Raw genomic sequence first — 114,984 nt, forward strand, 5'->3', positions numbered from 1 at the left:
TAATCCTTTCGGAGTTTCCATGCGGCTAGTGGCCATAATAAGTTTCCATTCAAATAAAAAAGGGACCCGCTAATAATAGCGAATCCCCTTTTATCAGACGAGTATCAACTTGATACTTTCGTACAAATTACTTTTCGAGGTTCGTACGAATAACGTCTTTTTCAAGCCACTTCGGAGAGTGGTGTTCGGCAGCTTCGTAAGAGATCGTGCCTTCGCCCGGACCCCATATGCCCTTGAAGTGTTCCCAAGAGAGCAAGGCCAACGGGATGTGAGCGCAAACAACCATCAACGAGCAGATGATAGAGCCCCAAACATGGAACATGTACATCCACCAGAAAGCACCCTTCGGAATCGCAGGAGCGAAGTAAAAGAGCATCCAACCGGTGACAGCGAGGCCGTACATCATGAAGAAGAAAATGAGGTAGCTCATCTTTTGGCCGCCGTTGTAACGACCTTGCGGCGGAACTTCTTCAGGACCGAACGGGATCTTGAAGAAACGACGCGGGTAACCGCCGAAGTTGCGGAACCACTTGATCGTGTCCATATCCCAGGTCAACAAGGCATTGAGCGTCGCAGCAAAGCGATGCGGCGCAAACACCAGATAGCCGATGAGGTTAAAGGTATAAACCACGGCGATCCAGATGTGCCAGATCATTAAGTTGTTAGCCGTTTCATCGGAGAGGTTGCCAAAGTAGACAGCCGCGCCGGTGAAAAGCAATGCAAACCACGTTACCGCATTGACGCCGTGAAAGACTTTGTCGGCGGGGTGGAATCGTAAAATACGTTCAGCCATTATTTACCTCCCAAAGCCGCTAATTGCGTGCGCGGATAGTAGTGGGTATGTAAAAGGTGGTGAGCCAATTCGCCGGTAGCCGGTTGCGTATGCATATCGGCATAGAAGCGAAGCACAGACTTGTTCTGGTGAGAGCAAGTCAGGCCATTTTCTTGGCAAATCTTGTCATCACGGTACAAACCGGCTTGACGTGCCTTAATCACGTCAGAACGACGTTGGATGAGGTCAACAACGGCATAGCCCGTGACACCGATGGCCAAAGCCGTAACACCGACAACCTTCAAAAAGCCGCGGCGACCAAGCATGGCAACGGTTTGTCGTTCGGTATATTCATACTTGCGCATTTATTGTCTCCATCCGATTAAATTTGCATGGGAACCGGCAACGTGGGGTTAAGCCACGTGGCGCTGTCGGTACGAACCGGTTGACCACCGCCGTTGACGCAACCGCCGGGGCAGTTCATCACTTCGATGAAGTGGTAACGGTTCTTGTCTTCCTTGATACGACGCAACACGGTTTCAAGACCTTGCAAAGCGCCGTTGACAACGCAGACTCGAACTTCAAACACCTTACCGCCCAACTTCTTGATGGGAACCGGGATGGTGGCTTCCACAATGGCATCCGTGCGACCGCGAACGATCTTGATGTCAGGGTTCTTGAGTTCTTCACCGGCTAACACAAAGTAAGCCGTACGTAATGCAGCTTCCATCACACCGCCGGAAGCACCGAAAATGGTACCGGCACCGGTGTAGACTTCCATCGTGCTGCGTTCCCGAGTCTTCGGCAATTCCAAGGGATTGATACCCTTGCGGCGGAAGATTTCTGCGATTTCACGAGCCGTGATGACAGCATCGACGTCTTGGAAGGACGGGGTATCGGCCGGGATGGCGCCCGTTTCAACGAGGTGATGCCAGGCAGCGTTCATTTCCGGACGAGCGGCTTCGAAAATCTTAGCCGTGCAAGGCGTTACGGCGACCACGTAAATGTCGCGCGGATCCTTCTTCCAGACGTATTCGGCCGCCCAGGTCTTAGCCACCGGGCCACCCATTTGGATCGGGCTCTTGGCCGTAGACAAATGCGGAATCAGACCCGGGTGGAACGTTTCAACGTTCTTGACCCAAGCCGGGCAGCAGCTGGTAAAGTGCGGGAAGGGGTGCTTGGCGGCTTCTTCCAATTCAGGACCGCGTTCGCCCAAGACCCAGTAACGGATCTTGTTGATGAATTCAAAACCTTCTTCCATGATCGTTTGGTCGGCACTTTGGTTCACGTCATAAGTGACGAAACCGGCTTTTTCCAAAGCATTCACGAATTGTTCCGTGACCAATTCGCCGGCCTTAGCGCCGAACTCTTCACCGACGGAAACACGAACAGCCGGAGACGGGTGAGCCACGACGAGTTTGTTGGGATCGTCGAGCATCTTCATCACTTCGTCAACGAAGCTCATTTGTTCGATCGCGTTGAAGGGGCAGGCGATCAAGCACTGGCCGCAAGACAAGCAAGCGTCTTCGCGGATGGAGTGGACAACACCCAAGCCGCCGGAGATGGCGTGTACCGGGCAAACTTTACGGCAGGTGTCGCAACCAACGCAGTTATCCTTGTTGATCTTGATCACACCGCGCAATTCACCGCGACGGAGGTTGCCAACGTATTCAGGTCCATTTTCTCCGTGCGCATTGGGCGGCGGAGTAAATGTATTGACCATAATCGTTTTGGACATGTTTAAATCTCTCCCAAGATTTACTGAAAATAGAATCTCTAAGTCACAAGTGCCTTGTGCACAGGTCTGCTTGAAACTCAGGGATTGTACGTACAATTCCTGTCGTCAGAGGCACGCCTTGGTCCGGGCAAAACCCCTGTCAACGGTGGAACTATAAAGAATTTTTACAAAAAATAAAGAAAAAAGAGTCAAAAAGAGCTACCTCAAAAGAGGTAGCTATGTCATTACATGTCGATCGCAGACAGAGGCTTTCTTAACTCAGCGCGAACATTGTCCATGCCGGAATAAAAAGCCTTCATCATAACCAAGCCTAAGAATTTACCGGCATCGGTAACAATGAGATTGTCGGGATCGGCTGGATTATCTTTGATGGCGCCGGCTAACTTTAATCCGAGCATTTCCTTAAATAAGGCTTTATCCAAGTCCACTCCGTGAACTTCTCGGAAGTACTTTCTCGATAAGCGAGCGGCAAATAAACCCAACAGCAGTCGATATTGCAAAATCGCGTGTTTGTCGAAGCGCTTTCTTCGCTCTACACCCATCTTGCCCTGACTGATGCGCTCGTTATAACGACGCAGACTAAACGTATTGACATACAGTGAGTCGCCAAGGAAACTGAAGGCGCCGGATCCGAGTCCGAGGTATTCATCATGATCGACGACATACTCATCAAAGCCTTCATCGTGAGAACGTCCGAATGTCCAGGAGGTGAGTTGATTGTAGTTTTTCCCCAACGTATCCAAAATGATGCGGTATTGAGCCGCCAGATCAGCCGTAGGGGCAGCAATGGTGTTTCGAACACTGGCTTTAGTTTGCGTGGTGACCATCAACGGATAGGTTGTGATCTGACGGGGATTTAATTTCATTAATAAATCCACATCCCGCTGCAAAATCTCTTCCGTTTGTCCTCTGAAGCCGAAAATCATGTCGACATTCATGATCGGAAAGAGTTCCTGAGCGGCTTGGATGCGTTCGAAAATTTGCTCGCCACTACCGAATTTTTCATACCGATCGATCATTTTGAGGATATTGTCATCGAAGCTTTGAACGCCGACAGACATACGATCGACCAAGCCTTTGAGGTTACGGAAACTTTCCGTCGCCAAATGAGCGGGATCGGTTTCACATGAGACTTCTTTCATGGAGGGGAAGAGTTTTCGAGCCAGTTCAATGGTTTTGATCAGCTCGTCTTCCAAAATAGTGGTAGTCCCTCCGCCGATGTACATAGAGGTAAAGTCATAGCCCATGTCGCGAGCCATCTGCATTTCTTTGCGCAAATTCACAAAATACTCGCGCGCTTTATATTCTTTGAAGATAAAGCGGTGAAATGTGCAGTACGAGCACAGAGTATGGCAGAACGGGATGTGTGCGTACATCATGTATTGATGACCGGGTTGAGGCTCCGGATGCCTGTCGAGAATAATGGGTTCGACATTGAGTTCTCGATCAATATAGTACTTCATGATGCGATCGGTCAGCCCGATCATCCAATCCGGTAGCAATTTGTTATGTTCAGCCATAATCTTCAATTCAATCTGTTCGCAGCAAAAGTTGCTATTTTAACGATGACCCGCATAAAGTGCTTGAATCTGCGGAGCAAACTTTTCGTTGAGCGCTTTACGCTTAAGTTTTAGAGTCGGCGTAATCAGCCCGTTTTCAATCGTCCAGGGTTCAAGCGTCATATGCACATTTCTGGGTAAGGCATATTGAGGGAAATCTTTTACGGCAGTTTTGATTCGCTTTAAAACGGCATTGCGCGTCACGGTCGCTAAGAGACTTTCGGGGTCATTAGGATCCAAGTCTAAGGTAGCTGCCAATTTTCTCCATTCCTCTTTATTGAGGACAACGATCGTGGAAATAAACGGGCGGTTTTCCCCAATGACATAGGCCTGATCAAAAAGCGGGTCAATTTCTATGGCCAGTTCCAAATCGGCAGGAGGCACTTTTTCACCGGTGCTCGTAACAATAATTTCTTTAATTCGCCCGACAATTCTCAAAAAGCCCTCGTGGTCAAATTCTCCGACATCTCCTGTTTTGAGCCAGCCGTCTTCCGTAAAGGCTTCTCGGGTAGCCTGAGGACGATTCCAATAACCTTTCATAACAGAAGGTGACTTCACTTGGATTTCATTATCTTCACCCAAACGCACCTCAGTTTCAGGCAACGGTTTGCCGACGGTGTTGGGGTGGTTGTAAGTCAGAGAGTTACCGGCAATGATCGGGCTCGATTCCGTCATGCCGTATCCCTGAATAATCGGTAAACCTAAACCACAAAAAGCCTTGGAGACTTTAGCATTAAGCGCCGCTCCGCCACTGATGGCAATACGGAGCTGACCGCCGAATTGATTGAGCAGCGTTTTGGAGACAAGACGCTCAAGAATAGGCCATACCACAGGGTCAAGCAGTGTTATACCACCTTTTTGTCTGGGCAAACCGTATTTTTCACAAAAACGTCTCCAGCCGACCTCAACCGCCCAACCGAATAGGAAGCGGACAAAACCGGACTCTCTTGCAAGTTTTGCCTGCACCTTTGCAAAGATTCTTTCATAAATGCGCGGAACGGAAATGATGACGTTGGGTCGGACAATTCTGAAGTCCTCGGCAAGCTGCTGGATGGAGCGGGTATACACAATCGTGCAGCCCATTCCGAGCGCAAGGTAATAACCTGCCATGCGCTCAAAAGTGTGAGAAACTGGAAGGAAAGACAAAAAGACATCGCTCGGTTTCGGATAAACCGTTTTTAAAGTGTTTAAAACATTGCTGACAACGTTTTTATGAGTAAGCATCACACCTTTGGGCTTGCCTGTTGTGCCTGAGGTGTAGACGATGGCTGCCAGATCACCTTCACTGGGTCCCTCCGGCAGCTCGGTAACGCCGTGACCGGTTGCAAGCCAAGATTCAAGGTCCCAATGTTTGACACCGTCCTGACGGGCTTCGGGAGAAGATTCTTCGGTAAAGATCACATGCCTTAAGTCGGGCATAACGGTGTGCGTGAGGTAGATGGCATCCCATCGGCTTTGACGGTTGGTGACGAGTACACTAGCCTGACTGTCAGCAATAATGAAAGCGCTGGAACCGGCTGTGTCAATCGCGTGCAACGGAACGGGGACACAGCCGTTAGCTAAAACAGCTTGGTCGCAACAAACTGCATCCACTCCGTTTGGCAATAAAATCGCTACGCGGTCTCCATGCTTGAGATTCATCTTGCAGAATGCCCTGCGCCACTGCTGAATCCGTTCATCCAGATCTCGATATGAAATTCTTTCCCAGGTATTTGATCTTCGGTCAAATTGCCTCAATGCCTCAGTATGCGGGGCAATTTTGGCACGGGCCGGAACAAATTGGTCCAATGTTTTTAATTGGCTGAGTGCTTTGAATCGAATTTCTGCAGAATCAATAGCCACGGTTCACCTCGGAAAAACAGATAAAAGCTAACAATGCGCCTATTTTAAGCTCAAAGACCAGTGTTTAGTGCTGTGTTTAGTAATTGCTTTTAGTTTTTCGTTTTGTAGCCGATTTTGAGCAACCACACTGAGACAGCAAAAAAAGTGAGGCAAGTGAGGCTTGCGCAAACGGTTGCTGTCAGAGGCTCGGTTTCAACGTAACCCAGAAATCCCCCGCGGAATCCGTCTATGAGATAGTAAAGAGGATTAAATTCAGAGAGCTCGCGCCAAGGTGAGGGTAACATCTCACATGAATAAAAGACACCGGACAGAAAGGTCAAAGGCATGATAAAAAATGTTTGAATGACTCCCATCTGTTCATAACGATCAGCCCAAATCGCAGTGATCAGCCCGAGTGCTCCCATAATGAATGCCCCTAAGGCAGCAAATACAAACACCCAAAAATAGGAACTGGCAGCAGGTGCTATCCAGATAGCAGTTGCAATCCAGACACAAGCTCCGACAATTAATCCTCTTAAAACGGATGACAGGATATAAGCTGCGGCAATTGATACATGATTGAGCGGTGTGACAAGTAAGAATGTCAGCGTGCCGGATATTTTTGATTGAACAAAAGAAGAAGAGCTGTTTGCAAAAGCATTTTGTAAAACAGCCATCATCACCAGACCGGGTACGAGAAACTCCAGATAAGGAGTTTGGGATTGCGTACTGACCCGATCCTGCAGAGCGGTTCCAAAAACTATCAGATACAGTAAAGATGATAGAACCGGAGCAGCAATGGTATGAAACGCGACTTTTCTGAAACGAATGATTTCCTTTTTCAGTAACGTCAGAAAAGCATTTTTTACACAAAAAATTTGAGCTGAATGTGTCATGTTCGGATTTATTGTTGCGTTACCTTAATAAAAAGATCTTCCAACGTCGCTCTGGATGTCTGCAGATTCTCAACAATACAGTGATTTGCCGACAGTGTATTGAGGATATAGGTAAGATCCTGAGCGTTAAAGAATCCTAAAACGTAATGTTGAGCTTCAAGCCGCAGTACTCTGCTTTGAAGATTCGCCGGGAAATTTCCCCTGATCAGTCTGAATCGGACGGTATTTTGTTCGATTGCATTGAGTAACTCATCGGTAGTACCGGCAGTGACTATTTCACCGTGGTTGATAATGGCAATTTCAGAGCAGAGATTTTGAGCCTCTTCCAAGTAATGAGTCGTTAAAACAATCGTATGACCTTTTTGATGCAGTTTTTCAATAAATTGCCAAAGCTGGTTGCGCAGTTGAACGTCCACGCCGGCGGTCGGTTCGTCGAGCACGATTAAAGGCGGTTTATGTACGAGAGCCAAGGCAACCATAACCCGTCTTTTCATGCCGCCCGACAGTAATCGGCATGGAGTCTGTATTTTTTCAGTCAGACCGAGGTTTTCTAAAATTTCTTCTATCCAGTCATCGTTATTTTTCAATCCGTAGTAGCCGCTTTGAAAGGAAAGCATTTCATAGACAGATAAAAAGGGATCGCAGAGGATTTCCTGGGCGACTACACCGATATTCATCAAAGCAAGTGTTTTGTTTTTTTCGATATCAAATCCGGCGATTCGAATTTGGCCTCGGGTGGGTTTAACCAGTCCGACCAATGAATTGATCAAAGTGGATTTTCCTGCGCCGTTGGGACCTAAGAGACCGAAAAAACTTCCTTCAGTGATTTGAAGATTAATGCCTTTAAGCGCTTCAAATCCGTTTGAATAAGTTTTATGTAAGTTATGAATATCAAGAATCGGAGAACTCATAGTAATCAGTCAATTTCGTAGCGAACCGGAATTTCTAAAGTGGCTGCCTTGCTAACTTGTGTTTTTAATCCTTTTAAGTGCTGAGCTGCTGAAAGAGTGGCCCGTCTGAATAGGGCATTGCCGCCTTCCTGAAGACGATAGTCTGTTACAGCGCCTGAAGCGTCAATGGAGACAATCAAAATTGTCTGTCCTTCAAGACCAATGTCACGTGCGCGTTTGGGGTAACGTTTGTTTTGCTCAATGACCTGAACAATCTGCATCAGTGCATTAGACATTTCGTTATTGGTTTGACCGCTGCCGTTGCTGCTTGCAGCCCGTTTGGAACTGCCTACGCTCTTTGTAACGTTTTTGCGCGGTCTTTCAATTGTTTTCTTTTTTTCTTTCGGCGGCTCTTTTGGTTTTACTTCGACAGGTTTGGGTTCCTCTTTAACTTTTTCTATGATCGGCTGAGGCTCTTCAAGATGGATTTTCCACGAGCTGGCGGGAACTGTCATGATGACCCAGCGAGGTTCCTTCTTCAAAGGTATTGCCATAGAATCGACCGGTTTAATCGGTTCTTGTTGGATGCTTGCTTTTTGCGGCATTGCCAGCGGATCGGAAAACTGTAAAAAAGCGACAGCCAGTAAAGTCATTGAAACGACACTGGTAAACAGTTTTGCAGTAAAACTCGCCTGACGTTCATCAGGTCCCTGTTGCATCGTGTTGTAGGCAATATGTTTGACGGGTTTCATTGTTTAGCCTGTGTGCTGATGACAAATCGCCCTTCATTTTTTTTCTTGGCTAAGTCCACAAGCGGAACAAAAGAATCAAAAGAGGCTTTCCCATCCATGTGGATATTGAGAATAGCGTTCGATGTGGCAGCAAGGGCACCCTCGACCTGCGCTAAAGTCACCGGTTGGTTATTCATCCAATACGAGCCGTCCGAGCGGACGTTGACACTCACTTGTCTGTCGGCGCGCTTTAGCTCTGCTGTTTCACTTTCAGGCAGGATGATTTCTAAGACAGGTTTAGAAAAACTCATCGTGACCACGAAGAAAATAATGAGCATAAACAGACAGTCGATGAGGGGAGTCAGGTCAATTTGCGGATCATCATCAATGGGCGAGAGGCCCGGTGGAATAAAAATGCTCATTTTCCTTCCTCTTCATCATTGACAGCATTGGAATTATTTTTATTACGAATGCGGTTCATAATTTCGAGCGCACGATAACTGTGTTCAACCGCCTCAATATGAAACCCTCTGAATTTGAGCATTAAACCGTAGTAGACCATTAAAACGGGAATGGCAATACAAAGACCCATAACTGTTGTAATAAGTGCCTGCCAAATACCTGCAGCCAATAATTCCGTGGAGGGAATCTCAGTGAAAGACAGTGTTTTGAAAACTTCTACCATACCGAATACAGTACCGAGAAGCCCCAATAAAGGAGAGATGACACTGATTAGCTTGAGCCATACAAGACCGTTACTGACCCTTTTGAAATTTCGGTGAAAAAGGTAGGCCACCTCCGCCCGGATATCATCGGAGTGAGAACCGTGAGTTGCGACAATATCGTAAATGATCCGAATTAACGGATTGGCAGTATTGGGATCAATATTTCGCAGACAGCGATCTCTGCCGCTTTCCAAGTCAAGGAAGTCTCGACGGAAATTTTTCCATACTCGATTTAAATAAGCGATGAGCCAAACAGAAACGTACAGGGCGTAAAGTGCAACAAAAATCAACGCGACACCCGCCGGACCGATTAATGTGTACAAAGACTCTAAATTTTCCATGACTTCAATCCTCAGGCTAAAAGCTCTCGGAAAGCTTCAGCAGCAGCCCTGTAGTCTTGCTCATTGGGGTGTTTTGCTGCTTCTTGCCGACGGGCAACGGATTCGGGAGTTTCCTTGTAACCCGGCATTTTTTTCATTTGCTCAATTAAAACCGGATTGATTTTGCCCTGACAGAGGAATGTGGCTTCTAGACGATTACCACGCTCTGAGCCGACAACTGCATCGCACTGACGTTTGAACCAATCTTTGGCACGTTCGCTTTGAGGGTTGCCGCCCATGGTGGCAAAAATCCCAAGAGATTTATTGCGAATATAAGGGACTAATTGAGCCAGATCGGGCGGCAGTCCCCCTTTGTCACACCAAAAACCGACGATTACTTCATTGTGTTGATCAAGAAGTTCTGTACATTTGAGCACATCTGTGGTGCGTTTAAGAGAAGTTGTCGGATAAACCCGATTGAGTGCCTCTCCGACTTTCCATGTGTTTCCCGTAATGGAGCTAATAATGATCAAAGCAGACATACATGACATCCTTTTATCAGCAAAATTGAGCTTTTGCTTTCATGAAACCTTCTTTAACCGATTCGATGAGCTGATGATTTTCCCGTCCGACATAGACGCTGAAGTGAAGTTTTTTATCTTTCCCGAAAAAAGCGACGTAATGAGATTCACGTCCCATAAACGGCATGGAAATAAAAGCAATGGTTTCTAAAGAGTCGGCATTAAGGTGACCGCCGATTACGGCGTCTTTAGACAAAATGTTGTAGTAGCCCATGCCGCGTTTGCCGGCGCTGAGTTTGGACTGAATTTCAAAGACATGTCCTTCATGAATGATAAACAGAGTCACTTTTTCCCATTGACTCATTTGTGCCCATAAAACATCGAAAGACGAGATATCTTTGATAAAGGAGCAGATCTCACTTGGCAGAGCTTGAGCGGCTTCTAAATCCGTGCAGCCAAGTTCCTTGGCAATTAATCCTAAGGTGACGGGCTTTTTAGCATTCATCAGTTCTTGAATTTTTTCTTTTTTATCCATTTTTATTCTCCGTAATGTGAAAAATCTTTTCTTTTAAGTGAATTCATTCTTAAAGCTTGATCTGCACACAAAGCAAGAAGCTCTAAGTCGTGAGTAATCAGTAAAACAGCCTTACCTCGATCGGCTTGTTCCTGCAAAGCTTGGGCAACTCGTTTCATATTGGCGCCGTCCAGTCCGCTGGTGGGTTCATCCAAAATGAGAATGTCCGGGTTTTTAGCTAATGCACATGCAATGACCAAACGCTGCTTTTGTCCGCCTGAAAGCGACTGAGGATGCCGTTCAGAGAGTTCCGTCAGGGAAAATGCTTCAAGCAGCTGATCGATGGTTTCGTTGGTATGCTGAGTCTGATTTGCCGCAAAAAGACAGGCTTTGATTTCTTCTCTTACACTGCGCATCTGCAACTGATGGTCGGCATTTTGAAGAACCAGTCCCGTGTGCTTAAGAAGCGTTTGAGCAGAGGTTTTTTCCCCTTTCAGATAGAGTTCTCCTGTACCGACATTCAGTCCGGTGATTAGGCGCGCCAAGGTGGTTTTCCCGCTACCGTTTTCTCCGATCAGGGCCGTAATACCGTGACCGATTTTGAAATGAATGTTTTTGAGCAAAAGCTCTTTGTGTTCAGCCGGTTGGCCTTTAAAGAGGCGTTTAAATTTAGCCAATTTGGAGTGACGGTTAGCCCGTTCATAATCAAAGGTGAGGTCAGAGGTCATCAAAATGGGATCTTTGGGATCACCTTCATGCAACGTATCCCGAACATCCGGTACATAAGCCTCGCGAAGGCCATATTCCTTTCGAAGTGTCTGATTTTCCAGAATTTCAAAAGAGCCCCGTTCTTTGATTTCTCCGTGTTGCATGACAATGACTTCATCAGCGACACCGTTGAGCCAATGCAAACGATGGTCAACGACCAAGATGGCAAAACCCAGCTGTTTGAGTCGTAAAAGTTCCTGGGCAAGCCGATCGGTAGCTTCCGGATCCAAGTTTGCCGATGGCTCGTCCAGGATTAGAGCTTGTGGTTCTGAAACAAGAATTTCTCCGAGGGCTACTCTTTGTTTCTGACCTTCTGAGAGTGCCGAAATAGAATGACTTAAAAGCTCTTCAATATGTAGGCGCTTGGCAACGCTATTGATGCGATTTTGTACAGTGTCTGGCTCTGCTCCGGAGACTTTCAGTGCAAAACCCATTTCGTCTCTGACATTGAGTGCAAAGAACTGATCTTCAGGGTCTTGAAAAAGCGTACCGACTTTTTCCGAAATATCGGAAACGGAACTTTTGTCCGTTTCTTTACCGAAGACGGAAACCCGCCCGGTCATTTCACCGGCGTAGTAGTGCGGACAAAGTCCGTTAGCTAAACGCATCAAGGTTGTTTTCCCACAGCCGGAAACACCGGTAACCAATACGACCTGACCGGGAGAGACTGTCAGATTCAGCGACTTGACAGCCCACTCACTCTGAAACGGATAGCGGTAGGAAACATTTTCAAATGTGATCATGATTCTTTCTCCGCTATCAGGGCATTCGTACCGCAGTAGGATCGATACCCCAACTGCCCAGGTATATTTCTGCTATGAGCGCTAATAACACAGTTAAAACTCCGACACTCATGGCTATCCAGTCGCGCTCAGAAAGTTTTCGTTCAGAGCAAAAAGCATGTGTTGCGTGGCTGCCCAATCCTTTGTCTAACCCCTTTAATTCGGCCGCAACTCCGAGTGCTTCGCTGCTTTTGAGCGCTCTGAATAAAATCGGCGTAAAGATTAGTCTTGCGCACAAAAACGGATGAGTGCTGAGCATTTTGAAATTTAATTGCCAGCCTCTGATTTTTAATGTTTCCCAGACTTGAGAAACGTCATGGGCAAAGGTCGGAATAAAACGGATCATGACCGTAGAGGGCAGCGTGATCACAAAGGGTAGCCTCAACTGAGAAAGGGCCGCCATAATGTTTTCAATTTTGGTGGAAAGCGCTAATCCCATGACCAGGTTCATCATGGTCAGACCGCGTAAAAAGGGGATGAGTAGGTTTTGTACCGTCATTTCTCCCAGGGCAGGGATAAAAAATGTGATGACAGCCGTGCAACCGATGGCCAATCCCATCATCAATGCCATGAGCAGATACAAAACAAAAACTAAAGTGGGACGCTTAATCAGCAAGGCCATCAAAAAACTCAACGCAAAAAGTATCAGTTGAGCTGCCAGACTGGAGTAGGCGATTGTTGAGATAGCTCCCAAAAGAGTGAGCAGTAATTTAGTACGCGCATCGATTTTCGTCAGAGTAGAGTGATTCATGCTTAGCTCCTGACGATACCGGCATGACGCAGTTCTTTTAACGCACGGTAACCTGTAAAAAGACCGAGAAGGCAACCTGTGTAACCGATGAAAATAATGGGCAGTACAGAAAGGATGAGTGCCGGCGTTTCCCGCATCATGAGGTAGGAGACGGCGACGGAAAAGAGTTTGGTACCAAGGTCATAAACGGCAACGCCCACGTATGTTGACCAAGAATGTTTGAAGCCCCCTGTTAACCAAATAGCGAATTCTGCTGCTAAAGCGCCGACCAGCGCGGCGGGCAGCAGCGTGATGCTTCCACCCATCAAAAGCACACTCACGATCATGGATACAGCCGTAAAGAGCAAAAGTGTTCCGCTTTTTCTGACTTTTGCTAAAAGCACAATCAACAATGTTGTGAACACAAGATTTTTAAGCATGAGCGTGACCGGGTTCATGCCGCCGCCCGCCAAAGCTATCAGGAGAGAGGACAGCTTGATGGCGGCGGCAAAAACGCCGATCATGACGAGTTCTTGCGATTTCCAATAGGCCGTTTTAACGGTCATTTTCATCACTTATTCAAGATGATCAGAACGTAGCGTTAAGCTTCATAGCGAAGTAACGTCCCGGTTCATAGATGGCGTCACTGGTTTGATACAGTTTGTCAGTGATGTTATAAAGACCGACATCAACGCTATAGGCATTTTTAGGTCCGAATGACACACCACCCGTCAAATTAAAGGTCGTAAAGCCACCGAATGAACCATCCTCATTGAGTTGATCAGTTTGGAAGTTCCAGGATTCTGTTTTGGTTTGACTTACGGCGTAAGCATCAAATCTAAACAAGGCACTGTCGTATTCGTTTTGATATCGAACACCATAACGGGCCATCACTTTAGGTGTGCCGGATTTAGAGGATTTGATGCCATTTTCTTTGTATTCTCGACGCATTAAGGTCAGAACTGTGTAGGGTTCAAAATCCCCGATTTTTACACTGGTATCTAATTCAAGGCCGATGGTTTGAGCTTCCCCCATGTTTGTATATTTGTTGAGACTGTCTCCAATGGCAATTGTTGTAATGTAATCATCTGCTTGGCTGTAGAAAATGGAACCGTCAACAGTCAAAATTCCGTTTGTATATCTGGCACCAATTTCGAAGTTATCCGAGGTCTCCGGTTTCAGATCCGGGTTGGCATAAGTTAATTCTCCACCCATAGAGGTATCAATAAATAACTCTTGTAAAAGCGGAGTCCGATAGCCTTGAGACCAGTTGGCGCGTAGCGCCAGATTCTCAAAGCCCTTATAAGTCACGCCAAAATTAAAAATGGCTTTTCCATCGCTGGTGTCATAACTACTTTTACCGACTTCAATGCCATCGACATTGAGGCTATGAGTGGTGTTGATATCCATGTCACTGTCCACCCATGTATATCTGACACCATAATTGAGAATGAGTTCGTCAAAAACCGTACTTTCCATTGAAGCAAACAGGGAATGACGGGTTTGTGAACCATTAAATTTTTGAATCTTTTCATACGGAGCGGTACCCATGACAGGTCCCTGACCCGGAACAAAACTCATGCTGGGAGTATGTCCGAAAGTTTGACTGCCGGCGTCAAGATCATCGTATGAGAATTCGTAGCCGGTGATTAAGTAATGATTCTGACCAAGAATCCAATCTGATTGAATGGAGGCTGAGGTTGTGTACAGGTCATTGTCAGCGAAATTGTCCATTAAAACCGACGTTGTGCCAAAAGGAGTAACAATTCCACCTTGTTTAACAAAATTTTCCATTAATTTGTGATTTTTTTCGTATGAGGCATCAATACGCAAGCGAGCAAGGTTTTCGGTTAGGTTTTTAAATTCACCGAAAAGACTTCCTCTCGTACGTTGCCATTCAGGAACATCGACAAAAAAATCTTCAGGAGCATAGGAAGTTGCCCCGGACATGAAATCCAAATCGAAGTGACTTAAAGATAGACCGATGGTCTTATTTGGATCAATGTCATAGGAAAGAAAAGCATTGGCTGCCTTAGAGCTAAATTCTGTGTGAGGCATCTTACCAACCGGAGTCTCGATGTTATCTGCATCACGAATGGCTCCACCGAAGCGATATTTCCAACCGTTTGCGGCCCCGTAGATAGAGCCGGACAACTCTTTGCCGCTCGAAGACGAATCAAAACCAGCTGATACTGAAGCGCCGAAAGTATCTTCGCCACCTTTTTTGGTGATGATGTTAACAGCACCGCCGATAGCATCTGAGCCGTAAAGAACTGAGGCCGGTCCGCGAATCACTTCAATTCTTTCAACTTGTGAGGGATCAATCAATAGCGGCACGCCAGACATGGATTTCTGTTCAGAAATGCGTTGACCGTCAATCATGACGAGTGTTCTGAAGGCATCCTCCCCGCGGATTTTAATTCGGTCAATACCTTGACCTCCGTCATTTTTTACCTGAATGCCCGGAACTTTGCTCTCCAATAAGTCAGCAATGGTTTTCGCACCGGACATTTCAGCGATGTCTTCACTGGTAATAACAGAAACACTCATGTTGACATCAATCAATTGTTGTTCAACACGAGAAGCTGTCACCACAACGTCCTGTGCTTTGTAACTATCAGCGGCTTGAGCACTGATGACAGGAAGGGAAAGAGCCACTGCTAGGGCGAGGCTTGTTTTTTTGAAAGAGAGACTGTTTGTCATCTTAGTCAATAGAGAAAAAGTTATTGGCTTTTCTCTTTAGGTTGAAAAATCTTTACTTTTGTTGGGCCAAGCGCTTGCCCAATACGTTGATCAACAGTTGGGCCATGGTGACATGCCAGAATTGCCCGGCAATGGTCTGTACCATCCAATCGCCGACAGGATTAATCAGGCCGGCTTTCGTCCACTGCTCAAAGACATCTCGGCTTAATTCATCAAGGGGCAGTGCGAAGCGATCGCTCAAGTGAGGCATGTTGATGCGACCCAGTTCCATTTCAGAAGAAACGGTACGAAGGGCGTGCCAGTAATCATTTGGGGCGCTCGCAAAAGCGATGGGTTTGATACCGGCTTCCAGTTTTTTGACCCAGTCTTCATACTTTCGTTCGATCATGAAGCTGTAACCGTTTAGTTTGCCGCCCGCGCCACTGCCGAAAGCCAGACAATCAGCAGCACTTTTACCGAAGCGGTTGTAGATATTTCGTTCGCGAAATGTTTGGCACCAATGGTTGTTGGACAGGCGGCGCCACTGAGCGTTGGTCAGTAATTCAACTGAGCGGGCAAACATCTCTGCACGCTCATCTTTGTCGGCGCCGGCGGGAAGTTTGCCGTTTGCAATAAATTTTCCGAGCGGAGACTTCTCAAAAACATTCAGCTGATAGCAATCGACACCATCTAAAGGAAGAGAGATGGCGGTTTTCACATCGTCTTCCCACACGGCCATATCTTGGTAGGGGAACCCGTAAATAAGATCACAGACGATACTGGCTTGATTAAAGGAAGCGAGCTTTTCAATCGCACGAACCATGCTTTCACGATCGTCAACACGACGCATGGTTTGGCGAACGTTTGTGTTGAACGTTTGAACCCCAAGAGAAACACGATTGACACCCGCTTTAAAGGCAGCTTCCATTTTTTCTTCAGGGAAGTGATGAATGCGTCCTTCAAGGGTAATTTCACAATCATTGGCAAGGGGAAGATATGTTCTGACTGCTTTGATTAGTCGATAAAGATCATAGGGCTCAAGAGCCGTAGGCGTACCGCCTCCGAAATAAACCGCATGAATCGGGGTAATTTGTTGAGCCGGCAAATCATTCCAAAGTTGTAATTCCTTAATCAAATGATCGGTGTAGTGGGCACTTGATTCGGGGCGCAGCGGATTTTGATAGAAAAGACAATAAAGGCAACGGGTTTCGCAAAACGGAACATGAATATAAGCCAAACCGGTCCCTTTTCTTTTAATTCCGTATTGATTCTTAATTACAGATACGGCTTCATCGCCAATAAATGTCTGTCCTGGAATGTGCGGATGAACAGCAGCTTTTCCTTTAAACGCATTTTTTAGGGGATTGTCAGAGAGTTCCGCTTCAAAATGAATCATCTCTTCAACCGTATTGGCGTGATTTCCAAGCATGTGACGTTGGGATGATTCGAAAGATTTATTTGAGGGGTTCAAATGCATGGCAACCCTTTGCCCATAAAGTAAGTGTTTAAAAATATTATTTAATGATAATCATTATCATTAGGTTGAGGATAATAAGTATCTATCTGAAAAAAATCAATTAATCTACTATATCAATAGAAAAAAGCTATCAAAAAATAAATTTCGATAGCTTTCGTATATGAGAGAAATTCTTATTAAGATTGTTCGGCTAAAGCTTTTTTGTTTTCGAGCTCATCCCAACGTTCATAACCGGTATTGATTTCAATATTAAGTTTTTCAATAGCTTCGGTTTGCTCTTTGATTTGTTGGGCCGAGTGATTGCTGTAGTAGTCCGGTGCACTCATTGCCTCAATCAGAGCATCACGGTCGGCCTCCATTTGCATCAGTTGACCTGGTAGGTTCTCCAACTCCTTATTTTCTTTATAAGTGAGTTTGATTTTGACCGTTTTAGGCTTTTTGGGAATCGGTTTTTCTTTTATTTCGGGTTTAATCGACTCGGTTTCCTTTTTGGGTCTGTAGTGGACCCAATCCGAGTAACCGCCGACATATTCTCGCCACAAGCCGTTACCTTCCGGGGCGAGGACTTCTGTTACAACGTTGTCAAGGAAGCGTCTGTCGTGGCTGACCAGAATCAAAGTCCCCGGGTAAGTTTGCAGGGTTTGTTCCAACAACTCCAATGAGTCGATGTCAAGGTCATTAGTGGGTTCGTCAAGAACCAAAAGATTGGCGGGCAATGCGAAAAGTCTTGCCAGAAGGAGTCGATTGCGTTCGCCCCCAGAGAGGTTTGATACCGGCACATTTGCGCGTCTGGGAGGAAACAGAAAATCCCCTAAGTAAGCCATTACGTGCTTTTTACTGCCGCCGATTTCAATCCACTCACTACCCGGAGAAATAGTTTCGGCAACGGTCTTATTGGGATCGAGCTGAGCGCGCAGCTGATCGAAATACGCAATTTGAAGGTTGGTGCCTAATTTCACCGTTCCGCTGTCGGGGACACGCTTGCCGAGGATGAGAGAAATCAACGTGCTTTTGCCCACACCGTTGTGACCCACAAGTCCCAATCGATCCCCTCTGAGCAGTTTGAAATTGAGATCTTTGACGATTACCTTATTGCCGAAAGAAAGGCTGACTTTTTCGAGCTCGGCCACAATTTTGCCGCTCTTCATTCCGGCGTCTATGTTGAGATTGATTTGCCCCAAACGGTCGCGTCGGGCGGCCCGTTCTTCACGTAAACGCTCCAGTCTTCTGACTCGGCCCTCATTGCGGGTGCGTCGTGCTTCAATTCCCTTTCGGATCCACACTTCTTCTTGAGCCCAGAATTTGTCGAACTTTCTACGTGCAATATCTTCTGCGTACAGTTCCTGTTCTTTCCTGTTTTCGTAGGCTTCGAAGTTTCCGGGATAACTTCTCAAGACTCCCCGATCCAGTTCGATGATACGTGTGCTGACCGAGTCTAAAAAAGCTCGGTCATGGGTGATGACCATCAGGGACTTAGAGCCTCGATATTGGTTCTTAATAAGATCTTCCAGGATAAGAATCCCCTCGATATCGAGGTGATTGGTGGGTTCGTCGAGTAGTAAAAGATCTTTATTCAAGGCAAATGCGAGGGCTAAAGCTGCTCGCTTCCTTTCGCCCCCGGAGGCGCCGTCAAGCGCACGTTCGGCATCTAACCCAAAACGATGCAGATACTCTTCAAGACGTGCGATTTGTTGCCATTTGAGCTGATCATCGTTTTCAAGATCCAATCCGGCTCGGGCGATAAGGGAATCGCGGATACTTGGAGCCGGCGGTAAGAATGGCTCCTGTTCAACATAGGCAATGCCTAAGCCGTCCATGATTGTTTTGGAACCGTCATCGAGTTTATCCACTCCGGCAATAACCCTAAGCAGAGAACTTTTACCGGTTCCGTTACGACCGATCACGCCGATTCGTTCCCCGTCAGCGACGGTAAGATTGGCATGGTCCAAAAGGGGTTGATCGCCGAAAGCGAGTTCGGCGTCTTGTAATGTTAAAAAAGTAGTCATGAACGAATTACGGGCGTTGTACCGGTGCAATCAATTGTTCTTCGGTAACGTTTTCAACTTTTCCGTTGAGGACCATGGCCGGTTGGGCAACACGTTTGACATCAGCGGTCAGTCCTTGGCTAAACGTCAGAGTACCGGTCGTACCATCAATGTGAATATCGGTTTGCCAGTGCATCCAATTACAGGCTAAACGATAGGCATCGACACCGAAAGCAAAAAGTCTTTTTTCAATTAAAGAGGCCGGCGGATTGACTCCAAAACTGGCCTTAAAGTCCGAATCGCTGTAGTGAATAACCAACGGTGAATCAACAAAACCGGAATTTTGTAAATCGTATGCCAGAGAGGCATAACTGCCTTGTCTGGTGTTGCCGGGGTTGATCATGCTGGTTCCCCATACTCGAGCCGTACGAGGCAGTCGGGGCTTAACCAGTGCAGCTGTACGAGCATCCATAGCCAGAAAGGCGGCCTGATAGGGAGCCGCTTCGAATTCGAGCTTGGCTCGGTATTGGGCCATCAGTCTTTCATTGCGTAATGTGACTCTTTGGTGGCCGTAAGGGTCTTCTGTAGCATCAGGAGGAGTCTCAAGCTGCGGTTTGGGAATGTCGCTACTTTCAATGCTGTAGAACTTCGGTTGTTGCATCAGTTCAGCAGTAAGCGTTTGTCGAGTGTAAGGGATTCCCAACTTTTGAAGTTCAATAGCATAAGTGTCGGCTATTCTGTGCTCAAGAGGAGAGTCTGCTTCAAAAATAGCAACACTCGGAACAACTCCATCAACGGTGATCGGCAGTGCCTTCACTGCAATAGCAACGATTTGTTTGGCCTCTTCCTCCTGAGACAAGGAGTAGTTCATCATCAATTCAGGTGAGGCAATTCCGTTTTGGGGTAAATTCAATGAAATCACCGGAAGCGGCAAAAACGGTAGCGAGGAGACCTCATTGACATCGTCCCGACCGATAGGGCCAATTGCCACGCTGGCACCCATTAAAGCTGCATCCTGTAGGTGTGATAATGCGTTTTGGCCGAATTTACGAGGCAGAAGAATAATTTCATAGGGAGAAGACTGTTGAGCATTCTCCGACTTGATGCCGCTCACAATAGAGTTGGCAAACGTGGTCATTGGACTGTCTTGGCTGGGCATCAAAACCGCAATTTTTATCGGGTTTTGAGAGTACGCATTTTGCGGTGTAAAGCCAATATCGGAAACGGCAAACGAAACCGCCGATTGGGCTGAACTCAATGAGCTAAAGCTCGCTACAATAGCCAGGCAAAGAAAACGAACAATTAAACGGGTATTCACGATGCAATCCAAATCCAATCAATGGTCAGAACAATTGCTAATGCAATTGGCAGGTCTCGAATCACAGACTCTTCCGGACTCCACTCTCTACATTGTGGGCCTGCCGATTGGAAATGCCGCAGATATTACTCTCAGGGCATTATGGGTGCTTGCCGGAGCCGATGTTATTGCTGCGGAAGATACGCGTGAGACCAAAAAACTTTTAGAGCGATTTTCCATTTCTGTCCCGACGGTCAGTGTCAGAGAACACAATGAAGTTGCTCAGTCCCATATGATAATTGAACGCCTGCAAAAGGGCGAGAAAGTTGCCATGGTGACCGATGCGGGAACACCCGCCGTATCCGATCCGGGGGCAAGACTGGTTCGGGAAGTACTCAAGGCAGGTTTTAAAGTGATGCCGATCCCCGGAGCCAGTGCAGTGATCACCGCTTTATCGGCTGCGGGGCTGGAGCCGGCCGGGTTTCACTTTGTCGGATTTTTGCCTCCTCAATCCAAGGCAAGACGGGAATCTCTGAGTGGTTTGCTCGGACAAAAAGAAAGTTTTGTTTTATATGAGGCTCCTCATCGTATCAAGGATGTTCTCAAAGACCTGTCCCAACTGACTCACCCTCAAAGGCGGGTGGTGGTGGCTCGGGAGCTCACCAAGAAATTTGAAACGTTTACGGTACTTACTGCTTCAGAATTGGAAACTTGGGCCAAAGCACACGAGCCGAGAGGGGAGTACGTTATTTTGGTTGACGTTGAACCCGACAACGACGCTCTGCAGTTGTCTGAAAAAGATAAACAATGGATTCAGGCGCTGGCCGCGGCCATGCCTGCCTCCAAAGCCTCGGCCGTAGCAGCCAAAATCGTCGGAGTCACCCGCGATGATATTTACCGTTGGCTGCTGTCGCAAAAAGGCGCTTAGTCTTCGTCGGTTTCTTTTCTTAAGGCGTCAGGGATCAGCGCCTTGAAATCATAAATGGATTTGTCCATTAGGTGAGAAGGAGCCACGCGTGTCATACTCATTAAGATGTTGTAGATACGACTGTCGTACTTCTGATCCCACTCACGCATCAGTGCTTTGATTTCCGCACGTTTTTTATTTTCAATTTTTCTGCAAATCTCTTTGGAAATGATGGGGTAATCTCTGTATTTAATCCATCTTTCGATTTCATATTCACGAACATAGGCCAATGGTCTGATGATGACATTTTGTCCATCATCACTTCTGAGGATCGGCGGCATGCCTTTGAGGCGCCCGCCGTAAAACATGTTCAAAAGCAAGGTACTGACGATGTCGTCCATGTGGTGACCCAATGCAATTTTGGTGACCCCTAGCTCCTTGGCCACTCTGTAGATAATCCCTCGACGTAAACGTGAACAAACCGAGCAGACATTACGTCCTTCGGGAATTACCCTTTTGACGATTGACCACGTGTCTTGGTCTTCTATGTGATAGGGCACGCCGATTTTTTCGAGGTAATTGGGAATCACATCTTTAGGAAAATTCGGCAAATGTTGGTCGACATTGAGGGCAATGAGTTCAAAAGGAACCGGAGCTCTTTTTTGTAGTTTCATTAAAACGTCAAGCAGCACATAACTGTCTTTGCCGCCTGACATACAAACCATGACCTTGTCGCCGCCTTCAATCATGCCGAACTCTGCGATTGCTTTACCGGCCAGTCGCATGATGCGCTTTTCATTCTTTTTTTCAGCAACGGATTTTTTGGGCTTTTTCTCGTCGCTGATTATTTCTACCGTATCGTCTTCGATGGGAATATTTTTGTCTTCAACAATTTGAATGATCTTATCGGTCATGACGCACCTTAAATATTTCAACCCCGGCGCTCTTAACACCCGGATAAGCTTGGGTCTTTTCGCTTCTGACAACAACCGCTATGAGCAAGGGATTGCGAAGCAATCGCTCAGCGATTAAGTCTACGAGGGTTTCCTGCAAACAAATATGTCCCTCACTTAAGATGCCGTCAATCGTCTCAATGACTTCATCGTAGTTATAGGCATTGCCAAGATCATCGCCCTCATTTTTAGTGTTGATAAAAAGTTCCACATTGATCACGACCGGTTGAGCGGCGGATTTTTCGTGCTCATAAGCCCCGATCATCATATTTCTTTGAACATCTTTGATAAGAATATGACGTGAATTTTTTAATAACGGGTCGTTGTACCAAGACATATCAAACCAATTCCTCAATGATTCGCAGTCGTGCACTGTGCAGCGCATGACCGATCATGGATTTATCCGAACAGGAGGCGGCGATTTTAGCCGAATCCATTTTCTTTATGTGCTCGAGAGCCGTAAGCCAAGGCTCCTTATCCGTTGTGTAAACTACATGAACTAAATTTAAGACGCTTTTGAGTCGTTGCGGACGTCTGATGGCATCAGCCTCTTCAATGACCTTCAAAATGTTTTCCGCATCCTTATGGTTGAATCTCTTTTTGAGTTTATTCCATAGAAAAACCGTCTCGGAGATGTCTGTCGGGGGTTTGAGGATCGACATAAACTTTTTGACCTTGTTTATGTCATCCTCACTATGCGTGAGGAGTGCAAACTTTTCGTTTTCTTCGAGCTGATTATTTTTATCCAGAAGAGAAAAAACGGTTTGATCAATCCGAAAGTTATTGAAAAACCGTTGCCAAAGTCCACAATTTTGCAATACGGTAACAAAACGCGAAGGGGTTTTCTCTGAAAGCGTTTTACGCATTTCAAGAAAAACACGCTCTGGCACTAAACTGTCCGCTTCGCCGTTAGCGACCATTTCTTTGAGTAATTCGAGCGTTTCCGGGGCAATGCGAAAGTCGGGTAATTTCGCACTGAAACGGGCAATGCGTAAAATGCGTACGGGATCTTCTTTGAAAGCCTCAGAGACGTGGCGTAAAAGTTTGTTTCGTATGTCATTGAGGCCTCCGTAGGGATCAATCAAATGATTGCCATCCAACGCCATGGCGTTAATGGTGAGGTCTCTACGCTTGAGATCTTCTTCCAAAGAGATCGTCTCTGAAGTGTGAAAGACAAAGCCGTGGTAGCCCGCAGCGACCTTTCGTTCGGTACGAGCCAAAGCGTATTCCTCATGAGTCTGTGGGTGAAGAAAGACAGGAAAATCTTTTCCGACCGGGTAAAAACCTCTTTTTATCATTTCTTCAGGCGTACTGCCGACAACGACCCAATCGCGATCCCCTTTATGTTTGGGGTATCCGAGTTCTTTTGTCAGGTAAAGATCGCGGACATAACCGCCTACAAGATAAATGTGCATAGTTAAATTTTTTCTTCCGTGCTGGTGTCGGCTTCGGGATCAATCACTCCCAACCAGTCTTTAAACGATTTTATGGTTTTATTCTGACCGTGAGCATACTCGACTGTATTGGCCAGAACATTTTGTACGTAGTTTCGAGTTTCCGTAAAGGGAATGGTTTCGATGAAAACTGCGGCTTCGGTTACGTTCGGCAGTGAGCGCTGCCAGCGGCTTGCTCGATTAGGACCGGCGTTATAGCCCGCTGTGGCAAGAATAATATTGTTATCTAAACGATCCAATAATGAGCGCAAATAGGTGGTGCCGAAATAGATATTGGTATCAATTTCGTAAATATCTTCGGATTTAAAGTTTTCGATTCCTAATCCTTTGGCAATCCATTTGGCCGTGGCAGGCATGATTTGCATCAGGCCGTTTGCACCGACATTGGACTGGGCTGCAGCAATAAATCGTGACTCTTGCCTTATCAATCCGAAAACCCAGTCGGTATCAACTTTTGCTTTCTTGGCGTAGGTTTCGATTTCATCCTCAAAGGGGCGAGGATACAAAAGCTCATGTTCAACGGGGTAGTGTTCGGCCACTTTGATAGCGGTATTAATAGCCCGATGCAACAAAGAGTGCTTTTCTCCCCATTGAGAAGCCGCCAGAAGTTGTGCTGGATTCATTGTGCGTATTGCCCATTGCCACTCGAGGTTGCCCTCGTAGAACATCCCCACGTCATAGAAGGCTTTGGCTCTTAGCAAACCGGGGTTATTTCCCATTGCTTCAATGGCTTCGGGCGTGGCTTCGACAGTTTCGTTTCCTGAGTAATAAAAAGATTGACCGAGTGCTTCGTGGGCAAGCTTACCGTAAAAAGTGCGGACAGAGCGCAGCTGCTGCCAATAGGTTTGGGCTGATTCTTTTTGTCCGATCTGGGTAAGCGCACGCCCCCGCCAGTAAGTCCAGTTGTCTTGTTTGGCGAGCGAAGCCGGCATCGAGGCAATGTATCGGTTCAGAGTTTTCCATTGTTGTGCTCTTAACGCGGCTCGAGCGCGCCACTCCAGGCAGTCATTAGGAAGTGCGCTGTAGGGGCCCGTGCAAACCGTTGGACCACCTTTTTCAAACCACTTGAGTGCCTTGGGATCGTGTCCGATGGCGGCTACGTAACCTAATCGTCCCCAAAGAGCACTTTTTTCCTGTTTGTTTAATTTTCCTTGTAGAGAATCAGCTGTTTTAACGGCCCAATCAAAATGTACAGAGGTCAGACGGTAGGCAGCAATAATGCGCACATGCTTATTTTGCTTCGATAACTTATTGCGGTTGATACGGTACCATCGGCTCGGATTGTTAAAAGCCAGGCGAGCGGCTTGCGCCGGTAAACGTTTTTTCTTAATAAGGGTATTGAGAACCTGTTTACCCTCAGAAATTCGACCTTGCTGAATCAATATAACCAGGCGTGTAAAGGCTGTGGACGGAACTTTGTTGATAAGAATATCCGAGACTTTTCTGCAAACAGCATTGCCTTTGTAACGCGGAGAGTTGATAAGGGTCAGAGCGTCGTGGGCAACCGTTTTGGAAATATTTTTTTGGTTGCGAAAACGGTGGAAAAGATCCCAACACATAATGCTGGGCTCCGAGTGGTTCCATTGCAATTGAGAACGAGCCGATTTAAAGCGTGTCCATTGTCGGTTTTGATCCCAGTAGGGGGCCATGATCAAAATCCTATCGGTTTTGACCCGCTCGGCAATGTAATCGTTTTTATGCTGCTCAATAAAACGCTGAAGTTCTTTTTGCAGTTGGTTATTTTGAGGTTCGCTTCTGACTTGAGCAAGTAAGGACCAGGCTTGAACGTAGTCTTTGAGCGGATAATTCTCCTCAAAATATTGTTGAGGTTTTTCAAAGAGATGAATCTTTTGTTTTTCAAATGCTTCTCGGAAAAAAAGAAGCTTCGCTTTGTCATCGTCTCCTGCTAAAAATTCAATCACCTCAGCGTTATTTTGCGGTTGTGAGGACTTGAGAATTTTAGTGGTGTTAAAGGAGGTTGCCGCTAAGGTTGAGGGGGCAAGCGTACACAAAAAGACTGCTCCCAACACACACATTGAAAGCTTGACCGATTTCAGGAAACGAGAAGAAATTGATTTAGACTGCATATCTCGTACTTTAATTGAAAAAACAGTCACTGCGCCATGTCAGAAAAATCTTTTTTCAGAAAAGCGTGTCTTCAGAAACGAATGGGTATGAATTTGACCGAAATAATCCCTCGGATTGCTGAACATGTTAAAAACTTTTTATTGGAAAATCGGTTCGATTCTGTAGGACTGTATTACCCGATTCGCAATGAAATCGACTTGCGTTCGGTTCTGATGGATCTGAAAGAAAAGGGGATTGTTCGGACTCTTGCTCTGCCGCGGATAAAAGACTCAGAGATGCAATTTGTTGCCTGGGAATCAAGTGATCGTCTTCAAAGAGATGAGGCGGGAGTGCCTGCACCGGTTTGTGGGCTCACCGTTAAACCGCAATGCCTTTTAGTTCCCTGCCTATCTATTGATGCTCAGGGATTTCGCCTGGGATATGGCGGAGGATGGTATGACCGGTATTTGTCGAGCACCGAAATTAAGCTCACGATCGGTGTCTTACCTCAGTCGCTAGTGGTAGAGGTTCTCCCTCACGAACATTACGATCAACCCTTGAGTGCTTGGGTATGCGAAAGCGGCTTTACCTGGGTAGGTAAAGCCGCAGAGAATGTCAGAATAACAAAGGATTAATAGCGATAGGCATCGCTCTTATAGGGCCCTTCCTTGGGTACGCCAATATAAGCAGCCTGCTCATCGGTGAGTTCTGACAGTTGTGCATTAAAGTTCTTCAATTGAAGGCGTGCAACCTTTTCATCGAGAATCTTCGGTAACACATAGACACCGACAGGATATTTATCCGTGTTGTTGAAGAGTTCAATTTGGGCCAGTGTCTGGTTCGCAAAAGAGCTCGACATAACGTAGCTCGGATGGCCCGTGGCACAGCCTAAATTGACCAAGCGACCTTCTGCGAGCAGGATGATCTTGTTACCGGAGGGTAAAACAATATGGTCGACCTGCGGTTTAATATTTTCCCACTTGTACTGACGCATGCTCGCGACATCAATTTCACTGTCAAAGTGTCCGATGTTGCAGACGATGGCTTCGTTTTTCATGCGGATCATATGATCGTGAGTGATCACATTGATGTTACCCGTCGCCGTTACGAAAATGTCGGCTTTATCGGCAGCCCAATCCATACGAACCACGCGATAGCCTTCCATGGCAGCCTGCAAGGCACAAATGGGGTCAACTTCTACCACCCAAACTTGAGCGGCCAAGGCGCGCAAGGCTTGAGCGCATCCCTTGCCCACGTCGCCGTATCCGACAACCACCGCAACCTTACCGGCAATCATGACGTCGGTGGCTCGCTTAATTCCATCGACTAAGGATTCACGGCAACCGTAAAGATTGTCAAATTTTGACTTGGTGACCGAATCATTGACATTCATGGCGGGGAAGCGAAGTGTGCCTTTGGCTGCCATTTGGTAGAGGCGGTGCACACCCGTAGTGGTTTCTTCGCTTACGCCCTTGATATGAACGATACGCTTGGAGTACCAGTGCGGATCTTCCTTGAGGTGGCGGTCAATGGCAGCAAAAAGTGCTTTTTCTTCATCGCTTCTCGGATGCTCGATAACGCTGTGGTCCTCTTCAGCTTGTGCGCCAAGGTGTAAAAGAAGCGTGGCATCGCCTCCGTCATCCAAAATCATGTTGGAATAACCGCCGTCATCCCACTCCATGATCTTGTGCGTGTATTCCCAATAATCGGTAACAGTTTCGCCCTTAACGGCAAAAACCGGAATACCTTCAGCAACAATGGCCGCAGCTGCGTGATCCTGAGTAGAGAAGATGTTGCAGCTGGCCCAACGGACTTGAGCCCCTAAAGCAACGAGCGTTTCAATCAGAACCGCAGTCTGAATGGTCATGTGCAGGGAACCGGAAATTCGAGCACCTTTCAACGGTTGAGAGTGGGCATACTCTTCTCTAATAGCCATGAGACCCGGCATTTCGGTTTCTGCAATTTGAATTTCTTTTCTGCCCCAATCGGCCAGTCCGATGTCGGCAATGATATAAGGCGTACTCATCAAAAAGTCTCCTTCAAAATGAATTAATTTTTAGGTGAGCGCCGTTATGATTTATCTCAAGCCTGGGAGCAACCGTAACCGGTCGTCTCGCAGCGCTCCTTGAGAAAAACTTTTTTCAGTGAGAGGCTTTCTTTCGTTTTTCCTCTTCTGCGATTCTCAATGTGTTCAAAGCCTCTTCAACATCTTCTCGTGTCACACCGGGGCAAAGTTGAACACATTGCACGGATAAAGTCTCTTCATCCTTGATTAAAGCCATGACAGAAGAGTCGCTGCACAAGCCGTTGCATTTCAGTTTGGAGACGACTTGACCGCAGTCTCTGCCGCTATCAAAAGCTACGCTTTGCAGCAGTTCTTTTCCGGAGCCGCTTGTCAATTTGAAATAGAACTTTCCATCTTTTTCGCGGTATTGCTTAAAGATCGGAAGAGAAACTTTTTTCTTCTCTTCAGTGACTCGTTTCATTTCGCTGAAATGGGCGAAGTTTCTCAAGCCGACAGCTTGGCGAATCTTTTGCGTGAAGGGGATCGCAATTTCTCTGGCCTTACGAGCACCTTCTTGCAGGATTTCCTCAATTTGTTCCGGATGCTTCATCAATTCTTCGTACTTGGTGCGCATCGGTCCGATTTCAGCTTCGATTTTCTCAAAGAGCTCTTGCTTGGCTTCTCCCCAACCTAAGCCTTCTTGCAGGCGTTTGCAGAAAGCGGCGTATTCTTTCGGTGTCGAGAAGGCTTCATAAATAGACGTCAAAGAGGTGGAGGCAGGATCTTTAGGTTCGCCCGGCAGTTTCGAGTCTGTTTTAATTCCGGCAATGGCCTCTTTAAGAGCTTTGCTGCCGCCTTCAAAAAGCGGAATAACATTGTTGTAGCTCTTACTCATCTTGCGGCCATCCAGACCGGGCAAGACCTCATGCGTTTCATCGACAATGGCTTCCGGCATGACAAAGAAAGGCTTGTCTTCGGTTGCATACAGGTAATTAAAGCGTGTGGCCACGTCGCGAGCCATTTCCAAGTGTTGGATTTGATCCTTGCCGACGGGAACCTTATGAGCATTAAACATGAGGATGTCAGCCGCCATCAAAATGGGGTAGCTGTACAAACCCATAGAGATACCGGCATCGGGATCGTCTGCGTTTTCCACGTTTGCTTCCAGTGCGGCTTTGTAGGCATGAGCACGGTTCATTTGACCTTTAGCCGTCACACAGGTGAGCATCCAGCTTAAAAGAGGAATTTCAGGAATGTCACTTTGACGATAGAAAATGACGTGCGTGGGATCAAGTCCGGCAGCCAACCAAGTGGCAGCAATTTGAAGGCGTGAGCGTTCAATGCGATCAGGGTCTTGGCACTTGATGAGAGCGTGAAGGTCAGCCAAGAAGAAAAAGCTTTGAACGTCCTTTTTATGACTGGCTTGAATAGCAGGACGAATCGCACCGACGTAGTTGCCGATGTGAAGCGTTCCCGTTGTGTTGATGCCGGTTAATACACGAATAGTCATTTTTACCCCAAATAAATGGAAACCGAAAATCTCTAGATTGTATGGCTCTGATTTGGAAAGGTCAAAATGCGAGTGTATTCATAGCCGAAAGAAGGATTTGAGCTAGGGAAGAGAAGCGTTAAACTGAGAGAACCCGAATAAGGAGTTGGATATGTCTGAAAACAAAATGCTTCAAATAGCGATGAATCGCTATACCACCAAACACTATAGCGGCAAGCAAATTCCTCGTGAGCAGTTCAATGAGTTACTTGAAATTTTGAGATTGACCCCTTCGTCCGTGAATGCTCAGGCGTGGAAATTTATCGTTGCCAGTACGCAGGAAGCAAAAGATAAACTCATGGAGGGCTTCCTTGACTTCAATAGAGAACGCGTGAGTAAAGCCAGTGACATTATCGTTTTTGCCGTGCCTGAAAAGATCACGGAAGAACATTTGCAAAAAGTGCTCGATAAGGAAATTGTCGACGGTCGATATGCGAAACAAGACGTGATCGAGGGGTTGGATGCAGGACGCAGACATTTTGTTGGTCTGCACAGTCATACGGTAAGTGACACATTGGCTTGGGAAACGGCTCAGGCTTATATTGCTCTTGGTTTTGTTCTTTTTGCTGCAGCGGGTATGGGTATTGATTCAACCGCTTTAGAAGGGGTTGATTATGACAAACTTGATGATATTTTGGGTTTGCGCTCCCGTGGACTCAGAAGTGTAGTCGCCGTCAGTCTCGGCTACAGAGCGGCAGACGACAGTAACGCCGCAAGACCGAAATCGCGTTTATCAAAAGAAGATTTGTTTGAAGAGTTTCGCTGATAAGACAATGCCTCGTTTGGGGAAGTCCGAAACGAGGCATTAATTATTACAAAAGCTGTCAATGATTAGAAAGCATCTGCTTTCAACAGTTCAGCCTTATCCGTGCGTTCCCAAGTAAATTCAGGTTCTTCGCGGCCGAAATGTCCGTAGGCGGCGGTCTTGGAATAGATCGGCCGCAACATATCCAACATTTGAATGATGCCGCGGGGACGCAGGTCAAAATGACGGCGAACCAATTCAGCGATTTTTTCATCGGCAATCTTGCCGGTACCGAACGTGCGAACGGTCACATTGATCGGTTGAGCCACGCCAATGGCGTAAGAGACCTGAACCTGGCAACGGGAAGCCAAGCCTGCGGCCACAATGTTCTTGGCGACATAGCGGCAGGCATAGGCGGCCGAGCGGTCAACCTTGGACGGGTCCTTACCGGAGAAAGCACCGCCGCCGTGCGGGCAAGCGCCGCCGTACGTGTCGACAATGATCTTACGTCCGGTTAAACCGCAGTCACCTTGCGGGCCACCGACCACAAAGCGTCCCGTCGGGTTGATCAGATAGCGGGTATTTTTGAGCCATTCAGGCGGCAAAACCGGTTTGATGATGTGTTCAATAACGGCCTCAATGAATTCGGGCTTCATTTTATTGCCGTCACTCATGCGCGGATGATGCTGCGTGGACAAAACCACGGTATCGATCGCGACGGGTTTACCATTTTCATAACGCAAGGTGACTTGGCTCTTTGCGTCAGGACGCAGAAAGTCCAACGTGCCGTTACGTCTGACGATGGATTGTTGTTGCATCAAACGATGGGCGTAGTAGATGGCTGCCGGCATTAATGTCGGTGTTTCATCGCAGGCGTAACCGAACATCAGACCTTGGTCGCCGGCACCTTGTTCAAGGTAATCATCGCTTGCACGGTCAACGCCCTGAGCAATGTCGTTTGATTGCTTGTCATAGCCGACCAAAACGGAGCAACCCTTATGGTCAATGCCGTATTCGGAATTGTCGTAACCGATGCGCTTTAAAGTTTCGCGGGCAATGTCAATGTAGTCGACATTGGCCTGAGTGGTGATTTCGCCGGCCAGTACCACTAAACCCGTATTGCAAAGTGTCTCAGCAGCCACTCGGCTATAGGGGTCCTGAGCCAAAATGGCATCAAGAATGGCGTCGGAAATTTGGTCTGCAACTTTATCCGGATGGCCTTCAGAGACCGATTCGGAAGTAAATAAGTAAGAATCCATGGTGCTACATTCCTTTTGAAGTGAGATCCTGTGGAACGAGCGTCCACCGCGAAAAGATCCGGAATGCGGCTGACGCTTTAGCGGAATTTATGACACGCCCCGCAAGTTGTCCTTAACTCGGCGTGATCCGAAATGCTACTCTCACTGTCGGAAAAATCAAGTCCGTTTCTTGAAAAGTTTGGCAAAATCACTGTCATGGAATTTTTAATTTATTTAATTTCTCGGTTACCGTTAAATTTTCTGCGGTCCGTCGGCCGTTGCATCGGGGCGATGATCTATCGTTTTGATCGCCGATACCGGGAAGAAATCAATCGTAATCTCACCCGTGCCGGCATCTATTCTGCCGACATGGCGCATGCGGTTGCGCGCGAACAGGGCGCTCAGGCAGTCGAAGCCCCTTGGGTTTGGGGAAGAAGCCGCGAGGAAGTCCTCGCGCGATGCCGTATTGATGAGAGCTCAATGCTGCTATTGCAAGAAGCGCTCGGTAGCGGTCGGCCGATTGTTTTTTTAACTCCTCATCTCGGTTGTTATGAAGTCGGTCCCATGATGGTGGCTCAGCACTGGCTTAAAGGCACTGACAGGCAGATTGCCATACTGTATAGGGTCCCCAGAAAAAGTTACTTACGTCATATCGTCGGTCAGGGGCGGGCATCAGAAAATATTGTGCCTGCAAGCGCCGATCTTAAGGGCGTTCGTCAAATTCTTAGAATTATGAAGTCGGGAGGAATCGCCGGGATTTTGCCCGATCAGGTTCCTTCCCATGGAGAAGGCGTTTGGGTACCTCTTTTTGGTGAAAAAGCCTACACGATGACCTTTCCCTTGAAGCTTGCCAAACAATTCAAAGCACAGATTATTATGGCTCGTATGCAAAGGGATGAGGCCGGCTGGTGCATGCATGCTGAGAATTGGACTTATCAACTGAGCGGAGATGAACACCGGGATGCCGCGGCGATGAATACTTTGATTGAAAGAACGATTTTGCAGTGTCCGCAGCAGTATTTATGGTCCTACAAACGTTATAAATGCCCCCGTGGTGTAAAACGTGAGCAATGAGAAAAAGATGCAATCGGTACTGAATTTTTTTTCCTATATTTGGCTTGCTGTCGTTGACATGATGGTCAATTGGTCGCCTGCTGCAAGAAATCGTGCGGCTGGAATGGTTGCCTGGCTTTTTTGGCATATTGTGCCCAAAAGACGAAAGGTGGCGTTGACCAATTTGAAATTATGTTTTCCCCAATGGGATGACGAAAAAAGAGAGCAGGTGGCCAAACGCTGCTTTTTCCGTTTGGCACGAGCGGCATTGGATCATAGTGTGTTGTGGAAAGGCAGCGCTGAGCAGGTTCGCAATTTTGTGAGCTTTGATGAAGGGGTCATTGAAAGAATCGTCAATACGGACAATCGCCCCTTGATTGTTATTGCCCCTCATTTTGCCGGCTTGGATGCCAGCGGTATCGGTCTGAATCTTTATGTCCGAGGGGTTTCACTTTACCAGCGACAAAGTAATCCTGTTTGGGATAAAGCAGCATTTGATGGCAGAAAACGCTTCAGTGATCCGATTCTTATTGCCAAGGGAACACACCACGACCTTCGTCCGATAATTCGGGCAATGAGACAAGGCCTTCCCTTTTATTATTTGCCGGACATGGACCACGGTAGACGAAACAGCATCTTTGTTCCGTTTTTCGGAGTTGATGCGGCGACTCTGCCGATGGCTTCGCGCCTGGCTAAGCTCACCAACGCTAAGGTTATTATGCTGATGGCGGAAATGACCGATGACGGTTACCAGGTCCATGCTACCGATCTCTGGGAAAATTTCCCGACAGACGATTATGAGGCAGATACGCTTCGTGTAACGCAAGAATTGGAAAAATGGATTCGTAAGTATCCCGATCAGTATATGTGGACGCACAGACGTTTTAAAACGCGACCTGAAGGCGCTCCCTCTTTGTACGAGTAGAGAAAATCATGACGGATTTAATTTTGAAAAAAGGCAAGGAACGTTCGCTTCTGCGACGTCATCCTTGGGTTTATGACACGGCGGTTCAAAAGTTGAGCGGTAAAGCCAAAAGCGGTGATACCGTTCGAATCGTTTCTCATGACGGTCGTTTTCTGGCCTGGGCTGCTTATTCCAAAGATTCTGCCCTGAGAGCGAGGTGTTGGTCTTTTGATGAAAATGATCACATCAATGAGGCTTGGATCAAAGAAAAGATACAAAAAGCGCTCAAGGCAAGAGAACCCTTGTTTGCACGGACAAGCGCGGTTCGTGTGATTTTCGGTGAAGCCGATCAATTGCCGGGGTTGGTAGTGGATCGCTACGGCGACTGGTTTGTGACTCAGTTTCAAGCCGCAGGGGTCGAGGCTTTCAGGGACACTATTGCGGATATTTTGATGACCGTTCCCGGAATCCGAGGCGTTTTTGATCGTTCAGATGCCGCTACCCGGCATCGTGAAGGTTTAGAGCTGAGGGTGGAACTTTTGCGCGGTGAAGAGCCGCCCCAGGAAATTGAAGTCATTGAAGACGGCGTTCGCTATGGGGTCGATGTTCGCGTGGGACACAAGACCGGTTTTTATATTGACCAAAGAGAAAACCGCCTTCTTGCTCAACGCTTGGCCAAAGAGTTTAAGCAAAGAACCGGTCGAGGGATGAGGGCCTTAAATTGCTTCTGTTACACAGGCGGCTTTTCACTTGCATTGCTTGCTGGCGGAGCCGATCAAGTGATTTCTGTTGATTCGTCGGCAGAAGCGCTTGCCATGGCTGCAAGAAATGCCCAACGCAATGGTTTTGATGAAAAGAGGACCCAATGGGTTCAGGCCGATGTTTTTGAATATTTGAGACAAGCTCGCGAGGCCGGCGAAACATTTGACTTGGTGATTTTGGATCCACCGAAATTTGCTTCCAGTCACCGTCATATTGAACGCGCAGCCCGTGCCTACAAGGATATCAATCTGAACGGCTTACGTTTGGTTGCTCCGGGCGGTGATCTGCTGACGTTCTCGTGCTCGGGAGCTATGGATGTGGACTTATTCCAAAAAGTGATTGCCGGCGCTGTGATTGATTCCAAGCGGGAAGCTTGGATGATTGCTCGTCTTGGGGCCGGGGCCGATCACCCGTTGATGATGACCTGCCCTGAAGGGGAATATCTGAAAGGACTACAATTAGCCCTTCGTTAAGAGAAGCGACCGTTAGCCGCCGAAAATAATGCTGGAAAGAGGCTGAAAATGGAAGTTATGGATATGATTCCTCAAATTCCCGTGACAATTCTTACGGGTTTTTTGGGGGCTGGAAAAACAACGCTGTTAAACAGAATTCTGCGGGAAGATCACGGCCACAAAATTGCAGTGATCGAAAATGAATTCGGTGAAGAAGACGTCGATAGTACGCTTTTGGTGCAAACCAATAAAGAACAGATTGTGCAAATGAGTAACGGCTGCATCTGCTGTACGATTCGTGGCGATTTATCTCGAGTCCTGACCGACTTGAGACATCGCCGGGAGCGTGGAGAAATCCAATTTGACCGAGTCATGATTGAAACGACCGGTGTAGCCAATCCCGGACCGGTTGCTCAAACATTTTTTATGGATGATGCAGTAGCTGCCTTTTATCGCCTGGACGGTGTCATTACGGTTGTTGATGCCAAACATGGTAATGAAACATTGGACAAAGAGCTCGAAGCGCAGGCTCAGGTAGGCTTTGCAGACAGAATCTTTTTAACAAAAACGGATTTGGTTACACCGCAGGAAGTTGATGCGATCCGAGCCCGACTTCGTGCAATGAATCCTCGTGCGCCGATCAAACAAGCTCATATGGGAGAGGTGGCGATCGATGAGGTGTTGGATATCGAAGGATTTAATCTGAATACGGTTTTGGATATTGACCCGGAATTTTTGGTTGATACCGGTCACCACCATCATCACGGTGATGAAATCGGCTCCTTTGTGTTTACCTCTTACACCCCCTTTGATCCTTTCCGCCTGGAACGTTTTTGGGGAACCATTACTCAGGTTTACGGACCGGATCTCTTGCGCTACAAGGGAGTACTCTATTTGGAAGGAACGGACCATAAAATGATTACCCAAGGGGTTCATATGCTTGTAGCGGCTGATTTAGGGCCGAAGTGGAAGGCCGATGAAAGACCGATGAGTAAAATCGTTTTTATCGGTCGGAATTTGCCCGAACAGGCAATTATTACGGGTCTTGAGACCTGTTTGGTGGATGCACCGTAGGTTTCTGAAAAATTTGACAAATTAGAGGATTTAAGAGACAATTGGCCCTCCTTATCGGGGGGCTTTTCTCTTAGTAACGAAAAAGCCTCTGATAGTTTTTTTTGATGTAACGAAACGTTCTCGGTGAAAGTCGGGGGCGCTTGAAGTAGATATATGGCCACGAAAAAGAAGTTGTTGACAGAGCAGGAATTGCTCGCAATGTCTGAAGATGAATACATGAATGACCGTCAGTTGGCGTTTTTCCGTCACCGTTTGGAAGAAATGGAAAAAGAGTTACGCAGTAATGCCGGTCAGACAACTGAACACTTGCGAGAAACTGCCGTGGTGCCGGATCCTGCCGATCGGGCGACAATCGAAGAAGAGCATGCGTTGGAGTTGCGTACGCGCGACCGCGAACGCAAGCTTTTAAAGAAGGTTCAGGCTGCTATTCAACGCATTGACAACGGAGATTACGGCTGGTGTGAAGAAACGGGAGAACCTATCGGCGTAGCCCGTTTGCTGGCCAGACCGACCGCGACGCTGTCGTTGGAAGCGCAAATGCGCCGAGAAATTCGTCAAAAGATGTACGGCGACTAATAGATTCGTTTAGAGATTTTTCGCCGTCTTGTAAAAGACAGCGAGAGGAAGTGCGGGCGTTTTTTCGCCCGCTTTTCATTTGGAGCTATTGAATCGTGGTCAATAAACTGTGAGCATAGGTCATATGAGAACGACCATGTTGCTCCTGCAGCAGGATGTTTTGAGTTTGTTTTAATTCGTTTTGTACCGATTCGGGAACTCCTGCCATCCCCAGCGGATTAAACCACTCGCCCATGCTCTCCCGAAGCATTGAACCGAGATCAGTATTGGGTTCAATCAAATAAACACACGAAGCGTTTTTATCCAATTTCGCCATGGATCGGGCCAATACGATGGCATCTTCAAAATTTCCGATCTGATCAATGAGTTTGCGATCGAAGGCTTGAGCGCCGGTCCAAACACGACCCTGAGCGACTGTCTGAACTTGCTGGGCAGATAATTTCCTTGCGTGCGCGACCACATTGATAAAGTTCGAATAGGTCCTGGCTACCGACTGCGTAAGAATATTCTCCAGTCGGGGATCCATCGGTTGAGTCAGCCGCTCGGCATTAGCCAACCAGGAAGTGGCTACACTGCCTTGTCCGATTTTTGCCAACTGCAGTGAACCTTCAAAGGTAGGAGCCAAACCGAAAACCCCGATGGAACCCGTGATGGTAGTGGCTGAAGCTAAGACACGAGAGCCGCCCATACTGATCCAAAATCCGCCTGAAGCGGCAATGTCACCCATGCTGATGATGACAGGTTTACGAGCTTTTGTGATTTCCAACTCATGACGGATTAATTCGCTTGCAACTGCAGATCCCCCCGGAGAGTTGACTCGCAGAACCAGGGCACGGATGTTTTTGTCTTCACGGGCCTGTTCAATGAGTGAGACGAGTGTTTCTGCTCCCATGACTCCGGCCTGTGAGGGGCCTTCTTGAATTTCTCCCTCTGCAATAATGACGGCAATTTGTCCGTACTGAGTATTTAACTGTTGACCGTAGTCACTATAGGAAACAAAGTTTAATTTTTTACCTTGTCCAAGCTTATTTTCAATGGTTTTGACCGTTTGGTCGTAGGTGAGTGTGCCATCGATGAGATTGGCGCTTAAAGCAGCACCGGCAAGATCGCCATTAGCTTTTTGCAGGCGAGTCGGCAAGGTTTCGATATATTGATCAATGGATTCCGGCATCAGGCCACGGGAATTCTCAATATCCTGAGCCAAATGTTTCCAAGCGTCGTTGAGCCAGAATCGTTCGCTGCTTAACCATTCGTTCGAGGGTTTATTGGAGGTAAAGCTTTCCGGGAAACTCTTGTAGGCTCCGGCTTTGAAGACATGAACATTAATTCCCAAAGATTTGAGCAGTTCACCGTAGTAGAGACGGTTGGAGGCCAGGCCTTTAACAAAAACCTCTCCCATCGGGTGCATATATATTTCATTGGCGTGGGAAGCCAGAGCATACTGTGTCTGAGTGAAATTCGTTCCCCAGGCCCAAATCGGTTTTCCGCTGGCCTTATAGCGATCCAACGCTTTACCGATTTCCCCGATGGAGGCCAGGCCCACTTTATCGAGTTCATCCAGTCGCAGTAAAACCCCCTCAATCATGGGATCTTTGGCGGCTTGATTTAAGGTGGCTAATAATTCGTGCAGAGATACGCCAGTCGGTGCTGAGGCAATATCGACAGGGAGCACCGGGTCAGAAAGCGGGGCCTCCTTCACAGACCCGCTTAAATCCAAAACCAAAACGGAGTGAGGTTGTACCTGCGGAGTTTTAAAAAATGAATAGCCCGCTACGATCAACGCAACGATAAGCGCCAATTCCAAGACATAGAGAATGGTTTTATTCAGATAATTTAAACAGGCGCCGACAAACCGACAGACTTTCGCAATCCAACGAAAAATAAACAAAGTAACCTCGACTGTTAACCAATAAGAACGGCGTTAATTATAGGGATTTAGAAAAACCGGTCGAGAGCGTTTTCGAGGCGTTTTTTTCTCTTGATACATCACTCGGTGAATGTCTCGAATGTGAGCAACGAAAGCATCCACATAAAGGTTTTGACGAATGACCTCAAGACCGTGATGATGCCAACCCTTACAGAGGACGGTTTGCATGCCGATGCTTTTTGCCACTCTTAAGTTGTCGAGATTGTCATCAATCAGGCAGGCTTGAGACGGTTTGACTCGGTGACTGGTCAACACTTTTCTAAGCATTTGTGCCGAAGGTTTAGGGCGCCACTGATTGAAAACTTTCATGCTTTCGGCCATGTACTGATCTGTAAAACAATCGTTTAAGTGGAGCCGTTGCAAAACTTGATGAGCAAAACTCTCCGGGGCATTAGTAAACAAAATTTTTTGACCCGGCAACGACATAACGGCCTCGCGCATTTTTCCCTGAGTATGGATGCTCGAAGTGTCGACTTTGTGGGTTTGCGTTAAAAAGTCATGAGGATCGATTCCGTGGTGCAACCACAGGCCGTAGTACGTCACGCCGTATCGGCGCCAGTAGGCCTTTCGTAAATCATTGGCTTTTTCGGCAGAAAGCCCCAAAGTACGGACAATGTAAGCATCCATCAGTACATGGATGTCATGGAACATACCGGCCGAGGCCGAATAAAGGGTATCGTCCATGTCAATGAGCCAAAGCTTCGGCTGTCTGATCTTTCCACCGGGAGGATAGTATTTGAAAGTACTCATAGTTAAGAAGGGCGCCGAAAAGTCAGCGCCCGACAAAAGGTTATCGATCTTCAGCAACTCGAATGGCAGTCACCATTCTTTCAGCATCCTCGTCAGATAACCACGGTACCCAACAATTGATCGGGGCGGGTTCCCCGGCGAGTACCGCCAGCATATGACCCAAATCAGTCAGCGATTCAGCTCCCTTGATACCTAAGGCATATTCTGACATTTCCGCAGTCGGCAATTTCAGCGAAATACGGTTGCCGAAATGATCGCGAACCTCTTTCGGTAAAACTCTGGGGTCAGGCCATTGAGTGGCTAGAATCAGGTGGTAGCCTGTACTCCATCCCTTATTGGAAATAGCATCCAGAGCTTCGAGAAGCTTGGCCTTAAAGTCGTCGTCAATCATCCAGACAGCGACTTCGTCGATGATCACGAAGGTCCGCAGCAAGCGTTTCTTAAGTCCCAAAACCTTATTGCATTCCTCGAGCGTTTTAACGCCTAAAGTTTCAAAGAGCTGCTCATGAGCCTTAATCGATTTGGTAATGCCTTCCAAATAGCTCTTGGCCGTTTCAATGTTGGTCTCAACACGCATGCGATGCAGGCCTTTTAAGCTCTCAAAAGCCCAGCCGCCGTTCGGATCAAATACTTTGATCGCAGCCAGGTCAGGCGTATTTGTAATGGCAATATCCAAAATTAAATTTCGAAGAAAAGAGCTTTTGCCACTTCCGGTCATTCCGGTTACAAGCGTGTAGGGGGCATGGGCGGCAAAACCTTCAAAAGCGGACTCAAAATTGAGGTAAAACGGTTTGTCTTTATCGGCAGTACGGCCCAAAACAAAAGAGTAATTGCCACCGTAATCGTTTCGATTGACCTGACGATCACGCCAGACACTCCACATGCTGTCGTTGCCTTCGTCGGAATGTTTTTCTACCAGTGCTTCAATGGCTGCTGAGTAACGGAAACTATTTTTATTGAGCATACTTAGATCCTTTCAAAAACGGATTCTTCTGATTCAATATTAGTCGTTTTTGTGCGTTCAGCAAAAAAGAATTTTTTAATCGGCTTTTTTTAGTGTCACTAGGGTTATTTCGCTTGGAATTCCTAAACGGATGGGAAAGCCGTACCAAAGCCCCGTTCCTCGATTGACATAAAGAAGCATATCGCCGATTTGATAACGGTCTTTGACAAACCCTTTATTGATTAACTGTGCAAGCCAATGCATCCCTAAAATTTGTCCGCCATGCGTGTGCCCGGACAGTTGAAGTGCGATGGGATACTCGGCATATTGACGACTGAACTTGACCTGATGCGACAATAAAATGCAGGTAACTCCCTCATCAATACCCTTCATGGCTTTTTCGATGTCGGGTTCTTCTCGGTGATATCGAACGGCCATGGGATCGGTAATACCGACGATAGCAAGCGGAGCACCGTCAACATTAAGAATTTGATGACTGTTATGTAAAACAGTCATATTCAAAGTCGGGTAGGCCTGCATCCAGGCATCGTAGTCCACGTAATGCTCGTGATTGCCCTCCACGGCAAAAACTCCGTAGGGAGCCTGAAGATTCTTCAGAGGCAAAACATCCTGCAGTCTGGCCTCGGTTTTTCCGTCGACGATATCACCAGTGAGAACAATTAAATCGGGCTTGAGCTGATTGGTTTGGTCAACCACCCGAATCAAGCGCTCTTTATCCAAAAGAGGACTGGCGTGGATGTCAGAGAGTTGAACAATTGTGAAACCGTCAAGCGAAGCAGGTAAATTTTTAACAGGAACGTCAAGTTTATAAAGTGGCGGTTGACTCAAAGCACTGTAACTGCCGAAGGCTGCCAAAAACATAGTGATTGACACCAGACAAACGGCGGTTGTCGTGGGGTGCGGAAGCGTTTTTTTGCGCAGGAGCCGATAAAGCCAAGTGATGACGTCTTTGGCCAAGGTAAAAATAATCAGAAGCAGTTGGGTAGAAAAAAGCCAACTGTAAAGGATGATGCCCAAATGAGGAACCCGGTCATCGTAACCGACGAAAAACGAACGGCAAAAGCCGGGATATTGACTCGCTATAGCAATTAAAACCAGCAGTAATCCTTTGATCACCACGTGTAGGTGAGTCTTTGAAATCAAACTCACGTACACGTAGAGAACAAAAAATAAAGGAATAACGTGAATGAGGACCTGTTGCATGAGAGCCTACTTTTTATCGGTTTGGGTCTTCACCTCAGACTTCTCGTTTTTGGCTGTTTTTTTACCGGTCTCCGATTTTTTCTCAAAACCGGTCACATATTTTTCGCCTTTTAAGATCTTAACGGCCTGTTGAAGCTGGAAGTCCTTTTCGTCGCCGAAGAAATAGCGCAATTCAGGTTGTTTGGCATCGTCGGCCTGTTTTTTACTTTCCTCGCGTTGCTTTTTCTCATAGGCGCGTTTCTCTTCATCATTTTTCAAATGATGAGCGAGATCGGCTTCGCGAATATTAAATGTTGCGTAGTTGCCTTCCGGTGTATCGGCAATTTCAATATCAGGGGTAATGCCTGTTGCCTGAATAGAACGGCCGCTTGGCGTGTAGTAACGAGAGGTCGTTAACTTAATGCCTGTACTCGGTTCCCCTCCGTCAAGAGGTCTTAGTGGCAAAACGGTTTGTACACTGCCTTTACCGAAAGATTGCTGACCGACAATCTTTGCCCGTTTATGATCTTGCAAAGCGCCCGAAACAATTTCACTGGCACTGGCACTGGCTGCATTAATCAGAACAACCATCGGTACCGTTTTGGCGCTTTGCGGTACCTTGGTGACCCAATCCTCTTTGGGGTCCTGATCATGGTTGAGATAATCGGCCTGACGTGTTTTAAAGCTTCGGTTGGATTCCGGGGTACGACCTTTGGTGCTCACCACGGTTTTATCTTTTTCAATAAAGGCAGAGACCACACCGATTGCAGCATTTAATAATCCGCCCGGATCGTTTCTTAAATCCAAGACCAAGCCTTTGAGGTGTTGTTTTTTATCAAGCTCGATTAAGTATTTGGCGAGATCATCGGCCGTATGTTCCTGAAATTGCGAAATTCGGATGTAGGCAATACCGTCGGCGAGCTCTTTCATTTTGACCGACTGTACCTTAATGATGTCTCTCGTAATGGTGATATTCAAGGGCTTATCAACCCCTTTACGTGCAATGACGAGTTTGATTTTTGTTTTGGGTTTACCACGCATCAGTTTGACGTTTTCCGATAACGTCATCGCACGAGTGGCCTGATCATCGATTTTGACGATGATGTCGCCTGCGCGAATCCCTGCTCGGGCTGCAGGCGTATCGTCAATCGGAGCGATAACCAAAACGCCTGAGGCATCCATGGTCACTTCAAGGCCCAGTCCGCCGAATTCTCCCTCTGTTCCTTCTTTCATTTCTTCGAAAGCTTCCTTATCGAGAAACGCCGAGTGAGGATCTAAGCCTGAGAGCATGCCGGCCAAGGCATTTTCCAAAAGTTTGCGATCCTGCGTTTGATTTTCATCGACGTAAAAAGCTTTCACAGCTGCATAGACATCGGTGAATTGACGAATTTCCTGCAGCGGCAAAGGCGATTTCGCTGTTTGTTGCCCGGCTTCGGTTGCAAAAACCGACGGGGCAAAACACAAAGAAATTGCCACAGTTAGAAAAGCTTTACGTAAGGGAGAATGTTTTTTCATAATCGTAAGTTTTAATCTTTACCAATCCATGGTAAGGGATTGAAAGGTTGACCGTTACGGCGAAGTTCGAAGTAAAGTCCGGGTTTTTCTTCTCCGCCCGTATTGCCGACCGAGGCAATGGTTTCGCCACGAGAGACCCTGTCTCCGACGCTCTTGAAAAGCGATTCATTATTGGCGTAAATCGACAGATAACCGTCACCGTGATCCACGATGATTAAGTTACCGAATCCACGCAGCCAATCGGAGAAAACCACCTGACCGTTTGCGCAAGCCAAAACATCGCTGCCTTGGCGGGCTTGAATCATTAATCCGCGCCACGTTGTACTCTTACCGGAGACATTGGCTCGGGCCTGACCGTAACGACCGACAATCTTACCCAAGGCAGGCATCAGCAACTTACCACGCTGCTTAGCAAAGGCTCCGCTGGGGGTACGACCTCCGACCGAGACTTTGCCGCTTGCCGGCTGTTTTTTGCGGGCTTGCTGAGCGCGTCTTTCGGCTTCGGCTTTGCGTTGAGCGAGAACTTTATCAATATTGGCGACCAACTCACCCAAGCGCTGCTGGTCTCGCTCCAACTTGTCAATGGAGGCTCGTTGCTCGGAAATCTGTTTTTTTAATTTTTCAAGCGTTTCTTTGCGAGTTTGCTGCTCTTTCATTAATTGAGCGCGCCCTTCTTTTTCACTGGCTTCAATTCCTGCCAGTTCTTTGCGTTTGCTTTTGGTTTCCTCCGAAACTGAGTGAATGTTTGCTTGCTGTTCAGACAGTTGATTGACTGCTTTTTGCTGGGCTCTGGCAAAGTAGCGCAAGGAAGCGGCGTCTCGCGCAACCTCATGGGGATTATTGCCGGCAATGAGTGTCTGCCAAGATTGGCGGCGAGAATTCAGAAATTGGGCCCGCGCAATGGCTCGATTCTGTTTTTCAGCGCTCGTCAATTGACCGTTAACAGCCAACTCCTGTTCCCGAAGTTCTTTTAAACGGTTCTCGACGCGAGAGCGTTCGCTACTCAGTTCACGCAGCCTGCGGTTGGCTTTTGAGATGGCCTCTTCGCTGGCAGCCAATGCATCACTGGCTTCATTTTGACTCGCCTCTGTCTGAGAAAGTTGCTTTTTCAAAGAACCGAGCTGTTCCTGCAGAGATTTCTGCTGGCTTTGAAGTTCATTGCGTCGCTTTTCACTCACGTCGGAAGCCGAACTCTTTGAGGAAGTCCGTTTGGCGGACGTTTGAGTGTTTTTTTTGGCTGTTGTCTGTCGTTTGGTCGAATTGCTTTTCGTCGAGCGGGCGGTTGTTTTCTTCGCATTCGTTTGTTTTTTCTGAGTGGTTTGGGCATAAGCCTGCCCGATCCCGCTGTACGGAAAAAGCGGGGAAGCGCTCAAACAGAGCAAAGCGCCCGATAAACCGAGCGCTTTAAAAAACACAGAAAGTGAATGCGAAATCAATCTCACTTTTTGGCTTTACCCTGAGCAGCTACAGCGGCCATAGCTGCTTCAATTTCAGCCTGATTGCCGAGATAGTAATGGCGAATCGGCTTCATATCATCGTCAAATTCATAGACAATCGGGCGAGCGGTCGGAATATTCAGGTGAACAATTTCCTCATCGCTGATATTGTCAATGTACTTAATCAAAGCACGCAAAGAATTGCCGTGGGCAGCAATCAGTACTCGCTTACCTGAACGGATAGTGGGTTCGATTTCTTCCTTCCAATAAGGAATGACACGTGCCACGGTATCCTTGAGGCATTCGGTTGCAGGGATTTCTTCGGGTTTTAAGCTTGCGTAACGGGGATCGTTACCGGCCCAACGTTCATCATCGGGGCTCAGCGGCATCGGCGGAATGGCATAAGCGCGACGCCAGATCAGGACTTGTTCGTCACCGTACTTGGCAGCTGTTTCAGCCTTATTTAAACCCTGCAGAGCACCGTAGTGACGTTCATTCAAACGCCAGGAATTCTTGACGGGCAGATACATGCGCTCCATGGCATCCAGGGCAATCCAAAGTGTATGGATGGCACGGCGCAAGACACTGGTGTAGGCGATGTCAAAGTCATAGCCTTCGGCTTTGAGCAATTCACCGGCCTTTCGAGCTTCTTCACGACCTTTTTCGGTCAAATCCACATCGGTCCAGCCCGTGAAACGGTTTTCCAAATTCCATTGGCTTTCGCCATGTCGCATCAGTACAAGCTTAAACATAAGAGTCTCTATATCAAAGAGTGAGAAAAGAAAAGTTAACCTCACAATTTTAAAAGAATTGGCGTGGCTGGGGTTTTGAAACATACAAAAAGTTGTAATTTGTTGTACTATCCAACATCAAGATGCGATTGGCTTTTAACCGACCGCTTTTTCTTTGAATCATCAGCAGCGAGAAAATCGTGTTTGAATTTTTACTTGACAATATCTTGTTGGTAGCCGTGGTTTTTATTTCCGGCGCTTTCTTACTTGAACCCTATGTCCGTAAGCGTTCGATGGGACCGAGTCTCAACAATGAAGAGGTAATCGATTACATCAATAAGAAGAATGCTTTTGTTTTGGACGTGCGAGCTTCAAAAGATTTCAAACGAGGTGCCATCGCCGGCTCCAAGAGTATTCCTATTGACGGCTTTGAAGGACGAGTCAACGAAGTTCCGAAGGATCGCCCCGTGATCGTCGTGGATACGGTGACGACTTCCAGCGTTAAAGCCGCCAAAATTTTGCGCGCTCAGGGCTACAAAGATGTATTTGTCCTTGAAGGCGGTATCAAGGGTTGGGTGGATGCCAAGCTACCCTTTACCCGTTAATATATTTTTGATTGTTTTAATTATTCCTTTTAAGGATTTTGAAAATGGCAGACGAAACCAATACGACCGCTCAACAGGATCAACAACCCGAGGCTCCGAGCACCGCTTTCCAACTCGAACGTTGCTACATGAAGGATGCTTCGCTCGAAATGCCTCATGCACCTGAAGTGTTTGTCACCCCGCTGCAACAACAACCGACTGTTGATATGCAGTTTGAAGTCAGTCTTAAGAAGCTTGATGATGCTCACCAGGAAGTGACGGTTCGAGCCACGGTGACGATTAAGGCCGATCAGAACGTGATGTTGATCGCAGAAGCTAAGCAAGCCGGTATTTTCCAAATCCGTGGTTTCAATGAAGAGCAAATGGCTCATATTGGCAATGTAATTTGCCCGACCATTGTTTACCCGTATCTGCGTGCTAATATCGCCGATATGATTACCCGTACCACGATGGCTCCGGTGAATCTGCCGGAAATGAATTTTGAAATGTTGTATCAACAACGTTTGGCTCAAGCCGCCGTGGCAGCCGATCAAGCTAAGGCTGAACAACAAAATTAATATCCGGCGCATCCGTGTGCCAAAATAAAGGGAAAGAACCACGGCGCTTTTGTCCGTCAGTCTTTCCCTTTTTCTGTATATGACAACCAATTCAGCGATCCAGGCCCCTCAACTTTCCAGTCGTTTGCTGCGACTGGCTCTGCTTTGGGTGATTGTTTTAATTGCCTCGGTTATCTATACCCTATTTTTGTCCCGACAAATGGAAATCACCACTGATGTGATGCGTCGGGCAACAGATATCAGAGCTGAACTTTTTCAAGTCGGTTACGATCTGACAACCGGCTTTGCAATGAGTCTGTCGGTTGACGTGCAAGGGGTAGTGTGGCGTGTGGATCAAACGCTTAATCTGGCTATTTTAGGCGATGAATCTACGTATCGAGTCATGGCCCGTGATGAGCGCATTGATGCGATTATGGGCCATATTGATGAGATTTGGCGTCAAAGTGTCAAGCCCTTGTTGTTGAAGTGGAATGAAACTCACAATATTACGAGCGCAGATCGTCATGAAATTTTGTCTAATCTGGACCGATTAAACGGTGAGTTGGATCAATGGCAAAACCTGATGGATGCCGAGGTCAATCGCAACATTGTGGTGTTGAGATTTACCCAGATAGCGTTGGGCGGTCTGTCGATATTAAGTGTCATTGTTGTGATGTGGTTTCTGTTTGCCTCGGTATTGAAGCCGCTTAACCAGTTACAGGCCGGTATCGAACGGTTAAAAGCAGGAGATTGGAAAACACGAGTTCATGCGGAGGGCACTCAGGAATTTTCAGAAATTTCGGCCGGTTTTAACGAAATGGCCAGTCACCTCGATGATGTTTACACCAATTTGGAAAATATGGTTGAGGAAAAGACTGCTTCTTTGGCCGAAAAAAATTCGCATCTAACGACCTTATATGGTTTGACTGCTTTTTTAGGCGAACAGCACTCCATGGATGAAATGTTGGAGTCCTTCTCTGCTCGTGTGCTGACTTTGGCCGGAGCTCCGGCGGTACAAGTGTGTTTCTGGAACGAAAATCGAGGTGTTTTTGAAAGTATTTTGCAAAAAGGATTGGGAGAATCTGTTTCCAAAGAGTGTGAAAACATCCCAAAAGAATTTAGAGAAAAAATATTTTCGAGCCCCTATCCGATTCGAGCCGGAATGAACCGGCCCGGTGAGGCAATAGAGTCTGACTTCATCCAAAAAGTGATTTATCACATTCGTTATCGTCAGAAGAACATCGGAGTATTCGTTCTTTTCTACCGTGTGGAACAAACACAAAATCGAGCGCTTGATATGTTGCTCGAGAACTTGGGCAGACACCTCGGCGCTGCTATTGAAAATATGCGCCTGGCTGCATTGGATCAACAGATGGCGGTTGCTCAGGAGCGCAATATTCTGGCGCAAAATTTGCATGACTCCATTGCTCAAACACTTTCCTTTGTTAATCTTCAGGTTCAAATGCTCGATGGGGCATTGAAGGCCAAAAATCAGGAACAAATTGATGACGGGATTCGGCAGATCAAGGCCGGTGTGCAGGAGTGTTACGATGATGTACGGGAACTGTTACTCAATTTCCGTACACGCGTCTACAAGGAAGAGCTGGAAGAATTGGTTAAAAGCGTTTTGGAACGCTTTGAAAGGCAGACTCGGGTGACGACTCATCTGACTATTCAAAATGAAGGTTCAGATTTAACATCAGCACAAAAGTTGCAGGTTATCTTCATTTTGCAGGAAGCACTTTCAAATGTGCGTAAACACGCACATGCTCAAACAGTCATGGTGAACATCCGCAACAATGAAAATTTTGAAATGACCGTGATGGACGATGGCGTGGGAATCGATCCGAAAGTACTAAATGAACGAAAGCAAAGCCACGTGGGATTGTCTATCATGCGAGAACGAGCACAAAAAGTGAACGCCCGTATTGAAATTGAGTCCGACATCGATCAGGGAACCACAGTACGGTTGATTTTGCCCAAAGAGGGACGTTGATGACTATTCGAATTCTTTTAGTGGATGACCATACTTTATTTCGCTCCGGCTTAAAAGCGCTTTTAAGTCGTCAGGATGATTTTGAAATTGTGGGTGAAGCCTCCGACGGGTTGGAAGGAGTGAAACTGGCCGAACAGTTAAAACCTGATTTGGTGCTGTTGGATTTGGATATGCCCGTTATGAATGGAACGGAGGCTCTTGCGCAAATGCTTGCCGGCAATCGGGAGTTGCCGGTAGTCATGTTGACGGTCAGTGAAGATGCCGAAGATCTTAAAGAAGCCTTTGTACTGGGTGCAAGGGGTTATCTGGTCAAGAATATTGATGCGGACTACTTGGTTAACAGCGTTCGTCAGGTTGTCGCAGGCGAAAGCGTGATGTCGCCTGAGATGACGAGTAAGTTTGTCAACGGTATCAGAGCCAAGCACCTATCCTTAATGCCGGAAGTGCGTCCTGAGACGGTAAAAAGCCTGACAGAACGTGAGCGGCAAATCCTCGGCTGTTTGGCTCAGGGCGCAAGCAACCGTGAAATGGCCAATCTTTTGAATATGTCTGAAAGTACGGTCAAGGCCCATTTGCAAAGGATCATGCGTCGCTTTGATTTCAGCTCCCGCGTTCAGGCCGCGGTATTTGCGGCCGAACGACACATGGATCGCTATTTGCTTGAAAGCCTGAATCAGAAGAAAAATAACGGCTGATTACAGGGGGCGTTAAATGCCGCCTTCATAATGGTTCTGGCGCCAAGCTTCATAGACTGTAATGGCAACCGTATTGGATAAATTCAGCGAACGGTTGTGCGGACGCATCGGCAGTCGAATTCGCTGAGTTTCGGGGAAGCTGTTGCGGATTTCATCGGGTAGCCCATGGCCTTCACTGCCGAATACGAACCAGTCACCGGGTAAGAAGTGTGAATCAGAAAAGGGGTGTGAGCCTTTGGTCGTCATGGCAAACATTCGGTTTCGGTCAGGTTTTTCACTTTCCAGAAACGCATCAAAGCTTTTATGAACTTTCACGGTGGCATATTCGTGATAATCCAGTCCGGCTCGGATCATGTGCTTGTCTTCAAGTGTAAAACCTAGTGGCTCCACCAGATGTAGCTCACAGCCGGTATTGGCCGATAAACGAATGATATTTCCGGTGTTGGGTGGAATTTCCGGAGCAACTAAAACGATTCTAAACATACTCATCAGAGGGCGCCGTCAGCGCCTTTTTCATTTTTAACAAAGCATTTTTCTCGATTTGGCGGACTCGTTCAGCCGAAACGCCCAGCTCCTGAGCGAGCTCTTGTAACGTTTTCGGAGTGTTGTTACCGCTATCGTCAATATTGAGCCAGCGAGACATGATGACATGTCGGCTGCGTTCATCCAAGCATGCCAGTGCCTGTCGGATACCCTCTTGTTGCATCCGCTCCTCATCTTTTTGCTCCAACACGACGGTGGGTTCCGAGTCAGTGCTGGCAAGCCATTGAATGGGGGCCGTGTTGCGGTCATCATCGCCTTCAGAGTTCTCGGGTGACAGATCAATGGGTGTTTCATTACCGTACATGCGCTGTTCCATCTCGAGGACTTCAGACGGTTTGACATCCAACTCATGGGCAATTTTGTCTGCCTGCGAATACGTCAGAGCGTTTTCTCCCCGCATGGAGCGCAAATTGAAAAAGAGCTTGCGCTGAGACTTGGTTGTTGCCAATTTGACCTGTCGCCAATTTTTGACGATATAGTCCTGAATTTCAGATCGAATCCAGTATTCGGCAAAAGTCATCAGTCGTGCACCGTGAGACGGATCGTAGTGCTTGATGGCTTTCAGCAGTCCGATATTGCCTTCCTGGATCAGATCAGCGTGCGGGATCCCGTAGCCTAAGTAGGTTCGTGCGATAGCGACGACCAGTCTCAGATGGGCCATCACTAGGGCACGGCCGGCGGCCATATCGTTGTTTTTGTGCAGACGATTGACAAGGTCGCGCTCCTCTTCGTAAGACAGAATAGGGAAACGATTGGCAGCCTGAATGTAGGCCTCTAAATTGCCTAAACTCGGGATGACACTGGGGACCTTGCTCTGGTACGGAACAAGGGCAAGAGACGTGCCATTTTTTTTGGTATCGGAATCTGCCATGTAAAAGCCTTAGGGGGAAGATTGCTGACGAGGTCAGGCAAATCGTTCGATTTTAGCGATTGCTCGCTGGGTAATGATACTCGCAATGAGACTGCCGAGCAGGGCGCAAAAAGCGATGAAGCCCGCATTAAATTCCCAGGGTAGAGGAGTGATGGCAATGGAGGTACCGTATTGTTCACCGACGGTTAAAAGCGCTTCATTGAGAAAACCGGTGGCAAAAGAAGATAAGCCGATAGCGATAACGGCTGCCAAGCCCATGGTCAAAAAGCCGCGCCAAGCATAGGGGCGGATGGAAAACGACGGCGTTGCTCCGAAAAGATACAACATGTTTAATTCGGTTTTTTGAGTATCGGCAGCTAAACGAACACTGGCAGCTATGACACAAACGATTAAAGACAATGTGATGGCAACAAAGATCCAGCCCAAATTCGTAATGGCATGAGAAATAGCATCAAGTTTTGTCAGCCAAGTGCTGTCGTAGGCCACGAGACTGACTCCTTTTAATTTTTCAATATTTTTGGCTGTGCGCTCGATATCAGCTGCAGGCATATGCGTATCGAGTGTGACAATAATTAAATCGGGTAAGGGATTGGAGGCGTTGTCCTGATTTTGCTTAATCCCTAAATTTTCGTTGAGAGATTTAAACGCTTCGTCTTTAGGAATTGTGGTGATTTTCATCACGTGTTCATGACGTCCGATTCTTTCTCGCAAATTATCCAGTTGGGCCTTACTGAGGTTCTGGTACGTGAAAACCGTAATTTCAGGGGCAACAGGGATGGCTCGAATGGGTTCGGAGAGGCTGTAAAGAACACTGGCCACGAAGACAGGAATAGTCAGTGACAGACTTGCAAGCATTAATGCAAGGAAGAAAACACCCTTGGCATTTTTAATGCCGCGAAAAACTTGTTGCAGAGCCCAGACGCGAGAAGATGTAAAACTCATCACAGTCCTCCGTGCTGAGAGGCAAATTTCACTTCACGATAGGCGATATCGCGGGGTGCCAACAAAAGGTGAGAGGCCACGATGACCGTTACCCCGACACTGGCAAATTCTCCCAGCAAATTGATGACGGTCTGAGCGTTATTGGCATCCAGGTGGGCAGCAGGTTCATCGGCCAGAATTAAAACCGGTTGGTTGACGACTGCTCGGGCAAGGCACACCTGTTGGCGTTGACCGGAGGATAAATCAATGGGGTAATTCAAAGCCCAATCCGACATATGGCACCGGGAGAGTGCAGCCAGGGCCTGTTGCCTGGCCTGATCGGTTGTGGCTTCCGCAGCCAATGCCGGGAGCATGACATTTTCCAAGATGGTTCGGTCTTCCAATAAAGGTGAATTTTGAAGCATGAGACCGATGGCTCGACGCAACCAGCGTCGTTGCAAGGTGGAAAATTCTTGGACATCTTCGCCGGCCACTCTGACCGCCCCTCGGGTGGGATTGAGTAAGCCTGCAATTAACCGTAAAACGGTGGATTTCCCGCAACCGGTATCTCCGTGTAGGACAACAAACTCCCCTCGGTAGATATCTACCGATACATCACGGAGAACCTGCAGTTTGTCGAATTCCACAAAAACGTGGGACAGCTGCACCAAAGGCTCTTCTTGAACAGGAGCAGTCGATTCAAACATCAAAGATAATTATTTTTCAAAGTCAAACTGATATTTTACGGCTTTCCAAGCATTAACTTCTCTTTGTAAGAGAAAATCTGTTAGCGGATGTTTATCCAACCAACCGGAATGATTAAATGATAATCTCCAATGACCGGGTTGGCTTTGGGATAACTCAAAATCAGGAAGCGTTATATCTTCGCGTTTGTGTGCAATGATGCTTGCCAGACGCAACACCAACAGAGATTTGGCCCAGTCCGGGTTACTGAGCTGAGATTCAATTTTGTACAGTCGCCCTCGATGCCCTAAAACAAGTTGTGAAACCCAACGTCGGTCATTGACAGAAAAGCCTTGCAGGTCGAAATGTTCAATCAGATAGGCCCCTAAGCGGTGGAAACGGTTATGACTGATGAGATTACCTGTTTCGTGCAAAAGTGCGGCCCAATGCAGACGTTTTTTAATATCGTCCGAGGCATCGGGGTAAAGCCGCTCAAGAATCTGTTGAGCCAGCTGACTGACGCGGATTGCTTGAGCCTCTGAGACCCGACTGTAACGCAAAAGTTCTCTGACACTGTTTTCTCGCAAGTCTCTCCCGTTTAATCGAGACCACTGTTCATAGAGTAAGCCCACACGCAGCGCTCCGGAAGAAAAACGAATTTTCTGAATATTCAGTGCCTCGCAGGCAGCGTGCAGTACCGCCAATCCCCCGGTGATGACTTCTTTGCGCGAGTGATGCAAATCAGCAAAATCCAACTTATCAATATGTCCCCGGGCAATCATGCAGTCTCGAATTTCACGAAGGGTCTCCAGGGTGATAGCTTCGCCTGTCAGTCCGAAGGATTTCGCCAAACTGCAGATAGCCTCCATTGAACCGGATGATCCGTAGGCCTCATCCCATAAAGTGGAGTTAAATCGTTCCCTGCCCTCTTGAAATTCAGCCATAGCGGCAAGCTTTGCTGCCTCATAACCCTCTTTCGTGATGACACCTCCCGGGAAATAGCGCAGGGAGAGATTGACGCAACCGACATGAAAAGACTCACAACGATCGGCATGGTGACCGACGCCGGTGACAAGCTCAGTGGAGCCGCCGCCGATATCAATGACCAATCTTTTTTTATTGGAAAAAGGCAGACGGTGTGAGCAGCCTTCAAAGACTAAGCGGGCTTCTTCCTGACCGGGCAAGATTTCAATAGGAAATCCCAGAAATTTCTGGGCTTTTTCGAGGAATTCCTTGTTATTTTGAGCGACACGGATGGTTTGGGTGCCGACGGCTCTGACCGAATCAGGGGGAAAATCTTTAATTTTTTCGTGAAATCGGCTGAGTGTTTTGAAAGCTTTATTTTGTGCTTCTTCGGTGAGATAGCCCTCAGGATCAAGTCCGGCAGCTAAGCGAACCCCTTCCTTGCAATAGTCTTCGCAAATGATACGGTTGCCTTCCACACGGCCGATCTCTAATCGGAAGCTGTTCGAACCGAGGTCAACGGCGACTAATCGAGTGGTCATTTTTTACCCCTTGCGCGTTTGGCTTCAAGGGCTTTGCAAACCGTTGGGCTGACAAAGGCAGAAACATCCCCGCCCAGCCGATGGATTTCCCGAACCAAAGATCCTGAAATAGATTGGGTCCCGTTCATAGGAGGGAAAAATACGGTCTGCACATTTTGGTTGAGGGCATGATTGACACAAGCCATGCGTGTTTCATAGTCAAAATCACTGCCGTTTCTGACTCCGCGAATCAATACCGTGGCCCCTGTTTTTTTAACAAACTCGCTTAACAGACCTTCAAAACCGAGGACTTTTACCCCTTTTAAATTCCCTAATGTATCCCGAGCCAGCTGAACTCGTTCCTCATAGGAAAAAAAGGTGTTTTTTCCCGTATCAGCGGCCACAGCGACGATCACTTCATCAAAAATTTGTTGGGCACGGCGTAAAACGTCTTCATGACCCAAGGTAAAGGGATCGAAAGTGCCGGCATAAATCGCAATCGTCATCATAATTCCCGGTTATTGCAGACAAGACGGAATGTGACGGCCCCTGCGTCAGATTGCCGTATTACTGTCAATTTTAAGTCAGATAAAATTTTTGCATCCCATTCCCGTGGGGATTCTATGTAAATAAATCCATTCTCTTTTAAATGAGGAAGAGCTAACTTAATGGCTTTTTCGTGTAAATTGAGTGCAAAAGGCGGGTCGATAAAAATAATGTCGAATTTTTTATTAATGGTTGGTAACAAATTCAGGCTGTCGGCACAGTGAATATCCAACACTTTTTCGGCTTTGAGTTTTTCTCGTATAGCGAGCAATTTAGAAAAAGCGGCTCTATTTTTTTCGATTAAGGTGACTGTTTTGGCTCCGCGACTGGCAAGCTCCAGTCCCAGGGCACCGGAACCTGCGAAAAGATCCAAACCTTCTACTTGAGAAAAGTCTCCAAGAAGGTGAGTGAGCCAATTAAAAAGCGTTTCTCTGACGCGATCACCGGTCGGACGCAGGCCGTTGAGATCGGATACCGTTAAAGGGGTTCGCCGCCACATTCCTGCAATGATACGGACGGTACCTGCACCGCGCGCTCTTGCTAAACTTACGGGTTGTGATGAATTTTGTTTTTTTGATGGACGCATACACTAATGATAACGACTGAAAATAAAAAAGCGGGTTGGTTGGAACGATTAAAAAGCGGTCTTCATCGAACCCGAGTCAATATTATCGGACTTTTTACCGGTGGAAAAGTTGATGAAGACTTTCTCGAAGAGCTCGAATTTGCACTGATTTCTGCAGATATGGGCGTTTCAACCGTTGCCGAACTGTTGACAAAGCTTCGCGACACGATCCAGCTCAAAGGTCTGAAGACTCAAGATGAAGTCAGAGAGGCACTTCGCGAGGAAATAGTGGCTTTATTAAAGCCCGCACAAGGTAGCATTGATTTAAATCGGACTAAGCCGCTTGTGATGATGATGGTCGGGGTGAACGGTGCAGGCAAAACTACCTCAATCGGCAAAATCAGTAAATGGCTTTCTGCACAGGGTAAAAGCGTTTTGTTGGCAGCCGGCGATACGTTCAGAGCTGCGGCTCGGGAACAGTTGGCTGTTTGGGGAGAACGAAACCGGGTGGAGGTCATTTCTCAAACCGGAGGAGACCCTGCAGCGGTAGCTTTTGATGCCGTGAGCGCCGGAAAGGCACGTGGCAGTGATGTGGTGATTGTCGATACCGCCGGGCGACTGACGACTCAGACTCGCCTGATGGAAGAACTCAAAAGAATCGCCCGTTCCCAAAATAAATCCTTGGAGGGGGCGCCGCACGAGGTTATTCTTGTGATTGACGGAACAAATGGTCAGAACGCTTTGGCACAGGTAAAAGCCTTTGATGAGGCTGTTCCGTTAACCGGGTTAATCATTACGAAGTTGGACGGGACTGCTAAAGGAGGGGTCCTGGTTGCTATCAGTCGCATGAGGGCTCAAAACCCCATTCCGATCTATTTTATCGGGGTCGGTGAGTCTATTGAAGACCTGCAACCCTTTAATGCCGAGGAGTTTGCTCGAGCTCTTATCGGTTAAGACGATTACGGGACTTCTTTGAGAAGTCCCGCAATCAAAGCGAATGCGATGAACTAGAAACGATCTCTGAAGAAATTCTTCAGTTTGTCCCAGCTCGAAGATTTCGGTTCTGCAGGTTCAGATTTCGGTATTAAATGGTTGTCGTGACGAATTTTCTCAACATCCAGACTGACCGTGGGGTTGTACCATTGGTTGCCCAGGTTAAATGTCAGTTTCAAACCCGACAGATTGGAACCGGTCAATTGTCCTGTCAGTTCCTGTTCATCCAAGGTGACTTTTGCACTTCCCTGAGTGCGTAAGGAACCGAAATTGATTTGGAGTCGTTCAACGTTGGCCAGACCGTCGTGAATGGTAGCGATGCCTTCGATATGGTCGGTTTGTGTGAAAAGCTCACTATTTTGTTGCGGTTCTTTAAATGCTCTTAAATTCTTAACGGCTTCGTCCAGGTTGAAACCGAAGATTTTTGCCCGTGCAACAGAAAATCCGATTTGGCCGTTAAGCGTTTCCTGCAGGAAGCCGTCGCCATAGAGGTTGGCCTGAATATTCATGACACCCCCCATTTTGCTGTTGCCGTTTGTGTCGGCAAGTAAAGACGACAGGTTAATGCTCTCGCCGCTGTAGCGAACGCTCCAGTGACCTTGGGCATTCAGTTGCACATCCAATTCAGTCTTGCCCTCATAGGTCACCGCTTGGGCTTTGGGTAGACGCAATACGCCGTTTTGAACGGACATGTCGGACTTTAATTGAACCAGCTTGACCGGTCCGGTCTTTAGTTCTCCGACAACCAATGAGCCTTCAAAGTCAAACAAATTTAAAAAACTGAAGTCTGCCTCACCGCCGGTCGGTTCATCGGTGGTGACGGAAGGAGTCCCTTCGTTCTGAACGGCTGTATCAGAGACTTCGCTATTAACGTTTTGGGCAATAGCCTCCGGTTCATTTGCTTTTGTTTCACTTGTGCCAGGATCGGCAGTAGCCACATTGGTGTCTGTTGCGGAGTCGCTTTCAGAATCAATCACTTGATCGGATTCGGGGTTGGCGTTATCCGTTTGAACATTGTTTGCGACCGGTTTCTCATTCGGTTCAACAGCGGTGGACTCCGATGGTTCACTTTGTACCTGTTCGGACTGTATTGCTGCGGCATCCGTTTCGAGTAAGGGCAGGGTCTTTTGTGCTTTCTGCAAAGAGTTGAAAACAGAAAAATCATTCAGTTCCAAACGCCCGAATACAACGTCTCCTTTGATGGCCGGGTGGTCAAAACCGGCGCTTTCACCTTGCAGACTCATCGGAGCTCCGTGAACACGGGCGAAAAGTTCCCCTTGTACCTTTTCATTGCTCCAATCGACTTTTGCATTGCCGGAGACGGGGATACTTTCTGTTTGTCCGGGCAGACGCAATGTACCTTGAATGTGATCGGTCGTTGACAAAACCTGCTGACGGTCAAAAACGATCGGGGAACGCAGCTCAAAAGCTAATTCCTGTGCGCCGCTGCCCTTTTTGTATTGAACATAAATGTCCGGGGCTTGCAAAGCATCTTTCGTAATGTTTAATTCGGCGACTGTCAAAGAAATATCGCCCAAAGACGGGTCACCGCCGACATTTAATTGAGCGGTTTGAGCATAGACATTTTCTGCGGTAATTTGAGTCAAAGGAGAACTCAATTGGGTATTAAATGACCGACCTTGATGAGTACCGGTGGCCTTTAGCAATAAATTTTCCAGTGCCATTTGGCCGGAAGCTAAATTTAAATCAAAAGTAAAAGCCCCCTCAATATCCATCAGCAAACTGTCCGGTAAGAGCTGAGCCTGAGAAGAAAAGGCAACGGGAGCGTGCATTTGAGGAGAGGGGGAGCCTACCGTTGCACGAAGATTTTGCAGCTTCAGGATTTTATCTTCAAATTTCAGACTGATATCGGAATTGTTCAGTTCAACGGAATTGATTGTTACTCCGTCAATTAACGCCGTTTGTGTGGAAATGTTGTTTTTTAGCCACGATGAAGGAGTCGGACAGTCAGTTTCCTGTAATGAAAAACCGTCAATCAGGAGGTTTTCAATGTGAACTTGGCCGAAAGCAAGCCACAGGGGACTCACCGTAAAATGGGCAGAACGATAAAAAGCAACGAGTCTGTTTTGTTCGTCAAAAAGTTGAGCGCTGGGCAAAGAGATATTAATCGTCGGTAACACTCTGACCGTGGGTAACTCATTGGTACGAATAGTCATGCCGGTTTGATTGAATGAGTGCTGTATGCGACTTTGCACAGACTCCGGGGTCACCAGAAAATAAAGAGCAACCACGCTGCCGATAGCCAGTAGCACTAAAACGCAAACAATCCACAAAATAGTGCGAAGGATACGCATGGGAAAAGTCCGAAAAGAACGATCACTTTGGAAAACATAGCACGAAAAAAGTCCCTTTGCAGAGGGAAAGATATGCTATTTGTTACGCCATTTATCTCGTATGGTTTGACGAAGGTTGGGAGCTAAGCGCTCTAAGGCGTCAAGGGTCATGAAAATCGAGTTTCTGCCGCGATTGGAAAGTTCGCGAAACCGAGCGAGCAACTCACTTTCTTCTTCGACGGGGTTGTGACGTTCACTGGTGATGATAAAGAGGATATCAAAACCACAGTCATTGAGTCGGGGCATCCGGAATATGCCGGGGTCTTCCTGCCCCAACTCATATTTTTGATACATTTCAAGAGGAACGCCGAGTAGCTGGGCGATTTGTAATTCGGTATAACCGAGACGCTCCCGTTCGGTGCGTAAACGTTCACCGAATTCACGTCTGCGTTTAGCGAGTACAGTTGCCATAATCGTCTTTCGCTACAAGTCAATCAGAAGGATTGTGAAACGTCGATCACATCCATTCTAAACGTTAAACAAGAAATTCATCACATCGCCGTCCTGAACGATGTAGTCCTTTCCTTCAGCACGCATTTTGCCAGCTTCCTGCGCACCTTTTTCTCCGTGGTGAGAAATGTAGTCATCAAAAGCGATGGTTTGAGCGCGGATGAAGCCTCGTTCGAAGTCGGTGTGAATGACACCGGCGGCTTGAGGTGCGGTATCGCCTTTATGAATGGTCCAGGCGCGAACTTCTTTCGGACCGGCGGTAAAGTAGGTCTGAAGACCGAGCAAATCATAACCGGCTCGGATCACACGATCCAAACCCGCTTCATGCATACCCATGTCTTCCAAGAAGAGTTTTTTATCTTCTTCGTCAAGCTCTGCGATCTCACTTTCAATTTTGGCGCAAAGGGCAACCACAGGAGCATTTTCGGTGGCAGCAAACGCTTTGACTGCTTCTAAAAGAGGGTTGTTCTCAAAACCGCTGTCATCGACATTGGCGACATACATCGTCGGTTTAACGGTAAGCAGACACAAGGGTTTGATAATGGCTTTTTCTTCCCGAGTCAATGCGACCTGGCGGGCAGGTTTCCCTTCGTTGAGCACGGGCTGGATTTTTTCCAAAACGGTAACGAGCTTTAAGGCTTCTTTGTCACCACCCTGACGGGCTTGTTTGGAATATTTGTTGAGCAATTTCTCCACCGTAGCCAAATCCGCTAGGGCCAATTCGGTGTTGATCACCTCAATATCTTCGGTGGGATTGACGTGTCCTGCGACGTGTACGATGTTGTCATCGTTAAAGCAGCGAACAATATGCGCGATTGCGTCGCACTCACGAATATTGGCCAGGAACTGATTGCCCAGGCCTTCGCCTTTGCTAGCACCGGCAACCAGACCGGCAATGTCCACGAATTCCACGACAGCGGGAACGATGCGGGCAGGATGCACAATGTCGGCAAGCTGTTGCAGTCGGTTATCCGGTACTTCCACGATTCCGACGTTGGGTTCGATGGTGCAGAACGGATAGTTTTCGGCGGCAATACCCGCCTTGGTCAGAGCGTTGAAAATAGTGGACTTGCCGACGTTAGGCAAGCCAACGATGCCACATTTTAATCCCATGATTTTTAATCCAAAAAGTTAATGCCTGCATTGTAGCATTGACAAGGTTGGTGCAAATGATACGAATCCTAAAAATTAAGATTTTTCCAATTGCGCCAACAATTCCTCACATTGATTCTCGTTGAAAAGTTTTATGCCATTCTGATGGAGTAATTCAGCCGTGACGCCTCGGCCGCTTTTGAGTGTTCCATTGAATTGTCCGTCATAAACCATATGCGTGCCGCAGGCGGGACTTTTCTCCTTCAAAATAGCATGGTGGGCACGATGTTGTTGAGCCATTCTCAGGCAAAATCGGCTTCCTTCGACGTACTGTTGTGTGCAATCTATGCCGTCGGCATTCTTTATTTTTGCTTGCCCGGCAAGAATATCTCCGGCTGTCATGTCCTTTTCAATTTCACAGGGTACGCGTGGTGTCGGAAGGCTTCCCGCGCACTCAGGGCAAATGGCAACAAGAGTAATGTCTTTGTTAACCAGGCAGGATAGATCGGCTACTTTACTCTGACCGTCATATCGAACCGGTTGTCCGAGCAGGCAGGCGCTCACCAAAACGACGTGATTATTCGCCACTTGTTTCCTGAACCTCTTTTTTGGGTTTGGGAGAACCGAATTTGGCGATGGCTCGTTGGACTCTTGCCATGTCCCCACAAGCGATATCATTAGTCGTTTTCAATGCCGCACTAATACACTCTTCAATCATGCTTTTGTGTTCAGCACTGGGGCTGTGAAGTACAAAATCAGCGACGGGTTGAGCCAGTCCGAGTGAACGGGGGTGACCGGTACCCAGACGTAGTCTCCAGAAGTTAGGCGTAGAGAGTTTCTCGGTAATATCTTTTAGGCCGTTGTGTCCAGCGTTTCCGCCACCTTTTTTCAGCTTCATGCATCCGGGCATTAAATCGAGCTCGTCATGAACCACTAAAATCTCTTCGGGCAAAATTTTGTAGTACAGGGCCAAAGCGACGACTGATTGACCTGAGCGATTCATATAGGTCAAGGGTTTTAATAACCAGATATCCTGTCCGGCCAGACGCACCCGGGCGATTTCCCCCAGAAACTTTTTTTCCTCGTGGAAGAAAGCCCCTTCCCGTTGGGCAAGTTGATCCAAAAACCAAAAGCCGGCATTGTGTCGGGTATCAGAGTATTCAGGCCCGGGATTACCAAGGCCGACGATCAAACGAATGGCGGACATATTCAGCTAACTTTCAAAAATTGTTCGGTTATTGAATGGGGGAAGTTCAAATTCAAGTGTACGGTACACAAGAAAAAAGGGTGCCCCCTTAATCAGAGCACCCTTTAGCCCAGCATTGACTGAATGATTACTTGGCTTCAGCCGGAGCGGCAGCAGCCGGAGCAGCTTCAGCGGTAGCGTCAGCAGCGGCGTCTTCTTCTTCGTCTTCAACTTGAGCAACAACAGAGACCACAACCGGATCTTCGTTGCCGTGAACAACGGCGGAAACACCTTCGGGCAACACGATATCGGAAACGCGCATCGTGGTTTGAGCGGTCAAACCGGACAAGTCAACAGAGATGAATTCCGGCAAATCCTTCGGCAAGCAGCTGACTTCGATGGAGCTGCGAGCGTGGCTGACCAAGCCCTTGCTGATCTTGACAGCGGGGCTGTTTTCAGCGCCGAAGAAGTGCAACGGCACGCTCATGGTAACCGGTTCGTCGGCGTTAATGCGTTGGAAGTCAATGTGCATGACTTGGGGCTTGTACGGATGCATTTGGAAAGCACGCAAAACAACGAGCATATCCTTGCCATCCAATTCCATCGTCAGAATCGAGGAGTGGAACTTTTCCTTACGCAATGCGTAGAAAATAGGATTGTGTTCGAGCTCGATCGGCGTGGCCGCAACGTTGCCGCCGTAAACAATACCGGGCAACTTGTCGGCGCGGCGCAGACGGCGGCTCGCACCCGTACCTTGCGCTTGACGCGTGGTGGCGATGATTTTCATTTGTATTCTCCAAAAATAAAATTCCCGGGACGCGACCATCCACTAGGAACAAAAAAGATTGTCAAAAAACAATCGAGGACGCTATTGTACAGAATTTGTACAAAAAGGCGAGGAAACAAGTCCCTCGCCTGAAGTGATCGCCTTTAACGATTAATTTTCGAACAAGGCGCTCACAGAATCTTCACGAGCGATACGGGAGATCGTTTCTCCGAAAATATCCGCTACGGAAACTTGAGTGATCTTAGAGCACTTTTGAGCTTCTTCACTTAACGGAATCGTATCGGTGACCACCAGTTCATCCAAGTCGGAATTGGTAATACGTTCAATAGCCGGACCGGAAAGAACCGGGTGAGTGATGTAGGCGCAGACCTTAACGGCACCGCGTTCTTTCAAAGCCTTGGCGGCATTGCAAAGAGTACCTGCCGTATCCACGATATCGTCGGTGATGATGCACGTACGACCGTCGACTTCACCGATGAGGTTCATCACTTCGGCCACATTGGCGCGCGGACGACGCTTATCGATGATGACCATGTCGGTATTGAGAGACTTGGCCATGGCGCGGGCACGAACCACACCGCCCACATCAGGGGAAACAACGACCGGTTTTTCGTAATTGCGATTCATCAATTCACGCAACAGAATCGGCGTGGCGTAGATGTTATCGACCGGAACATCGAAGAAACCTTGAATTTGGTCAGCGTGCAAGTCCATCGTCAACACACGATCCACTCCGACGGATTGGAGCATATTGGCAACAACCTTGGCGGAAATGGCCACACGAACAGAACGGGGACGACGGTCTTGGCGAGCGTATCCGTAGTACGGCATAACAGCGGTAATACGGCGTGCGGAAGCACGACGCAAAGCATCAACCATGATCATCAATTCCATCAAATTGTCATTGGTGGGAGAGCAGGTGCTTTGCAGAATAAATACGTCGCGACCACGAACCTTTTCACTGATTTCCACCATGACTTCGCCGTCGGAGAAATGACTGACGACAGCCTGACCAAGGGGAATATTGAGGTGTTCTGCGACAGCTTGGGCAAGTTTGGGATTGGCATTGCCCGTAAAGACCATGAGATTGTCCGGAACCATTGGGACCATGATATTGACTCGCCGAAAGTTAAGAAGAGAGAGCTCTTCGGTTAGTACACGGCGGTTCTTTTTAAAACCGCTTCGCAAAAAACAAACGGGAGCTAGCACAACAATGCTTGCTCCCGAAAGTTGGCAGGGGAGGAAGGATTCGAACCTTCGAATGCCGGAATCAAAATCCGGTGCCTTAGGCCAGCTTGGCGACTCCCCTACAAATTTTGGTTCAGCATGATAATGCTGACAACGTCGGGTGTATTTTAAGACTTTTTACCGAAAAATGTTTCCAATTCTCAGGTAAATCTTCAAACACCCGCTTCGCTTCACTTTCCTGCATCAGCGCAAATGCTGCTGAGCCGGAACCTGTTAAGCGGAATTGAGGCAACGTCGTTAATAACTTATTGACCTCAGGGTTCACAACTTTGACGATCGGTTCAAGATCGTTGTGTCCCAATCTCATCCAGTCACTCCACTCGTGAGCGGCGTCGAGGATCGACATTGTGACGTATTTCGTGTCCCTTGTCAAGTCAGGATGTGAAAAAATTTCGGCTGTGGGCTGATTGACCCCCGGCCAAATCACCGCAAACGGCATGACCGGCACTGAAATGGGGGATAATTTTTCACCGATTCCTTCTACCCAAGCGTTTGTTCCTAAGAGAAAGAACGGGACATCGGCCCCTAGTCCGGCAGCCAATGGCATCAGCTGCTCTTCGCTCAGGTGAAGATTCCAGAGTTTATTTAATCCCATCAGGGTCGTTGCAGCATCTGACGATCCGCCTCCCAGGCCGGCGCCGGCCGGAATACGCTTGATCACATCAATTTCAACACCGAGAGAGGTCGGAAAATGGCTTTGCAGAAGACGCGCGGCTTTTACGCAAAGATCTTTATCAATATCGCCGATGACGTCACCGGTTCTCACAATTTTTCCGTCCTCGCGCAAAGTCAGCTTTACGGTATCGCAAAGATCGATCAGAATGAAAACGGATTGCAATTCGTGGTAGCCGTTCGGACGTCGACCGACAATGTGTAAAAACAGGTTCAATTTCGCCGGAGCCAATAAATCAAGAGTCATGATGACGATCTGAAATCAATAAAAGAATGGATAAGGCCGGAGAGTTTATAGAGGCCTCTCTTTCAAAACGAATGCGTTTAGGTAACCCCTTTGCATCGTAGCTTTCGTAGCGGATTAGCCAACCGTTTTGCCGGATTTCTTTATATGGTTTGGATTGAGGGGTGGTTTGAGCACTCACGCCCACAATGGGAGAACCTTCAAGCCAATACTGCAGCCCCTCAACAGGAACGCTGAAACCCAGGGTTTGTATTAAAAGATTGTCAACATTATCAGCCCGATATTCAGGCCTGCCCACAGTCTGCAGAGAAACATCTGTATCAGACAATGTGACTCGGGCGATGGTGTTTCCTAAAGCAGTTTTTAAATCGAGAATGGTTAAGGGGGCGGAGGAATGGGTCAGAATGAATCGTCCGCTGTGATTTTCTCGGTGTTGAGCAGATTCGGCTGATATGGAAAAACGTCCCTGCCAGCTCTGTTGCAGATCGGGAGTGGACAAACTCACGCATCCGCTCAAGAGTGTGATGAAAACTGCACCGGTTAAAAAGGTTCGAAAGGACATGGCAAAAAATTCTAAAACCGTAAATGAAGACGATCCATTAAGGAGTTAATCACGGGGTCGTCAGCATTTTCTTTGAGCAACGGACGCAAAATTTTCATGGCTTTGGCAGTTTGCCCCTGGGCTTGATAGACCTCAACCAAGTGAAGCAAGATCTCTTTGTCATTGAGCTTTTTGACAGCCTTCTCAAGGAAATTCTGAGCTTTCTCAAGGTCTCCCTCTCGGAAATACAACCAACCCATGGAATCTAAGAAAGCAGCGTTGTCCGGTTCCATGGTCAAGGCTTTTTCAATCAAAGGACGAGCCTGTTTGAGCTTAATGTTATTGTCAATCCAGAGATAGCCGAGGGTATTGTAGAAATCCGCTTCGTTAGGGTAGTAGCCGATGGCATCCTGCAAATATTTTTCTGCTTCATCGAGCTTTTTGAGCTCGTTGGCCATAATGGCACACTGGAACAATAATGTGGCATTTTCTTTATCGGTTGCCAAAGCTTCTTTCATGGTTGAGTAAGCTTTTGATGTTCGTCCGGCCTCATAAAGAATTTGGGCTCTTTTGTGTAAAAATTCCGTTCTAACTTTTCCCTCGACTTTAGTTTCGGCAAGGATGTCGATTGCCGCATCATACTTTTTCTCTGCCGCCAAGCTTTGTGCGAGCAGAAGTCGGGATTGAGGGAAAAATTCGCTCGACGCGTCGACTTGTTTAAACCAGTCGGCAGCAGCTCCGTAGTGCTTTTGTTTATAGTCGATGATTCCGAGAGAAAGATAGGCTCGGGGTAAGCGATCAAGCAGTACTTTTTGATCTTTAGCCAATCGTTCAAACGTCATCAGATATCGCTTGGTTTCGTCTGTCAGACCAACCGTGTCGCAAACGGTTGCAAGAGTGAAGGCCAAGCTTGGCAAGGTTTGTGAAAAAGGTTCAAGAATTTGAATCTGTTTTTGCACCCCGCTCTTATTTTGAGTCCGCGCATAGGCTTTAGCTAAGCCCAACTGAGCGTCATAGTCTTTAGGGTGTTTTTTTACGAATTGCTCCAGTATGGAGATGGCTTGAGAAGCGTGTTTAGCCATCAAGATATCGGCATATTCGAGCAACGCTGAGGTGTTATCGGGAAGTTGTTGCCAGGCGAGTCTAGCGTAACGTTCGGCTTGTTCAGAATCACCCGTGCGGCGATAGAGTTTGGAAAGAGCCAGCGCAGCCTCTTTCCGGTCTTTACAAAGGGAGGCAAGAGGACGGACAAAAGCCAATACCTGTTGAGGCTGCTTTGTACCGATTTCAGCTTGTCTGACTATGGCTTTGAAGCGCGATAACTTCTCGGATTCCGTTGAAGCCTGAGCCAGGAGTTCTTTGGCTCGAGTTAACTGACTTTCACCTAGCTCACCCTGACGAAGCTCCGTCAACAGGTTGGCGAGCCGAGCATCGGAATTTTTAGGTGACAGGTCTTCCCAAAGCTTGGCAGCTTCGCCTGCCTGCTCGAAGGCTCGTGCGCCGTCGGCAATTTCAAAGGCCCGTTTGGCTAAACGGGGATCCTTCGTTGTTCTCGCTGTTTGCATGTAGGTTTGAAAGGCGGTCGCAGGATCGTTTCGTTGCAGAGCAAATTCGGAGGCGATGATCTGAAACAACAAGCCCCCTGTTAATTCAACGTTGGGCAAAGTTTCTTTGGCCCAGCTGCTATTGATCAGACAAACAAGTGCGGCGGCTGAGCAAAGCGATTTTTTTAGGAAAGAAAGCTTAACTGGCATGGCTATATAATCCAACACAACCCAGCAATTGTACTGTTTTCCTCAGAAATTCAATGCAAACGAAACAATTCTCAAAGATTCTTATTGATTGGCAAAAAATTCATGGCAGACACAACCTGCCGTGGCAGGTTGCGCAACCTTATGCCCGTTGGATTTCCGAAATCATGTTGCAGCAGACTCAGGTAAGTACCGTCATTGAATATTTTGAACGATTTATGAGGCGCTTCCCGACGGTGCAGGACTTGGCTCAGGCCTCAGAAGATGAGGTGATGCAGTATTGGTCGGGGCTTGGGTATTACTCCAGAGCCAGAAATTTACATCGCGCAGCCAAAATAATCGTAGAGCAGTTGGACGGTCAATTTCCTCAAACCCGTGAGCAATGGGAATCTCTTCCGGGGGTCGGAAGAAGCACTGCTGCGGCGATTGTTGCATTCAGTTTCGGGGTAAGAGAGACGATTCTTGACGGCAATGTAAAACGTGTGCTGATGAGGATATATGCTTTGCAAAGCAGCGCAGATGATCGGCAAACCGTTAAAGAATTGTGGACTTTAGCTGAGAGTTTGTTGCCGCAACAAGATTTGGATGCTTACATTCAGGGATTGATGGATTTGGGAGCAACGATTTGTTCTCGCAATCCGAAATGCATTCTTTGTCCTTTTAAAGAGCGATGCAAGGCATTTAGTTTGGGACTGCAAAATGATATTCCCAAACCTAAAAAAAGAAGCCGACGCCCCCAACAGGAAAGAACTTTTCTGCTGATATGGTGCGAAGATCAATGTTTTTTACAAAAAAGAACGGGTAAAGGGGTTTGGAAAGGGCTTTACAGTTTGCCGGAGATGGATGCAATAAAAACAGAGGACGAAGTTCGGGATGTCGTTGAACAGATGGGATTGACGGTTAGAAATTCGCGTGAACTTGAGCCATTTCAGCACGATTTCTCCCATTACCGATTAATTCTGCATCCGGTGGCCGTTAACGTAACGTCTAAAGAAAATGCCTGTTTGCAAGGACGTTGGGTCGGACTGCAGGATTTACCGGATGTGGGGGTGCCTGCCCCCATCCGTTCTCTGTTGGAGTCATTCCTTGGTTAGGCTGCCTGAGACATTCCTTTAACTGGAGTTCTGGCTTGTCCGATAATGCGATGCCGGATAGCGACAGAGGGCATTTTTTGAGCAAAGTACTTGGCTAATGTTTCAGCGACATAAACCGATCGATGCTGTCCCCCGGTGCAACCGATAGAAACTGTCAGATAATGACGATTGGTTGCCTGATAACTGGGCAGCCACTTTTCAATAAAGTGGGTGATATCGCTGATCATTTCAACAGCGTCCGGTTGATTTTGCATGAAAGCGATGACCGCTTCGTCTTTGCCGGTCAGGGCGCGAAGTTCGGGGTCATAGTACGGATTGGGTAAATTACGCACATCAAAAACGAGGTCCGCAGCCGTAGGAATGCCGTGTTTGTAGCCGAAGGATTCAAACGTCAGGGTTAAGTCGGCGTGCGGAGCATCAGCAAAATCTTTCACCCAGGTTCTCAAAGTATTGCTTTGCAGATGGGTCGTATCCACGACCTGAGCTTGAACGCTATAAGGCTCCATCAGTTCGCGCTCTTTGGTGATCACTTCCGATAGAGTGAGCGTGTGTGTGTCGGAGCTGAAGCGAAGAGTGAGCGGGTGGCGCCTGCGGGTTTCGGAGAAGCGCTGAAGTAACTCAGGAGTGGATGCTGTTAAAAACAGAATCCGCACGTCCCAGTCTTTCTGAGCGTTGAGTTCCTCAATGAGTTTTTCCGGTTCATAACCTTCAAAATCGCTTCGAGCATCAATAGCGAAGGCAACATAATCTTGAGATTGCTGAAGTGTTTTGGCAACAGGAATCACAAAAGAAAGAGGCAGGTTGTCAATACAATAGTAGCCGCTGTCTTCTAATTGTCGGATAGCAACGGATTTGCCGGAGCCGGAAAGACCGGTAACGATGATGAGCTTCATAAAAGGTCCCCTACCAAACGCCAGACTATTCTAACGAAAACCTTAAGCGTTGTTTTCAACAGCAGCAACGACTAATGATTCCTCTTCTTCTTTTCGTTGCGCTTTGACTTCTTCGTTGAGCAGATCCCATTCATTTTCCAGAGCGTCTTCCTGAGACTCTCTGGCAAGAACCGTCGGTGCAGTCCAGTTCATGATAGCAGAGCAAATCTCGACAGCATTTTCAGCTTTTCTGAGATCGGCACATAACGTTTTGTTTTCCAACATGGCGATGCATTCGCGCAAAAGCGGGAGGTATTCATCGTCATTATCGGTTTTAGGCACAATCAGGAAAAAGAAAATATCAACCGGTTTATTGTCGTAAGGCGGAGGATCAATGTGAATAGGGCGTTGCAACAATACGATCGTAATGAGAGGGCGCTTTAACCCCTCGATTTCACAGTGAGGTAACGTGACTCCTGCGCCGATGGCATTATTGCCGAGACGCTCTCTTGCGTAAAGAGCTTCAAAAACCTGGGTGTGAGCAACGCCTGACATCTGAAAGGCCAAACAAGCTTCCTCGAACACCCGCTTTTTGGTTGCTCGTTGCATCGAGTTAAAAAAGATGACGTTTGATGAAGATAGATAAGGATATATCTGGTTCATCGAATCTTCTTTACATGGTAAAGGTTGTACCTAAATAGGCACGTCGCACTGCCTCGTTAGCAATGATGTCTTTCGGGTGCCCACTGGCCAGAACTCCGCCGTCACAAATAATGTAGGCGTGGTCGCAAATGCCCAGCGTTTCACGAACATTGTGGTCAGTAATCAATACCCCGATTCCACGGTTTTTAAGGAAACGGATGATGCGTTGAATTTCAATGACGGCAATCGGGTCAACGCCGGCAAAAGGTTCATCAAGCAAAATGAACTTTGGTTCGGCGGCCAGCGCACGGGCAATTTCGGTGCGTCGTCTTTCACCGCCCGATAAACTCATCGCGGGGTTCGTTCTCAGACGAGAAATTTGCAACTCATCGAGCAAATCATCGAGTTTTTTATCAATGGCGGCCCTTGTGTAGCTCTTGCCGTTTTCATCGTGCTGCAGCTCTAAAATGGCACGAATATTTTCTTCTACCGTCATCCGACGGAAAACAGAAGCTTCCTGGGGCAGATAGGACACGCCCATTCTGGAACGTTTGTAAATGGGTAAGTGAGAGATGGACTGACCATTTAACTCGATCGTGCCTCCGTCGGAGACAATCAAACCGACCACCATGTTAAAGGTTGTGGTTTTACCGGCACCGTTCGGTCCGAGAAGTCCGACTACTTCACCGCTTTTGACTTCTAAAGAAACATCCTGAACGACCCAACGGCTGCCATAACGCTTTTTTAAACCAACGGCACGAAGTGTATTGACAGCAGAAACCGAAGCGACTTCCGAGGCTTCATTTTCTTCGTTTGATTGTTGTTCAAGTGATTGCACTTTAATTTCCGTTTTTTCTTCTGTGGTCGGCACGGTCATTCCTTTTATCGTTTGTGATCTCAACGGGCTTTATTGCGTGGGGCAATAACAGTACTGGCCCGACCGCTACTGCTGCCTTGAATAATTGTACGTGAGCGAACCGTATCGTAAACAATTTTATTGCCGCGAGCTCTGTCTTTGACAATACCGTTTTCGGAACGCTCAACAACGGCCTTACCCGTTAACGTTACGATACCGGTACGTTCTTCATAGACAATTTCCTGAGCTTGCCCGGCAATCCATTCTTCAACACCCTTGACCTTCTGATCCCGACGCTGACGGAACGTGGCGACATTGCCTGTAAGGGTTGCCTTGCGATAACCGGTAGAGGTTTCCTGCAAGATGAGTTTTTGGCCGGTCAATCTCATCGTGCCCTGGTTTACATGGACAGATCCCGTATAGGTGGCAATCTGTTTGATTTCATCACCAAAGAAATGATCTGCCTGAATTTCAATCGGTTGTTCCCGGTCCTTTGTTTCTGCCTGAGCCAAAGGCAAGGCCAGAGCCAAAACAAAAGCGGCCAGTAAGCATCGTTTCATGTTCAGTCCTATTTGAGTAAATTCTTCGAACCGCTTCTCGGTTCGATCACGGTGGTTACACGACTTTTGAGTTCAACAGTACGAGACAAATTGTCAAACACCATGCCAGTGCCGCGGGCTCTATCATTGCCGCTGAACATCTCCACAACATCATCGCTCACAAATCGGTTGGTATCGGGATACACCGTCATGCTTTGAGTTTCAAGACGACTGGCTGCTGTATTGCCGCTTGCCGCTCGAGAGACCACAACGTCACCTTCGAAGACGAATGTTTCTCCCGCATCGGTACTGCGTCCTTTGAGTGCTTCGGCGTGTGTGATCGGTTCATCGGGCGAAATCGTTGTGGCACGAGGCTTCACCATTAAGATGGTGTCGTTGGAATAGTGCATGAATTCTGCGGCCTGCAGTCGTGTCTGGGCAACGCCTTGCTCATTGAAATCAATAATTGTTGTGTCTGAGGCAATAAAATCCGGAGAGTCCTCGCTTGGGACATAGCGCAAATTGCTGAAAGTAGCCTGCATGGCGTACCAGTAACTGGCAGCAATGAGGATCAGCAACAAAACAATGGCAATGATGGCGGTCAGTCTTTCGCGCATATTTCTCTCAAATCAATAGCGGTGTCGAGCCTGGGGATCAGGGTGTAAAAACATTGTTTCAATCGTATTTTCCCACTTCCCTTGGGCTTTTAAAATATATTCGGCGAGCTCTCTGACAGCACCGGCTCCTCCGGGGTGTCGGCTCTTGAAGTCAGCTAAGTGCTCGATTTCCTCTACGGCATTACAAGGGCAGGCTTTAAGTCCTACCTTTTGGATCACCGCATAGTCAGGCAAATCATCACCGATGTAGGCGATCTCTTGGGCGGTGAGCGAGGTGTCAGAGAGCAACTGCTCGAGCCCTTTGACCTTATCACGCTGCCCCTGGAGTACGTTTGTAATGCCCAGTTCTTGCGTGCGTTTTTTAAGGATTTCTGAGCTTCTGGCTGTCAAAATCGCTACGTCAATACCGTTGGCTAGTAGCATTTTAATGCCTAAACCGTCTTTGACATCAAAAGCTTTAAAAAGTTCGCCTTCATTGCCGATATAAATTTTGCCGTCGGTTAAGACACCGTCGACATCACAAATCAACAATTTAATTTTTTGAGCCTTTTGCAATAACGTCATAATACTTTCGCCGTCATCAGGTCATGGATATGCAGAGCGCCGATCAAATGATTTCCTTCGTCGACAACCAGTAATTGGTTGCAAAGCGATTGATCGAGAATGTGAGCCGCTTCGGCAGCAAGAGCCGATTGAGCAATCGTCTTGGGCGAAGGAGTCATAACATCGGCGATACAGATGTTGCGAATATCGCCTACTCTTTCAATCAGACGCCGTAAATCGCCTTCTGTAAAGATGCCTTTCACACAACCGTCCTTGTCAACGATAGCGGTCATGCCGATTCGTTTAAGTGTAATTTCACGAACGGCATCCAAAACCGAGACACTGTCCAAAACGCTAGGAACTTTTTCACCTTTACGCATGACATCGCCCACATGGATCAAGAGGCGCCGTCCCAGTGCACCGCCCGGATGAGAGCGGGCAAAGTCATCAGCCGTAAATCCTTTGGCTTGAAGACAGGCGACGGCAAGCGCATCACCGAGTGCCAAAGTGGCCGTTGTGCTGGTGGTCGGAGCCAGACCTAAAGGACAAGCCTCCTGTCTGACGCCGACATCGAGATGAATGTCGGCGTATTTTGCCAGAGCGCTATCGGGGGCACTCGTCATGGCGATCAGGGGGGTTCCTTCACGTTTGATCACGGGGACAATTGTCAGGAGTTCATTTGTCGTGCCGGAATTGGAAATGGCGATTAAAACGTCATTGCGGGTAATCATGCCGAGGTCACCGTGGGCGGCCTCACCCGCATGAACAAAAAAGGATGGGGTCCCGGTTGATGCGAGAGTAGCCGCAATTTTGCGGCCGATATGACCGCTTTTGCCGACACCGGAGACCACTACTCTGCCCTTGCAGTTTAAAAGACATTGCACGGCATCCAAAAACTTTTGCCCTAAACGATCGGCTAAATCCGTTAAAGCCTGAGCTTCATGCTTTAGCACCGTACGGGCCAGATTCAGCGTTAAATCGTTTGTATGTGCATGTTCAATCATTTTTCTAGGAATCCTTTTTCAATACCTTGATTTCAACAAGCGTCGAAATCAGTGATTGAGTATCTTTGATAAAAATTGTACGGCCCGTTCACTTCGGGGCTTTGTGAAAAATTCCTGAGTCGGGGCGTTTTCCAGAATTTGACCGTTTTCCATGAAAAGGACGCGATCGGCAACTCGTCGAGCAAAGCCCATTTCGTGCGTGACGACCATCATGGTCATACCGTCCTGGGCCAATTCAACCATCACATCGAGCACTTCATTGATCATTTCAGGATCAAGAGCTGAGGTCGGTTCGTCAAAGAGCATACAGACCGGATCCATGGCAAGGGCACGCGCAATGGCCACACGCTGCTGTTGACCACCGGAGAGTTGGCCGGGGAATTTTAGAGCATGTTCGGACAGGTGCACGCGATTGAGCAAATTGAGTCCTCGTTCGGTTGCCTCTTCACGACTGCGCCCTAAAACTTTCATCTGAGCCAAAGTGAGGTTATCGATAATAGACAGATGAGGGAACAACTCGAAATGCTGAAAAACCATTCCGATGTGCTGACGCAGCTTCGGCAAATTTGTTTTCGGATCACCGACATCGATGCCGTTGACGATAATTTTGCCTTCCTGAAAGGCTTCCAAACCGTTCACAGTTTTGATAAGTGTGGACTTGCCCGACCCGGACGGTCCGCACACTACAACAACCTCGCCTTTCTCCACACTGGCCGTGCAGTCTTTGAGAACCTGAAAGTTCTCGCTGTACCACTTGCTGACGTGTTGGATTTCAATCATTGCCATTGTTTACTCCTGGTGAGACTTGGCACTGAAATCAGGTTTACGGCCCTCTTCAAAAGCCAGACAAGCTTGTTTGGCTTCATCACTGTCGAGACGCTCAGACAGAATTTTGTGTTCAAGTTCCATGGCTTGGCGAATGGCTTGCCCTTGTTGCATTCTCAAAAGAGCTTTGGTTGCGCGAAGGCTGCCCGGGGGCAGTTTTGTCAATCGTGCTGCTCGAGCCAGTGTTTCCTTGAGGACGTCTTCGTCTTTAAAGACAGTCGTGACAATTCCCATTTGCAATGCTTCTTGAGCCGAAATCGGTTCACTCAAGAGCAGTTTTTCCATCGTTTTCTTGATGCCGGCTTTTTCGCACAGGCAGTGACTTAAACCGAATTCCGGGGACAATCCTAAAGCAGTAAAGGGAACGGAGAATAAACTTTTTTCTCCGCAATAGACCATGTCACTGTAGCAAAGAATGGCCACTCCCAATCCGACGGCCGGGCCCTGCACGGCTGAGAGCACCGGTTTGTCAAAAGCAATCAGAGATTCGATTAAAGCATCATAGGCTTTTTGAGTATCGGCTGTTCTGTGAAGAGTCTCTTCCAAATCGGCTCCGGCACAAAAAACACCACCTTCACCGCTGATAACCACACAACGGACGTCTTCGTCTTTTTGGGCTTGAGCCAATACCTCTACACAAGTTAAACACGTGGCTGCATTGAGTGTGTTGCGTTTGGCAGGTCGGGTGATGGCAATGTGACAGACCCCATTTTGTACTTGAACGGTTAAATCCGACATCTCGTTCCTCATAAATTCAGTGTAAACGTGACGAATGTGTCATCGAGTGTTTCGTCATCGTGGCAAACAAAGCCTAAAGATTGCATCAGGGCATACATGGCATCGTTTCCTCTGAGAACATAACCGATCAGAATGGAAATATGCATGCGCTTGGCTTGTTCAATTAGTTCCTTCATCAGCAAGGAGGCCAATCCGCGTCGTTGCCAACTGTCTTCAACCACTACCCCGAATTCTGCAAAGCTTGTTCCGGGCATCCGTTTAAAGCGACTGACAGCTCGGATCGATTCTGGCTCTTCCGGGTCGCAAGCGATGATGGCGACTTCACGGTTGTAGTCAATGTTGGTAAGTTCGACAATTTTTTCGCGAGCCAACTCATTTGAGGAAATGTGCAGACGCAGATACGTCGTTTGAGGAGACAGACGCATCAGGAAATTTCTTAAGGCGTCATAGTCCTGCGCTCTGATACTACGCAGTGTGACAAAACCTCCTTTGATCTCACGCCAGGAAGGATCAATCCAAGTCTCAGGTGCCAAGGTAAGGTGAGAGGCTAAAGAATCTTTGTCAAGTTTGTTGGGCGAAATGCCGATATGAGCATCAAGCGCAATACAGCCGCCATCATCAATTAACAACGGGTCAATAGTCAGGTTTCGAATGAGCGGATAGTCGGTGACTAACTTAGACACCCTCATCAAAATCTGAACAAGTGCCTCTTTGTTTGCAGGCGGTAAGCCTCTGAAATTCTCTAAAAAGGCACTGACCGTCGGTTTTTCAATCAGTTTTTGTGCAAGCGGTTCCGTTAAAGGTAAGAGCTCACAGACTTCGTCATGGTAAATGTCGCCCATATGGCCGCCCGCCCCGAAAGAAATGACCGGGCCGAAGCGAGAGTCTGTATGAACGGAAATTTTGACTTCCCGACCGTTGGGTTGACGAATATACCGCTGGACAAAAAGTCCCTCCAATTGAGCATAGGGGGCTTTGAGCTCAAGATCTTTCAAAATCTGACGGCTTGCCTGAATGACTTCATTTTCATCACGTAAATCCAAACACACTCCGCCCACATTGCTCTTGTGAACCACGCCTTTGGCAATAGCTTTGATGACCACGGGGAACCCCAAGGTTTTGGCGGCATCAATGGCTTCAACAGGAGACTTCACCAAAATGCCTGAAGCCGTCGTTAACCCTAAACAAGCCAAAAGGCGTTTGGTTTGAATTTCATTTAAAGTGAAATTTTCTTTTTGTTGGTTCTCTTCCAGTATCTGACGAATAGCGCTGTCGTCGGCCGGTAAAGTCACATTGCCGTTGGCGATCGTGCCGGCAAGATATCGTTTGGACTGGGCAAAATGAGCCATCCAGGAAAAAGCTTTGACTGCAGTTTCAGGGCTCTTTAACACCGTGATCGGATGGTTTTTGAGTCGGGCCTTGGCTGCAATGGTCTGAGACTCACCGATCCATGCGGTGATGATAGGTTTAAAACTCGCATCGGTGGCATAAGCAATAGCGTCGCAAACTCGCTCCAAAGGGGCAGCAAACGTCGGAGCCGTCACAACAACGATGGCATCAACGTTTTCGTCTTTATTGAGAGCATCAACAGCAAGCTTAATTCTTCTCGGATCCGCATCGGCCCAGAGATCCACAGGATTGGTCATGGGCAGAGGGTTGTCAAAGATCTGGTGCAACTTCTCAGTTGTTTGGCGCGACAATGTGGCGATTTTTACGTCACAGCCGGAAGCTGCATCGGCCGCTAATACGCCGAACCCGCTGCCGTTACTGATGATGCCGATACGGTTGCCTCGAGGCAAACGGTGCTGACAGAAAATTTCAATTGCTGAAAGCATCTCTTCCAAGCCGTAAACACGGATGGCTCCGGCCCTTTCCAAGAGTGCATTGAAAATATTGTCGTCACCGGCAGGAACGCCCATACGGGTAGCAAGCAACTGAGAGGCCTGAAGACTCTTGCCGCCTCGTAAAACAATGACCGGTTTGTGTTTGCAGGCTTCACGAACAGCCGAGAAAAATTCTCTGGGATTGCGGATGCCTTCGACGTGCAAGACAATGACGTTTGTTTGTTTATCCTGAGCGAGGTAGTCAATGATTTCACTCATTGAAACGTCAATTTCATCACCGGTATTCACTAAGGTAGAAAAACCGATATCACGGATTCGTTGAGAAGCCAAAAGCGATGTGCCGATAACCCCTGATTGGCTTGCAAAAGCGACATTGCCGGCCTGAGGTAAATCAGACCAATAACTGGCATTGAGACCGATTGACGGGCGCATGATGCCGAGGCAGTCGGTGCCGATCAAGCGAAGCCCGAGCGATCGTGCCTTGTTGACGATTGAGGCCTGCCAACTGGGATTGGATGTGACCGAAGGATCACTTGGAGCTAAAACAACCCAACGGGTTCCGTGGGAAGCAATATCTTCGAGCAAACGTTCGATGGTTTTGCTCGGGACAGCCAAAATCGCCAGATCGATTTTGTCTTCAATGCTCTTAATACTGGGGTAGCACTGAAAATCACCGATATAACGGTACTTCGGGTTGACAGGGTAGACCCGACCCTTGAAGTTTGATTGGATCAGATTTTTCCAAAGCGTTGTCCCTCGCGAATTTTCGCGGTCGCTGGCACCAATGATGGCGACCGTTTCCGGGGCTAAAGCTGAGTGGAGTCTATTCGATATATCCATTCGAAATCTTTCAGAAATCTTACTAACAAAATTAACCTACCAATTGTACTCAAAAAAGGTCTAACTCCCTATTTTTTCGTAAGAAAATGTTTGATTTTCAGATGAAGATGAAAAGCGTGCTTTGCTACAATTAAAAAATGGTTCGAGTCTTTCACAAGCTCGCCATCACTCTGATAGACGCGTTATTTCTGAGTTTTTTTATGAAAGTCAACGGCATTCCCACTCGCACGATTTGGTCCGTCGATCACGGACAGGCTATCGGCATTATCGATCAAACGAAACTTCCGTTTGAATTTAAAAAGGAAACGCTTCGTGATTGGAGGCAGGTACGAGAAGCCATTGCAACCATGAAGGTTCGCGGGGCGCCCCTGATCGGAATCGCTGCTGCCTGGGCTATGGTTTTGGCCATACGAGATAACGCTCAGGATGATCTTATCCACGAGGTCAGAAGCGAATTGATTGCAACCAGACCGACAGCGGTCAATCTGCAGTGGGCGGTTGATCATCTGGTCAAAAAAGTTATGCCGTTGCCGGCTAAAGATCGCCTGCCGGTGGCATACCGGGAAGCCGAAGAGATGACCCAGGCCAATGTTTTGGCCAATCGGGCAATCGGCACGCACGGTGCAAAAATCATTGCGGAGCTTTATGCCAAAAAACGCGAACCGGTCAATATTCTTACGCATTGCAATGCTGGGTGGTTGGCAACCGTTGACTACGGTACTGCTCTGTCAGCCGTTTATATTGCTTTTGAGCAAGGAATTCCTTTACACGTGTGGGTTGATGAGACTCGCCCGCGTGAGCAAGGCTTACTGACAGCTTGGGAGTTAGCCGGGGTCGGTATTCCTCACACGGTCATAGCCGATAACGCAGGCGGCCATCTGATGCAGCACCGGGAAGTCGATGCCGTGATTGTGGGAGCGGATCGAATTACGGCCATTGGCGACGTAGCCAATAAAGTCGGGACCTATCTGAAGGCTCTGGCGGCTAAAGACATGGACGTGCCGTTTTATGTGGCCGCTCCTTCCTCAACCATTGACTGGACGATTCAAGACGGCAAGCACGGGATAGAAATCGAAAATCGATCCGGTGATGAATTGCGATTTATTCGTGGTCTTGACAAGAAAGGTCATCTTGCAGACATTCGCCTGATGGATGCACAAACCAATGTTGAAAATCCTGCATTTGACGTGACTCCTGCCAGGTTGGTGACGGGTATCATCACCGAAAGAGGAGTCTGCGCCCCTGAATTTCTTACGCGTCTTTTCCCTGAAGGGGCACGCAAGCATGCAAGAAGTTAATGTGACTGATATGACCGACTTAAAGCGGCTAGTCATTGAGACAGCCCGCCGCATGAACGCTTTGGGAATTAACGTTAACAAAAGCGGAAATATCTCGGCGCGAGCGTCTCTGGATGGGTTGGACGGATTTTTCATTACTCCGACGGGGATTGATTACGACGCTCTTGAGGTTGAGGATATTGTTTTTATTGCATTGGATCAATCAGTCCGTTCGCAAATTCCGAATAAACGTTTGCCTTCGAGTGAATGGCTCATGCACGAGAGAGTCTACTGCCAACGAGCCGATGTAAAGGCAATCGTACACACTCATTCGGTTTATGCCACGGCGCTTGCCTGTCAGGAGCTCGGTATTCCCGCTTTTCACTACATGGTGGCTGCGGCCGGAGGCGACCGCATTGATTGTGCACCCTATGCGCTTTTCGGCTCCGAAGAATTAGCCGATAAGGCTTCTGATGCGTTGAGACAAAGAAACGCCTGTCTTTTATCCCACCATGGAGTCTTGGCCTGCGGGAAAGATTTGTCGGGAGCTCTGAAACTGGCTCATGAAGTGGAAAATCTTGCTCACATGTATACGTTGACACGAATGCTCGGTGAGCCCAAAATACTGAGTTCCGAACAAATGAGCAATGTGCTGGAGCGCTTTCAAACGTATGGACAACAACGATAAAGAAAATTCAATTCCCCGCTGGCTCAAACCCGACGGAAGTCCCGTCTCCTGTACGGAAAAAGTGATGGTTCTGAATGAAAATTACGAAGAGCTCAGAGCGATGCTCAAAGACGCTCTGGAAGATGCTCTCGTGTTGGGATGCTCTGAGTCACAGGTTCGCGCCAGTTTCCATGACCTGATTGATCAAATTCAGACTGACATTAAAGAAAGTCAGCAAAATCCTTAATGCTTCGGTGTCTTACTCAAAGCCAACCACAAAGCAATGAGTGCACAGAGAGCCGCCGTTGCATAAAAACTTTCAAAATAGTGGTTGAAAACATTGTGGATGAAACCGAAAATCAGCGGCAGGAAAATGGCACCCGCAAAGGTAAAAAAGAGTGTGCCGCCGGTTGCAACTCCTGCCTTTCCTTCCGGAGCAATTCGGGCAACGTGAGCTAAGTACACGCCGTTCCAACCGATTGCCGAAGCCCCTAAACAAAAACATACCGCCAGTAACAAAAAGGTTGAAGTCGCCGGGGTGAAAAATCCGACTGCAACCAACATAGCCGCCATCAGAAAACCGAGAATCGACAGTGTGATTCGAGGAGAATGAATCCGGTCGGCAAAAATCCCCCAAAACAGACGACCGCACATTCCTCCGATACTGGCAGCGCTCAAGGCCATACCGGCCAAAACAATCGGTATGCTGATGTCTTCAACCATAAAGGAGACGATGTAGCTGAAGACACACATCTGAGTGCCGTTATAGACGAAAGAGACGATGCTCATGCGACGCAGTCCGGACTGCGTTGTGACCAATCGCAAAGCGTTTAAAACCGTATGAATGCTAAAGCGTGATTGGGGATCGACGTGATCATCGAGTCTATTGCGATGATAAAGAACCACTAAGGCCACACAGAGCGCAATCACCGCCATGGTGTGTGGGCCCGCTTGCCAATCATCAGCCCAAAGCGCAACGGAGGGGACGATGAAGCCCGCCAGCGCACTGCCCAGTGGGACAGCCGTTTGCTTCAGTGAGAAGACAAAGCCCATCTTTTCTTTCGGAACAGTATGGGCCAGGATGTCACTGGAAGCCGGTGTAATGGGGCCGTAGCTCAGCCCTAACAGAAGGGCCCCGGCACAAATGCACCAAAAGTTTGCGACTGAACTGAGGATTAAGCCGATTGCTGCCAGAATCAGACACCCTTGTGAAACATGAATGCCGCCGTATCGTGTGACCATGGTGCCGCCAGCCACCGCAGCAAACGCTGCACCGATGTAGATAAAACATACATAGGTACCGATAAAGGAGCTGGGCATACCGATCGCAGCAGCGACAAGCGGAGCAATAGCCGACAAGGTCACCGTACTGGCCGTCGCGACCGATTGGATGGACATTGTGGAGACTAGAGCCAAGTGAACAACGGACATTTTGTGTTTCCTGAGAGGACGTTGAAAACATTGTAGAAGAATTTCTCGTTTATCAGGCAGTTAAATGAGAATAGAATCTGAAAGTAGGTCAGCGGGAGGATTTTTGAATGAAGATACTAAAAGCTCTCAAAGTGGGTACTTTTTTAACGGTTGCTCTCATTTTGGGTGGATGTGCTCACCCGGATCTGATTGATCTTGGAGAGCCCGAGGCGACGGTTGTGAGCGAGTTGGGGACACCGGACTCGAAGATGGTTCAGCCCGACGGTAGTTTTATTTTGGTTTATTCCATGCAGCCCTTCGGTCAGGAGGTCTACTGGATGCGATTTGATAAAGACGGCCGTTATGTCGGAAAAGAACGGGCGATGAATGAGGAGCATTTCAAGTTGGTTGTACCCGGCAAACACACGAAGGCCGATGTTTATCAGATGTTCGGGCGTTGCGCTCAGGAGTATGAATTCCGACTTCAGGATCAAACCGCATTTATGTATCGGTTCGAAGATGTCGGTAGCATGGACATGGCTTTTTGGGTGCAGTTTGATCTCAACGGAGTTGTAACGGAAACGGCTGTCACACAAGATCCGTGGGATCACGATGGAGATTGGTTAATCGGTATTTAGAACAAATTGAACTTGTAGAAAAAACAACGGGAGCATCGAAATGCTCCCGTTGACGTCAGAAGAGATTCAAAATCTATTCTTTAGCCGGTTGCGGATTGCGCAGACGGATGTGCAGTTCACGCAATTGCTTTTCTTCGACCGGAGCCGGAGCGTTGGTCAACAAGCATTGAGCACGCTGAGTCTTCGGGAAGGCGATCACGTCACGGATGGACGGAGCACCGGCCATGATCGTGACGATACGATCGAGACCGAAGGCGATACCACCATGGGGAGGCGCACCGTATTGCAAATTATCGAGCAGGAAGCCGAACTTGGCACGGGCTTCTTCCGGACCGATATTCAAAGCGGCGAACACCTTGCTTTGGATGTCTGCGCGGTGAATACGGATGGAGCCGCCACCGATTTCCCAACCGTTTAAGACCATGTCGTAGGCTTGAGCCAAGCACTTGCCCGGATCCGTGCTCAGCATGTCAATGTGATCGGGGTGGGGCATCGTGAACGGATGGTGGCAGGCAACCCAGCGATGTTCTTCATCGTCGTATTCAAACATCGGGAAGTCAACCACCCACAAAGCCTTCCAACCTTCTTCGTACAGACCGTTGGCCTTACCGAAGTCGCTGTGGCCGATCTTCAAGCGCAAAGCACCCAGAGAATCGTAAACAATCTTGGCGCGATCGGCACCGAAGAAGATTACGTCACCGTTTTGAGCGCCGGTCACTTCAAGGATGTGGGCGAGCAACTCATCGGAGAGGTTCTTCACGATCGGGCTCTGCAAGCCTTCACGACCTTTTTCTTTTTCATTGACCTTGATGTAGGCCAGCCCCTTGGCACCGTAAATCTTGACAAATTCGGTGTAGGAGTCGATTTCAGAGCGGGGCATGCTCGCAGCGTGCGGCACATTCATGGCGACCACTTTGCCGTCAGGCAATTCAGTAGCCGAACGGAAAACCTTGAATTCCGAAGTCTTGGCCTGTTCGGTGATTTCGCGCAGTTCGATACCCTTAATACGAAGATCGGGCTTGTCGGAACCGAAGCGCGTCATGGCTTCGTGCCAGCTCATCACCGGATAGGGATCAGGCAAATCAACGTTGATGGTTTCCTTGAAGACATCGCGGATCATGTTTTCCATGATGTCGCGGATTTCCTGTTGAGTGAGGAAAGAGGTTTCGATATCAACCTGGGTAAATTCGGGTTGACGGTCGGCGCGGAGATCTTCGTCACGGAAGCATTTAACGATTTGGTAGTAGCGGTCAAAACCGGCAACCATCAGCAATTGTTTAAACAATTGAGGAGACTGCGGCAAGGCATAAAAATGACCGTCATGCACACGGCTCGGAACCAGGTAGTCGCGGGCACCTTCAGGGGTGCTGCGCGTGAGCATTGGGGTTTCAATATCGATAAAGCCTTGCTTATCCAAGTGATTGCGAATAGCCAATGCAACCTTGTAGCGCAATTTCAGATTGCGTTGCATTTGCAGGCGGCGCAAGTCCAAAACGCGGTACGTCAAACGAGTCGTTTCCGAAAGGTTTTCGTCATCGAGGTGGAACGGAGGCGTTTCAGACTTATTGAGGATGGTCAATTCCCGGCAGAGCACTTCAACGCCGCCAGAGATCAGGTCGGGGTTGCGGGTGCCTTCGGGACGGGCGCGGACAAGGCCCACCACCTTCAAGCAGTATTCATTGCGGACGGCGTCAGCCGTCTTGAAGACTTCAGGATTGTCAGGGTCACAGACGATTTGCAGCAAACCTTCGCGGTCGCGCAAGTCGATGAAGATGACTCCGCCGTGGTCACGGCGACGGTGGGCCCAACCGTAAAGGGTCACCGTCTGACCGATGAATTTTTCATTGATAAGACCGGTATATTCGGTACGCATAAATGCTCCCAATCTATGAAGGGAATGATTTCCCAAGAATTTAACCGAACAATTCTAATATGAATGGCACTTCTTTTGTGACTTTAACGCAAAACAGTCGGTCGAATAGACAATCAAATCGACCGACTGTCGTCTCAGAGGAAGGCGAAATTAATCTTCTTCATCCTTGCGTTGATACTTACTTGCCAAATCAGCCTGAACAGAAGCCGGTACCGGTTCGTAAGCCAAAAGTTCAACGGAGTAGCTGCCGGCACCTTGAGTCAAGGCGTTCAAGCGGTTGGCGTAACCGTCCAAACCGGTAAGCGGAACGCGGCCGGTGATGAGCATCATGCCACCGGTCAGGTTTTCGGTACCGGTTACTTGACCGCGGCGGCTGGCGAGGTCGCCGGTGATGTCGCCCATGAACGAATCAGGAGCTTCGATTTCGATTCGGACGATCGGTTCAAGTAATGTCGGCTGAGCCTTAGCCAGTGCATCCAACATAGCTTTACGACCTGCAGCAACGAAGGCCACTTCCTTACTGTCAACCGGGTGATATTTACCGTCATAGACCGTTACACGGATATCGTGGATCGGGTAGCCGGCGATAAAGCCTGAGTCAAGTACTTCACGAACACCCTTTTCAACAGCCGGAATAAGGTTGTAAGGAATGGCTCCGCCCTTGACCTGATCGACAAACTTAAAGCCTGCACCGCGCGGCAGCGGTTCAACGCGAAGGAAAACTTCACCGAATTGACCGGCGCCACCCGTTTGCTTCTTGTGGCGGGCATGACCTTCAGCGGGCGCAGCAATGGTTTCTCGATACGGTACACGAGGCGTACGGGTTTGGATTTCAAGCTTGAACTGAGAAGCCATGCGCTTTAAGACCATGCGCAGATGCTGTTCGCTTAATCCTCTTAAAACCGTTTCATTCATGACAACGTCGTGTTCAACGGCAAGCGTCGGATCTTCGCTGACCATCTTATCGAGCACTTCGGACATGCGGCTTTCGTCACCACGCTTAGCGGGGCTCACCGCCAGACCGAACATCGGTTTCGGGAAGTTGAGCTTCTTCATGTAGATGCCGCCTTCGATGGCGCTGTCGTGGAGGATGCTGCCGTAGGTAATATCTTCCACTTTAGCCACAGCACCGATGTAGCCGGGGTTCATTTCATCGACTTCCAAGCCTTCTTTGCCCTGAAGCATGATGGGACGAGTGATCTTGAAGGGTTTCTTGCCGTCATCGACATACAAGGTTGAGTCCTTCGTAATGCGACCCTGATGCAGACGGAACAAACCGATCTTGCCGATATACGGGTCATTGACTACTTTGAAGACGTGAGCAAGTACCGGGCGGTTGGCATCGGGGAACGTCATGTATTCCGAGCCATCGGCTTTATAAAAGAGCGGCGCGTTGGCTTCGGTCGGGTTTGGTAAGTGGCGGACAAACACTTTAATGAGGTCGCGCATACCGATTAAATTCTTAGCCGAGGTGTAGCAGACCGGGATGATGTGGCCTAAACGCAGGGCTTTGGTGAGCGGTGCGTGCAAAATCTTCGGGTCAACTGCGCCTTCTTCCAGGTAGCGTTCCATGGTTTCGTCGTCCATTTCCACGACGCGTTCGATGAATGCTTGGTGCACGCGTTCAACGGAGGCAAAATTGGCTTCACCCTTATCGTTATCAAAGCAGTCAATCACGTGGGTGCAGTCTTTATTTGGCAGATTAAGCGGGAGCACTTCATTGCCAAAAGCCTCGCGCAATTCAATCAAAAGTTGCGCCAGGTCGACCCCGGGTTGATCAAATTTATTGACGACGATCATGCGGCAAAGATTACGTTCTTTGGCCCATTGCATCATGCGGCGTGTCATCAGTTCAATGCCCTTGGTGGCATCGATGACTACGCACACGGTTTTAACGGCGTCTAAAGCGCCTAAAGCCTGTCCCACACAATCGGGATACCCCGGAGTATCTAGTAAGAACACACGCACGGGTGTTCCGTCATCTTTTTGAGCATTCAGGTGAGCCACTGTGGTGCGCAACGAGTGCCCGACCTCTTTTTCCATGGGGTCAAAGTCACCTACCGTATTGCCCTTTTCAACTGTTCCGATTTCTTTGATGACACCGTTGCGGTAAAGAAGAGCTTCCATCAAAGTGGTTTTGCCGGTGGAGCCGTGGCCCACCAATGCTACAGTACGGATATTCTCAACTGGGTATTGACTCATAATGATCCCCCTTAATGACTAAATAGAACGAAAGTCAACAGCTCTATTTTGCGCCTTTTGTTTGCGTGAAGTTGAAAGAAAAAGGGAGAATTTGATAAAAATCGCGAAATTGTCCCAATTTACGGGAAAATACGCTTACTTTTTTCGAAATTCAGGGATTTCCCCTAAATCAGATCTGGCACAACTGATAGCCCACACCACGGACACTTTCGATGCAAAGATCCTCGCAGCACAGGTGTTGAAGTTTGTGTCGAATACTGGAGACATGCACATCAATAGCTCTGTCGTAAAGTCCTCGAGGTCTTCCAAGGACTTTGGGATAGATTTCGTCTTTGTTGACGGGCATATTCAGGTTATCCGCAAGCAGATCAAGGAGTGTGAATTCGGTTAACGTCAACGATAACGGTTGACCGTGAACCGTGGCCGTCCGATTTTGTTTGTCGATACAAAGTGAGCCGATCTTTCGAGGAGTCAGCGCACGAAACCTCGCTGTTTGCCGGGATTGATCAGTGAGTTTGATCGCCTCGAGAATACTGACCAGAGCAGCGGGCAGCGGCAGCAGCTGTTCTTTTGGCAGTTGCAGCGTTTCAAGAAGCTCCCTGGGTACTTGCTCATGAACAAGGGCAATGATGTCCGCGTCAGGTTTTATCGCTGACAGATATTCAATAAAACGAATGTCCTTTTCATCTTCAATATCCGTAATGGCAATGTCAAAATTGCCATCCTGACTGAAAGACAAAGCATCCTTTTGGCTGTAGGCAGCATGAACCTCGTAGTTGCAGAAAACTAAAAAGTCGGCAACCAGCGCTTCGAATACTTCATCGTGTAAGGATAAAAGAAGACTAATGGGCATTAATTTTTAAAACACTTTTGTTAGTGAGACCGTAATAATAATGATATTGAAGTATTTCGCTTGGCCCAAGTGATATTTGCCATTAAGAACATTGACTTAACTTTAATATAGTTACCTGAATCTCAAAATTGTTACATATCTTTATGGCAAAATTTAAATTAAGGTAAAAAGGGAGAGCGCAGTGAAAAAGTTGTTGGCATTGATTATGACGGTTTCGGGTGTCCTTGTTTTAACGGGATGCGCTGTTGAGCCGGTTGTGCTTTCGCAAAAGCAAAGCGAATTGATTGCCTCAACCTGGAGCTACGGAGAAGGCACTGAAGAGGCGAAGGCTTTAAGACAACCGCCCGATAAGTGGTGGGCAGCCTGGCATGATGAGTCATTGACTTATTTAGTTAAAGCGACTTTGGAAAATAATACTGACATCGCTCAGGCTCAGGCTAATTTGAGGGCAGCTCAGGCCTCGCTGTTGTCTACAACATCGGCTTTGTTTCCCAGTGCATCGTTAGGGGCTGATGCTTCGAGAAACCGTCGCAATCATTCTTCGACGGACAGTTTCAGTGCAGACGCCTCGGCGGCTTGGTCATTCAGTTTCGGTGGTCGGGATGTCTCGGCACGACGCGCTGCGCAAGCGAGCGCTCACGCTTCTGAGTTAAGCCTTGAGGACACTAAAAGTGCGATGACAAGTGAAGTGGCGTTGACATATGTGAATTTGCGCCTTGCGCAGATTCGTCTAAATATCGCCAAACAAAGTGTACGGTCCTACGAAGAGGCAAAAAACTTAACGCAGTGGCGTTATCAGGCCGGATTGGTTTCTGCCACGGACTATGAGCAGGCAAATGCCCAGTTTGAAAATGCTAAAGCCAATATTGCCACCAATATGCACAATATTTTGCAGTACGAAACCGCCTTATCTCGTCTGACGGTTTTGCCTCTGCAGAAAATCCAAGATTTGCCCGCAGGCGACATTCCGACTCCGCCTGCAGATTTGGCTGTCTCCATTCCTGCCGATGTGATTTCCCTTCGCCCTGATGTATTGGCAGCCCAGGAAACCGTTCGAGCTGCGATGGAAAACGTTCGGGTGGCTCAGGCTGACTTTTTGCCGACATTGTCGCTTTCGGGTTCAATCGGGACAGCGGCGGCTACGGTCGGAGCGCTTGGAGCCAGCGGCACCGGTATCGGAGCTTTAGTCGGGGCTTTATCCATGCCGTTTTTAAATTGGGGCGATGTGGTTGCAGGCACTGAAACGCAGAAAGCAACGCTCGATCGTGCCCAGGCTCAATACACCGAAACTTTGGTCGGGGCTTTGGAAGAAACGGAAAATGCGCTTTCCGGTATTCGTTCGAGTGCGGCTAAGAAAATGTCATTAAGAACGGCAACGGACAGTTCTCAATTAGCTGCCCAATTGGCTCTGCAGCAATATTCAAGCGGCTTGGAGGACTATCAGACAGTTTTGACAACGCAGCGCTCTTGGCTGACGGCTCAGGACAATGAAGTGAGCAATCAGGCCGATTGGGCGATTGCACATATTGATTTGTACCGCGCTTTAGGGGGCGGTTGGGTACCAGAAGAAAACCGAAATAAGGAAAATAAGCAATGAGCAACGATAAAGAAAAAATCACATCCTTATTAGGCGATGGTGAAGGACAGAAGATGTCCAAAAAGAAAAAGATGATTTTGGGCGGCGTCTGTATCGCGGTGATTGCGGCCTTTTCCTGGTGGATGGGCTCGAAAGAAACAGGGCCCCGCTATTTAACCGAAGCGGTCACCGAAGGCGTCTTGCAGGTAGAGGTAACCGCCAATGGGACTTTGGAAGCCGAGCAGGAAGTCACCATCGGCTCAGAGCTGTCCGGGATTGTGGAAAAGGTTTTGGTGGATGTGAACGACTCCATCAAGCAGGGGCAGGTTTTAATTGAACTGGATACGGCGAAATTAAAGGCATCGGTAGAGAAAGCAAAGGCAGCGTTAGCCAGTGCTCAGGCTGCTCAAAAGGAAGCGGAGGCGACCTTAAAAGAGGCCGATGCAAAATACAAGCGCTTAATCAATGTCAGAAAACTGTCCGGCGGTAAGACTCCGGCGCAGACTGAATTGGATGAACAAGCGGCGGTTGTGGCGCGCTCTCAGGCTTCCGTTGAGACTGCGGGCGCTCAGATCCAAACGGCTCAGGCTGAATTGGAAACCGCTCAGACCGATCTTACAAAAGCGTACATATCTTCGCCCATTGACGGGGTAGTGTTGGCCCGATCGGTAGAGCCAGGCTATGCTGTGGCGGCTTCGTTGCAGGCTGTCGAACTTTTAACTTTGGCAAGCGACTTGCGTACGCTTGAATTGGAAATCGATGTTGATGAGGCTGATGTCAGCGTGGTCCAACCCGGGCAAAAGGCCACTTTTACCGTGAGCGCCTATCCGAATAAAAATTTCCCGGCAACGCTTACGAAAGTCGCCTATGGACCGACCGCGTCTGATACCAATGTGGTGACCTATACCGCTTATCTAAAGGTCAGCAATAACGATTTATTGCTTCGACCGGGCATGACGGCTACGGCCCGGATTGTGACCGAACAGCGCGAGAACGCGCTGCTTGTTCCCAATACGGCTTTACGTTTTGCTCCGACCATTTCAAAATCTTCCGGCAGTGCTGTCGACAGCCTCATGATGGGACCGCCTCGCTCCTCCAATAAGGTCTCCAAAGAAGTCGGCGGGGTGACTACGCAAAGAAAAAATACGGTTTGGGTTTTGAGAAACGGCAACGCTCAGCAAATTGATATCGTGACCGGGGCGTCGGACGGCACCCGTACCGAGGTGGTTTCGGGTGATTTAAAGAGCGGTGATTTGGTGATTACGAGCCAACTTCGTACTCAATAAGGGGATCGATATGACTGAAAAAATTCCGTTAGTTCAGTTAATTGACATCCACAAACGCTACGGGCAAGGCGAGGCGGCTTTTTTTGCCTTACAAGGTATTGATTTTGTGATCGAAGAGGGAGATTTTGTTGCCGTGATGGGGCCTTCCGGATCCGGAAAATCCACCTGCATGAATATTGTCGGCGCGCTCGATACGCCGACTTCGGGTCAATACCTCTTTAAAGGGGTTCCGGTCGAAAAGATGACCCATGACGAAAGAGCCCTTTTGCGCCGAAAGTATCTGGGATTTATTTTTCAAGGATTTAATTTATTGGCTCGTACGACCGCATTGGAAAATGTGGAGTTGCCTTTGCTTTATCGAGGTGTGCCACGAGAAGAACGACACAAATTGGCCAGACAGGCCCTGGACCGTGTGGGTCTTTTGCGTTGGGAACACCATACGCCCGCCGAGTTATCCGGCGGCCAGCAGCAACGTGTGGCCATTGCTCGAGCCATTGTCAGTAAGCCTTTGTTGCTTTTGGCCGATGAACCGACAGGCAGTTTGGATACCAAGCGCAGCATTGAAATCATGCGTCTTTTAAAGGATCTCAATGAACAGGACGGTATTACGGTGTCTTTGGTGACTCATGAGCCGGAGATGGCGACATTCGCCAAACGTATCGTACATTTCCGCGACGGTCGTATTGAGAGTGATCAAGGGGGTTGAAATGTGGGCAAACGCATTTATTTTGGCCCTGCGTCAGATCTGGCGCAATCCGATGAGGTCACTGCTGACGGTTTTGGGAATTGTGATCGGTGTGGCAGCTGTCATTACGATGGTGACCGTCGGCAACGGTGCAACGCAGGCAGTCAGAGAGCAGATTGAAAGCCTGGGGAGCAACCAGCTGATGATTCGACCGGGGCAGCGAATGGGGCCAGGCGGTGCAGCCGGTGCACCGAGTTTTAAATTGGAAGATATCGATGCTATAGCCAATCAGATCGCCGGTGTTAAGGCGGTCGCTCCGCAAAGGCAGCAATCCATGACGGTAGTTGCTCAGGGGCGCAATTGGAGCACTCAGGTAATCGGAAGCTCTAATCAATACTTTATTTTGGATAACCGCCAAGTCAGTAAAGGACGCTATTTTGAGCCTCAGGAAGAGCAATCAGGCGCGGCGGTCTGTGTGATCGGTACCACGATTGAAAAAGAAATATTCGGTTCTACCAATCCGATCGGACAGATGCTTCGTACGGGGAAATTCTCATGCCGCGTGGTCGGTGTTTTGGAAAGTAAAGGGCAGGCGGCAATCGGTGGCGACCAAGATGATTTAGTGGTGATGCCGATTCAAACTTTTCAGCGTCGGGTCTCGGGCAATACTCGAGTCTCCGCCATCTTAATTTCCGTTGATTCGCAAATCGATCGTGCGATGGTGACTGAAAGTATTCGGCTTTTGATGCGAGAGCGCCGCTCTTTATCCGATAGCGATGATGACAACTTCATGATTCTCGATACCGAAGAGATTGCCAAGAGAGTATCGAGTACCACGGAAATCATGACCATGCTTCTCGGAGCCGTCGCTGCGGTAAGTCTGGTGGTGGGCGGAATCGGCATTATGAACATTATGCTCGTGAGCGTGACCGAAAGAACCCGTGAAATCGGTGTTCGTCTGGCAATAGGAGCTCTGGAGCGCGAAGTCCTGATGCAATTTTTGATTGAAGCGGTGGTATTGGGGGCCATGGGCGGCGTTTTGGGAGTGGTGATTGCCTTTATCGGTTCGGTGGTTTTAGCTGCCACGATGGGAGTGCCCTTCATTTTTGACCCGAGTATTAATATGATTGCGTTTTTGTTTGCAGCGTTGACGGGCATTATTTTCGGATTTTTCCCGGCCCGACGAGCGGCACATTTGGATCCCATTGAAGCGGTGAGACACGAATGATTATCAAAAAAATACTGTCGGTTTTATGTTTGGGCATTTTGGCTTGCTCGGCTTTTGCTCAAGAATGGCCCAAAGAGCTCAACATCACCTATGTAAAGGCACCTTTTAACATACAGAACATGGTGATGAAAAAGCACGCCTTACTAGAAAAGGAATTCCAAAAAGAGGGGATCAAAATTAATTGGATTCCTATCAAAGCGGGACTTAATCAAGTACGGGGAATGGCAGCCGGAGAAATTGACATGGTGGCTGCTATGAATACCAGTACATTATTGATTGCCAATGCTTCTGGCAACAGGATTGTTATCGTCGACGGTGTGGCGCATCCGGATGAAACTTTTGCGATTATGGCTAAGCCCGAAATCAAAACGGTAGCCGATTTAAAGGGACATCAAGTCGTCGGTCCGAAAGGGACGGTTTTGCATCATTTATTGACTGCATCGCTTGCGCAAGCCGGAATGAATGAACGGGATGTTAAATGGGTTTCGATGAACCTGCCGGCGAGTCTGACGACGTTAATCGGTGGACGAGCCGATGCGGCATTACTGGCAGCCGGAGGCATTTTGGCTGCGCAAAAAGCCGGCTTCCATGAACTTACCCGTGCCAAAGGTGTGATTGAAACGAATCTGGTATTGGCCGCAAGGGCTGATTTTGCTCAGAAATATCCCGCTGTGGTCAAACGAGTGGCAAAAGTTAATCGTGAGGCTTTGCAGTGGGCCATCTCGAATAAGCAGGAAGCGCTTGCTTTAGGGGCAGCCGAACACAATATTTCGATGGATGATGCTCAAAAACTTTTTGAGTGGTCAAATTTTTATAGCGACCTAAATGAGCGAGATCGGCACGCTTTGGAAGTTGCTCAAGACTTTTTGCTGCAGCAAAAGATGATGAGCAGACCGATCGATATTGATACGCTTTTTATGCGTTAACTAAAAGAGGGGCCCGTTTTGAGTCCCTCTTTCAAGCCTTGATACTACTTTAGTTTTCGCGGGTTGTTGCGATCAGTCCGCGGCGAGCGGCCCACGTCCACGGGGTCTTTAACCATTCCATGATCGTGGTCTTTTGCTCTTCATTGATCAACTTCATTTCCAAAGCTTTTTCAACGATACGCTTGAATTCAATCATGCGGTAGGCCTTCACACCGGCTTCGGCAAACAGTTCACCGGTTTCGGTCATGTCAAAGTTGGTGATGCTCACGCAGTCAGTGACAATTGCGCCTTCCTCACGCAAAGTTTTGATGGCGTCCAAGCAGGATAAGCCTGTAGAAATGTGGTCTTCAATAATGAGAACCTTTTTGCCCTTGACGCTGCCGCCTTCAATACGGTCTAAGTCACCGTAGGTCTTGGCACGTTGACGCACGTAAATCGTCGGTACATTCAGACGGTAGGCGAGCGCTGCACTGTGCGTGAGGCCGCCGGCTTCCACGCCGGCAATGACGTCATATTCCAACCCCCATTTATCAATGAGCGAAGCCATCGTTTCAATGATGTCGTGCCAGGCATCCGGGTGCGTGATCAACTTACGGTTATCCACGTAAATCGGTGTGACGAGACCGGACTTCAAGCGCAACGGTTCATCGGTCAGGAAAGCAACCGCGTTCAAGGAGAGCAGGTTTTCAATCAAAATGTTTTCAGCAAGTTTAGACGGCATTTGTTTGTTCTCCTCTCATTATTTCTTGATGGGCAAGGGTTCATACGGTTCGAGCCCTAAAGCCATGCGGCCGTTGCGGGTGGCAATTTCAACCAAGTCTTCAAAGTGGTCATAGCGGCAACCCGTGGCCATCAGTGTCAATTCATGCCACATGTCACCGCCGCTCCAGGGTACCATGGCGTCGGCAACGTTATCCACGCCGATGGCCACACGAACACCGGCCGGCACCAGTTCGTCAACCGGCGTCATGGAGTTGTGCATCGGGCCGATTGCTTCGGTGCGGGGAGTGTCAATCCAGGCGGTCGGGCAGGCAATCATCATGACACCGGCTTCGCGCATTAATTGATAGAGACGGTCGCGGTATTTCTTGGAGTGCGCGGCGATAGAAATGCCGTGCACGCCGACCACTCGACCTTGAAGACCGAATTCAATTGTCTTCATGCACATTTGTTCGGTTTCATATTCAACGGCTTGGTTGAATTGGTCGACGTGAGCGTGCACCATCTTGCCTTTTTCTTTGGCCGTTCCCATGATGATGTTCCAGGCTTCGTCGGCCTTGCCGTAGTCACGTTCGTCGCGTTTGGGCAACGCACCGATGATGTCTACGAGATCGGCACCGATGTCAAACCACTTGCGGGCTTCCGGATCAATCACGCCCTTTAACGTCTGGTTGGCAAACTTCACCGTGAGCTGATCCTTGTAGTGTTCGCGAGCCTTAATACCGGCGATGATGGCGCGGTCTTCGCTTTGCGGGTCGATGTCGACGAAAGTGCACAAAGCCGTGACGCCCTGGCTGATCATCAGTTCAAACATCATGCTGAAGCGGGCATAAAAGTCTTCAACTGTAGATTCCCTCTTGAGGCGGTCCAAAGCGTCCCACTTTTGTTGCAGAGTGCAGGTGCGGCGCATTTCCATAATCTCGGGACTCAAAGTAAAGGAGCGGTCAGCGTGAGCGTGGGTGTTGACCCAACCGCCGTTGGCTTTGATCATCGGCTCCAGCATGGCGCGGACAGTATTCGGAATTACGGTCATTGCTCTTCTCTCTATTGCAGTTCAAACAAACAAACTAAAAAAAACGGCAATCCCTAAAAAAGGATTGCCGTTAGAAAAACACTCCCCCCTCGTGCCAAGGGCTTGGCTCGACCAATTCGGTTTCGATAGTGAGAGGGGTGAAAAATCATTTGCACACTAACCTTACGGGTTAAATACACAATTAACCCGCCATCATACACTTGCTGACGATTAAAAATCTAGGCTAAACTTCAAAAAATTTCAATAATTATTAAAAATCTTTTATAAACAATAGGTTACTGTTTTTTATGATCATTGGTGAGACGATAATGCAAATGCACCATACCGAAGGCCATCGTTTTAGCGTCAATCAATTCCAGATGACTCTTTTGAGCAGGCAAGGGATTATCGCCTTGGTATCCGATAATACTGGGGGAGGAGTGTGCACCGTCCAAACCCGGATAAATCAGTACGCTGAGCTCATCAATTAAGCCGGCTTCCAGAAAAGCACCGTTGATAATGCCGCCGCCTTCGAGCAAAAGTGTTTTAACAGAGAACAGCTCTTCGATACTCTTGAGTGCTTTTTGGAAGCGATTTTGCTTACTCTCACCTTCAAAAACATAAGACACACCGATTTGTCTGAGCTCAGACAAGTATTCATCGGACACGTTTTCGGACAAAACGCTCACGATATGTTCGCCTGTTTGCAGGTGATCAGATGAGTAGTGCAGTTTGCCCTTGGGATCAAAAACAACGGCAATGAGTCGATCGGCCTGATGGCCTTTAAAACATGTTTTGTTGTTTTGGTTATCGGTCGGAGCCGGGGCACTTTCGGTTACGCCGCAATCGTACTCAGCCATGGTTGTACGTCCGATCATCCAGCCTTGTGCTTGAAAAGACGAGGCAACCGATTCATAGACTTCTGAGATGTTAATGGATCGAGTCGGACTGCTCCAGCGTTGACTCACCAAACGGCCGTCAACCGATGAAATCATGTGGCAGACAATGCGAACGGACATAAGACTCTCCAAGTTTAAATTCAGATTTAGTCTAACTCAGAGCGGAGAGCAGGAGAAGTCAGAAAGTCTCAACTTTTTGCCGAAAGCTTCAAAAAAACAAAGGCCCGCGATCGGCGAGCCATTGTTGCTGAAAATGATCTAAAAAATCAGAACGGAATATCTTCGTCGAGATTATCTAAACCGTTAACAGGAGCCGGAACCGGTTCAGGTTGACGGGGTTGTTGATAGGTCGCTGCCGGAGCGTGTTCGGTGTGAACCGGTGCGGGACGGCGCGGAGCAGACTCAAAACCGCCGGCCGGAGCGCCTTCAGAGCGTTCGCGGCTACCTAACATCTGCATCGTTTCAGCAATGATTTCCGTGGAGTAGCGATCTTGTCCATCAGGACCTTGCCACTTACGGGTACGCAAGCGGCCTTCAATATAAACCGGACGGCCTTTACGGAGGTACTCGGCGGCAATTTCAGCCTGGCGGCCGAAGAAGACCACACGGTGCCATTCCGTTTCTTCCTGCGGTTGACCGTTGGAGTCTTTGTAACGACGGGAGGTAGCAACCGTGATCGTCGTGATGGCTGTACCGCCTTCTGCGGTGTAACGCGTATCAGGATCACGACCCAAATTACCAATAATAATGACTTTATTTACCGAAGCCATAATCGTTCACTTCCAAAATTAACAACGCCGGGAAATTGCCGGCATTAAAACACATCACACACCCAAAGGCTTCAAAGTGAGAGGACTCACCCGTTCGCATTCGAGACACTTGGTGAGCATATTATTCAAAAATACGCTAAACGCTAATTGTGTAGAAACTTTGAAAAAATGTCCATATCGGAGCAGGAGTTTTTTGGACGGCGAGAGAGAAAATCAAAAGTTTTTTCAATATTTGCAAATGCTTTTGCAAAATTTCTCCACTAAACAAATTTGTTTTTTCCTAGAATGAAATTATTAAGCCTGAAATTTTCTGAGGGGGCAATATGCGCAAATTTGAATTTGCTTACGGCCATGGGAAAAAAGCGTTTGAATTTGATGAAAACGATCTCATCAAAATTATTCGAATGAAAGAATTTCCGCCTCTGAAGGATATTAAAAGTTGTGTGTTGGAAGCCATTCGGCACCCGATCGGCTCTCCTGCCCTCTCAGAAATTATCAAACCCGGTGATACCGTTGCTTTTATCTGTAACGATCCTACACGAGTGGCGAACAGCCATTTATTTATGCCGATCCTCATTGATGAAATGAATCGTCTCGGAGTGCCCGATGAGAATATGCGAATTGTTTTTTCATTAGGAACGCACAGAGAAATGAGTGAGGAGGAAAGAGTCAAACAGGTCGGCACTGAGGTAGCCCGACGCATCAGGATGTTCAGCAGCGTCTCCACCCGAAGTGAAGATTTCATGTATTTCGGCGAGACAAGCCGCGGCACACCGGTTTGGATCAATAAATTGTTGTGTGATGTGGATCATGTCATATTAACCGGGACCATTATTCATCACTATTTTTCGGGTTTCGGAGGAGGCCGGAAAGCCGTGTTACCCGGTTGTGCGGCGATGGAGACCATTCGGAAAAATCACAGTTGGATGCTTGATCCCCATTCAGGACTGGGCATATTGGATGGGAATCCCGTCTACGAAGATCAGATTGAGGGGGTTGAACTGTTTGCCAAAGGCCGTTCGCTCTTTCTGTTTAATGCCGTCGTCAATGCCCAGCACGAATTTTTGAAGATGTTTGCCGGTCACTACATTGAGGCACACAAGGAGGCTTGTCGGTTTGTCAACGAGGTTTACGGTTGTGAGATTGATCGCGAGGCTGATTTGGTGATTGCCTCTTGCGGCGGTTATCCGAAGGATATCAATGTCTATCAGATGCAAAAGACAATGGAAAATACGAGCTGCGCAGTGAGAAAGGGCGGCGTGGTCATTTTATTGGCCGAATGCATCGAAGGCTCCGGTTCTGCCAAATTGGAAGAAACATTCCGACGTTTGAAGACCGCCGAAGAGATTCGTCGAGAGCTCGAGGAAAATTTCCAAATCGGTGCCAATAAGGCTTATGCCATCACGCACCCGATCGCTAAGGCGGACTACATTTTGGTGACTCAGTTAGACAAAGAAATGGCAAAAATGATGCATTTTTATGCCGCAACGACTGAAGTTGAGGAAGCGATTAAATTGGCTAAGCAAAAATTAGGTGATCATCCAAGAACAATTTTGATGCCGGAAGGGTCGCTCACCGTACCGCGTCTTTCAGAATCGTAATTTTGTTCGAGCCCGCAGATAAGCGGGCCTTTTTACGGTTGCACAAAAATTTTGTCCTCAGTATGCGCTTGCCTCTACAATTAAAAGTTAACTTTTTGAGGATACTCAAGCATGCGCGGCGAAATTCATATTCGTGGGGCTCGCACCCATAATCTCAAAAATATTGACCTGGATATTCCCAGAGATAAGCTGGTGGTCATCACGGGTTTATCAGGCTCGGGAAAGAGTTCTTTAGCCTTTGATACCTTGTATGCGGAAGGCCAACGGCGATACGTCGAGAGCCTTTCGGCCTATGCGCGGCAATTTCTGGATTTAATGGAAAGACCGGATGTAGATTTGATTGAGGGCTTGTCGCCTGCTATTGCTATTGAACAGAAAGCCGTCAACAGTAATCCTCGCTCCACAGTCGGCACCATTACGGAAATCATGGACTATCTGCGCTTAATTTTTGCGCGGGCCGGCACTCCCTACTGTCCCATCCATGGTTTGCCTTTGGAAGTCACACCGGTATCGACTATGGTCGATCGGATTTTGCAAGGACCTGAAGAGGCCAAAATCATGGTCTTGGCTCCGGTTGTCAGACAAAAGAAATTGGATTTCGAGCGATTTTTCCAGGATATGCAAACCCAGGGTTTCATCCGCTTCAAAATTGACGGCGTGCGTTATGAGGCGGACACCCTTCCGCAGTTGGATCCTCGGGAAAGACACGATGTGGATGTGGTGGTGGATCGTTTGAAAATTCGAGCGCAGGCGGCCCAACGTTTGGCAGAGAGCCTGGAGACAGCACTGCGTTTAGCTGACGGGCGAGTCGTGATTGAAAACATGGAAAGCGGCGAGCATCAGGCATTTTCAAGCCACTATTGTTGCCCGGAGTGCGGCTACAGTATTGAGGAGTTGGAGCCCAGACTTTTTTCCTTTAATAATCCCATGGGCGCTTGTCCGGTCTGCAACGGCATGGGACAGAGCATGGTTTTTACGGAAAACAGTGTGGTATGCCACCCGGAATTGTCTTTGAGTTCTGGAGCCATTCACGGCTGGGATCGTCGCAATCTCTACAACTTCGATTTGATAGAAGCCGTGGCCAAGGCCGTCGGCTTTGATGCCGAAACGCCTTGGAATCAGTTAAAACGCAATGAGCAGGAAGCCGTGCTTTGGGGACTGGGCGATAAAACCATTGAGATGCCCTATCGTAGGGCGGGGGCGGTGACCTATAAAAAAGAGCCTTTTGAAGGGGTGATTGCCATTTTGAATCGACGTTATGCAGAAACGCAAAACGAGGCGGTTCGGGAAGAGTTAAATCGCTATCGGGAATTAAAAGTCTGCGATGCCTGTAAGGGGACGCGCCTTAAAGAAGCCGCTCGGCATGTGTTTATCGGAACGGGAAAACAGAAAAAAGCCATTTATGAAATTACGGCAATGCCTCTGTCCGAAGCCCATGACTATTTCAAAAAACTTCGTATTTCGGGCAGCAAATCTGAAGTGGGTAAAAAGTTGGTCAATGCCATCGAGCAACGGCTGACCTTTCTTACCGATGTGGGGTTGGGTTATCTCACGCTTGATCGCCGGGCTGATACGCTCTCGGGGGGTGAGGCACAACGCATACGGTTGGCCAGTCAAATCGGCTCCGGTTTGACCGGCGTGATGTATGTGTTGGATGAACCTTCCATCGGACTGCATCAACGAGACAATGATCGTCTGATTGAAACATTGAAACACTTGCGGGATTTGGGTAACTCGGTCATTGTGGTCGAGCATGATGAGGATACGATTCGAGCGGCTGACTTTGTAGTAGATATGGGACCGCGAGCGGGTGAAAACGGAGGCTATGTTGTGGCTTGCGGCACGCCCGAAGAGATTACAGCCAATCCGAAGTCGCTCACCGGTCTTTATCTGAGCGGAAAGAAAAACATGTTGCCCGAGGGGAAAGCGAAACGAAAGAGTTCGGGAGTGTTTCGCCTGGTAGGCGCGCGTGGGCACAATCTGAAAAATGTTGATCTGGACATTCCCGTCGGGCTGATTACGGTCGTGAGCGGTGTTTCGGGCTCCGGTAAATCCACCCTTATCAACGACACTCTTTATCGGGCTCTGGCTCAAAAGCTTTACCGTGCTGGTGCCGTCCCCGAACCTTTCGATCATCTTGAAGGGCTGGAGCTCTTTGATAAAGTGATCAACGTTGATCAAAGTCCGATCGGTCGCTCTCCGCGATCCAATCCTGCAACGTACACGGGGTTATTTACTCCCATTCGGGATCTGTTTGCTCAGACGCCGACAGCCAGAGAGCGCGGCTACGATGCGGGACGATTCAGTTTCAATGTGAAGGGCGGTCGATGTGAGGCCTGTCAGGGAGACGGTTACATTAAGGTCGAGATGAATTTTTTACCGGATATGTACGTCCCGTGTGAGCACTGCCACGGTCAACGCTATAACCGTGAGACGCTGGAAGTTCTCTATAAGGGCTTAAATATTGCGCAGGTGCTCAATCTTACGGTTGAAGAGGCCAGGGAGATCTTTTCTGCTCACCCGATCATTGCCAGAAAGTTGGATACCCTGATGGATGTGGGACTGGGTTATGTGAAATTGGGTCAGAGTGCGCTGACGCTCTCAGGAGGCGAGGCGCAACGCATGAAGCTGGCTTTGGAATTATCCCGCAAAGACACTTCCCGAACTCTTTATATCCTCGATGAACCGACAACGGGGTTGCATTTTGAGGATGTGAAAATGCTCGTTGAGGTCGTGAAAAAACTCAGGGATGCGGGCAACACCGTTATCATCATTGAACATAATCTGGATGTGATTGCTTCGGCCGATTGGGTGGTTGACATGGGACCGGAAGGGGGAGATGCCGGCGGACAGATTGTGGCTTGCGGCACACCGGCTCAATTGATGAAGAATAAAAAGAGTGTGACCGGCGAATATCTCAAAAAGCATTTGCAGGCCATTAAGGAAAGTCAGTCGTGAAAGTCGTCCTTTTCGGTCAAAGCGGTCAGGTCGGTGAGGCAGTGTTAAGGCAGTTGGGCGAACATTTCGATTGGATTTGTCCTGATCGAAGTACCCGACAAGGTGATCTTTTGTCACCGGAGACAATCTACGAGTATCTGTGTCGGGCCAAACCTGATGCCATTGTCAACGCAGCAGCCTTTACCGCGGTTGATAAGGCAGGGCAATTTCATAAAGACGCTGAAATCATTAATGCCAACTCAGTTTTAAGTATGGCTCGCGCAGCCAGAGAAACGGGAACGTACTTACTGCACTTGAGCACCGATTATGTTTTCGATGGCAGCGGTACGAGAGCTTGGAAAGAAGAGGATCGGGTCAATCCCATCAATGCTTATGGAAAAACCAAAGCGTTGGCTGAAAAAGGGATTGCACAACAAACGGCTGAGGCCACCGTTTTGAGGTTATCGTGGCTTCATGCGCCGGGACACAAAAATTTCGTAACGGCAATCTGTGACCGATTAAAAAATGATGAAGTTCTTCGAGTTGTTGATGATCAGTGGGGCTCGCCCACGGTAGCGGCAGATGTGGCAGATGTGATCGGAAAGTTTCTCAATTCGTATAAACACGGAAAAATTCTGAGAGGAATCTACCATTTTGCCAACGCCGGTTTTTGTTCACGTTATCAGTGCGCTCTCGAAATTCTCAAAAGACTGCAGACGGCAGAGGTCCCTTGGGCTTTCGGCAAAAAGATAGAGCCCGTCAAAACAGCGGACTATCCTTTGAGCGAACCTCGGCCGTTAAACTGCAGGCTTAATACGCAAAAGATTCGCCGGGAACTTAAGATCGCTCCCCGCTCCTGGCAGCAGGCACTGGATGCGACCTTAAATTCCTACTACTAATGACGCTCTTAAGCGCAGTTTTTCTGGAACGCCCAGGAATGACGGCACATGTCGTCAAGCCCGTATTGTGCCTTCCAGCCTAAAAGTTCGTAAGCACGTTTGGGGTTGGCCCAGTTACTGGCGACATCTCCGGGACGACGGGCAACAATCTTATAAGGAATGGGTTTTCCGCAGGCCCGTTCATAAGCGTGAATAATATCGAGCACCGAGTAACCGACACCGGTTCCTAAGTTGATAGCGATCCAGCCGGTATGGGTAAGACTGTATTGAGCCGCGTTAACGTGCCCTTTGGCTAAGTCCACCACGTGGATATAGTCGCGTACGCCGGTGCCGTCAGGCGTATCGTAGTCGTTACCGAAAACGCGCACTGCTTCCAGTTGACCTGCCGCGACTCTTGCCACATAAGGTAAGAGGTTATTGGGAATGCCTCTGGGATTTTCTCCGATCAGGCCGCTTTCGTGTGCGCCTATCGGATTGAAGTAGCGCAGACACACGGCAGACCACTCGGGATCGCTTGCGCAAAGATCCGAGAGGATCTCTTCAACCTGCAACTTCGTGCGGCCGTACGGGTTGGTGACCGAGAGGGGATGATTTTCATCGAGCGGCAAATACTGAGGAGTGCCGTAAACCGTGGCGCTTGAAGAAAAGATAATGCGTTTAATGCCAAGGTCCTTCATTGCACGCAACAACGTCAGAGTTCCCGTGATGTTGTTATCAAAATACTCCAACGGCTTTTCCACAGACTCACCCACAGCTTTTAAACCTGCGAAATGAACCACCGCTTCAATGCGGTAACGTTCAAGCACCTCCCGCATACGTGCGTAGTCTCGAATGTCCCCTTCTTCAAAAGGAAGACGTTTACCGAGGATTTGTTCGAGTCGATCCAAAACCGTTGTATCGCTGTTGCAGAAATTGTCGAAAATCACGACTTCATGACCGCTTTTGACCATTTCAACAGCGGTATGTGAGCCGATGAAACCGGCTCCTCCGGTGAGCAAAATACGCATTTGAGGTTCCCTAGGACACTAATTGGTAAATATTAATAATCATACTTCAATGCTCGCGCTGAAAACAGTTAAGATGATGAAAGACTTTTGAGAGTACTAAAAATATGTTTGTCAGACCTCTTTGTATTGTCTTGTTGTGTCTAATCCAAGGTTGGATATCACTGTTTGCCGCTCAGGCTTGTGCGGCCGCAATTGAAAATCCCGAGCTTGCTCGTCCGAAGGTTGCCTTGGTGCTGTCCGGGGGCGGTGCCCGCGGGTTTTCTCATGTGGGCGTCATTAAGGTGCTCGAAGAGTTGGGCGTTAAAGTAGATATCGTGACGGGCACGAGCATGGGGGCAATGGTTGGGGGTGGTTACGCATCGGGTTACTCCGTTGAACAAATGCAGGACATTATTCTGGGAGTGGACTGGACCGAGATGTTTGCTCTCAGACCCGATCGCAGCGATTTAAATTGGCGGCGCCGGCAAGACGACTTCAAGGGACTGGGCAGCGGAGAGATGGGGCTGTCAGACAACGGGGTTCTTTTTCCCGATTCGGTAGTGCCAGCTCAACACTTGGAAATTTTTCTGCGCTCGATTACCAAACACGTTAGTTCGGTGACGGATCTTTCCGAACTTTCCATTCCCTTTGCAGCGCTTGCGACTGATTTAGATAGCGGTTATCCCGTCGTGATGCAAAAAGATGTGACGCTTGCCGACGCGATGCGCTCATCTATGTCGGTGCCTGGGGCGTTTTCGCCTTTTCCCTATAAGGGACGGGTATTGGTTGACGGCGGACTTGCTCAGAATTTACCAGTTGAGCAGGCCAAAGCGATGGGGGCGGATATTATCATCGCAGTCAATGCCGGAACGCCTCTTGGTAAGTCCAAAGATATTCAATCCGTAGCCGGTGTAATGGGGCAGGTGGTCGGCATTCTCACCGAAAGAAATGTTGATTATTCCAAGTCACTCTTAACAGAGCGAGACATTTTGATTACGACGGATTTGGAAGGGTTCGGGGCAGGTGATTTTGATAAAGCCGAGGCGATTATTAAGGCGGGAGAAAAAAGTGCCCGCGCCTATGAAAAAGAGCTCAGACGCTTGGCTGTACCCCGTAAACAATACTTAGCTTGGAACGAAAACCGGATGGCCTCGGTTAAGCCCCCAGCTGCCAGAAGCATCACCTCTGTGAAGGTCGAAGGACTGCAGACGGTCAATCCCGCCGGAGTGATCAAAAGTGCCGGCCTGAATTTAGAAGAGCCTGTGACAGAAGAGCAGATTGCCGAAGCAAGTGCCAGGATTTGGGCAATGGACGATTTTACCTTGGTACCCTATGAGATTGAACCGGGCCCCAACGGCACTCAAACGCTTATTTGGCGACCGCAGGAAAAACCTTGGGGGTACAACACGATTCGTGTGGGAGGCAAGGTTTCGACTGACTTTAATCAGGAGCACAGTTTTGACTTTCTCCTGGCTCACACCATGGGGTGGCTCAATTCCTGGGGAGGAGAGTGGCGCAATGAGGCCCAGATCGGTAAAGACAGTTATTTTTCGACCAGTCTTTATCAACCGTTGGGTGAGGCCAGTCCCATCTTCGTGATGCCTGAAATTCGTTTTGAAAGTCAGCGCTATGACTGGTACAACGGCTCGAGTCACGCTGAAGCGACGATGAAAAATTCCAGCTTGGAAGGCTCCGTTTCACTGGGTATTGAGTTTGGTAAATCTTCTGTTCTGACGGCCGGTCTCGGCTATATTTCCGCGCAAAGCAAGGTCTCCGTCGGTCATATTAACGGTTATGAGTCGATGGACGATACGGCCGCTTTTGCCGAATTGACCTGGCGTTACGACACACTCGATAACATCAATTTCCCGAGTAAAGGTTTTTATTTGGATGTAGAAGCCAGGCGTTACACCCATATGGCTAATTCAGCCGATACGCAGGTTTCGGATTACTACGTCGAGACTTTACTGCCTTGGGACTGGGGCGACGGTTGGATATCTCTGTTATCGGCCAAGGCCGGTTCCTCGACCATTCCGGGGCGCTATCCCTTGGGCGGGCTTTTTAATATGTCGGGAGCCTATTACGGACGATACAGCGGATCGGATATGTTCCTAGGACGCATGATGCTGATGAAACGTCTCAATCAAACCGATCTCTTCGGTTTCCCGCTTTATGTGGGGGGCGGTTTTGAAATGGGACGGGTGCAGGAAGATGTTTTGCCCGATTACCTCAGCGATAAAGACTTAGGGGTTTGGAAAAAGGCTTTCTCTGCTTATGTTGCAGCTGATTCTTTGTTCGGCCCCGTCTATTTGGCACTCGGCAATACCACAGACGGTGATTCAGCGCTTTATTTCTTCTGGGGCAGACCGTTGCAGTAGACAAAAAAGGCGGTCCGGAAGGACCGCCCGATAGATCGGTTATGCTTAACGGTGCTCAACACTGAGTCCGATAGCTTTAGTCGAAAGCGAGACTTCCCGAACAAAATAAATGGTTGACAGTAATAGGAAACCGATCGAGATAATCAGGGCACTTAACTTTAAGATATCCAAATTGAGCATGAAAAGGCATTCGACGATGCCGGCCAGCACTTGAAGACCGCTGAAAGTCGCCGAGAGTACCACCGTAAGGATCGATTTTCTCAACAACGATGCCCGTTCAAAAATAAATTCAATTTCGTTATTTAAATCCGCATCTTCTCGAGGTGCGATGGAATTGCGTTCGCGAAGCAGCTGACGGACACGGTTGGTGGAGTGGTTGTAGCGGGCTGTCATTGCCAACAATAAAAGACCGACACCGGAAATTAAAGTTACGGGCGGCAAGGACGTCGCAAGCATCTGATGATATTCGACCATGACCGACTCCTATCAGTGATGCACGCTCAGACCGAGCGCTTTCATGGAAGTGCTGACTTCTTTGGCAAAAATCAGCGTTGAAATGACCACCATGGCAATAGCGATCAACAATAAGATGGATTTCAAAACCATCAGATCATCACCCATGGCAATTTCAAAAATGCTCATCAGCACCAAAAGGGCACTGAACATACCCGACAGAACAATCAGCATGATCGCTTTGCGCAGCAGACGCACACGCAGGAAGATCAGCTCAATGGCGTGATCGAGATCTTCATCCTTGCGGGGTTTAATGGCATCACTTTCGCGCAATAATTGGCGCAGGCGATCGGTGGAGTGGTTATAGCGGTTGGTCATGGAGACCAAAAGCAGACCGACGCCGGAAATCAATGTGATCGGGGTCAGAGCCGCTTGTAAAACGGTACCGTATTCAATCATAAAGGGGAAGACAAAGTCAGCTAAAAGAAAGCCTGCAATGATAGACCTTTTTAGCTGACTTGGAAAGGGAAAATTTTTCTAAAAATATAAATGCATCAAAAACTTAAGAGGCACTCGCCGGTTCTTTCAGAAAATCGACGAGTTCGGGATGAACGATGCGTTTATAGTCCTCTGTTTTAATGATGATGGAATGATCGCGAAGGCCGGCATTAAAGGCGAGTTCATCGTAACGTTCATACAGACTGGGGTCGGCAATGAGCTTTAATTGAGGATGAAAACTGACGGGCGGCACGGCGCCGAAGACGCAGCCTGTTAATTCCATTACCTCATCGGGACTGGCCAACGATGCTCTTCGACCTCCCATGGCCAGAGCAAGTTTTGATAAATCGGCTTGTTTATCAGCGGGCAAAATAGCCAATACGTAAAGTTTGACCCCGTTTCCTTTTACGTGACAGACCAAAGCCTTTGCGCCTTGCCCCAATTCAGTGCCGCGAATTTCTGCAACAGACTGACTCGATTTGCCGGCCTCTTCATGCTCCAGTACTCGGAAATGAGCCTTACCTTCGGTAAAGAGCTGAACCAATTTGTCTAAAACGTTTTCAATCATGATTGAGTCTCAACGTAACAAAACTCTTCCATCATAGCGCACGATTTAAAGATGTGTGAAAATATTCGCTCGGAGGAATACAGGTTCTAAAATGGCGGAATTTGTTTCATATAAAAATCACTTTTTAATTGCTGCTCCCAACATGAAGGATCCGACTTTTGAAGGGAGTGTTGTTTACATCTGTGAGCATACGCCGAGCGGCGCGATGGGTATTTTGATCAATCGCTCGATCCGTTTGAGTGTGGATTCTTTATTGCAAAGAATCGGCATAGAGAACAAAAATCCGGCGCTTAAAGACATCTATCTTTATGACGGCGGCCCCGTTCAGGTCGAACGAGGCTTTGTGTTGCATACGGCCAACAGAAAATACCAATCCACGATGCCGGTAACGGACCGTGTCTATCTGTCTACTTCTAAAGACGTGTTGCAGGCAGTCGGCGAAGCAAAGGATGCTCCTGAAAAGTTTTTGGTTTCGTTGGGTTACTCGGGATGGAGTCAGGGGCAGTTAGAGGCTGAGCTCGCCGTAAGCGGCTGGCTCATTGCTCCTGCCGATGAAAGTATTCTTTTTGATACGCCCGATGAAGAGCGTTACGAGAAGGCTCTTAAGTTACTGGGAATTGATCTGTCTGCGCTCGAAGCGTGGGGAGAGGATGCGGGGCACGCATGACAGAAGGTGTGATCGTTGGGTTTGATTTCGGAGAAAAGCGCCTGGGGGTGGCGATCGGCAACACCCTCACTCGAGAGGCCAAACCCTATAAAATAATCGATTCGCGAACGAATGCCAGTCGTTGGCAGGGTGTGAGTGCTGTCATTGAGGAGTGGTCGCCGGTGGCTTTGGTGGTAGGTATTCCCAGGCATCCTGACGGCACCGCGCACGAAATGACCGAGCGCTGTGAGCGCTTTGCCAGACAGTTGGAAGGGCGTTTTCATATGCCGGTCAAGCGCGTCGATGAGCGCTACTCTTCTGCGGTTGTCGACAGTGATGCGGACTTTATCGATGATGAGGCCGCCAGTATTATTTTGCAGCAATTTTTTAACGAATCAGATACTTATGAGTAAGGTTGTCGGCGTATTTCGCTTTGTTGCGGCGCTTTGTTTTGCGCTTGGCTGTATTGTGTTGGTTTTACTGTACCTTCAGTGGGTTAAACCCGAAGCCAAAAGAACCATTATCAAAAGTTGGGCACGAACATTCATTCGAATGATCGGGATGCGTTTTACGGTTGAGGGAGAAGTTTACGAGGATTCCTGCCTGATTGTTGCCAATCACATTTCTTTTGTGGATATTTTTGCATTAAACGCAATGAAACCGGGCCGTTTCATCGCTAAAAGCGAAATTGCGGATTGGCCTGTTTTCGGGCGTATCGCCAAGGGAGTGGATACTCTTTTCATTCAACGACGCAACCATCGCTCCATCATTGCCGTCAACGAGCAAATCAGCGCGGCTTTGATGCAAAAGCAGACCATTATGTTGTTTCCGGAAGGCAAAACGAGCATCGGTGTGTCGCTTCTTCCTTTAAAAGCGAATTTGATTGAACCGGCTGTTTTATCAGCAACGCCCGTTTTACCGGTGGCGATTTGCTACACGGAAAAGGGCCAGAAAACGACCAAAGCCTCTTACGCTAACATTTCGATTTTTAAGTGTCTTTGGACCATTTGCAGTACTTCCGATTTGGCTGTGACACTGAAAGTACTGCCCGTGATTGACGTCAGAGGCAAGACCCGTCACGAGGTTGCCGCTGAAGCGGCGGCCGCTATGAGTCAGGCTATGGGTGTTCCCAACCCTATGCTCGGTCAACCCGAGGGACTGCACCATCGCTGTGACGCCGTGGGAGCCGAACAAAAGGCCGCTTAATCGGTATCAGGCAAAAGGATCGCAGTATTGGGGCGCTTTTACCTGCAGAACTTTCCTCGTGGGTAACTCAACGGCGGTCAGTGCCCCTCCCCAGACGCAGCCAGTATCCAGAGCAATCACATGTTCCTGAAGAACTAATCCTAAGGTTGACCAGTGGCCAAAGACGATGTTGTCATCTTTGGTTTTACGGCTCGGGCATTCAAACCAGGGCATGAGGTGTTTGGGTGTGCTGCCCGGAGCGTCTTTAACCTTGTAGTCGGGTATGCCGTTTTTATCAACGAAACGAATACGTGTAAAGCCATTTAGGATGGCTCTCATTCGGGCAGAGCCCTTGAGGTCATTGTTCCAGAGGTCTTTGCCGTACATTTCCTGCAAATAATCCTTCCACTTCTCGCCTCGTAAGTGCTCCTGAACTTCAGCTGCCAGATTGCGGGCTTTTTTGAGTGACCAGGCCGGGTCGATTGCAGCATGCACAAACGTGTAATCGGACCAATCAAAAAGTAAGTATTGGTGACGAACCCAATCAATTAGCTCGGATGCATCAGGCGCCTTTAAAATCTCATCGATTGTGTCTCGGCGGTTGGATTTACCGGCCCCCGCAGCGGTGGCGAGCAGGTGCATCTCATGGTTACCTAAAATGAGCTTGGCTCTATCCCCGAAAGAGCGCACCAGGCGAAGGGTTTCAAGGGAAGCCGGGCCGCGGTTGATGATGTCTCCGATAAAAATCAAAAGCGAGTGCTCATCGATTTTTTCCAATAACTGCAACAGAGTCGGCAGACACCCATGAACGTCTCCGATCACGGTTACATTTTGTGCATTTTGCATGAGTAATAATCCTAAAGACGGGACAGAGCCAAAAAGATATTCGATATACTTAGCGAGTTCGCATTTTATTACTTGAGCACAAAATTATGAAAGATGTTCGCAAAGTTGTTTTCCCGGTTGCCGGTTTAGGTACTCGTTTTTTACCGGCCACCAAAGCCATGCCCAAAGAAATGCTTCCAGTTGTGGATAAGCCTTTGATTCAGTATGCCGTTGAAGAGGCTTACGCTGCGGGTATCACGGAAATGATCTTTATTACCGGCCGTTACAAGCGGGCCATTGAAGATCATTTTGATAAAGCCCCGATGCTTGAAAAAGAATTGATTGAGAAGGGTAAGAATGAGTTACTCCAGACGGTTCGCTCCATTGCGCCGATCGGGGTAACTTTTATCTACATTCGTCAGCCCGAGCCGCTGGGATTGGGTCATGCGGTGCTTTGTGCTCAACCGGTTGTTGGTGACGAGCCCTTCGCGGTGATGCTTGCTGACGACTTGATCGATGCGCAGCAGGCCGCAATCGGTCAATTGATTGAAGCCCGCAAGCAAGTGGGCGGCGGCAATATTTTGGCTGTCCAAGACGTGCCCAAGGCTGATACGAAGAAATACGGTATTGTGGGCGTAGAAGACAGTCATGCTGTCACGAGCCGCGTGCATGAAATGGTTGAAAAGCCTGATCCCGATCACGCGCCTTCCACTTTGGCTGTCATCGGCCGTTACGTGCTTGAACCGGAAATTTTTGAACGTCTGAAGAATGTTCAAAAGGGTGTCGGAGGGGAAATCCAGTTAACGGACGCGATTGCCAGTCAGTTGGATCTTGGTACAACCTATTCGCATCGCTTTGACGGTATCCGCTATGACTGCGGCTCCAAACAAGGTTTCTTGGATGCAACGGTGCGCTTTGCCCGTAAGGCAGGCTATTCGATCTAAATTCTTCTGAAATCAGGATCGTTTGACGGGACCGAGACGGTCCCGTTTGCGTTTCTAGTGGTAGCTGCCGACTTTCAGAATTTTCTCTGCGTTGATCACTCGCTCCTGCGTGGGAGGATTGATATCGGTCAGATCGTATTTCAAACCCAATTCCTGCCACTTGTACATGCCGAAAGAGTGGTAGGGCAAGACTTCCACACGTCTGACATTGTGAAGCGTGGCAATAAAGTCGGAGAGTCTTTGAAGCGCCCCGTCATCGTCAGTATGCTGGGGAACCAGTACGTGTCGAATCCAGACGTCTTTGCCGATTTCATCGAGATAGCGGGCACAATCCAGAATTGAAGCATTGGACTGTTTGGTCAGTTCCCGGTGTTTGACTTCGTCAATGTGTTTGAGATCCAGCATGACGAGATCGGTGTAGCGCATCAGTTCTTCAAATTGAGAGAAAAAGGGCTCTTTATGCGTAAAAGGCCAGCCGGAGGTATCGATTGTGGTATGAACCCCTTCGGCTTTGGCCATTTTGAAAAATTCCAGGAGAAAGTCCATCTGCAAAAGCGGTTCCCCGCCGCTTACGGTAATGCCGCCTTCATCTCCCCAATACGAGCGATAACGAAGAGCGAAATCAAGGATTTCGCGAGCGCTTTTTTGCTCACCGATTCCTAATTTCCATGTATCCGGGTTGTGGCAGTACTGGCAACGCATTTTGCAGCCTTGCAAAAACAAGACAAAACGCACGCCGGGACCGTCGACAGAACCGAACGTTTCATAGGAATGAACATAAGCCAAAGCCATGGTAGATACCCAAAAAAACGGCACGCCGGGTTTCCTGTTTTCTAGGAAACACAGCGTGCCCGGTCAGTTAATTACATCGATTTGTGGCAAGTACGTGAGATCACGTCAAGCTGTTGTTCACGGGTGAGGTCAATAAACTTGACCGCATAGCCCGAGACACGGATCGTGAAGTTGGCGTATTCCGGTTTTTCCGGGTGTTCCATCGCGTCAATCAATTTTTCGGTACCGAAAATGTTGACGTTGAGATGGTGAGCACCGCGGGCAAAGTAACCGTCCATCACACGAACCAAGTTATTGATGCGTTCTTCAAGCGAGTGGCCGAGCGCATCAGGGCTGATGGTTTGCGTATTGGAGATGCCGTCCAACGCATATTCGTAAGGCAACTTCGCCACAGAGTTGAGCGAAGCGAGCAATCCGGTTTGTTCGGCTCCATAACTGGGGTTTGCACCCGGAGAGAGCGGTTCGCCGGACTTGCGGCCATCGGGCAAGTCGCCGGTAGCCTTTCCGTACACGACGTTGGAGGTAATCGTCAAAATAGACGTCGTCGGTTCGGAATTGCGATACGTGTGGAACTTACGAAGCTTCTTCATGAAGGTCTTCAAAAGCCACACAGCGATCGTGTCGGCACGGTCATCATCATTGCCGTAGCGCGGGAAATCGCCTTCGGTTTCGTAACCGACAACCACACCTTGTTCGTTACGCACGGTCTTAACCTTGGCGTACTTAATCGCGCAAAGGGAGTCGACTACATGAGAGAAGCCTGCGATACCGGTGGCAAACGTACGACGCACATCCGTATCGATCAAAGCCAGTTCTGCTGCTTCGTAGTAGTACTTATCGTGCATGTAGTGAATCAAGTTGAGGGTGTTGACATAAAGTCCAGCCAACCAATCCATCATCTTGTCAAAGCGTTCCATGACTTCGTCGTAGTCGAGGTATTCGGACGTGATCGGACGAAGTTCCGGTCCCACCTGCATGAATGTTTGTTCATCAACGCCACCGTTGATAGCGTAGAGCATGCACTTAGCTAAGTTGGCGCGTGCACCGAAGAACTGCATTTCTTTACCGGTTTCGGTTGCCGAGACGCAGCAGCAGATGGAGTAGTCATCACCCCAGATCGGACGCATCACATCATCGTTTTCGTATTGAACGGAAGACGTGTTGATGGAGATCTTCGCGGCATAGTCACGGAAGGCCTTCGGCAAATGACGCGTATAAAGAATCGTCAGGTTCGGTTCCGGAGACGGTCCCATGTTTTCGAGCGTGTGCAGGAAACGGAAGTCATTTTTGGTGACCATGGAACGGCCGTCCATGCCCAAGCCGCCCACTTCCAACGTGGCCCACACCGGGTCACCGGAGAAAAGTTGGTTGTAAGACGGGATACGGGCAAACTTCACCATGCGGAATTTCAAGACCAGGTGATCGATCAATTCCTGGGCTTCGGATTCGGTTAAAGTGCCTTCGGCCAAATCGCGCTGGATGTAAATATCCAGGAACGTGGAGATGCGGCCGACGGACATGGCGGCGCCGTTTTGCGTCTTGATGGCAGCAAGGTAGCCGAAGTAGAGCCATTGAACGGCTTCACGGGCATTTTTAGCCGGTCCGGAAATGTCATAGCCGTAGTCGGCAGCCATTTCCTTCATTTGCATGAGGGCACGAATTTGATCGGTGATTTCTTCGCGTTGGCGAATAATATCGTCGGTCATGATGCCGCAACCGCAATGAGCCATGTCTTCCTTTTTCTTGGCAATCAGGAAGTCAATACCGTAGAGCGCCACGCGGCGGTAGTCGCCCACGATACGGCCGCGGCCGTACGTATCGGGCAGACCCGTGATGATTTTGTTTTTACGAGCCAGGCGCATTTCGGGCGTGTAGGCATCGTAGACACCCTGGTTGTGCGTCTTATGGTATTCGGTGAAGATCTTGTGGAATTTGGGATTGGGCTTGTATCCATAGGTTTCACAAGCTTGTTCGGCCATCTTAATGCCGCCGAAGGGCATGAAGGCGCGCTTCAGAGGTTTATCGGTCTGAAGTCCCACCACCTTTTCAAGGTCTTTTGTGCCTTCGGCCATGTAGGCAGCTTTATAAGCGGTAATTCCGGAAACCACTTCCGTTTCCATGTCCAACACACCGCCTTTGGCACGTTCTTCCTTTTGCAGGCCCTGAAGGATATCCCAAAGCTTGGAGGTCGCTTCGGTAGGCGGCTGCAGGAACGAGTCATCGCCGTCATAGGGAGTGTAGTTGTTTTGAACGAAGTCACGAACGTCGACTTCATCAACCCAATGAGTACCTTTAAAGCCTCTCCATTCGGTTTTCATATTTAGCTCCAAGTTGTCGAAAAAAATATGTTTACGAGTGTTGTGTGGAGAAAAAAGCGCACACAACCACTACGGGGCTTTTCCTGTTTTAAAAAAGTCCCGTCAAAGTATTCGTTACAGTTCTATTATTCTTGTCAAAATTGGTGGTGTCAATGGGCATTTAGACATAAAAAGGATGCTCAGATGTAAAACTAGGTTAATTTCTATCGGAGCAAAAAATTTCTTCTATCGCTTGACGGGTAGAGTCAACTGAATCAGACAGTTAGAGTCGAAAAAACCGGACCCAAGAGAACGGGTCCGGCTCACAATTCAATTAAAAACCAAGTTTTTTAATCGAATATTATTTTTCGCACTTGATCGTGCAACGGGGTTTGATTTGTTTGAAGAAATCATTGCCCTTGTCATCGACCAAAATGAAGGCCGGGAAGTCTTCAACTTCGATCTTGTAGACAGCTTCCATACCGAGATCGGGCCATTCGATGCATTCAATGCTCTTGATGGAGCTTTCGGAAAGAACAGCAGCAATACCGCCGATCGTGCCGAGGTAGAAACCGCCGTGCTTCTTACAAGCATCGGTCACCACTTGAGTACGGTTACCCTTGGCAATCATCACCATGGAGCCGCCGTGGCTTTGGAAGAGGTCAACGTACGGATCCATACGGTTAGCCGTTGTCGGACCCATTGAGCCGCAGGGATGGCCTTCCGGAGTCTTTGCGGGACCTGCATAGAGTACCGGGTGATCCTTGATGTATTGCGGGAGGTCCTTGCCGCTGTCGAGCAATTCCTTCATACGGGCGTGAGCGATGTCACGAGCCACGATGATGGTGCCGGTCAACGACACACGAGTGGAAACCGGGTACTTGGACAATTCCTTGCAGATTTCGCTCATCGGTTGGTTCAGATCGATCTTGATCGTTGCACCTTCACCGGCTTTACGGAATTCTTCAGGAATCAATTCGCCGGGGTTGGAGTCGAGTTTTTCAATCCAAACACCGTCCTTGTTGATCTTGGCTTTGATGTTGCGGTCAGCCGAGCAGCTCACGCCCATACCGACCGGGCAGCTTGCGCCGTGGCGCGGCAAGCGAATGACGCGCACGTCGTGGGCCATGTATTTACCGCCGAATTGAGCACCCAAACCGATGTTTTGAGCAGCTTCCAGAAGCGTCTTTTCGAGTTCGACGTCGCGGAAAGCACGGCCGGTTTCGTCACCCGTGGTGGGCAAGTTGTCATAGAAGTGCGTGGAGGCAAGCTTCACGGTGAGCATCGTCTTTTCAGCAGAGGTACCGCCGATCACAAAAGCGATGTGATACGGAGGGCAGGCTGCCGTACCCAAGGTCTTCATCTTTTCGATGAGGTAGGGAACGAGTGTCTTCGGATTCAAAATGGCTTTTGTTTCTTGGAAGAGGTAGCTCTTATTGGCAGAGCCGCCACCCTTGACGACACACAAGAAGTTGTATTCATTGCCTTCGACGGCTTCGATATCGATTTGAGCCGGCAGGTTGCACTTGGTGTTCTTTTCTTCGTACATCGAAAGCGGAGCGTTTTGAGAATAACGCAAGCTATCGGTGGTGTACGTTTGGAACACGCCTAAGGAGAGGGCTTCTTCATCGCAGAAACCGGTCCATACAGCCTGACCTTTTTCACCGTGGATGATGGCGGTACCGGTATCCTGGCAGAAGGGCAATTCGCCTTTGGCAGCCACTTCGGCGTTGCGAAGGAAGGACAAAGCAACATACTTGTCGTTATCGGTAGCTTCCGGATCTTTGAGGATCTTGGCTACTTGTTCGTTGTGGGAGCGACGAAGCATGAAGTTCGTGTCATGGAAGGCTTGTTTGGCCAAAAGCGTCAAAGCTTCCGGTTGAACTTTCAAAATCTTGTGACCTTCAAATTCGCCTTCGGAGACGTAATCCTTGGTCAACAAGTAATATTCCGTGTCGTCTTTACCGAGTTGGAACATCGGAGCGTATTTAAATTCAACAGCTTGAGCCATTTTTTGTTATCTCCTTAATATTTTTCGGCGCGTTAAATAAGGGGTTTGATTAGAGGCGCCGTTTCTTACTCATCATAGAAAAACGGCAAGTAATTGAACTTATTCAACTACTTGCCGTACATCATTTGCTATTGACTCGCAATAGGGTTTCAGACTATACGAAACCGTACATAGCAGCGAGCAACCAGCCCGTGATGGAAGCCACGATCACACCGGTCAAGCCCGGGATGATGAAGGAGTGGTTGATCACGAAGCGGCCAATCTTAGTCGTACCGGAGCGGTCGAATTGAATGGCGGCCAAGTCGGACGGGTAGGTCGGCAAAATGTAGTAGCCGTAGCAAGCGGCAGAGAAAGCCACAATGATGCCGGGGGAGACACCCACGCCCAAGGCAGCCGGAACGATAAGAGCCAAAGCAGCAGCTTGAGAGTTCACGAACTTAGAAACCAAGAGCAACACGACAGCGTATGTCCACGGATATTGGTTCACGTAACCGACCAAAGCGTTCTTCAAGTCAGCCAAGTGAGCAGCAATCATCGTATCGGCCATCCAAGCCACACCGTACACGGCCACGACAGCCACAGCACCGGAGCGGAACACACTGTTCTTAGCCACGTCAGAAGCCTTAACGTCGCAGAAGATGACCATCAAGGAGCCGGCGATCAACATGAACATTTGAATGGCAAGCGTCATGGACAAGCCTTTCGGACGCAATTGCGGGAACATACCGAGAATGGCAACGATCACGACCACACCCAAGAAGAGGTACAGGGACAGCCATTGCTTCTTGGAGAACTTGCGACCGATCAAGGTAGCGGTTTCACCATAGACGTATTCCTTCATTTCCGGATCGGAAATCAACTTTTGGAATTCTTCGTCCTTGTCCAAATCCTTACCGCGGAACCAGGAGAAGAGGCCCACAGCAAACACACCGACGATACCGCCAGGGATGGTGATGGAGAAGAGGTCAACGAAGCCGAAGGGCTGACCGTTGATGGTGTAGCCTTCCAACATGGCGATCGTGGAAGCGGTAGCCACAGCAGCCGGAGAGCAGATCACGCCCATTTGAGAGGCGATCGTGGAACCGGCCAACGGACGTTCCGGACGGATGTTGTTCTTAATGGCAACGTCATAGATAATCGGCAACATCGTGTATACGACGTGGCCCGTGCCGCACAACACGGTCAAGAACCAGCAGACGTACGGAGCGAGGAAGCAGACGTAGCGGGGATTACGACGCAAAATCTTTTCAGCGATTTGCAACAGGCAGTCCAAACCACCGGCAGATTGCAAGGTAGCGGAACCGCAGACCACGGCCAAAATCGTGAGCATCACGTCGACCGGGGGTTTGCCGGGTTTGAGGCCGAAGCCAAAAACCAAGACGAGCAAGCCGACGCCGCCCAACAAACCCAATGCCATGCCGCCCTTACGAGCGCCATAGAACAAGCAGATAAGCACAACTAATAGTTGTAGCCAAAAGTCTAAACCAATCATGGTAAGTTTCCTTTATTTCTCTTATAACAATAGAAGAGGCTACGTTTCCGTAACCCTTTCTAAGCAAGTGCATTGTCACATATGCAAACATTTTTGTGGCCCCGCTCTCGCTTTAGTTTTTGAGATAAGGACAAATGTTTCAGGCGTCTTAACAAAAGTAAACAAAAGTCGTTAGGGATTACCCGTAAATTTTGACAAAGTAGGTAGGTAAAAATCCCTAATAGGTAATAAAAAAGCTGCTGATTATGATTTTTTTCGTGAGGGTTAACGCTAAGGTTTTGTAACATAAAATGTAAAAATGCGTGAAATATCTGTGAAAGAAATACTTCTAAAGCAAGTATTTGTATTTGAATTGAAAAAGCGGGGAGGCCGTCTCCCCGCTTTAAAAGAACTCTTCAGAGTGTGGATCAGAGCATCATTTGAGAGATGAACCAACCGGCAGCAGTACCGACGATGACAAATGCCAGGCCGGGTCGCATGTAACTGTGGTTAAACACAAAGCTGCCCAAGCGAGTGGTGCCGGTACGGTCAAAAGCCGTGCAACCGATTTGAGCGCCACCCGGGATGACGAAGTCACCGTAGCAGGAAGCCCAGATACCGACTAAGAGTTGCGGGCTCAGACCCAAAGCCAAACCGATCGGCATCAAAATCGTGGTACTCACGGTCGGTGAGAAGATCACGGAGCTGAAGCAGAAGCACACTACACAGAAAATGATGGGCGAAGAGCTCGCAATATCAGAGAAGTAGTGTACGAAGACGTCTTTGTGCGTATCAAAGAACGTGCCCGTGAGCCAAGAGATACCGAAAACACCCACCACAC

110 protein-coding genes, 1 tRNA gene and 1 riboswitch (2 of these 112 running past the window's edge) are annotated in these 114,984 nt (G+C 48.3%); of the genes, 31 read left to right on the forward strand and 80 right to left on the reverse strand.

Annotation, left to right across the window (positions count from 1 at the left end):
• The 20 genes from hydF to H5985_RS00660 all read right to left on the reverse strand — a co-directional run.
• On the reverse strand, positions 1-36 hold the 5' portion of the coding sequence (gene hydF / locus H5985_RS00565; RefSeq protein WP_239481482.1) for a [FeFe] hydrogenase H-cluster maturation GTPase HydF. The gene continues 1,209 nt to the left of window position 1, outside the view; the window shows 36 of its 1,245 coding nt (coding positions 1-36); its start codon is at positions 34-36; the stop codon falls past the left edge of the window.
• A 91-nt stretch (positions 37-127) separates the two neighbouring features.
• Positions 128-793, reverse strand: a complete 666-nt coding sequence (locus H5985_RS00570) for a cytochrome b/b6 domain-containing protein (protein WP_205049368.1) — start codon at positions 791-793, stop codon at positions 128-130.
• Complete coding sequence (locus tag H5985_RS00575) at positions 793-1,137, reverse strand: iron hydrogenase small subunit (protein WP_205049369.1); 345 nt, start codon at positions 1,135-1,137, stop codon at positions 793-795. Before H5985_RS00575 ends, H5985_RS00570 begins: the two co-directional genes overlap by 1 nt.
• Before the next feature lie 17 nt (positions 1,138-1,154).
• A complete protein-coding gene (locus H5985_RS00580; RefSeq protein WP_205049370.1) occupies positions 1,155-2,510 on the reverse strand; it encodes a [Fe-Fe] hydrogenase large subunit C-terminal domain-containing protein in 1,356 nt (451 codons plus the stop codon).
• Positions 2,511-2,734: 224 nt separating this feature from the next.
• The gene (locus H5985_RS00585; protein ID WP_205049371.1) at positions 2,735-4,030 is read right to left on the reverse strand and encodes a coproporphyrinogen III oxidase family protein; all 1,296 of its coding nucleotides are present in this window, start codon (positions 4,028-4,030) and stop codon (positions 2,735-2,737) included.
• Positions 4,031-4,069: 39 nt separating this feature from the next.
• On the reverse strand, positions 4,070-5,911 hold the full coding sequence (locus tag H5985_RS00590) for an AMP-dependent synthetase/ligase (protein ID WP_338124937.1): 1,842 nt from the start codon (positions 5,909-5,911) through the stop codon (positions 4,070-4,072).
• An 89-nt stretch (positions 5,912-6,000) separates the two neighbouring features.
• Complete coding sequence (locus tag H5985_RS00595; RefSeq protein WP_205049372.1) at positions 6,001-6,786, reverse strand: ABC transporter permease; 786 nt, start codon at positions 6,784-6,786, stop codon at positions 6,001-6,003.
• Between the two features lie 8 nt (positions 6,787-6,794).
• On the reverse strand, positions 6,795-7,697 hold the full coding sequence (locus H5985_RS00600; protein WP_205049373.1) for an ABC transporter ATP-binding protein: 903 nt from the start codon (positions 7,695-7,697) through the stop codon (positions 6,795-6,797).
• Between the two features lie 5 nt (positions 7,698-7,702).
• Entirely contained in the window at positions 7,703-8,428 is a 726-nt protein-coding gene (locus H5985_RS00605) for an energy transducer TonB (RefSeq protein ID WP_205049374.1), read from the reverse strand.
• The gene (locus tag H5985_RS00610) at positions 8,425-8,829 is read right to left on the reverse strand and encodes an ExbD/TolR family protein (RefSeq protein WP_205049375.1); all 405 of its coding nucleotides are present in this window, start codon (positions 8,827-8,829) and stop codon (positions 8,425-8,427) included. The genes H5985_RS00605 and H5985_RS00610 overlap by 4 nt, the downstream gene beginning before the upstream one ends.
• Positions 8,826-9,473: a MotA/TolQ/ExbB proton channel family protein gene (locus H5985_RS00615; protein WP_239481483.1), complete on the reverse strand. Its 648-nt coding sequence runs from the start codon at positions 9,471-9,473 to the stop codon at positions 8,826-8,828. The genes H5985_RS00610 and H5985_RS00615 overlap by 4 nt, the downstream gene beginning before the upstream one ends.
• Positions 9,474-9,484: 11 nt before the next feature.
• Positions 9,485-9,994 carry a flavodoxin family protein gene (locus H5985_RS00620; protein WP_205049376.1) on the reverse strand — a complete coding sequence of 170 codons (510 nt, stop codon included), beginning with the start codon at positions 9,992-9,994 and terminating at the stop codon, positions 9,485-9,487.
• A gap of 16 nt (positions 9,995-10,010) precedes the next feature.
• Positions 10,011-10,508 carry a heme utilization cystosolic carrier protein HutX gene (hutX, locus tag H5985_RS00625; protein ID WP_205049377.1) on the reverse strand — a complete coding sequence of 166 codons (498 nt, stop codon included), beginning with the start codon at positions 10,506-10,508 and terminating at the stop codon, positions 10,011-10,013.
• 2 nt (positions 10,509-10,510) lie between these two features.
• Positions 10,511-11,998 carry an ABC transporter ATP-binding protein gene (locus tag H5985_RS00630; RefSeq protein WP_205049378.1) on the reverse strand — a complete coding sequence of 496 codons (1,488 nt, stop codon included), beginning with the start codon at positions 11,996-11,998 and terminating at the stop codon, positions 10,511-10,513.
• Between the two features lie 16 nt (positions 11,999-12,014).
• A complete protein-coding gene (locus tag H5985_RS00635) occupies positions 12,015-12,788 on the reverse strand; it encodes an energy-coupling factor transporter transmembrane component T family protein (RefSeq protein WP_205049379.1) in 774 nt (257 codons plus the stop codon).
• 2 nt (positions 12,789-12,790) lie between these two features.
• Positions 12,791-13,333, reverse strand: a complete 543-nt coding sequence (locus tag H5985_RS00640; protein WP_239481484.1) for an MptD family putative ECF transporter S component — start codon at positions 13,331-13,333, stop codon at positions 12,791-12,793.
• A 22-nt stretch (positions 13,334-13,355) separates the two neighbouring features.
• Positions 13,356-15,470, reverse strand: coding sequence for a TonB-dependent receptor plug domain-containing protein (locus H5985_RS00645; protein WP_205049381.1), 2,115 nt, complete (start codon positions 15,468-15,470; stop codon positions 13,356-13,358).
• 52 nt (positions 15,471-15,522) lie between these two features.
• Positions 15,523-16,878 carry a heme anaerobic degradation radical SAM methyltransferase ChuW/HutW gene (hutW, locus tag H5985_RS00650; RefSeq protein WP_239481485.1) on the reverse strand — a complete coding sequence of 452 codons (1,356 nt, stop codon included), beginning with the start codon at positions 16,876-16,878 and terminating at the stop codon, positions 15,523-15,525.
• A gap of 224 nt (positions 16,879-17,102) precedes the next feature.
• Complete coding sequence (locus tag H5985_RS00655) at positions 17,103-18,932, reverse strand: ATP-binding cassette domain-containing protein (RefSeq protein ID WP_205049382.1); 1,830 nt, start codon at positions 18,930-18,932, stop codon at positions 17,103-17,105.
• Positions 18,933-18,939: 7 nt separating this feature from the next.
• On the reverse strand, positions 18,940-20,229 hold the full coding sequence (locus H5985_RS00660; RefSeq protein WP_205049383.1) for a penicillin-binding protein activator: 1,290 nt from the start codon (positions 20,227-20,229) through the stop codon (positions 18,940-18,942).
• Between the two features lies 1 nt (position 20,230).
• On the opposite strand from H5985_RS00660, the gene rsmI reads away from it, so the two are divergent.
• Positions 20,231-21,136 carry a 16S rRNA (cytidine(1402)-2'-O)-methyltransferase gene (rsmI, locus tag H5985_RS00665; RefSeq protein ID WP_205049384.1) on the forward strand — a complete coding sequence of 302 codons (906 nt, stop codon included), beginning with the start codon at positions 20,231-20,233 and terminating at the stop codon, positions 21,134-21,136.
• On the opposite strand, the gene ttcA is transcribed toward rsmI, so the two are convergent.
• Genes ttcA through H5985_RS00685 form a run of 4 tightly spaced genes read right to left on the reverse strand, consistent with a single transcriptional unit; the run spans position 21,133 to position 25,609 of the window.
• Complete coding sequence (gene ttcA, locus H5985_RS00670) at positions 21,133-22,029, reverse strand: tRNA 2-thiocytidine(32) synthetase TtcA (protein WP_205049385.1); 897 nt, start codon at positions 22,027-22,029, stop codon at positions 21,133-21,135. The two genes, rsmI and ttcA, sit on opposite strands and share 4 nt — an antisense overlap.
• Positions 22,019-22,405: a dihydroneopterin aldolase gene (locus H5985_RS00675; protein WP_205049386.1), complete on the reverse strand. Its 387-nt coding sequence runs from the start codon at positions 22,403-22,405 to the stop codon at positions 22,019-22,021. Before H5985_RS00675 ends, ttcA begins: the two co-directional genes overlap by 11 nt.
• Before the next feature lies 1 nt (position 22,406).
• Positions 22,407-23,483 carry a tRNA nucleotidyltransferase/poly(A) polymerase-related protein gene (locus H5985_RS09510; RefSeq protein ID WP_205049387.1) on the reverse strand — a complete coding sequence of 359 codons (1,077 nt, stop codon included), beginning with the start codon at positions 23,481-23,483 and terminating at the stop codon, positions 22,407-22,409.
• A 2-nt stretch (positions 23,484-23,485) separates the two neighbouring features.
• On the reverse strand, positions 23,486-25,609 hold the full coding sequence (locus H5985_RS00685) for a lytic transglycosylase domain-containing protein (protein ID WP_205049388.1): 2,124 nt from the start codon (positions 25,607-25,609) through the stop codon (positions 23,486-23,488).
• A 36-nt stretch (positions 25,610-25,645) separates the two neighbouring features.
• Here H5985_RS00685 and H5985_RS00690 point away from each other — a divergent pair, with 36 nt between their 5' ends.
• Positions 25,646-26,224 (forward strand): 5-formyltetrahydrofolate cyclo-ligase, encoded by a 579-nt coding sequence (locus H5985_RS00690; protein ID WP_205049389.1) that lies wholly within the window; start codon positions 25,646-25,648, stop codon positions 26,222-26,224.
• On the opposite strand, the gene ahcY is transcribed toward H5985_RS00690, so the two are convergent.
• Positions 26,221-27,615: an adenosylhomocysteinase gene (ahcY, locus tag H5985_RS00695; RefSeq protein ID WP_205049390.1), complete on the reverse strand. Its 1,395-nt coding sequence runs from the start codon at positions 27,613-27,615 to the stop codon at positions 26,221-26,223. The genes H5985_RS00690 and ahcY overlap by 4 nt on opposite strands.
• 29 nt (positions 27,616-27,644) lie before the next feature.
• A riboswitch (S-adenosyl-L-homocysteine riboswitch) is annotated at positions 27,645-27,722 on the reverse strand.
• An 8-nt stretch (positions 27,723-27,730) separates the two neighbouring features.
• On the reverse strand, positions 27,731-29,104 hold the full coding sequence (locus H5985_RS00700) for a tryptophan--tRNA ligase (protein ID WP_205049391.1): 1,374 nt from the start codon (positions 29,102-29,104) through the stop codon (positions 27,731-27,733).
• A 151-nt stretch (positions 29,105-29,255) separates the two neighbouring features.
• On the opposite strand from H5985_RS00700, the gene H5985_RS00705 reads away from it, so the two are divergent.
• Positions 29,256-29,909 carry a nitroreductase family protein gene (locus H5985_RS00705; protein WP_205049392.1) on the forward strand — a complete coding sequence of 218 codons (654 nt, stop codon included), beginning with the start codon at positions 29,256-29,258 and terminating at the stop codon, positions 29,907-29,909.
• A 65-nt stretch (positions 29,910-29,974) separates the two neighbouring features.
• Here H5985_RS00705 and metK read toward each other — a convergent pair whose 3' ends face one another.
• On the reverse strand, positions 29,975-31,147 hold the full coding sequence (metK, locus tag H5985_RS00710) for a methionine adenosyltransferase (protein WP_205049393.1): 1,173 nt from the start codon (positions 31,145-31,147) through the stop codon (positions 29,975-29,977).
• A 195-nt stretch (positions 31,148-31,342) separates the two neighbouring features.
• Between metK and H5985_RS00715 the strand changes: the two genes are divergently transcribed.
• From H5985_RS00715 to dksA, 5 genes are all read left to right on the forward strand, one after another.
• A complete protein-coding gene (locus H5985_RS00715; protein WP_205049394.1) occupies positions 31,343-32,200 on the forward strand; it encodes a lysophospholipid acyltransferase family protein in 858 nt (285 codons plus the stop codon).
• Positions 32,201-32,207: 7 nt separating this feature from the next.
• A complete protein-coding gene (locus H5985_RS00720; protein WP_205049395.1) occupies positions 32,208-33,104 on the forward strand; it encodes a lysophospholipid acyltransferase family protein in 897 nt (298 codons plus the stop codon).
• 8 nt (positions 33,105-33,112) lie between these two features.
• On the forward strand, positions 33,113-34,318 hold the full coding sequence (locus H5985_RS00725; RefSeq protein ID WP_205049396.1) for a class I SAM-dependent rRNA methyltransferase: 1,206 nt from the start codon (positions 33,113-33,115) through the stop codon (positions 34,316-34,318).
• A 48-nt stretch (positions 34,319-34,366) separates the two neighbouring features.
• Positions 34,367-35,371: a CobW family GTP-binding protein gene (locus H5985_RS00730; protein ID WP_205049397.1), complete on the forward strand. Its 1,005-nt coding sequence runs from the start codon at positions 34,367-34,369 to the stop codon at positions 35,369-35,371.
• 153 nt (positions 35,372-35,524) lie between these two features.
• Positions 35,525-35,947, forward strand: coding sequence for an RNA polymerase-binding protein DksA (gene dksA, locus H5985_RS00735; protein WP_205049398.1), 423 nt, complete (start codon positions 35,525-35,527; stop codon positions 35,945-35,947).
• Positions 35,948-36,032: 85 nt separating this feature from the next.
• Here the strand turns inward: dksA and sppA are convergent, their stop codons facing one another.
• From sppA to gpmA, 7 genes are all read right to left on the reverse strand, one after another.
• Positions 36,033-37,835, reverse strand: a complete 1,803-nt coding sequence (gene sppA / locus H5985_RS00740) for a signal peptide peptidase SppA (RefSeq protein WP_205049399.1) — start codon at positions 37,833-37,835, stop codon at positions 36,033-36,035.
• A 33-nt stretch (positions 37,836-37,868) separates the two neighbouring features.
• Positions 37,869-38,624, reverse strand: coding sequence for a pyrimidine 5'-nucleotidase (locus H5985_RS00745; RefSeq protein WP_205049400.1), 756 nt, complete (start codon positions 38,622-38,624; stop codon positions 37,869-37,871).
• Between the two features lie 40 nt (positions 38,625-38,664).
• Entirely contained in the window at positions 38,665-39,588 is a 924-nt protein-coding gene (locus H5985_RS00750) for an FtsK/SpoIIIE domain-containing protein (protein ID WP_205049401.1), read from the reverse strand.
• Between the two features lie 75 nt (positions 39,589-39,663).
• On the reverse strand, positions 39,664-40,791 hold the full coding sequence (locus H5985_RS00755; RefSeq protein WP_205049402.1) for a metallophosphoesterase: 1,128 nt from the start codon (positions 40,789-40,791) through the stop codon (positions 39,664-39,666).
• 6 nt (positions 40,792-40,797) lie between these two features.
• Positions 40,798-42,285: a S41 family peptidase gene (locus H5985_RS00760; protein WP_205049403.1), complete on the reverse strand. Its 1,488-nt coding sequence runs from the start codon at positions 42,283-42,285 to the stop codon at positions 40,798-40,800.
• A gap of 11 nt (positions 42,286-42,296) precedes the next feature.
• Positions 42,297-43,727 (reverse strand): peptidoglycan DD-metalloendopeptidase family protein, encoded by a 1,431-nt coding sequence (locus H5985_RS00765; protein WP_205049404.1) that lies wholly within the window; start codon positions 43,725-43,727, stop codon positions 42,297-42,299.
• Complete coding sequence (gene gpmA, locus H5985_RS00770; RefSeq protein WP_205049405.1) at positions 43,724-44,473, reverse strand: 2,3-diphosphoglycerate-dependent phosphoglycerate mutase; 750 nt, start codon at positions 44,471-44,473, stop codon at positions 43,724-43,726. The genes H5985_RS00765 and gpmA overlap by 4 nt, the downstream gene beginning before the upstream one ends.
• 179 nt (positions 44,474-44,652) lie before the next feature.
• Between gpmA and H5985_RS00775 the strand changes: the two genes are divergently transcribed.
• From H5985_RS00775 to H5985_RS00790, 4 genes are all read left to right on the forward strand, one after another.
• The gene (locus H5985_RS00775; protein WP_205049406.1) at positions 44,653-45,057 is read left to right on the forward strand and encodes a rhodanese-like domain-containing protein; all 405 of its coding nucleotides are present in this window, start codon (positions 44,653-44,655) and stop codon (positions 45,055-45,057) included.
• A gap of 44 nt (positions 45,058-45,101) precedes the next feature.
• Positions 45,102-45,614: a protein-export chaperone SecB gene (secB, locus tag H5985_RS00780; protein WP_205049407.1), complete on the forward strand. Its 513-nt coding sequence runs from the start codon at positions 45,102-45,104 to the stop codon at positions 45,612-45,614.
• A gap of 79 nt (positions 45,615-45,693) precedes the next feature.
• Complete coding sequence (locus tag H5985_RS00785) at positions 45,694-47,589, forward strand: ATP-binding protein (RefSeq protein ID WP_205049408.1); 1,896 nt, start codon at positions 45,694-45,696, stop codon at positions 47,587-47,589.
• Positions 47,589-48,284, forward strand: a complete 696-nt coding sequence (locus H5985_RS00790; protein WP_205049409.1) for a response regulator — start codon at positions 47,589-47,591, stop codon at positions 48,282-48,284. The genes H5985_RS00785 and H5985_RS00790 overlap by 1 nt, the downstream gene beginning before the upstream one ends.
• 12 nt (positions 48,285-48,296) lie before the next feature.
• Here H5985_RS00790 and trmL read toward each other — a convergent pair whose 3' ends face one another.
• The 7 genes from trmL to rsmD are packed head-to-tail and all read right to left on the reverse strand — an operon-like array spanning position 48,297 to position 53,919.
• Positions 48,297-48,767 (reverse strand): tRNA (uridine(34)/cytosine(34)/5-carboxymethylaminomethyluridine(34)-2'-O)-methyltransferase TrmL, encoded by a 471-nt coding sequence (gene trmL, locus H5985_RS00795; protein WP_205049523.1) that lies wholly within the window; start codon positions 48,765-48,767, stop codon positions 48,297-48,299.
• Positions 48,760-49,698, reverse strand: a complete 939-nt coding sequence (rpoH, locus tag H5985_RS00800; protein ID WP_205049410.1) for an RNA polymerase sigma factor RpoH — start codon at positions 49,696-49,698, stop codon at positions 48,760-48,762. The genes trmL and rpoH overlap by 8 nt, the downstream gene beginning before the upstream one ends.
• A 33-nt stretch (positions 49,699-49,731) precedes the next feature.
• Positions 49,732-50,640 carry a cell division protein FtsX gene (locus tag H5985_RS00805; protein WP_205049411.1) on the reverse strand — a complete coding sequence of 303 codons (909 nt, stop codon included), beginning with the start codon at positions 50,638-50,640 and terminating at the stop codon, positions 49,732-49,734.
• Positions 50,640-51,326 (reverse strand): cell division ATP-binding protein FtsE, encoded by a 687-nt coding sequence (locus H5985_RS00810; protein WP_205049412.1) that lies wholly within the window; start codon positions 51,324-51,326, stop codon positions 50,640-50,642. Before H5985_RS00810 ends, H5985_RS00805 begins: the two co-directional genes overlap by 1 nt.
• 9 nt (positions 51,327-51,335) lie before the next feature.
• Positions 51,336-52,808, reverse strand: coding sequence for a Ppx/GppA phosphatase family protein (locus H5985_RS00815; RefSeq protein WP_205049413.1), 1,473 nt, complete (start codon positions 52,806-52,808; stop codon positions 51,336-51,338).
• Positions 52,805-53,293 (reverse strand): pantetheine-phosphate adenylyltransferase, encoded by a 489-nt coding sequence (gene coaD, locus H5985_RS00820; RefSeq protein WP_205049414.1) that lies wholly within the window; start codon positions 53,291-53,293, stop codon positions 52,805-52,807. Before coaD ends, H5985_RS00815 begins: the two co-directional genes overlap by 4 nt.
• Positions 53,293-53,919, reverse strand: coding sequence for a 16S rRNA (guanine(966)-N(2))-methyltransferase RsmD (gene rsmD / locus H5985_RS00825; protein ID WP_205049415.1), 627 nt, complete (start codon positions 53,917-53,919; stop codon positions 53,293-53,295). Before rsmD ends, coaD begins: the two co-directional genes overlap by 1 nt.
• Positions 53,920-53,925: 6 nt before the next feature.
• Here rsmD and ftsY point away from each other — a divergent pair, with 6 nt between their 5' ends.
• Positions 53,926-54,852, forward strand: a complete 927-nt coding sequence (ftsY, locus tag H5985_RS00830) for a signal recognition particle-docking protein FtsY (RefSeq protein ID WP_205049416.1) — start codon at positions 53,926-53,928, stop codon at positions 54,850-54,852.
• Between the two features lie 53 nt (positions 54,853-54,905).
• Here ftsY and H5985_RS00835 read toward each other — a convergent pair whose 3' ends face one another.
• The 11 genes from H5985_RS00835 to H5985_RS00885 form a co-directional block, all read right to left on the reverse strand.
• On the reverse strand, positions 54,906-57,206 hold the full coding sequence (locus H5985_RS00835; RefSeq protein WP_205049417.1) for an AsmA family protein: 2,301 nt from the start codon (positions 57,204-57,206) through the stop codon (positions 54,906-54,908).
• A gap of 75 nt (positions 57,207-57,281) precedes the next feature.
• Complete coding sequence (locus tag H5985_RS00840) at positions 57,282-57,656, reverse strand: helix-turn-helix domain-containing protein (RefSeq protein ID WP_205049418.1); 375 nt, start codon at positions 57,654-57,656, stop codon at positions 57,282-57,284.
• A gap of 57 nt (positions 57,657-57,713) precedes the next feature.
• Positions 57,714-58,808, reverse strand: coding sequence for a redox-regulated ATPase YchF (gene ychF, locus H5985_RS00845; protein WP_205049419.1), 1,095 nt, complete (start codon positions 58,806-58,808; stop codon positions 57,714-57,716).
• 75 nt (positions 58,809-58,883) lie between these two features.
• A complete protein-coding gene (locus H5985_RS00850; RefSeq protein WP_205049420.1) occupies positions 58,884-59,375 on the reverse strand; it encodes a 2-thiouracil desulfurase family protein in 492 nt (163 codons plus the stop codon).
• Positions 59,365-59,994 (reverse strand): aminoacyl-tRNA hydrolase, encoded by a 630-nt coding sequence (gene pth / locus H5985_RS00855; RefSeq protein ID WP_205049421.1) that lies wholly within the window; start codon positions 59,992-59,994, stop codon positions 59,365-59,367. The genes H5985_RS00850 and pth overlap by 11 nt, the downstream gene beginning before the upstream one ends.
• 127 nt (positions 59,995-60,121) lie before the next feature.
• Positions 60,122-60,760, reverse strand: coding sequence for a 50S ribosomal protein L25/general stress protein Ctc (locus tag H5985_RS00860; protein WP_205049422.1), 639 nt, complete (start codon positions 60,758-60,760; stop codon positions 60,122-60,124).
• 150 nt (positions 60,761-60,910) lie between these two features.
• Positions 60,911-61,861, reverse strand: coding sequence for a ribose-phosphate pyrophosphokinase (locus H5985_RS00865; protein ID WP_205049524.1), 951 nt, complete (start codon positions 61,859-61,861; stop codon positions 60,911-60,913).
• Between the two features lie 130 nt (positions 61,862-61,991).
• A tRNA-Gln gene (locus H5985_RS00870) sits at positions 61,992-62,069 on the reverse strand.
• A gap of 12 nt (positions 62,070-62,081) precedes the next feature.
• Positions 62,082-62,927, reverse strand: a complete 846-nt coding sequence (ispE, locus tag H5985_RS00875; protein ID WP_205049423.1) for a 4-(cytidine 5'-diphospho)-2-C-methyl-D-erythritol kinase — start codon at positions 62,925-62,927, stop codon at positions 62,082-62,084.
• On the reverse strand, positions 62,917-63,486 hold the full coding sequence (locus H5985_RS00880; protein ID WP_205049424.1) for an outer membrane lipoprotein LolB: 570 nt from the start codon (positions 63,484-63,486) through the stop codon (positions 62,917-62,919). Before H5985_RS00880 ends, ispE begins: the two co-directional genes overlap by 11 nt.
• An 11-nt stretch (positions 63,487-63,497) precedes the next feature.
• Positions 63,498-65,219 carry a tetratricopeptide repeat protein gene (locus H5985_RS00885; RefSeq protein ID WP_205049425.1) on the reverse strand — a complete coding sequence of 574 codons (1,722 nt, stop codon included), beginning with the start codon at positions 65,217-65,219 and terminating at the stop codon, positions 63,498-63,500.
• 53 nt (positions 65,220-65,272) lie between these two features.
• Between H5985_RS00885 and mutY the strand changes: the two genes are divergently transcribed.
• Positions 65,273-66,310: an A/G-specific adenine glycosylase gene (mutY, locus tag H5985_RS00890; RefSeq protein WP_205049426.1), complete on the forward strand. Its 1,038-nt coding sequence runs from the start codon at positions 65,273-65,275 to the stop codon at positions 66,308-66,310.
• Here mutY and rapZ read toward each other — a convergent pair.
• From rapZ to H5985_RS00940, 10 genes are read right to left on the reverse strand one after another with little or no spacing between them, the layout of a single operon-like run.
• Positions 66,307-67,203, reverse strand: a complete 897-nt coding sequence (rapZ, locus tag H5985_RS00895) for an RNase adapter RapZ (RefSeq protein ID WP_205049427.1) — start codon at positions 67,201-67,203, stop codon at positions 66,307-66,309. The two genes, mutY and rapZ, sit on opposite strands and share 4 nt — an antisense overlap.
• A 42-nt stretch (positions 67,204-67,245) precedes the next feature.
• A complete protein-coding gene (locus H5985_RS00900) occupies positions 67,246-67,845 on the reverse strand; it encodes a PTS sugar transporter subunit IIA (RefSeq protein WP_205049428.1) in 600 nt (199 codons plus the stop codon).
• A 10-nt stretch (positions 67,846-67,855) separates the two neighbouring features.
• Entirely contained in the window at positions 67,856-68,695 is an 840-nt protein-coding gene (gene lptB / locus H5985_RS00905) for an LPS export ABC transporter ATP-binding protein (RefSeq protein WP_338124938.1), read from the reverse strand.
• A gap of 26 nt (positions 68,696-68,721) precedes the next feature.
• Positions 68,722-69,240, reverse strand: coding sequence for a lipopolysaccharide transport periplasmic protein LptA (gene lptA / locus H5985_RS00910; RefSeq protein ID WP_205049430.1), 519 nt, complete (start codon positions 69,238-69,240; stop codon positions 68,722-68,724).
• 8 nt (positions 69,241-69,248) lie between these two features.
• Positions 69,249-69,836, reverse strand: coding sequence for an LPS export ABC transporter periplasmic protein LptC (gene lptC / locus H5985_RS00915; protein WP_205049431.1), 588 nt, complete (start codon positions 69,834-69,836; stop codon positions 69,249-69,251).
• A gap of 12 nt (positions 69,837-69,848) precedes the next feature.
• Positions 69,849-70,400 (reverse strand): KdsC family phosphatase, encoded by a 552-nt coding sequence (locus H5985_RS00920; protein ID WP_205049432.1) that lies wholly within the window; start codon positions 70,398-70,400, stop codon positions 69,849-69,851.
• Positions 70,397-71,383, reverse strand: a complete 987-nt coding sequence (locus H5985_RS00925) for a KpsF/GutQ family sugar-phosphate isomerase (protein ID WP_205049433.1) — start codon at positions 71,381-71,383, stop codon at positions 70,397-70,399. The genes H5985_RS00920 and H5985_RS00925 overlap by 4 nt, the downstream gene beginning before the upstream one ends.
• Positions 71,384-71,431: 48 nt before the next feature.
• Entirely contained in the window at positions 71,432-72,163 is a 732-nt protein-coding gene (locus tag H5985_RS00930) for an amino acid ABC transporter ATP-binding protein (protein WP_205049525.1), read from the reverse strand.
• A gap of 9 nt (positions 72,164-72,172) precedes the next feature.
• Positions 72,173-72,946, reverse strand: a complete 774-nt coding sequence (locus tag H5985_RS00935; RefSeq protein WP_205049434.1) for an enoyl-CoA hydratase-related protein — start codon at positions 72,944-72,946, stop codon at positions 72,173-72,175.
• A gap of 8 nt (positions 72,947-72,954) precedes the next feature.
• Positions 72,955-75,630 carry a bifunctional acetate--CoA ligase family protein/GNAT family N-acetyltransferase gene (locus tag H5985_RS00940; RefSeq protein WP_205049435.1) on the reverse strand — a complete coding sequence of 892 codons (2,676 nt, stop codon included), beginning with the start codon at positions 75,628-75,630 and terminating at the stop codon, positions 72,955-72,957.
• Positions 75,631-75,830: 200 nt separating this feature from the next.
• Here H5985_RS00940 and mtnA point away from each other — a divergent pair, with 200 nt between their 5' ends.
• From mtnA to H5985_RS00955, 3 genes are read left to right on the forward strand one after another with little or no spacing between them, the layout of a single operon-like run.
• Complete coding sequence (gene mtnA, locus H5985_RS00945) at positions 75,831-76,928, forward strand: S-methyl-5-thioribose-1-phosphate isomerase (protein WP_205049436.1); 1,098 nt, start codon at positions 75,831-75,833, stop codon at positions 76,926-76,928.
• Positions 76,915-77,595, forward strand: coding sequence for a class II aldolase/adducin family protein (locus H5985_RS00950; RefSeq protein WP_205049437.1), 681 nt, complete (start codon positions 76,915-76,917; stop codon positions 77,593-77,595). The genes mtnA and H5985_RS00950 overlap by 14 nt, the downstream gene beginning before the upstream one ends.
• Positions 77,579-77,821 carry a hypothetical protein gene (locus tag H5985_RS00955; protein WP_205049438.1) on the forward strand — a complete coding sequence of 81 codons (243 nt, stop codon included), beginning with the start codon at positions 77,579-77,581 and terminating at the stop codon, positions 77,819-77,821. Before H5985_RS00950 ends, H5985_RS00955 begins: the two co-directional genes overlap by 17 nt.
• On the opposite strand, the gene H5985_RS00960 is transcribed toward H5985_RS00955, so the two are convergent.
• Positions 77,818-79,005, reverse strand: a complete 1,188-nt coding sequence (locus H5985_RS00960) for an MFS transporter (protein WP_205049439.1) — start codon at positions 79,003-79,005, stop codon at positions 77,818-77,820. The genes H5985_RS00955 and H5985_RS00960 overlap by 4 nt on opposite strands.
• A 107-nt stretch (positions 79,006-79,112) precedes the next feature.
• On the opposite strand from H5985_RS00960, the gene H5985_RS00965 reads away from it, so the two are divergent.
• On the forward strand, positions 79,113-79,622 hold the full coding sequence (locus H5985_RS00965; RefSeq protein ID WP_205049440.1) for a hypothetical protein: 510 nt from the start codon (positions 79,113-79,115) through the stop codon (positions 79,620-79,622).
• 73 nt (positions 79,623-79,695) lie between these two features.
• On the opposite strand, the gene aspS is transcribed toward H5985_RS00965, so the two are convergent.
• From aspS to H5985_RS00980, 3 genes are all read right to left on the reverse strand, one after another.
• Positions 79,696-81,495: an aspartate--tRNA ligase gene (aspS, locus tag H5985_RS00970; protein ID WP_205049441.1), complete on the reverse strand. Its 1,800-nt coding sequence runs from the start codon at positions 81,493-81,495 to the stop codon at positions 79,696-79,698.
• Between the two features lie 150 nt (positions 81,496-81,645).
• Positions 81,646-83,697: an elongation factor G gene (fusA, locus tag H5985_RS00975; protein ID WP_205049442.1), complete on the reverse strand. Its 2,052-nt coding sequence runs from the start codon at positions 83,695-83,697 to the stop codon at positions 81,646-81,648.
• Between the two features lie 169 nt (positions 83,698-83,866).
• Positions 83,867-84,550, reverse strand: coding sequence for a winged helix-turn-helix transcriptional regulator (locus H5985_RS00980; RefSeq protein ID WP_205049443.1), 684 nt, complete (start codon positions 84,548-84,550; stop codon positions 83,867-83,869).
• A gap of 181 nt (positions 84,551-84,731) precedes the next feature.
• On the opposite strand from H5985_RS00980, the gene H5985_RS00985 reads away from it, so the two are divergent.
• The 5 genes from H5985_RS00985 to H5985_RS01005 are packed head-to-tail and all read left to right on the forward strand — an operon-like array spanning position 84,732 to position 90,251.
• On the forward strand, positions 84,732-86,147 hold the full coding sequence (locus H5985_RS00985) for an efflux transporter outer membrane subunit (protein WP_205049444.1): 1,416 nt from the start codon (positions 84,732-84,734) through the stop codon (positions 86,145-86,147).
• On the forward strand, positions 86,144-87,412 hold the full coding sequence (locus H5985_RS00990; RefSeq protein ID WP_205049446.1) for an efflux RND transporter periplasmic adaptor subunit: 1,269 nt from the start codon (positions 86,144-86,146) through the stop codon (positions 87,410-87,412). Before H5985_RS00985 ends, H5985_RS00990 begins: the two co-directional genes overlap by 4 nt.
• 10 nt (positions 87,413-87,422) lie before the next feature.
• The gene (locus H5985_RS00995; RefSeq protein ID WP_205049447.1) at positions 87,423-88,118 is read left to right on the forward strand and encodes an ABC transporter ATP-binding protein; all 696 of its coding nucleotides are present in this window, start codon (positions 87,423-87,425) and stop codon (positions 88,116-88,118) included.
• 1 nt (position 88,119) lies between these two features.
• Positions 88,120-89,325, forward strand: coding sequence for an ABC transporter permease (locus H5985_RS01000; RefSeq protein ID WP_205049448.1), 1,206 nt, complete (start codon positions 88,120-88,122; stop codon positions 89,323-89,325).
• Entirely contained in the window at positions 89,322-90,251 is a 930-nt protein-coding gene (locus H5985_RS01005) for an ABC transporter substrate-binding protein (RefSeq protein WP_205049449.1), read from the forward strand. The genes H5985_RS01000 and H5985_RS01005 overlap by 4 nt, the downstream gene beginning before the upstream one ends.
• Positions 90,252-90,300: 49 nt before the next feature.
• On the opposite strand, the gene H5985_RS01010 is transcribed toward H5985_RS01005, so the two are convergent.
• From H5985_RS01010 to ssb, 4 genes are all read right to left on the reverse strand, one after another.
• Entirely contained in the window at positions 90,301-90,972 is a 672-nt protein-coding gene (locus tag H5985_RS01010) for an orotate phosphoribosyltransferase (RefSeq protein WP_205049450.1), read from the reverse strand.
• 18 nt (positions 90,973-90,990) lie between these two features.
• Positions 90,991-92,004 (reverse strand): amidohydrolase family protein, encoded by a 1,014-nt coding sequence (locus H5985_RS01015; RefSeq protein ID WP_205049451.1) that lies wholly within the window; start codon positions 92,002-92,004, stop codon positions 90,991-90,993.
• A gap of 275 nt (positions 92,005-92,279) precedes the next feature.
• Positions 92,280-93,002, reverse strand: coding sequence for a dihydrofolate reductase family protein (locus H5985_RS01020; RefSeq protein WP_205049452.1), 723 nt, complete (start codon positions 93,000-93,002; stop codon positions 92,280-92,282).
• A gap of 146 nt (positions 93,003-93,148) precedes the next feature.
• Entirely contained in the window at positions 93,149-93,652 is a 504-nt protein-coding gene (ssb, locus tag H5985_RS01025; RefSeq protein ID WP_205049453.1) for a single-stranded DNA-binding protein, read from the reverse strand.
• A 323-nt stretch (positions 93,653-93,975) separates the two neighbouring features.
• On the opposite strand from ssb, the gene H5985_RS01030 reads away from it, so the two are divergent.
• The 3 genes from H5985_RS01030 (at position 93,976) to rfbD (ending at position 99,089) form a co-directional block, all read left to right on the forward strand.
• Positions 93,976-95,253, forward strand: coding sequence for a nickel-dependent lactate racemase family protein (locus H5985_RS01030; protein ID WP_205049455.1), 1,278 nt, complete (start codon positions 93,976-93,978; stop codon positions 95,251-95,253).
• 111 nt (positions 95,254-95,364) lie between these two features.
• On the forward strand, positions 95,365-98,211 hold the full coding sequence (gene uvrA, locus H5985_RS01035; protein ID WP_205049456.1) for an excinuclease ABC subunit UvrA: 2,847 nt from the start codon (positions 95,365-95,367) through the stop codon (positions 98,209-98,211).
• Complete coding sequence (rfbD, locus tag H5985_RS01040; RefSeq protein WP_205049457.1) at positions 98,208-99,089, forward strand: dTDP-4-dehydrorhamnose reductase; 882 nt, start codon at positions 98,208-98,210, stop codon at positions 99,087-99,089. Before uvrA ends, rfbD begins: the two co-directional genes overlap by 4 nt.
• Before the next feature lie 8 nt (positions 99,090-99,097).
• Here the strand turns inward: rfbD and galE are convergent, their stop codons facing one another.
• Positions 99,098-100,096 (reverse strand): UDP-glucose 4-epimerase GalE, encoded by a 999-nt coding sequence (gene galE, locus H5985_RS01045; protein ID WP_205049458.1) that lies wholly within the window; start codon positions 100,094-100,096, stop codon positions 99,098-99,100.
• A gap of 104 nt (positions 100,097-100,200) precedes the next feature.
• Here galE and H5985_RS01050 point away from each other — a divergent pair, with 104 nt between their 5' ends.
• Positions 100,201-102,453 (forward strand): patatin-like phospholipase family protein, encoded by a 2,253-nt coding sequence (locus H5985_RS01050; protein WP_205049459.1) that lies wholly within the window; start codon positions 100,201-100,203, stop codon positions 102,451-102,453.
• 45 nt (positions 102,454-102,498) lie between these two features.
• Here H5985_RS01050 and H5985_RS01055 read toward each other — a convergent pair whose 3' ends face one another.
• The 3 genes from H5985_RS01055 to H5985_RS01065 form a co-directional block, all read right to left on the reverse strand.
• The gene (locus tag H5985_RS01055) at positions 102,499-102,927 is read right to left on the reverse strand and encodes a DUF2721 domain-containing protein (RefSeq protein WP_205049460.1); all 429 of its coding nucleotides are present in this window, start codon (positions 102,925-102,927) and stop codon (positions 102,499-102,501) included.
• A gap of 12 nt (positions 102,928-102,939) precedes the next feature.
• Positions 102,940-103,365, reverse strand: coding sequence for a DUF2721 domain-containing protein (locus tag H5985_RS01060; RefSeq protein WP_205049461.1), 426 nt, complete (start codon positions 103,363-103,365; stop codon positions 102,940-102,942).
• 103 nt (positions 103,366-103,468) lie between these two features.
• Positions 103,469-103,972 carry a YbaK/prolyl-tRNA synthetase associated domain-containing protein gene (locus H5985_RS01065; RefSeq protein ID WP_205049462.1) on the reverse strand — a complete coding sequence of 168 codons (504 nt, stop codon included), beginning with the start codon at positions 103,970-103,972 and terminating at the stop codon, positions 103,469-103,471.
• A gap of 91 nt (positions 103,973-104,063) precedes the next feature.
• Between H5985_RS01065 and H5985_RS01070 the strand changes: the two genes are divergently transcribed.
• From H5985_RS01070 to H5985_RS01080, 3 genes are read left to right on the forward strand one after another with little or no spacing between them, the layout of a single operon-like run.
• The gene (locus H5985_RS01070; protein ID WP_205049463.1) at positions 104,064-104,639 is read left to right on the forward strand and encodes a YqgE/AlgH family protein; all 576 of its coding nucleotides are present in this window, start codon (positions 104,064-104,066) and stop codon (positions 104,637-104,639) included.
• Positions 104,636-105,031 carry a Holliday junction resolvase RuvX gene (gene ruvX / locus H5985_RS01075; protein WP_205049464.1) on the forward strand — a complete coding sequence of 132 codons (396 nt, stop codon included), beginning with the start codon at positions 104,636-104,638 and terminating at the stop codon, positions 105,029-105,031. The genes H5985_RS01070 and ruvX overlap by 4 nt, the downstream gene beginning before the upstream one ends.
• Entirely contained in the window at positions 105,024-105,824 is an 801-nt protein-coding gene (locus H5985_RS01080; protein ID WP_205049465.1) for a lysophospholipid acyltransferase family protein, read from the forward strand. The genes ruvX and H5985_RS01080 overlap by 8 nt, the downstream gene beginning before the upstream one ends.
• Before the next feature lie 6 nt (positions 105,825-105,830).
• Here the strand turns inward: H5985_RS01080 and H5985_RS01085 are convergent, their stop codons facing one another.
• Positions 105,831-106,649, reverse strand: a complete 819-nt coding sequence (locus H5985_RS01085; RefSeq protein ID WP_205049466.1) for a symmetrical bis(5'-nucleosyl)-tetraphosphatase — start codon at positions 106,647-106,649, stop codon at positions 105,831-105,833.
• Positions 106,650-106,735: 86 nt separating this feature from the next.
• On the opposite strand from H5985_RS01085, the gene galU reads away from it, so the two are divergent.
• Entirely contained in the window at positions 106,736-107,572 is an 837-nt protein-coding gene (galU, locus tag H5985_RS01090; RefSeq protein WP_205049467.1) for a UTP--glucose-1-phosphate uridylyltransferase GalU, read from the forward strand.
• A 54-nt stretch (positions 107,573-107,626) separates the two neighbouring features.
• Here galU and pflA read toward each other — a convergent pair whose 3' ends face one another.
• The 5 genes from pflA to H5985_RS01115 form a co-directional block, all read right to left on the reverse strand.
• Positions 107,627-108,364 (reverse strand): pyruvate formate-lyase-activating protein, encoded by a 738-nt coding sequence (pflA, locus tag H5985_RS01095; RefSeq protein ID WP_205049468.1) that lies wholly within the window; start codon positions 108,362-108,364, stop codon positions 107,627-107,629.
• Positions 108,365-108,435: 71 nt separating this feature from the next.
• The gene (gene pflB, locus H5985_RS01100; RefSeq protein WP_205049469.1) at positions 108,436-110,682 is read right to left on the reverse strand and encodes a formate C-acetyltransferase; all 2,247 of its coding nucleotides are present in this window, start codon (positions 110,680-110,682) and stop codon (positions 108,436-108,438) included.
• 340 nt (positions 110,683-111,022) lie between these two features.
• On the reverse strand, positions 111,023-112,672 hold the full coding sequence (locus H5985_RS01105; RefSeq protein WP_205049470.1) for a fumarate hydratase: 1,650 nt from the start codon (positions 112,670-112,672) through the stop codon (positions 111,023-111,025).
• Between the two features lie 154 nt (positions 112,673-112,826).
• Positions 112,827-114,164, reverse strand: a complete 1,338-nt coding sequence (locus H5985_RS01110; RefSeq protein WP_205049471.1) for an anaerobic C4-dicarboxylate transporter — start codon at positions 114,162-114,164, stop codon at positions 112,827-112,829.
• Positions 114,165-114,571: 407 nt separating this feature from the next.
• Positions 114,572-114,984, reverse strand: partial view of an anaerobic C4-dicarboxylate transporter family protein gene (locus H5985_RS01115; RefSeq protein ID WP_205049472.1) — the end only. The gene runs 922 nt beyond the window's last position; the window shows 413 of its 1,335 coding nt (coding positions 923-1,335); its start codon lies off the right edge, out of view — the gene reads right to left on this strand; the stop codon is at positions 114,572-114,574.

The organism is Parasutterella secunda (assembly GCF_016901835.1).
Lineage (GTDB): Bacteria > Pseudomonadota > Gammaproteobacteria > Burkholderiales > Burkholderiaceae_F > Aphodousia > Aphodousia faecavium.

Coding starts and splice junctions, on each gene's coding strand:
- pflA (WP_205049468.1), bottom strand. CDS start 108,364: ATGGCTTTGGCTTATGTTCATTCCTATGAAACGTTCGGTTCTGTCGAC.
- rapZ (WP_205049427.1), bottom strand. CDS start 67,203: ATGAAGCTCATCATCGTTACCGGTCTTTCCGGCTCCGGCAAATCCGTT.
- H5985_RS00730 (WP_205049397.1), top strand. CDS start 34,367: ATGGAAGTTATGGATATGATTCCTCAAATTCCCGTGACAATTCTTACG.
- lptC (WP_205049431.1), bottom strand. CDS start 69,836: ATGCGCGAAAGACTGACCGCCATCATTGCCATTGTTTTGTTGCTGATC.
- pflB (WP_205049469.1), bottom strand. CDS start 110,682: ATGAAAACCGAATGGAGAGGCTTTAAAGGTACTCATTGGGTTGATGAA.
- H5985_RS00615 (WP_239481483.1), bottom strand. CDS start 9,473: ATGGAAAATTTAGAGTCTTTGTACACATTAATCGGTCCGGCGGGTGTC.
- H5985_RS00980 (WP_205049443.1), bottom strand. CDS start 84,550: ATGCCCATTAGTCTTCTTTTATCCTTACACGATGAAGTATTCGAAGCG.
- H5985_RS00995 (WP_205049447.1), top strand. CDS start 87,423: ATGACTGAAAAAATTCCGTTAGTTCAGTTAATTGACATCCACAAACGC.
- H5985_RS01015 (WP_205049451.1), bottom strand. CDS start 92,004: ATGACCGTAATTCCGAATACTGTCCGCGCCATGCTGGAGCCGATGATC.
- H5985_RS00675 (WP_205049386.1), bottom strand. CDS start 22,405: ATGTCTTGGTACAACGACCCGTTATTAAAAAATTCACGTCATATTCTT.
- H5985_RS00705 (WP_205049392.1), top strand. CDS start 29,256: ATGTCTGAAAACAAAATGCTTCAAATAGCGATGAATCGCTATACCACC.
- gpmA (WP_205049405.1), bottom strand. CDS start 44,473: ATGTTTAAGCTTGTACTGATGCGACATGGCGAAAGCCAATGGAATTTG.
- H5985_RS01030 (WP_205049455.1), top strand. CDS start 93,976: ATGCGCAAATTTGAATTTGCTTACGGCCATGGGAAAAAAGCGTTTGAA.
- H5985_RS00805 (WP_205049411.1), bottom strand. CDS start 50,640: ATGAGTTTTACATCTTCTCGCGTCTGGGCTCTGCAACAAGTTTTTCGC.
- H5985_RS00685 (WP_205049388.1), bottom strand. CDS start 25,609: ATGCAGTCTAAATCAATTTCTTCTCGTTTCCTGAAATCGGTCAAGCTT.
- secB (WP_205049407.1), top strand. CDS start 45,102: ATGGCAGACGAAACCAATACGACCGCTCAACAGGATCAACAACCCGAG.
- galU (WP_205049467.1), top strand. CDS start 106,736: ATGAAAGATGTTCGCAAAGTTGTTTTCCCGGTTGCCGGTTTAGGTACT.
- H5985_RS00745 (WP_205049400.1), bottom strand. CDS start 38,624: ATGAGTACTTTCAAATACTATCCTCCCGGTGGAAAGATCAGACAGCCG.
- H5985_RS00885 (WP_205049425.1), bottom strand. CDS start 65,219: ATGCCAGTTAAGCTTTCTTTCCTAAAAAAATCGCTTTGCTCAGCCGCC.
- H5985_RS09510 (WP_205049387.1), bottom strand. CDS start 23,483: ATGCACATTTATCTTGTAGGCGGTTATGTCCGCGATCTTTACCTGACA.
- mutY (WP_205049426.1), top strand. CDS start 65,273: ATGCAAACGAAACAATTCTCAAAGATTCTTATTGATTGGCAAAAAATT.
- H5985_RS00595 (WP_205049372.1), bottom strand. CDS start 6,786: ATGACACATTCAGCTCAAATTTTTTGTGTAAAAAATGCTTTTCTGACG.
- H5985_RS01055 (WP_205049460.1), bottom strand. CDS start 102,927: ATGGTCGAATATCATCAGATGCTTGCGACGTCCTTGCCGCCCGTAACT.
- H5985_RS00610 (WP_205049375.1), bottom strand. CDS start 8,829: ATGAGCATTTTTATTCCACCGGGCCTCTCGCCCATTGATGATGATCCG.
- H5985_RS01010 (WP_205049450.1), bottom strand. CDS start 90,972: ATGCCGTCTAAACTTGCTGAAAACATTTTGATTGAAAACCTGCTCTCC.
- H5985_RS00720 (WP_205049395.1), top strand. CDS start 32,208: ATGCAATCGGTACTGAATTTTTTTTCCTATATTTGGCTTGCTGTCGTT.
- lptA (WP_205049430.1), bottom strand. CDS start 69,240: ATGAAACGATGCTTACTGGCCGCTTTTGTTTTGGCTCTGGCCTTGCCT.
- ttcA (WP_205049385.1), bottom strand. CDS start 22,029: ATGACCGATAAGATCATTCAAATTGTTGAAGACAAAAATATTCCCATC.
- H5985_RS00955 (WP_205049438.1), top strand. CDS start 77,579: ATGGACAACAACGATAAAGAAAATTCAATTCCCCGCTGGCTCAAACCC.
- H5985_RS01085 (WP_205049466.1), bottom strand. CDS start 106,649: ATGCAAAATGCACAAAATGTAACCGTGATCGGAGACGTTCATGGGTGT.
- H5985_RS01105 (WP_205049470.1), bottom strand. CDS start 112,672: ATGGCTCAAGCTGTTGAATTTAAATACGCTCCGATGTTCCAACTCGGT.
- H5985_RS01060 (WP_205049461.1), bottom strand. CDS start 103,365: ATGATTGAATACGGTACCGTTTTACAAGCGGCTCTGACCCCGATCACA.
- H5985_RS01070 (WP_205049463.1), top strand. CDS start 104,064: ATGGCGGAATTTGTTTCATATAAAAATCACTTTTTAATTGCTGCTCCC.
- dksA (WP_205049398.1), top strand. CDS start 35,525: ATGGCCACGAAAAAGAAGTTGTTGACAGAGCAGGAATTGCTCGCAATG.
- H5985_RS00860 (WP_205049422.1), bottom strand. CDS start 60,760: ATGAAAATCATCGCCACCACGCGTCAAGCGCAAGGTACGGGTGCGAGC.
- uvrA (WP_205049456.1), top strand. CDS start 95,365: ATGCGCGGCGAAATTCATATTCGTGGGGCTCGCACCCATAATCTCAAA.
- H5985_RS00940 (WP_205049435.1), bottom strand. CDS start 75,630: ATGGATATATCGAATAGACTCCACTCAGCTTTAGCCCCGGAAACGGTC.
- H5985_RS00785 (WP_205049408.1), top strand. CDS start 45,694: ATGACAACCAATTCAGCGATCCAGGCCCCTCAACTTTCCAGTCGTTTG.
- H5985_RS00580 (WP_205049370.1), bottom strand. CDS start 2,510: ATGTCCAAAACGATTATGGTCAATACATTTACTCCGCCGCCCAATGCG.
- H5985_RS00930 (WP_205049525.1), bottom strand. CDS start 72,163: ATGATTGAAATCCAACACGTCAGCAAGTGGTACAGCGAGAACTTTCAG.
- aspS (WP_205049441.1), bottom strand. CDS start 81,495: ATGCGTACCGAATATACCGGTCTTATCAATGAAAAATTCATCGGTCAG.
- ssb (WP_205049453.1), bottom strand. CDS start 93,652: ATGGCTTCGGTAAATAAAGTCATTATTATTGGTAATTTGGGTCGTGAT.
- H5985_RS01080 (WP_205049465.1), top strand. CDS start 105,024: ATGAGTAAGGTTGTCGGCGTATTTCGCTTTGTTGCGGCGCTTTGTTTT.
- H5985_RS01065 (WP_205049462.1), bottom strand. CDS start 103,972: ATGATTGAAAACGTTTTAGACAAATTGGTTCAGCTCTTTACCGAAGGT.
- galE (WP_205049458.1), bottom strand. CDS start 100,096: ATGCGTATTTTGCTCACCGGAGGAGCCGGTTTCATCGGCTCACATACC.
- H5985_RS00700 (WP_205049391.1), bottom strand. CDS start 29,104: ATGACTATTCGTGTATTAACCGGCATCAACACAACGGGAACGCTTCAC.
- H5985_RS00655 (WP_205049382.1), bottom strand. CDS start 18,932: ATGACTACTTTTTTAACATTACAAGACGCCGAACTCGCTTTCGGCGAT.
- H5985_RS01110 (WP_205049471.1), bottom strand. CDS start 114,164: ATGATTGGTTTAGACTTTTGGCTACAACTATTAGTTGTGCTTATCTGC.
- H5985_RS00640 (WP_239481484.1), bottom strand. CDS start 13,333: ATGACCGTTAAAACGGCCTATTGGAAATCGCAAGAACTCGTCATGATC.
- H5985_RS00715 (WP_205049394.1), top strand. CDS start 31,343: ATGGAATTTTTAATTTATTTAATTTCTCGGTTACCGTTAAATTTTCTG.
- hutX (WP_205049377.1), bottom strand. CDS start 10,508: ATGGATAAAAAAGAAAAAATTCAAGAACTGATGAATGCTAAAAAGCCC.
- ftsY (WP_205049416.1), top strand. CDS start 53,926: ATGATAACGACTGAAAATAAAAAAGCGGGTTGGTTGGAACGATTAAAA.
- H5985_RS00950 (WP_205049437.1), top strand. CDS start 76,915: ATGCAAGAAGTTAATGTGACTGATATGACCGACTTAAAGCGGCTAGTC.
- H5985_RS01050 (WP_205049459.1), top strand. CDS start 100,201: ATGTTTGTCAGACCTCTTTGTATTGTCTTGTTGTGTCTAATCCAAGGT.
- ispE (WP_205049423.1), bottom strand. CDS start 62,927: ATGACTCTTGATTTATTGGCTCCGGCGAAATTGAACCTGTTTTTACAC.
- H5985_RS00790 (WP_205049409.1), top strand. CDS start 47,589: ATGACTATTCGAATTCTTTTAGTGGATGACCATACTTTATTTCGCTCC.
- rsmD (WP_205049415.1), bottom strand. CDS start 53,919: ATGCGTCCATCAAAAAAACAAAATTCATCACAACCCGTAAGTTTAGCA.
- H5985_RS00935 (WP_205049434.1), bottom strand. CDS start 72,946: ATGTCGGATTTAACCGTTCAAGTACAAAATGGGGTCTGTCACATTGCC.
- H5985_RS00810 (WP_205049412.1), bottom strand. CDS start 51,326: ATGTTTGAATCGACTGCTCCTGTTCAAGAAGAGCCTTTGGTGCAGCTG.
- fusA (WP_205049442.1), bottom strand. CDS start 83,697: ATGAGTCAATACCCAGTTGAGAATATCCGTACTGTAGCATTGGTGGGC.
- H5985_RS00760 (WP_205049403.1), bottom strand. CDS start 42,285: ATGAAAAAACATTCTCCCTTACGTAAAGCTTTTCTAACTGTGGCAATT.
- H5985_RS00865 (WP_205049524.1), bottom strand. CDS start 61,861: ATGGTTCCGGACAATCTCATGGTCTTTACGGGCAATGCCAATCCCAAA.
- H5985_RS00920 (WP_205049432.1), bottom strand. CDS start 70,400: ATGACGTTATTGCAAAAGGCTCAAAAAATTAAATTGTTGATTTGTGAT.
- H5985_RS00835 (WP_205049417.1), bottom strand. CDS start 57,206: ATGCGTATCCTTCGCACTATTTTGTGGATTGTTTGCGTTTTAGTGCTA.
- trmL (WP_205049523.1), bottom strand. CDS start 48,767: ATGTTTAGAATCGTTTTAGTTGCTCCGGAAATTCCACCCAACACCGGA.
- H5985_RS00990 (WP_205049446.1), top strand. CDS start 86,144: ATGAGCAACGATAAAGAAAAAATCACATCCTTATTAGGCGATGGTGAA.
- H5985_RS00635 (WP_205049379.1), bottom strand. CDS start 12,788: ATGAATCACTCTACTCTGACGAAAATCGATGCGCGTACTAAATTACTG.
- H5985_RS00815 (WP_205049413.1), bottom strand. CDS start 52,808: ATGACCACTCGATTAGTCGCCGTTGACCTCGGTTCGAACAGCTTCCGA.
- H5985_RS00900 (WP_205049428.1), bottom strand. CDS start 67,845: ATGAACCAGATATATCCTTATCTATCTTCATCAAACGTCATCTTTTTT.
- hutW (WP_239481485.1), bottom strand. CDS start 16,878: ATGCTTGGAAATCACGCCAATACGGTTGAAGAGATGATTCATTTTGAA.
- ruvX (WP_205049464.1), top strand. CDS start 104,636: ATGACAGAAGGTGTGATCGTTGGGTTTGATTTCGGAGAAAAGCGCCTG.
- H5985_RS00840 (WP_205049418.1), bottom strand. CDS start 57,656: ATGGCAACTGTACTCGCTAAACGCAGACGTGAATTCGGTGAACGTTTA.
- ychF (WP_205049419.1), bottom strand. CDS start 58,808: ATGGGATTAAAATGTGGCATCGTTGGCTTGCCTAACGTCGGCAAGTCC.
- H5985_RS00925 (WP_205049433.1), bottom strand. CDS start 71,383: ATGATTGAACATGCACATACAAACGATTTAACGCTGAATCTGGCCCGT.
- H5985_RS01005 (WP_205049449.1), top strand. CDS start 89,322: ATGATTATCAAAAAAATACTGTCGGTTTTATGTTTGGGCATTTTGGCT.
- H5985_RS00620 (WP_205049376.1), bottom strand. CDS start 9,994: ATGTCTGCTTTGATCATTATTAGCTCCATTACGGGAAACACATGGAAA.
- pth (WP_205049421.1), bottom strand. CDS start 59,994: ATGTCCGCCATTCGTTTGATCGTCGGCCTTGGTAATCCCGGGCCTGAA.
- H5985_RS00690 (WP_205049389.1), top strand. CDS start 25,646: ATGTCAGAAAAATCTTTTTTCAGAAAAGCGTGTCTTCAGAAACGAATG.
- metK (WP_205049393.1), bottom strand. CDS start 31,147: ATGGATTCTTACTTATTTACTTCCGAATCGGTCTCTGAAGGCCATCCG.
- H5985_RS01020 (WP_205049452.1), bottom strand. CDS start 93,002: ATGTCCGTTCGCATTGTCTGCCACATGATTTCATCGGTTGACGGCCGT.
- H5985_RS00965 (WP_205049440.1), top strand. CDS start 79,113: ATGAAGATACTAAAAGCTCTCAAAGTGGGTACTTTTTTAACGGTTGCT.
- H5985_RS00575 (WP_205049369.1), bottom strand. CDS start 1,137: ATGCGCAAGTATGAATATACCGAACGACAAACCGTTGCCATGCTTGGT.
- H5985_RS00630 (WP_205049378.1), bottom strand. CDS start 11,998: ATGATCACATTTGAAAATGTTTCCTACCGCTATCCGTTTCAGAGTGAG.
- H5985_RS00585 (WP_205049371.1), bottom strand. CDS start 4,030: ATGGCTGAACATAACAAATTGCTACCGGATTGGATGATCGGGCTGACC.
- H5985_RS00880 (WP_205049424.1), bottom strand. CDS start 63,486: ATGTCCTTTCGAACCTTTTTAACCGGTGCAGTTTTCATCACACTCTTG.
- H5985_RS00755 (WP_205049402.1), bottom strand. CDS start 40,791: ATGCAACAGGTCCTCATTCACGTTATTCCTTTATTTTTTGTTCTCTAC.
- H5985_RS00725 (WP_205049396.1), top strand. CDS start 33,113: ATGACGGATTTAATTTTGAAAAAAGGCAAGGAACGTTCGCTTCTGCGA.
- H5985_RS00605 (WP_205049374.1), bottom strand. CDS start 8,428: ATGAAACCCGTCAAACATATTGCCTACAACACGATGCAACAGGGACCT.
- H5985_RS01000 (WP_205049448.1), top strand. CDS start 88,120: ATGTGGGCAAACGCATTTATTTTGGCCCTGCGTCAGATCTGGCGCAAT.
- H5985_RS00570 (WP_205049368.1), bottom strand. CDS start 793: ATGGCTGAACGTATTTTACGATTCCACCCCGCCGACAAAGTCTTTCAC.
- coaD (WP_205049414.1), bottom strand. CDS start 53,293: ATGACGATTGCGATTTATGCCGGCACTTTCGATCCCTTTACCTTGGGT.
- rsmI (WP_205049384.1), top strand. CDS start 20,231: ATGCAATCCAAATCCAATCAATGGTCAGAACAATTGCTAATGCAATTG.
- rpoH (WP_205049410.1), bottom strand. CDS start 49,698: ATGGCAGATTCCGATACCAAAAAAAATGGCACGTCTCTTGCCCTTGTT.
- H5985_RS00645 (WP_205049381.1), bottom strand. CDS start 15,470: ATGACAAACAGTCTCTCTTTCAAAAAAACAAGCCTCGCCCTAGCAGTG.
- H5985_RS00600 (WP_205049373.1), bottom strand. CDS start 7,697: ATGAGTTCTCCGATTCTTGATATTCATAACTTACATAAAACTTATTCA.
- mtnA (WP_205049436.1), top strand. CDS start 75,831: ATGAAAGTCAACGGCATTCCCACTCGCACGATTTGGTCCGTCGATCAC.
- H5985_RS00750 (WP_205049401.1), bottom strand. CDS start 39,588: ATGCTCAATAAAAATAGTTTCCGTTACTCAGCAGCCATTGAAGCACTG.
- H5985_RS00960 (WP_205049439.1), bottom strand. CDS start 79,005: ATGTCCGTTGTTCACTTGGCTCTAGTCTCCACAATGTCCATCCAATCG.
- ahcY (WP_205049390.1), bottom strand. CDS start 27,615: ATGAGTACGCCTTATATCATTGCCGACATCGGACTGGCCGATTGGGGC.